This window comes from Methanobrevibacter sp. (genome assembly GCF_015062935.1).
Classification (GTDB): Archaea; Methanobacteriota; Methanobacteria; order Methanobacteriales; family Methanobacteriaceae; genus Methanocatella.
In genome coordinates, this window is the sequence record NZ_SUTM01000005.1 from 1 (window position 1) to 105,641 (window position 105,641).

The 105,641-nt window shown below is 35.0% G+C and carries 72 protein-coding genes, 6 tRNA genes and 1 pseudogene; 44 read left to right on the forward strand and 35 right to left on the reverse strand.

Annotation, left to right across the window (positions count from 1 at the left end; translation table 11 throughout):
* Window positions 1-155 precede the first annotated feature (155 nt).
* From E7Z81_RS02985 to E7Z81_RS03000, 4 genes are read left to right on the forward strand one after another with little or no spacing between them, the layout of a single operon-like run.
* Entirely contained in the window at window positions 156-1,025 is an 870-nt protein-coding gene (locus tag E7Z81_RS02985; RefSeq protein ID WP_292744053.1) for a hypothetical protein, read from the forward strand.
* Between the two features lies 1 nt (window position 1,026).
* Window positions 1,027-1,905: a site-specific DNA-methyltransferase gene (locus tag E7Z81_RS02990; protein ID WP_292744056.1), complete on the forward strand. Its 879-nt coding sequence runs from the start codon at window positions 1,027-1,029 to the stop codon at window positions 1,903-1,905.
* 45 nt (window positions 1,906-1,950) lie between these two features.
* Complete coding sequence (tpiA, locus tag E7Z81_RS02995) at window positions 1,951-2,619, forward strand: triose-phosphate isomerase (RefSeq protein ID WP_292744059.1); 669 nt, start codon at window positions 1,951-1,953, stop codon at window positions 2,617-2,619.
* Window positions 2,620-2,637: 18 nt separating this feature from the next.
* A complete protein-coding gene (locus E7Z81_RS03000; protein WP_292744062.1) occupies window positions 2,638-3,852 on the forward strand; it encodes a phosphoglycerate kinase in 1,215 nt (404 codons plus the stop codon).
* A 38-nt stretch (window positions 3,853-3,890) separates the two neighbouring features.
* Here the strand turns inward: E7Z81_RS03000 and thiE are convergent, their stop codons facing one another.
* Both thiE and thiM read right to left on the reverse strand, forming a co-directional pair.
* On the reverse strand, window positions 3,891-4,511 hold the full coding sequence (gene thiE, locus E7Z81_RS03005; RefSeq protein WP_292744065.1) for a thiamine phosphate synthase: 621 nt from the start codon (window positions 4,509-4,511) through the stop codon (window positions 3,891-3,893).
* A complete protein-coding gene (gene thiM / locus E7Z81_RS03010; RefSeq protein WP_292744068.1) occupies window positions 4,508-5,374 on the reverse strand; it encodes a hydroxyethylthiazole kinase in 867 nt (288 codons plus the stop codon). Before thiM ends, thiE begins: the two co-directional genes overlap by 4 nt.
* 116 nt (window positions 5,375-5,490) lie before the next feature.
* On the opposite strand from thiM, the gene E7Z81_RS03015 reads away from it, so the two are divergent.
* The 18 genes from E7Z81_RS03015 to E7Z81_RS03100 all read left to right on the forward strand — a co-directional run bounded on the left by E7Z81_RS03015 (window position 5,491) and on the right by E7Z81_RS03100 (window position 20,703).
* Window positions 5,491-5,564: transfer RNA gene (locus tag E7Z81_RS03015), tRNA-Thr, on the forward strand.
* A gap of 116 nt (window positions 5,565-5,680) precedes the next feature.
* Window positions 5,681-5,755: transfer RNA gene (locus tag E7Z81_RS03020), tRNA-Pro, on the forward strand.
* Window positions 5,756-5,759: 4 nt separating this feature from the next.
* A tRNA-Tyr gene (locus E7Z81_RS03025) sits at window positions 5,760-5,833 on the forward strand.
* Window positions 5,834-5,947: 114 nt separating this feature from the next.
* A tRNA-Asp gene (locus E7Z81_RS03030) sits at window positions 5,948-6,019 on the forward strand.
* Between the two features lie 20 nt (window positions 6,020-6,039).
* Window positions 6,040-6,113: transfer RNA gene (locus tag E7Z81_RS03035), tRNA-Lys, on the forward strand.
* A 42-nt stretch (window positions 6,114-6,155) separates the two neighbouring features.
* Window positions 6,156-6,389: a DNA-directed RNA polymerase subunit H gene (locus E7Z81_RS03040; RefSeq protein WP_292744072.1), complete on the forward strand. Its 234-nt coding sequence runs from the start codon at window positions 6,156-6,158 to the stop codon at window positions 6,387-6,389.
* A 239-nt stretch (window positions 6,390-6,628) separates the two neighbouring features.
* Complete coding sequence (locus E7Z81_RS03045; protein WP_292744075.1) at window positions 6,629-8,173, forward strand: DNA-directed RNA polymerase subunit B''; 1,545 nt, start codon at window positions 6,629-6,631, stop codon at window positions 8,171-8,173.
* A 9-nt stretch (window positions 8,174-8,182) separates the two neighbouring features.
* Window positions 8,183-10,525, forward strand: a complete 2,343-nt coding sequence (gene rpoB, locus E7Z81_RS03050; RefSeq protein ID WP_367263002.1) for a DNA-directed RNA polymerase subunit B — start codon at window positions 8,183-8,185, stop codon at window positions 10,523-10,525.
* Window positions 10,526-10,550: 25 nt separating this feature from the next.
* Entirely contained in the window at window positions 10,551-13,304 is a 2,754-nt protein-coding gene (locus tag E7Z81_RS03055) for a DNA-directed RNA polymerase subunit A' (protein ID WP_292744077.1), read from the forward strand.
* A gap of 8 nt (window positions 13,305-13,312) precedes the next feature.
* Window positions 13,313-14,500, forward strand: a complete 1,188-nt coding sequence (gene rpoA2 / locus E7Z81_RS03060; RefSeq protein ID WP_292744079.1) for a DNA-directed RNA polymerase subunit A'' — start codon at window positions 13,313-13,315, stop codon at window positions 14,498-14,500.
* An 8-nt stretch (window positions 14,501-14,508) separates the two neighbouring features.
* A complete protein-coding gene (locus tag E7Z81_RS03065) occupies window positions 14,509-14,808 on the forward strand; it encodes a 50S ribosomal protein L30e (RefSeq protein ID WP_292744081.1) in 300 nt (99 codons plus the stop codon).
* Window positions 14,809-14,814: 6 nt separating this feature from the next.
* On the forward strand, window positions 14,815-15,246 hold the full coding sequence (locus E7Z81_RS03070) for a NusA-like transcription termination signal-binding factor (protein ID WP_292744083.1): 432 nt from the start codon (window positions 14,815-14,817) through the stop codon (window positions 15,244-15,246).
* A 326-nt stretch (window positions 15,247-15,572) separates the two neighbouring features.
* A complete protein-coding gene (locus tag E7Z81_RS03075; RefSeq protein WP_067044341.1) occupies window positions 15,573-15,998 on the forward strand; it encodes a 30S ribosomal protein S12 in 426 nt (141 codons plus the stop codon).
* Window positions 15,999-16,011: 13 nt separating this feature from the next.
* Complete coding sequence (locus E7Z81_RS03080) at window positions 16,012-16,572, forward strand: 30S ribosomal protein S7 (RefSeq protein WP_292744085.1); 561 nt, start codon at window positions 16,012-16,014, stop codon at window positions 16,570-16,572.
* Between the two features lie 31 nt (window positions 16,573-16,603).
* Window positions 16,604-18,802, forward strand: coding sequence for an elongation factor EF-2 (locus tag E7Z81_RS03085; RefSeq protein ID WP_292744087.1), 2,199 nt, complete (start codon window positions 16,604-16,606; stop codon window positions 18,800-18,802).
* 156 nt (window positions 18,803-18,958) lie between these two features.
* Window positions 18,959-20,209: a translation elongation factor EF-1 subunit alpha gene (gene tuf, locus E7Z81_RS03090; RefSeq protein WP_292744089.1), complete on the forward strand. Its 1,251-nt coding sequence runs from the start codon at window positions 18,959-18,961 to the stop codon at window positions 20,207-20,209.
* A 66-nt stretch (window positions 20,210-20,275) separates the two neighbouring features.
* The gene (rpsJ, locus tag E7Z81_RS03095) at window positions 20,276-20,584 is read left to right on the forward strand and encodes a 30S ribosomal protein S10 (RefSeq protein ID WP_042691424.1); all 309 of its coding nucleotides are present in this window, start codon (window positions 20,276-20,278) and stop codon (window positions 20,582-20,584) included.
* Between the two features lie 35 nt (window positions 20,585-20,619).
* Window positions 20,620-20,703, forward strand: a tRNA-Ser gene (locus tag E7Z81_RS03100).
* A 23-nt stretch (window positions 20,704-20,726) separates the two neighbouring features.
* On the opposite strand, the gene cobK is transcribed toward E7Z81_RS03100, so the two are convergent.
* Genes cobK through E7Z81_RS03115 form a run of 3 tightly spaced genes read right to left on the reverse strand, consistent with a single transcriptional unit; the run spans window position 20,727 to window position 24,308 of the window.
* Window positions 20,727-21,509, reverse strand: a complete 783-nt coding sequence (gene cobK, locus E7Z81_RS03105; RefSeq protein WP_292744091.1) for a precorrin-6A reductase — start codon at window positions 21,507-21,509, stop codon at window positions 20,727-20,729.
* A complete protein-coding gene (locus E7Z81_RS03110; protein ID WP_292744094.1) occupies window positions 21,506-23,914 on the reverse strand; it encodes a calcium-translocating P-type ATPase, PMCA-type in 2,409 nt (802 codons plus the stop codon). Before E7Z81_RS03110 ends, cobK begins: the two co-directional genes overlap by 4 nt.
* Before the next feature lie 4 nt (window positions 23,915-23,918).
* The gene (locus E7Z81_RS03115) at window positions 23,919-24,308 is read right to left on the reverse strand and encodes a UPF0146 family protein (RefSeq protein ID WP_292744096.1); all 390 of its coding nucleotides are present in this window, start codon (window positions 24,306-24,308) and stop codon (window positions 23,919-23,921) included.
* A 71-nt stretch (window positions 24,309-24,379) separates the two neighbouring features.
* Here E7Z81_RS03115 and rimI point away from each other — a divergent pair, with 71 nt between their 5' ends.
* Entirely contained in the window at window positions 24,380-24,835 is a 456-nt protein-coding gene (gene rimI / locus E7Z81_RS03120; RefSeq protein WP_292744098.1) for a ribosomal protein S18-alanine N-acetyltransferase, read from the forward strand.
* Here rimI and E7Z81_RS03125 read toward each other — a convergent pair.
* Window positions 24,806-25,351, reverse strand: a complete 546-nt coding sequence (locus E7Z81_RS03125) for a zinc ribbon domain-containing protein (protein ID WP_292744101.1) — start codon at window positions 25,349-25,351, stop codon at window positions 24,806-24,808. The genes rimI and E7Z81_RS03125 overlap by 30 nt on opposite strands.
* Before the next feature lie 85 nt (window positions 25,352-25,436).
* Between E7Z81_RS03125 and E7Z81_RS03130 the strand changes: the two genes are divergently transcribed.
* Together E7Z81_RS03130 and prf1 are read left to right on the forward strand one after the other, a co-directional pair.
* On the forward strand, window positions 25,437-26,408 hold the full coding sequence (locus E7Z81_RS03130) for a hypothetical protein (RefSeq protein ID WP_292744103.1): 972 nt from the start codon (window positions 25,437-25,439) through the stop codon (window positions 26,406-26,408).
* Between the two features lie 78 nt (window positions 26,409-26,486).
* The gene (gene prf1, locus E7Z81_RS03135; protein WP_292744105.1) at window positions 26,487-27,731 is read left to right on the forward strand and encodes a peptide chain release factor aRF-1; all 1,245 of its coding nucleotides are present in this window, start codon (window positions 26,487-26,489) and stop codon (window positions 27,729-27,731) included.
* 35 nt (window positions 27,732-27,766) lie between these two features.
* Here the strand turns inward: prf1 and E7Z81_RS03140 are convergent, their stop codons facing one another.
* Window positions 27,767-27,952: a hypothetical protein gene (locus E7Z81_RS03140; protein WP_292744107.1), complete on the reverse strand. Its 186-nt coding sequence runs from the start codon at window positions 27,950-27,952 to the stop codon at window positions 27,767-27,769.
* A 478-nt stretch (window positions 27,953-28,430) separates the two neighbouring features.
* On the opposite strand from E7Z81_RS03140, the gene gdhA reads away from it, so the two are divergent.
* The 13 genes and pseudogenes from gdhA (at window position 28,431) to E7Z81_RS03205 (ending at window position 44,709) form a co-directional block, all read left to right on the forward strand.
* Entirely contained in the window at window positions 28,431-29,765 is a 1,335-nt protein-coding gene (gdhA, locus tag E7Z81_RS03145; RefSeq protein WP_292744110.1) for an NADP-specific glutamate dehydrogenase, read from the forward strand.
* A gap of 350 nt (window positions 29,766-30,115) precedes the next feature.
* Window positions 30,116-31,300, forward strand: coding sequence for an ATP-binding protein (locus E7Z81_RS03150; protein ID WP_292739385.1), 1,185 nt, complete (start codon window positions 30,116-30,118; stop codon window positions 31,298-31,300).
* 181 nt (window positions 31,301-31,481) lie between these two features.
* Window positions 31,482-31,649, forward strand: a pseudogene (locus E7Z81_RS03155) (4Fe-4S binding protein).
* 4 nt (window positions 31,650-31,653) lie between these two features.
* On the forward strand, window positions 31,654-32,832 hold the full coding sequence (locus E7Z81_RS03160) for an NAD(P)/FAD-dependent oxidoreductase (protein ID WP_292744113.1): 1,179 nt from the start codon (window positions 31,654-31,656) through the stop codon (window positions 32,830-32,832).
* 70 nt (window positions 32,833-32,902) lie between these two features.
* The gene (locus E7Z81_RS03165) at window positions 32,903-33,067 is read left to right on the forward strand and encodes a hypothetical protein (protein WP_292744116.1); all 165 of its coding nucleotides are present in this window, start codon (window positions 32,903-32,905) and stop codon (window positions 33,065-33,067) included.
* A gap of 389 nt (window positions 33,068-33,456) precedes the next feature.
* Entirely contained in the window at window positions 33,457-34,677 is a 1,221-nt protein-coding gene (locus E7Z81_RS03170; protein ID WP_292739394.1) for an ATP-binding protein, read from the forward strand.
* A 207-nt stretch (window positions 34,678-34,884) separates the two neighbouring features.
* Window positions 34,885-35,928: a hypothetical protein gene (locus E7Z81_RS03175; RefSeq protein WP_292744118.1), complete on the forward strand. Its 1,044-nt coding sequence runs from the start codon at window positions 34,885-34,887 to the stop codon at window positions 35,926-35,928.
* A 345-nt stretch (window positions 35,929-36,273) separates the two neighbouring features.
* Window positions 36,274-37,611, forward strand: a complete 1,338-nt coding sequence (glnA, locus tag E7Z81_RS03180) for a type I glutamate--ammonia ligase (protein ID WP_292744121.1) — start codon at window positions 36,274-36,276, stop codon at window positions 37,609-37,611.
* A gap of 264 nt (window positions 37,612-37,875) precedes the next feature.
* Complete coding sequence (locus tag E7Z81_RS03185; protein WP_292744123.1) at window positions 37,876-38,793, forward strand: glutamine amidotransferase; 918 nt, start codon at window positions 37,876-37,878, stop codon at window positions 38,791-38,793.
* Window positions 38,794-38,807: 14 nt separating this feature from the next.
* Window positions 38,808-39,461 carry a tributyrin esterase gene (locus E7Z81_RS03190; protein WP_292744126.1) on the forward strand — a complete coding sequence of 218 codons (654 nt, stop codon included), beginning with the start codon at window positions 38,808-38,810 and terminating at the stop codon, window positions 39,459-39,461.
* Window positions 39,462-39,472: 11 nt separating this feature from the next.
* Window positions 39,473-40,546 carry a Coenzyme F420 hydrogenase/dehydrogenase, beta subunit C-terminal domain gene (locus tag E7Z81_RS03195; protein WP_292744129.1) on the forward strand — a complete coding sequence of 358 codons (1,074 nt, stop codon included), beginning with the start codon at window positions 39,473-39,475 and terminating at the stop codon, window positions 40,544-40,546.
* Window positions 40,547-42,028, forward strand: a complete 1,482-nt coding sequence (locus tag E7Z81_RS03200; protein WP_292744132.1) for a glutamate synthase-related protein — start codon at window positions 40,547-40,549, stop codon at window positions 42,026-42,028.
* 35 nt (window positions 42,029-42,063) lie between these two features.
* Window positions 42,064-44,709, forward strand: a complete 2,646-nt coding sequence (locus tag E7Z81_RS03205) for a PEP/pyruvate-binding domain-containing protein (protein WP_292744135.1) — start codon at window positions 42,064-42,066, stop codon at window positions 44,707-44,709.
* A gap of 265 nt (window positions 44,710-44,974) precedes the next feature.
* Here E7Z81_RS03205 and E7Z81_RS03210 read toward each other — a convergent pair whose 3' ends face one another.
* Window positions 44,975-45,616, reverse strand: a complete 642-nt coding sequence (locus E7Z81_RS03210) for an Ig-like domain-containing protein (protein WP_292744139.1) — start codon at window positions 45,614-45,616, stop codon at window positions 44,975-44,977.
* Window positions 45,617-45,723: 107 nt separating this feature from the next.
* A complete protein-coding gene (locus tag E7Z81_RS03215) occupies window positions 45,724-46,200 on the reverse strand; it encodes a GNAT family N-acetyltransferase (protein ID WP_292744142.1) in 477 nt (158 codons plus the stop codon).
* A 79-nt stretch (window positions 46,201-46,279) separates the two neighbouring features.
* On the opposite strand from E7Z81_RS03215, the gene E7Z81_RS03220 reads away from it, so the two are divergent.
* The 4 genes from E7Z81_RS03220 to E7Z81_RS03235 all read left to right on the forward strand — a co-directional run bounded on the left by E7Z81_RS03220 (window position 46,280) and on the right by E7Z81_RS03235 (window position 48,424).
* The gene (locus tag E7Z81_RS03220) at window positions 46,280-46,705 is read left to right on the forward strand and encodes a thioredoxin fold domain-containing protein (RefSeq protein WP_292744145.1); all 426 of its coding nucleotides are present in this window, start codon (window positions 46,280-46,282) and stop codon (window positions 46,703-46,705) included.
* Window positions 46,706-47,323 carry a cytochrome c biogenesis CcdA family protein gene (locus E7Z81_RS03225; protein ID WP_292744148.1) on the forward strand — a complete coding sequence of 206 codons (618 nt, stop codon included), beginning with the start codon at window positions 46,706-46,708 and terminating at the stop codon, window positions 47,321-47,323.
* A gap of 103 nt (window positions 47,324-47,426) precedes the next feature.
* Window positions 47,427-47,825, forward strand: coding sequence for a PaaI family thioesterase (locus E7Z81_RS03230; protein WP_292744152.1), 399 nt, complete (start codon window positions 47,427-47,429; stop codon window positions 47,823-47,825).
* A gap of 179 nt (window positions 47,826-48,004) precedes the next feature.
* On the forward strand, window positions 48,005-48,424 hold the full coding sequence (locus E7Z81_RS03235; protein WP_292744155.1) for a cupin domain-containing protein: 420 nt from the start codon (window positions 48,005-48,007) through the stop codon (window positions 48,422-48,424).
* 175 nt (window positions 48,425-48,599) lie between these two features.
* Here the strand turns inward: E7Z81_RS03235 and E7Z81_RS03240 are convergent, their stop codons facing one another.
* On the reverse strand, window positions 48,600-49,820 hold the full coding sequence (locus E7Z81_RS03240) for an aspartate kinase (protein ID WP_292744158.1): 1,221 nt from the start codon (window positions 49,818-49,820) through the stop codon (window positions 48,600-48,602).
* Window positions 49,821-50,064: 244 nt separating this feature from the next.
* Here E7Z81_RS03240 and E7Z81_RS03245 point away from each other — a divergent pair, with 244 nt between their 5' ends.
* The gene (locus E7Z81_RS03245) at window positions 50,065-51,207 is read left to right on the forward strand and encodes an RNA-guided endonuclease TnpB family protein (RefSeq protein WP_292744161.1); all 1,143 of its coding nucleotides are present in this window, start codon (window positions 50,065-50,067) and stop codon (window positions 51,205-51,207) included.
* 344 nt (window positions 51,208-51,551) lie between these two features.
* Entirely contained in the window at window positions 51,552-51,869 is a 318-nt protein-coding gene (locus tag E7Z81_RS03250) for a hypothetical protein (RefSeq protein ID WP_292744164.1), read from the forward strand.
* A gap of 14 nt (window positions 51,870-51,883) precedes the next feature.
* Here the strand turns inward: E7Z81_RS03250 and E7Z81_RS03255 are convergent, their stop codons facing one another.
* The 25 genes from E7Z81_RS03255 to E7Z81_RS03375 all read right to left on the reverse strand — a co-directional run.
* Window positions 51,884-56,185 carry an Ig-like domain repeat protein gene (locus tag E7Z81_RS03255; RefSeq protein WP_292744167.1) on the reverse strand — a complete coding sequence of 1,434 codons (4,302 nt, stop codon included), beginning with the start codon at window positions 56,183-56,185 and terminating at the stop codon, window positions 51,884-51,886.
* Between the two features lie 174 nt (window positions 56,186-56,359).
* A complete protein-coding gene (locus E7Z81_RS03260; protein ID WP_292744169.1) occupies window positions 56,360-57,730 on the reverse strand; it encodes a hypothetical protein in 1,371 nt (456 codons plus the stop codon).
* A 57-nt stretch (window positions 57,731-57,787) separates the two neighbouring features.
* Entirely contained in the window at window positions 57,788-59,278 is a 1,491-nt protein-coding gene (locus E7Z81_RS03265) for a hypothetical protein (protein WP_292744172.1), read from the reverse strand.
* Between the two features lie 73 nt (window positions 59,279-59,351).
* Window positions 59,352-63,518 carry a hypothetical protein gene (locus E7Z81_RS03270; protein ID WP_292744174.1) on the reverse strand — a complete coding sequence of 1,389 codons (4,167 nt, stop codon included), beginning with the start codon at window positions 63,516-63,518 and terminating at the stop codon, window positions 59,352-59,354.
* Window positions 63,519-63,949: 431 nt separating this feature from the next.
* Window positions 63,950-66,034, reverse strand: a complete 2,085-nt coding sequence (locus E7Z81_RS03275; protein ID WP_292744177.1) for an Ig-like domain-containing protein — start codon at window positions 66,032-66,034, stop codon at window positions 63,950-63,952.
* Window positions 66,035-66,355: 321 nt separating this feature from the next.
* Complete coding sequence (locus tag E7Z81_RS03280; protein WP_292744179.1) at window positions 66,356-68,410, reverse strand: hypothetical protein; 2,055 nt, start codon at window positions 68,408-68,410, stop codon at window positions 66,356-66,358.
* Window positions 68,411-68,518: 108 nt separating this feature from the next.
* Window positions 68,519-70,594 carry a hypothetical protein gene (locus E7Z81_RS03285; RefSeq protein ID WP_292744182.1) on the reverse strand — a complete coding sequence of 692 codons (2,076 nt, stop codon included), beginning with the start codon at window positions 70,592-70,594 and terminating at the stop codon, window positions 68,519-68,521.
* Window positions 70,595-70,697: 103 nt separating this feature from the next.
* Window positions 70,698-72,809 (reverse strand): hypothetical protein, encoded by a 2,112-nt coding sequence (locus E7Z81_RS03290; protein WP_292744185.1) that lies wholly within the window; start codon window positions 72,807-72,809, stop codon window positions 70,698-70,700.
* Window positions 72,810-72,888: 79 nt separating this feature from the next.
* Window positions 72,889-74,733, reverse strand: a complete 1,845-nt coding sequence (locus E7Z81_RS03295; protein ID WP_292744188.1) for a hypothetical protein — start codon at window positions 74,731-74,733, stop codon at window positions 72,889-72,891.
* Between the two features lie 96 nt (window positions 74,734-74,829).
* Complete coding sequence (locus E7Z81_RS03300; protein WP_292744191.1) at window positions 74,830-78,078, reverse strand: hypothetical protein; 3,249 nt, start codon at window positions 78,076-78,078, stop codon at window positions 74,830-74,832.
* A gap of 103 nt (window positions 78,079-78,181) precedes the next feature.
* A complete protein-coding gene (locus tag E7Z81_RS03305; protein ID WP_292744194.1) occupies window positions 78,182-81,187 on the reverse strand; it encodes an Ig-like domain-containing protein in 3,006 nt (1,001 codons plus the stop codon).
* Between the two features lie 257 nt (window positions 81,188-81,444).
* Window positions 81,445-84,102: a right-handed parallel beta-helix repeat-containing protein gene (locus tag E7Z81_RS03310; RefSeq protein ID WP_292744198.1), complete on the reverse strand. Its 2,658-nt coding sequence runs from the start codon at window positions 84,100-84,102 to the stop codon at window positions 81,445-81,447.
* Between the two features lie 185 nt (window positions 84,103-84,287).
* A complete protein-coding gene (locus tag E7Z81_RS03315) occupies window positions 84,288-86,294 on the reverse strand; it encodes a right-handed parallel beta-helix repeat-containing protein (protein ID WP_292744201.1) in 2,007 nt (668 codons plus the stop codon).
* A 129-nt stretch (window positions 86,295-86,423) separates the two neighbouring features.
* Entirely contained in the window at window positions 86,424-87,023 is a 600-nt protein-coding gene (locus tag E7Z81_RS03320; protein WP_292744203.1) for a class I SAM-dependent methyltransferase, read from the reverse strand.
* A gap of 49 nt (window positions 87,024-87,072) precedes the next feature.
* Complete coding sequence (locus E7Z81_RS03325) at window positions 87,073-88,038, reverse strand: glycosyltransferase (protein ID WP_292744206.1); 966 nt, start codon at window positions 88,036-88,038, stop codon at window positions 87,073-87,075.
* A gap of 8 nt (window positions 88,039-88,046) precedes the next feature.
* The gene (locus E7Z81_RS03330) at window positions 88,047-90,983 is read right to left on the reverse strand and encodes a CDP-glycerol glycerophosphotransferase family protein (RefSeq protein WP_292744208.1); all 2,937 of its coding nucleotides are present in this window, start codon (window positions 90,981-90,983) and stop codon (window positions 88,047-88,049) included.
* A 9-nt stretch (window positions 90,984-90,992) separates the two neighbouring features.
* Window positions 90,993-92,063, reverse strand: a complete 1,071-nt coding sequence (locus tag E7Z81_RS03335; protein ID WP_292744211.1) for an FkbM family methyltransferase — start codon at window positions 92,061-92,063, stop codon at window positions 90,993-90,995.
* A gap of 3 nt (window positions 92,064-92,066) precedes the next feature.
* Window positions 92,067-93,056 (reverse strand): hypothetical protein, encoded by a 990-nt coding sequence (locus tag E7Z81_RS03340; RefSeq protein WP_292744214.1) that lies wholly within the window; start codon window positions 93,054-93,056, stop codon window positions 92,067-92,069.
* A 13-nt stretch (window positions 93,057-93,069) separates the two neighbouring features.
* Window positions 93,070-96,726, reverse strand: a complete 3,657-nt coding sequence (locus tag E7Z81_RS03345) for a glycosyltransferase (RefSeq protein ID WP_292744217.1) — start codon at window positions 96,724-96,726, stop codon at window positions 93,070-93,072.
* A gap of 76 nt (window positions 96,727-96,802) precedes the next feature.
* Window positions 96,803-97,900, reverse strand: a complete 1,098-nt coding sequence (gene glf, locus E7Z81_RS03350; protein ID WP_292744220.1) for a UDP-galactopyranose mutase — start codon at window positions 97,898-97,900, stop codon at window positions 96,803-96,805.
* Window positions 97,901-97,918: 18 nt separating this feature from the next.
* Entirely contained in the window at window positions 97,919-98,734 is an 816-nt protein-coding gene (locus E7Z81_RS03355; protein WP_292744223.1) for an acetyltransferase, read from the reverse strand.
* Between the two features lie 334 nt (window positions 98,735-99,068).
* Window positions 99,069-100,220, reverse strand: a complete 1,152-nt coding sequence (locus E7Z81_RS03360) for a glycosyltransferase family 2 protein (RefSeq protein WP_292744226.1) — start codon at window positions 100,218-100,220, stop codon at window positions 99,069-99,071.
* A 10-nt stretch (window positions 100,221-100,230) separates the two neighbouring features.
* A complete protein-coding gene (locus E7Z81_RS03365) occupies window positions 100,231-103,353 on the reverse strand; it encodes a glycosyltransferase (protein WP_292744228.1) in 3,123 nt (1,040 codons plus the stop codon).
* A 19-nt stretch (window positions 103,354-103,372) separates the two neighbouring features.
* Window positions 103,373-104,980 carry a hypothetical protein gene (locus E7Z81_RS03370; protein ID WP_292744231.1) on the reverse strand — a complete coding sequence of 536 codons (1,608 nt, stop codon included), beginning with the start codon at window positions 104,978-104,980 and terminating at the stop codon, window positions 103,373-103,375.
* A gap of 2 nt (window positions 104,981-104,982) precedes the next feature.
* The coding region (locus E7Z81_RS03375; protein WP_292744234.1) for a hypothetical protein at window positions 104,983-105,641 on the reverse strand (659 nt) is incomplete at its 5' end.

A 105,641-nucleotide genomic window follows, 5' to 3' on the forward strand; every position in this document is an offset into this window, starting at 1 on the left:
AAAAATTAGAAAAGAAAAAAATCTTGCTCCTCAAAAATTTTTTAATCCGAATCACTTAAGTTTTTGAAAGAGCCAATCTAAAATTACATTTATTGAACAATATTATAATTTATTCGTAAAAACTATTTATATGTTTAAAAATAATAATGAATATTATGATATTATGGAATAAACATCAAGAAAAACTATTTTTTTTAAACTCAAAAAATTTCGCATCGCCAAGACAACTTTTCTATAAAACCGAAGACGGGAGATATCTTGCATACTGGCCTAAAAAATATAGGGGCAGAAAATCAACTCTTCAGGCCAGAAATTCTCTGATAGGCAACTATACTGAAAAATGGGTTGCAGACCTGTTTGAAGAGATAATTGATGATGAAAATCTCCACATTGTCCAGCAGGCAAGAATCCCTTCAGTAGGAATCACCTCAAAATCCCCTGCAGATATTGCCGTTGCAACATCAGATAACAAAATTTTAAAAGCGTCACAGGTAAAACTTATATGTGAGGTAAAAATGTCATTGGTGTGGAACTGGGAATATGACCCTCGCCAGGATAATATTTGTGAGGTCGGGGATTTCAGAACCCATCAGGGAAAGCCAAGTTTCACACGTTCGGATTCTGTCTTAAAAGCTATAGGCAAATGCATTGACATTAGGGTTTCAAATCTGGAATCAAGTAAAATACCAATAATTGTTGTGGGAAATGCACCGCTGTCAAACGGATTTTCAAAAAAAGCGGATTACTTGAAACATGCCGGGCTGATTCAGGGATTCTGGTCACTAAATCCGTTCCCGCTAAATCATGGAAATACCCGAAAATCCACACCTAAAAAAGGATTTTACAGATTTGACAACACCTCCGAGTTAAAAAGGCATCTGAATCAATTGTTCGACCAGGACTTGAATTTCTTTTCAGGCATGCAAAGTCCTGAAAGTCTTGGGAAAATGATTGAAATAGCTGATAGACAGGACAGTTATGAAAATAAGGGATTAAAATTTTTAAATCTCCTAAAGAGGTCTTAATGTGGTAAGAAAAACGGAAAGTTCATCATTCGGTTCTGTGTTGAGGGAATCTCACAATTCCAAAAAATTTTACAGTGCAAAACTATTCGATCAATTCAAAATCCCGAAAAACATAGAGTTCAAGGAAAATAAAATAGAAAATAGTGACTTAAATAAAATTTACTGCAAATCCAGTGAGGACATGAGTGAAATACCTGATGACAGTGTTCATCTCATGGTTACCTCACCTCCGTATAATGTCGGAAAGGAATATGATGAGGACTTGTCACTGGACGAGTATCTCAGACTTCTGAGTTCTGTTTTTGGCCAGTGCTATAAGAAACTGGTCACAGGAGGGCGTGCCTGCATTAACATTGCAAACATCGGCAGAAAGCCATACATTCCTCTTCATGCAATGCTTATTGAAATAATGCTTGATTTGGGATTTTTGATGAGAGGTGAAATAATCTGGGACAAGTCAGCAAGTGCAGGAGGATCATGCGCATGGGGAAGCTGGATGTCAGCATCCAATCCTGTATTAAGGGATTACCATGAATATATTCTGGTTTTTTCCAAGGGTTCATATTCAAAAAACAAGGCTCAGGAAAAGCGCGATACAATTGCCAAGGATGATTTTATTCAGTGGACAAAAAGCATATGGACATTTCCTGCAGTCAATGCCAAAAAAATAGGCCATCCTGCACCATTTCCAATCGAATTGCCGCACCGTTTAATAAATCTTTACAGCTATGAGGGAGATGTTGTTTTAGACCCATTTTGCGGAAGCGGAACAACATGCATTGCAGCTTTACAGAATAACAGAAATTATGTCGCTTATGAAATTAATCAGGACTATGTGGATTTGGCTCAAAAAAGAATTGATAATCATAAATTTATTTAATAATGTTTTCCAAATATAATATTATAAAATAATTGTGGGATTATTATGGATACACCAATAGTGATATTGAATTATAAAACATATTTGGAATCAAGTGGTATAAAAGCTTTGGAACTTGCGCATGCTCTGGAAAGTGCTGCAAACGAATCAGGAATTACTATGGTTGCAGCTCCTCAGGCAGCAGACATATACAGAATCAGTCAAGAAGCTTCACTCCCTGTTTTTGCTCAACATATTGACCCTATTTCACCAGGGGGACATACCGGTTCTAACTTAATCGATACTTTAATAGAAGCAGGTGTAAGCGGTTCATTAATCAATCATTCAGAACAAAGAATGAAATTGGCAGACATTGATGAAGTCATTAAATTATGTAAGGCTAATGAAATAGAATCCTGTGTCTGTACCAACAATATTGAAACTTCAAAAGCTGTAGCAGCACTCAATCCTGTTGCAGTAGCTGTTGAACCTCCTGAATTGATAGGTACTGGAATTCCTGTATCTCAGGCACAGCCTGAAGTTGTTGAAGATACAGTCAATGAGGTCAAAGCTATCAACAAAGACATTAAGGTATTGTGCGGTGCTGGAATCACTACTGGTGATGATATGAAAGCCGCAATGGATTTGGGTGCTGATGGAGTATTGCTCGCATCAGGAATTATTAAGGCAGAAAGTCCAAAAGATGCTTTACTTGATTTGGTAAGTAAATTATAATGATTATGAGTGAGAGAAATGGCTGAATTTAATACAATTGATGACTTTGATGTAGAAAATAAAACCGTACTTGTAAGAATCGATGTTAACTCTCCTGTTGACCCTGGTTCTGGAATCATCCTGGATGATACAAGATTGAAATTGCATGCAAAAACAATTAAGGAATTGTCCAATAAAGGAGCTAAAGTTGTTATTCTTGCTCATCAAAGCCGTCCTGGTAAAAAGGACTTTACAACTTTATTTCAACATGCAGAAGCTTTATCAGACATTTTAAATTTAAGAGTAAAATATGTAGATTCTCTTTTCTCATCCTTGGCTAAGGATGCTATCCGTAATTTAAAACCACATGAAATATTACTTCTTGAAAATGTACGTTTCTTCTCTGAAGAATCCCTTTCAAGAACCCCTGAAGAGCAATCTAAAACCTTACTTGTAAGGCATTTATCTCCTTTAATTGATTATTTTGTCAATGATGCATTTGCTGCGGCACATCGTTCACAGGCATCCCTTATAGGTTTTACAGTCAACACTCCATCTGCCGCAGGACGTGTCATGGAAGAGGAACTCACTGTAATTCAATCCGCTTTGGATAATGTTGAACATCCTTGCGTATTTTTACTTGGTGGAATGAAACCTGATGACTCAATTGACGTTATGGAAAATGTATTGAGCAACGGAACTGCAGATTCCATTTTAACAACAGGTATTGTTGGAAACATTGTATTATGGGCTGCAGGTGTAGATATTGGTCAAGTCAACAGGGATTTCATAGCAAGCAGAGGATATGAAGACATGGTTGAAAAATCCAAGGAATTAATCGAAAGGTTTGGTGACAAGGTTAAATATCCTATCGATGTTGCATGTGAAATTGACGGTAAAAGAGTGGACATTGATTTTGAAGAAATTCCAAACGAAGCGATTTTCGACATTGGTGTTAAAACCATCAATTATTATGCAAAAGAGATACGTGATGCAAAATATATATTTGCCAACGGTCCGGCAGGTGTGTTTGAAGATCCTAAATTTGCAATGGGAACTGAAGACTTAATCAATGCAATGGCTAAATCAAATGGATTTTCACTTATTGGTGGAGGTCATATTGCAGCTGCAACTGCAGGTCTTGGTTTAGAAGACCAGATGAGCCATTTAAGTAGTGGTGGTGGAGCATGTATCAGCATGCTTGCAGGTAAAGACCTTGCTGCTGTAGAAGCTCTTAAAAATAGTAAAAAATAATATTTTTTTACTTTAACTTTTTTTTTAAAAAATAAAATTTAGCTATTGAAAATTTCCAATAGCTCTTCGGATGATTTTTTCGGATTATCGGAGCTCATTATTGCACTTACAACAGATAATCCTGCAATTCCGGTGTTTTTTAGTTCGTGTGCATTTTCCAGTGAAATTCCACCTATTGCAACAACGGGAATGTCAATTGACTCGACAATTTCTTTCAGGTCATCTTTTGTTATTTTTGGAGCGTCATCCTTGGTTTGTGTAGGAAATACCGCACCGGTTCCAATGTAGTCTGCTCCGTCTTTTTGGGCTTTTTGAGCTTCATCGATTGTGGCTGCAGAAACTCCCAGTATTTTATCTTCTCCGATAAGTCTTCTGGTGACATCACACGGCATGTCTGACTGGCCCACATGAACTCCGTCAGCATCAATGGCCAGTGCAACATCCACTCTATCATTAATTATTAACGGAACATTGTATTTTGTTGTAATGTCCTTTACTTTTAATGCCAGATTATAGAAATCTAAAGTTTCAGCAGTTTTTTCTCTAATTTGAACTACTGTTGTTCCGCCTTTAATTGCTTCTTCAATAGTGTTCAGGAATTTTTCTACATCGTCGCTTTTATCGGTGACGAGGTATAATGATAAGTCTAGGTTTTTCATAGTATCTTGATATTTGATTCGTTGATTAAGCTTTCTGCGGTTGTTTTGTAAAGATAATCAATTAGGTATGCTCTAAATGAGCCTGTTCCTTCATCCTTTTCTTCAACTTTTGCTCTTGCTTTTTCACCTGCAAGGTTCATTGCCAATATTGCAACAAGGCTTCCTTCAAGAGGACTTGATCCGCCCACGCAGCTTCCGACAATGGAGGATAGCATGCATCCGCTTCCTGTAATCAAAGGCATCATGTCGTCTCCGTTGTCAATTGCTATTGTGGTTTCCCCGTCACTTAAAATGTCTATAGGTCCGCTGGCCAATATTGTTGTATTAAGTTTTTTTGCAAGTTCCTTGATGATATTTCCGTTATCCTGCAGGTTTTCTTCAGTGATGATGTCATTGATGTTTACGTCAACGCCTTTTGCGGCATTGTTTTCGTCAATGACTCCTGTTAATTTTGCAATTGCTTTTATTTCACTTATGTTTCCTCGAATTGCCGCCATTTGGTATTTGTTGATTAAATCCAATGTGGTTCTGTTTCTAAGTTCTGTTACTCCGACTCCAACAGGGTCCAGTGTTATTGGTGTATTTGTTTTGTTTGCTGTTTTTGCGCTTATGTGCATTGATTTCACTTGGTCTTTGCTTAATTTTCCTATGTTTATGACTAATGCATCTGCTATGGTTACTACTTCCTCCAGTTCTTCTGCATCTTCTGCCATAAATGGGGATCCTCCGATTGCAAGGACTGCATTTGCACAATCGTTTATTGTCACTGAATTTGTTATGCAGTGTGTCAATGGGTTTTTTTCTCGGATTTGCGCTAATGTTTCATCAATTTTTTCAAGGATTTCAGATTCATTATTTATCATGATTATTAATTATAAATTTTTTATTATTTATATTTTAATGAAATTTTCATGATTTATAGTAAAGTATTTAAATAACTTTTAATATAGAATATATTGTTATATGATATTAACATCATGCCTCGGTGGCTCAGTCTGGTAGAGCGCGAGACTTGTAATCTCGTGGTCGCGGGTTCAATTCCCGTCCGGGGCTTTAATTTATATTCCACATTTCAATTTTTTTATACAATATTGAAAATTATAGTAACATTTATATACTATGGAATATAGATTATCATTAGTATGTTATCTGCATACTCTTTTGTATGTGGGTCCGTAGGGTAGCTTGGTCGATCCTTTGGGCTTTGGGAGCCTGAGACTCCGGTTCAAATCCGGGCGGACCCATTTTCCCGCCTTAGCTCAATTTGGCAGAGCGTTGGACTGTAGATCCAAATGTTGCTGGTTCAAGTCCGGCAGGCGGGATTTAGTATTTATTTATTTGAGTCATATATATTTTTCATGAAAAAATATCTTTTTTTCGTAACCTTTATATATGATGAAAATTATACTAATTAATAGTGTATTTGTAAGTTGTGTGCCTTGGTGGTGTAGGGGCTATCATGTGGGCCTGTCGAGCCCGCGACTCGGGTTCAAATCCCGGCCAAGGCGTTCAGATTTATGAGTCATGTAGGCCTGTAGCTCAGTCTGGCAGAGCGCTTGGCTTTTAACCAAGCGGCCGCGGGTTCAATTCCCGTCAGGCCTGTTTCTAATTTTATATTTTAACTTTTCTATCGGAGGAAAAAATTTGAAAATTGATATTCAAGACCATAAACTCGTACCTAAACATGAAATTATGAGCGAAGAAGAAATTTCTGAAGAATTTAGTGACGTAGATTATGATTTTAGAGACCTTCCTAAAATAAGAGCTAATGATCCTGTTGTAGAAGCTATCGGAGCTCAACCAGGTAATGTTTTAAGGATTACTCGTGATAGTCCTACTGCTGGTGAATATATTACTTATAGGATTGTAGAAGGTTAATTTAGTTTTTAATATAATTTTAGAGAGAATGGATATATTTTGATTTCTGTATTTTTTGTTTTTTTAGAAATTCATTATATTTGAACTTAGTTTGAGAGGAATTATCTTAAATAGGAGATAGTTATGAGTAAATTAAGAATAATGATTAAATGAATTAGTTGTTAGGTTATATCCTAACGTATCTGTTATTTTTATTTATTTATTATTTTTATTGCGTTACGTAATGCTGGAGGATGTCCATGACAGAGAATAACTGGAAATTAGTTGATGCATTTTTTGACAAGTATGACTTGGTTGATCACCATATCAAATCATACAACGATTTTGTAAACCATAGGATTCAAAATATTATTGATATTACTGAACCTATCACTTTGGACGACGGTAAATACACTTTAAAAACTGGTAAAGTACGTATTGAAAAACCATCCAACAAAGAAGCAGACGGGTCCAGTAGTGAAATTGATCCTACTGAAGCAAGACTTAGGAATTTGAATTATTCAGCGGACATGTATCTTGAAATGGCATTGAATGAAGAAGGAGAAGACAATCCTTTGGAAGAAGTATATATTGGTGAATTGCCAGTAATGCTTAAATCCGATATCTGCCATCTCAATGGACTCAGTGCTGAAGAATTAATTGAAAAACATGAAGACCCTCAAGATTTAGGTGGTTACTTTATTGTAAACGGTTCTGAAAGAGCTGTTGTAACAATGGAAGAGATTGCACCGAACAAAATTATTCTTGAACGTTTAGGGGAAGTTGAAGAAAGACATGCTAAGGCTGTTGTTACTTCCATCAAAAGTGGTTTCAGAGCAAGAATTACTTTAGAATACAAAAAACCACGTAAAAATGGTGTATTTTTAAGAATTTCCTTCCCGTACCTTCCTGGTGAAATTCCACTCGTAATCTTATTAAGGGCACTTGGTTTATCCACAGATGAAGAAATCATTACAAAAATATCTGATGACAACAACTTCCAGATGATGATTGCGGATGATATCCAAGTATCTCTTGAAGCTTTGAAATTGGATCAAAATGAAATGGACGGCATGACTTTAGACGAAAGAAAACAATACCTGCAAGATGCTGCTATCAAATACATAGGAAATAGGGTAGCTAAAAACATGCCTAAAGATTATCGTATCAAACGTGCAAAAGATGTCGTAAATCGTTATCTGTTACCTCACATGGGTACTGAAGAAGACAAATGTTACGATAAAGCTATTTACTTAGCTGAAATGACTGAAATGTTACTTGAAGTTATTGAACAAAAAAGAGAACCACACGACAAGGACCACTATACCAACAAAAGACTCAGAGTATCTGGAGATTTAATGGAAGATTTATTCAGAGTTGCTTTCACTAACTTAACCAGAGATATGAGCTATCAGCTTGAAAGAAGTCTTTCACGTGGTAAAGAACTCTCAATTAAACAGGCAGTTCGTAGTGATGTTTTAACCGAAAACATTAAGCACGCTATCGCTACCGGTAATTGGGTAGGTGGAAGAGCTGGTGTAAGTCAGCTGTTGGACAGAACCAGTTACATGGGTACTCTTTCCCACTTAAGACGTGTTGTATCTCCTTTAACAAGAAGTCAACCTCACTTCGAAGCAAGAGATTTGCACCCAACACAATTCGGTAAAATATGTCCTAACGAAACTCCGGAAGGACCTAATTGTGGTTTGGTTAAAAATTTAGCATTGTTATGTAATATTTCTGAAGGTTCAGATGAACAAGCTATTATTGATGTTATTGAACAAATGGATGTTGATTTAATTTAAGGAGGTGGAATGTTGTCTAAAAAAATTAATGCTAAGTTAAAAAGAGCTTTTTATTATTTTGGTTGTGACAAAGTAGCTCCATACTATGAAGTTATAGGAAGAATTGAAAAGTTACAGGAACTTTCTAAAGATGATGAAGATTTAGCTCAAAAAGTAAATGAACATGCTGATGCTATTGAAAGTTATTATGATACTCCTGAAAGTAAAGAAGATGAATCTTTAGTTGCTGATTTTACTAAAGATGAACCTAGAAAAAGCTGGGAATCTTATAAAGATGATTTCGGTGAAGTAGATTTCACTGATGATGGTGAAATTGAACCTGTTGAAGCTGTTGAAGATGAAACTGGTATTGAACTTGCCGAAGATGAAGGTGATATTGAGCCTGTTGATGCTGAAGATGATGGCGATATTGAGCCTGTTGATGCTGAAGATGGTGAAGGTGATATTGAACCTGCTGAAGAGGATGACGTTGAGGAAATCGAACCTGTCGAACCGGTCATTGCCGAACCTGAACCAGTTGCACCGGTTGAAGATTATAAGGCTCCAACCAAAATTTACATTAACGGTGAACTTTTAGGATACTGTAAAAATCCAAAAGAATTCACCCAGGAAATGAGAGAAAAAAGAAGAAACGGTGAAGTCTCTCATGAAATGAACATTACTTATTATGAAGATAATAATGAGATATACATATTCAATGATCCTGGTAGGGCAAGAAGACCATTAATCATTGTTAAAGATGGTGTCCCACTCCTGAAAGAAGAACATTTAAACAAAGTTGCAAACGGAAAGTTAAAATGGGATGACCTGATTAACAACGGTCTTATTGAATACTTGGACGCTGAAGAAGAGGAAAACTCATACATTGCTATGACTTTAGCAGATTTAGAACCTGAAAACGATGAACACACTCACTTAGAAATCGACCCTGCAACAATGCTTGGTATTTGTGCAGGAATTATTCCATTCTCTGACCACAATTCCTCTCCAAGGAACACCATGGAAGCGGGTATGACAAAACAGGCTTTAGGTTTATATGTTTCAAACTATGCATTACGTACTGATACAAGGGCTCACCTGTTACACCACCCTCAAACTCCAATCGTTAAAACACGTATTATTGACTCAACTAATTATGACTTAAGACCTTCCGGTCAGAACTTTGTTGTAGCTTTAATGTCCTATGAAGGATATAACATGGAAGACGCAATGGTTATCAACAAAGGTGCACTCGAAAGAGGTTTAGCAAGATCTTCTTTCTTCAGAGCATATGACACTTCAGAAAAAAGATACGCTGGAGGTCAAGTGGACAAATTTGAAGTTCCAGACAAAAACATTAAAGGATACAGGTCAGAGGAAGCTTACAGAAACTTGGATGAAGACGGTGTAGTAAACCCTGAATCATATGTTGAATCCGGTGATGTATTAATTGGAAAAACATCCCCTCCAAGATTCTTAGAAGAAGACTTCGGTACTGTTGCTGACAGAAGAAGGGAAACTTCCGTAACTGTAAGACACGGTGAAAAAGGTATTGTCGATGCAGTTCTTTTATCCGAAACAGTTGAAGGTTCAAGATTAGCTAAAATCAGAGTAAGAGATACCAGGCAACCTGAATTTGGTGATAAATTCGCATCAAGACACGGTCAGAAAGGGGTTGTCGGTTTAATATTATCTCCTGAAGACATTCCATTTACAGAATTTGGTGTTGTTCCTGATTTAATCGTAAACCCTCACGCTATCCCATCCAGGATGTCCATCGGACAGGTATTGGAAATGGTAGCTGGTAAAGCAGGCTGTCTTGAAGGTGAAAGAGTTGACGCAACTCCATTCAACCAGGCACTTGAAGGTGAAATCAAACAGCAACTTATCAATCACGGATTTGAATCTGCAGGATGTGAATCATTATACAGCGGTGTAACCGGTGAAAGAATTGATGCCGAAATATTTGTAGGAGTGGCATATTACCAGAAATTACACCACATGACTACCGATAAAGTTTACGCTCGTTCCAGAGGTCCAGTACAAGTACTTACACGTCAACCTACTGAAGGTAGAGCACGTGAAGGTGGTTTAAGATTTGGAGAAATGGAAAGAGATTGTCTTATCGCACACGGTGCAGCTTTAACATTGAAAGAAAGACTCCTTGATGAGTCTGACAAATACGAAGCTATAGTATGTGAAAACTGTGGAATGTTAGCTGTATATGACAGGAACAAAAACAAGAAATACTGTCCTATCTGCGGAGATGTAGAAACTTATCCTGTTGAAATTTCATACGCATTTAAATTATTATTAGACGAACTTAAGAGTTTATGTATTTTCCCTAAATTAGTTTTAGGAGACAAAGCATAATTGAATTTATAAAAGGAGCCAATACATGACAGATTATTATATTAAAAAAATTGAGCAAATTAACTTTGGTTTAATGTCTCCTGAGGATATTCGTAAAATGTCTGTAGTAACTGTAGAATATCCTGATACTTATGGGGATGATGGTTTTCCTATTGAAAAAGGTTTAATGGACCCTCGTTTAGGTATTATTGACCCTAGTTTAGTATGTAGAACTTGCGGTTTTAAAGGTGGGGATTGTCAAGGTCACTTCGGTAGTATTGAACTTGCAAGACCTGTTATTCATGTTGGTTTTGGTGACGTTATCCACAAAATCTTACGTTCCACCTGTAATGAGTGTGGCCGTGTTCTTCTAAACGATGAACAAATTGAATACTACTCTGAAAAAATCCATGAAGCAATGGACAACAAGGAAAGCATCAACAACATCCTGAAAGAGGTATACAAAGATGCTAAAAGGGAATTAAAAAATATGCCTGAAGACGAAGATGAGGAAATTGACCTCAAATACTGCTGCCCTCACTGTGGCGCACCTCAGGAAGCTATCATTTTAGATAAACCTGTTACAATTCGTCAAGGTGATTATAAATTAACTCCTTCCGAAGTAAGGGAAAGACTTGAAAGAATTACTGATGATGATGCATACATCTTAGGAGTAAATGCAGAAGTTGCAAGACCTGAATGGTTAGTACTTACAGTATTGCCTGTTCCTCCTGTAACAGTAAGACCTTCCATTACTTTGGATACCGGTGAAAGATCAGAAGACGACTTGACTCACAAGCTCGTGGATATCCTAAGAATCAATCAGCGTTTACTTGAAAACATGGAAGCAGGAGCTCCACAACTGATTGTTGAAGACTTATGGGAGTTATTACAATATCACGTTACAACTTACTTTGATAATGAAGCATCAGGTGTTCCTCCTGCAAGACACAGGTCAGGAAGACCACTCAAAACCTTAACCCAAAGGTTAAAAGGAAAAGAAGGAAGGTTCAGATCCAACCTTTCCGGTAAACGTGTAAACTTCTCTGCACGTACAGTTATTTCACCAGATCCTAACATCAGTATCAACGAGGTCGGTGTACCTGAAATGATTGCAAAAGAAGTTACCGTACCTGTTCACGTAAACGAATGGAACATTGATGAAATCAGAGGATACATTGAAAACGGTCCTGATATTCACCCTGGTGCAAACTATGTAATCAACGGCAATAAGAAAAGAAGGGTTACTGAAGATACCAAAGAGTTCATTTTAGAACAGTTAGAACCTGGTTTCATTGTCGAAAGACACTTGAAAGACGGGGACATGGTTCTCTTCAACAGACAACCTTCCCTTCACAGAATGAGTATGATGGCTCACGAAGTAAGGGTATTGCCTTACAAAACTTTCAGATTAAACCTATGTGTATGTCCTCCATACAATGCTGACTTTGACGGGGACGAAATGAACATGCACGTTTTCCAGACTGACGAATCACGTGCTGAAGCTAAATCATTAATGCGTGTTCAAGAACACATATTATCTCCTAGGTTCGGTGGACCGATTATCGGTGCTATTCACGACCACATTTCAGGAGCTTACCTTTTAACCCGTGACGGTGTGGAATTCACTGAAGAAGAAGCTTTACAAATCATCCGTAAATCTCACTTGGCTATTCCACCACTCAAATCAGGTCAATGGGTTTTAAAATACGACCCTGAAGCTAGTGAAGAATCATTCATATTCAAGGACAAAGGAGATAAATGGACTGGAAAAGAATTATTCTCACTATTATTACCTAATGACTTAAACTTATCATACAGTGCTGAGATTTCAAAATGTCCTGTAGTATATCCTCCTGAAGACGCTACTGTTGTAATCAAAAACGGTATCCTGACTCAAGGGGTTATCGACGAATCCGCTTACGGTTCATTTTCAGGTAAAATCTTAGATAAAATCGTTAAGGAATACGGTCCTGGAAGAGCAAAAGAATTCTTAGACAGATCAACTGACCTTGCAATCTGCGGAATCATGAAAACAGGAATCACCACTTCATTAAACGATGAGGAAATTCCTGAAGAAGCTCAAGACCGTATTAACGAGCACTTGAATAAGAAGATGGAAGAAGTAGATATGCTTGTTCAATCTTATGAAGAAGGCTATCTCCAAGCTTTACCTGGTAGAAGTTTAGAAGAAACCTTAGAGATGAAAATCATGCAGGTTCTCGGGGAAGCTAGGGATATGTCTGGTAGTATTGCAGAAAATTACCTTACCATGGGTAAACAGTCTCCGGATGATTCATACGAACATGTGATGGCTGTTGAAAACCACTCTGTAGTAATGGCACGTACTGGTGCTAGGGCATCCATGTTGAACCTTACTCAGATTACTGCTTGTGTAGGACAACAGGCAGTTAGGGGTGGACGTATCGAAAGGGGTTACCTTAACAGAACCTTACCTCACTTCAAGAAAGGTGAGTTAGGGGCTAAAGCGAAAGGATTTGTTCACTCAAGTTACAAATCCGGTCTTGACCCAATTGAGTTCTTCTTCCACGCAATGGGTGGAAGAGAAGGTCTTGTAGATACAGCTATTCGTACAGCGCAATCCGGTTACATGCAGAGAAGACTTGTTAACGCACTTCAGGACTTGCAAGTTAAACCATCCGGACTTGTTACCGATAACCAGGGTAATGTTATCCAAACCATGTTTGGAGAAGATGGGGTAGACCCTGCAAAATCTGACTTTGGTAAACCAGCTGACTTAAACAAGCTTATTGACGAAATAAGAATGGAAGGTAAGTAGGTGTAACTATGGAAGATGTTATAAACAAAGTAATAGAAACTATTGCTAAATTAAATGAAGAAGAAAATCTTGATATAGCTTTTCCAGATAGTTATATCGAAGAATTAGCTGAAAAAACTGTCCAAAAAGAGTTAACTGATGATGAGTTAGCTGAACTCATCCGTAAACTCAAGGCTGCCTATGACCGAGCTCACGTTGAAGCTGGAGAGGCTGTTGGAACAGTAGCTGCACAATCTGTTGGTGAACCTGGTACTCAGATGACTATGCGTACTTTTCACTATGCAGGGGTAACTGAGTTAAACGTAACATTAGGTCTTCCAAGGCTTATTGAAATCGTTGACGCAAGAAAAGATATTGCTACTCCAACAATGGATATTTATTTTGATGAAGAAAGACGTAATGATGAAGAATTTGTAAGGACTTTAGCTAACCAGATTGGTAAAAGTACTATAAATGATATTCTTTCTGATTTCAATTTAAATTATGCTACTATGGAAGTAGAAGCAGTTTTAGATGATAAAAAAATTAGAGAAAAAAGACTTGATAAAGAAGAGATTAATGCCATTATTGAAAAGACTTTCAAAAAGGCTACAATTAACAATAATCATATCATTATACCTTCTTCAAAGAATGACAAATCCGATTCCAAATTTGAAATTCGTGAACTTCGTCTCTTGGCGGACAAGGTTCGTGACTTGCAGATCAGTGGAATTAAAGGTATAGGTAAAGTTATTATCCGTCGTGATGATGAATGGATTATTCACACAGAAGGATCCAACCTTAAGGAAATTCTTGATATGGAAGGTATAGATCATGTGAGAACAACCACCAACAACATTCATGAAATCGGTGAGGTTTTAGGTATTGAAGCGGCTCGTCAGTCAATCATTGATGAAGCTCAAAAAACACTTTCCGAACAGGGTCTTAGTGTAGATGTAAGACATATCATGTTGGTTGCTGATATCATGACTGCAGAAGGTGTTGTAAAATCCATCGGAAGACATGGTATTAGTGGTGAAAAATCAAGTGTATTAGCTCGTGCAGCTTTTGAAGAAACTGGTAAACATTTACTTAACGCAAGTATTCGTGGTGAAGTAGATGATTTAACAGGTATCATCGAAAATATTATTATTGGACAACCAATACCTCTTGGTACCGGTTCTGTCGGTGTCAAAATGGATTATAAAAATGAATAGGAGGCTAGATGATGGACGTAGATAGAGGAATCAGAGTAGCTGTCGATACTGGTGATGTAGTATTAGGCTCTGAAAAATCAATTCAATCTTTAAAATTAGGAAAAGGCCAACTCGTTGTTGTTGCTGCTAACGCTCCTAAAGAAATTCTTGAAGATGTTGAATACTATGCAAATCTTTCCGAAATTCCATCCTTAGTATATGATGGAACTAGTGTAGATTTGGGTTCTGTTTGTGGTAAACCTTTTACTGTTGCTACATTAATCGTAAACGATCCAGGAGATTCTACAATATTAGACGATTTGAGGTAGATTTAAGTGTCTATTAAATTTAGTGCAAATGAAATTAGATACATAGCTCTTTTCGAAAATATGACTGGAGCAATGGTTAAAGATTGCATTATCGATGATGAACATGGAAAAGTTACTTTTGTTGTAAAAAATGGTGACATGGGACTTGCTATTGGTAAAAAAGGAAGTTCAGTTTCTAAAGTTCAAAGAGCAGTAGATAAAGGCGTTGAGATTATTGAATTAGACGATGATCCAATACAATTTATTAAGAATGTTTTATCACCTGCAAAATTGCAAACTGTTAAGATTAGTCAAAAACAGTCAGGCGAAAAAATAGCTACTGTCACAGCGGATAATACTAATAAACGTATTGCTATCGGTAAGAATGGAATCAATATTGAAAGGGCTAAATTATTAGCAAATAGACAGCATAATATTGATAATATTATTTTAAAATAGCCTTTGCGCTATTTTATTTTAATTTATTTTTTTTAAAAAAACTACTTTTTTTATTTTTATTATATAAGAAATACATACCTTTATAAAGGTTGAAATATATATTTTATCTTAAGATATCTGTACTTTTTTAATAACATGACTATGTGTGCTTTTTGTCATTGTTTTGAATTTTATTTCAAGATATCTTCTTTTAGATAAGTTAATTATCTAAATTAATTATTATTACTGATTGTATCTTAGAATTTAGATTGTACTATTAGTCTATAGTATAAATCGCAGCGGTGGATTCTCAGATACGCTTAACAAAAAGATTTAGAGGAAAAAATATGCCAGGACTTTTTGCTGCAAAAAAACTTAAAAAAAATAGACAAAATTTTAAGTGGAAAGATGTAGATTACAAAAGAAGAGCTTTAAGATTAGACGTTAAAGCAGATCCTCTCGAAGGAGCTCCTCAAGCTAGAGGTATTGTAATCGAAAAAGTAGGGATAGAAGCAAAACAACCAAACTCTGCTATCCGTAAATGTGTACGTGTTCAATTAATTAAAAACGGTAAACAATTAACTGCTTTCGCACCAGGTGACGGAGCTATCGGATTTATCGATGAACACGATGAAGTTATGATTGAAGGAATCGGTGGACCATCCGGAAGATCCATGGGTGATATTCCTGGAGTCCGTTGGAAAGTTTCCAAAGTTAACAACGTAGCTTTATCAGAAATGGTAAGTGGAAAAATAGAAAAACCTGTAAGATAAGGTGGTTATATTTATGAGTAAATTATTCGGAAAATGGGATCTCGATGAAGTAAAAGTTGAGGACTTGGGTTTAGTCAAATATATCTGCTTAGATGAAACTTTAGTTCCACATACTTCTGGTAGACACGTAAAAAGACAATTCGCAAAATCTAAAGTATCAATCATTGAAAGATTAATGAACAAAATCATGAGAACTCATCTCAACTCAGGTAAGAAAAACATGGCTTACAACATTGTAAAAGATGCTTTAGAAATCATTAATAAAAGGACTAAAAAGAATCCTGTTCAAGTTTTAGTTACTGCAGTTGAAAACACTGCACCTCGTGAAGAAACAACTCGTATCAAATACGGTGGTATCGGATACCAAGTAGCAGTTGACATTTCTCCACAAAGAAGAGTTGACCTTTCATTAGGTTTCTTGACTAGAGGTACTTTACAATCTTCATTCAAAAACAGAAAATCTGTTGCTGAATGTTTAGCTGATGAATTAATTCTTGCTTCTGAAGAAGATTCAAGAAGTTTCGCTTTACAAAAAGCTGAAGAGAAAGAAAGAGTTGCTAAAGCAGCACACTAATCATATTATGTTTATATCTTAGGTGGTTATTTTGAGTAGAAGAGACAAAATGATTGCAAAAATCAAAGAGTTAATGTACGAACCTGAACAAATCAGAAACATTGGTATCTGTGCTCACATCGATCACGGTAAAACCACTTTATCTGATAACCTCCTCGCAGGTGCAGGAATGATTTCCGAAGAACTTGCTGGAGACCAAAGATTCTTGGATTTCGACGAACAAGAACAAGCACGTGGTATTACCATTGATGCAGCTAACGTATCTATGGTACACGACTACAAAGACAGTGAGTATTTAATCAACTTAATCGATACTCCTGGTCACGTTGACTTTGGTGGGGACGTAACTCGTGCAATGAGAGCTGTAGACGGTGCAGTAGTTGTTGTTTGTGCTGTAGAAGGTATCATGCCTCAAACCGAAACCGTATTCAGACAAGCTTTAAAAGAAAACGTAAAACCAGTTTTATTCATTAACAAAGTTGACAGATTAATCAACGAGTTAAAATTAGAACCTGAAGAGTTACAAAACAGATTCTTAAAAATCTTCATGGAAGCTAACAAATTAATCAAAAACATGGCTCCTGAAGAGAAAAAAGAAGAATGGAAATTAGACTTTACTGATGGTAGTGTAGCTTTCGGTTCAGCATACCACAACTGGGCTATCAACGTTCCAACTATGCAAGAAACTGGAATCAACTTTAAAGACATCATTGATTATTGTAATGCTGATAATGAAAAAGAATTAGCTCAAAAAGTACCTTTATCTGATGTATTATTAGGTATGGTAGTAGAACACTTACCTTCACCTAAAGAAGCTCAAGTATACAGAGTACCTAACATATGGGACGGAGACATCGAATCTCCTGCTGGCCAATGTATGGTCACCACCGCTCCTGACGGACCTTTAGCTGTAATGGTTACCAACGTATCCGTAGACAAACACGCTGGTGAAATCGCAACAGGTAGGGTTTACGGAGGATCCATTGAAAAAGGTACAGAAGTATACCTCGTAGGTTCTCACGGTAAATCCAGAGTACAGCAAGTAGGTGTATACTTCGGTCCTGAAAGAGTTAACACTGACAAAGTTCCTGCTGGTAACATTGTATATGTTGCAGGTGCAAAAGGAGCTATTGCTGGTGAAACCTTATGTTCACCTGAAGACAAAATCAAAGAGTTCGAAGGTTTAGAACACATTTCAGAACCTGTAGTTACCGTAGCTGTAGAAGCTAAAAATACCAAAGACTTACCAAAATTGATTGAAGTATTAAGACAAACTGGTAAAGAAGACCCTACCGTTAAAATCGATATTAACGAAGAAACCGGTGAACACTTAGTTTCCGGTATGGGTGAGCTTCACTTAGAAGTTATCGGTTACAGAATTAAAGATAAAGGTGTAGACATTACCACATCCGAACCTATTGTTGTATACAGAGAAACCGTAAGAAAACTCTCTCCACAAGTTGAAGGTAAATCTCCTAACAAACACAACAGATTCTACATTACTGTTGAACCTATTGAACCAGAACTCTACGCTGCAATTCAAGAAGGAGACATTAAAGAAGGAAGAGTTAAAGGTAAAGAATCTGCAAACGACTTCATGGAACATGGTTTAGATAAAGAAGAAGCTAGAAGAGTATGGTCTGTACACAACAGAAGCATATTCCTCAACATGACTCGTGGTATCCAATACTTGGATGAAGTAAAAGAACTTTTACTTGAAGGATTTGAATCCGCATTAGAAAACGGTCCTTTAGGAAACGAAATTTCCATGGGATTAAAATTCAAACTCCACGATGCAAAACTTCACGAAGACGCAGTTCACAGAGGTCCAGCACAAGTATTACCTGCTATCAGAAATGCAATCTTAGGTTCCATGATGCTTGCTGAACCTTCATTACTTGAACCAATGCAAAAAGTAGTTATTGACACTCCTAATGATTACATGGGTGCATGTACTCGTGAAATCCAAAACAGAAGAGGTCAAATCGTAAACATGGGTCAAGAAGGAGACATGGCAAGAATCGAATCCAAAGTTCCTGTAGCTGAAATGTTTGGTTTCGCTGGTGACATCAGATCCGCAGCAGAAGGTAGATGTTTATGGTCTACTGAAATCGCAGGATTTGAACCACTTCCACGTGAAATGCAAAACCAAATCGTAAGAGAAATCAGACAAAGGAAAGGCTTATCCGCAGAACCATTCCCTGCAAGCCACTACTTAGGTGATTTATAAAATTAAAATTTTTTAATTTTTATATTTTTTTATATTTTTATTAAAAATTCACTAAAAAAACATATCTTTTTATATGTTGAAAAATATAATACTTTATTAAGCTAACATTTAGGCTTATAGATATGTTTGTTAATAATTACAAAAGAGGTTATTATAATGGCAAAAGAAAAAGAACATCTTAACTTAGCATTTATCGGACACGTTGACCACGGAAAATCCACTTTAGTTGGAAACTTATTAGTTAAAGCTGGTACTATCAACGAACAACAATTAGCTTCCGGAGAAGACAAATTCAGATTCATTATGGATACTACCAAAGAAGAACAAGAAAGAGGAGTAACCATTGACTTAGCTCACCAAAAATTCTCCACTAAAAAATACGACTACACTGTAGTAGACTGCCCAGGACACAGAGACTTCGTTAAAAACATGATCACTGGTGCATCCCAAGCAGACGCAGCTGTATTAGTAGTAGCAGCTAACGACGGTGTAATGCCTCAAACCAAAGAACACATGTTCTTATCCATGACTTTAGGTATTAAACAAATTATTATCGGTATTAACAAAATGGATATGGAAGACTACAGCGAAGACAGATTCAACGAAGTAAAAGAAGACGTTTCTGTATTACTCAAATCCATCGGAAGAGACCCTTCCACTGTAACTTTCATCCCATTATCTGCATTTGAAGGAGACAACATTGTAGAAGCTTCATCCAACACTCCTTGGTACAAAGGACCTACATTAATCGAAGCTTTAGACGCTTTAACCGCTCCTGAAAAACCAACCGACTTACCTTTAAGAATTCCTATTCAAGACGTTTACTCCATTACCGGTGTAGGTACCGTACCTGTAGGAAGAGTTGAAACTGGTATATTGAAAAAAGGAGACAACGTTATCTTCTTACCATCCACAACTGTTAACGGAGCTTCCGGTGAAGTTAAATCCATCGAAATGCACCACGAACAATTTGAAGTTGCTGAACCTGGTGACAACATCGGATTCAACGTAAGAGGTGTAGGTAAAAACGATATCAGAAGAGGAGACGTAGCAGGACACACTTCCGATGCTCCTACTGTAGCTAAACAATTCTCCGCACAAGTTGTTGTATTACAACACCCTGGTGTTATTACCGTTGGATACACTCCTGTATTCCACTGCCACACTTCACAAACTGCATGTACTTTCATTGAATTAACCGCAAAACTTGACCCAGCTACTGGTCAACCTGAAGCTAAAAACCCTGATTTCATCAAAACTGGTGATGCAGCTATCGTAGAAATCAGACCTACCAAACCTATGGTATTAGAAGAAGCTAAAAACATTCCACCTATGGGTAGATTCGCTATTAGGGATATGGGTCAAACTGTTGCTGCAGGTTTATGTCTTAAAATCACCGAGCAATAGGTTTGTAAACAATAATTAGAAAGTAATTTTTACTTTCTTTATTTTTTGTTTTTTGGAGGCTAATAAATGAATCAAGCAAGAATTAAACTTACTGGAACAGACCCAGAAAAATTAGCATACGTTTGTGATCAACTTAAAAAAATTGCTGAAAGAACTGGTGTCGACTTATCTGGTCCTATTCCATTACCTACTAAAAAATTAGTAGTACCTACAAGAAAATCTCCGGATGGAGAAGGTAAAGCTTCTTGGGAAAAATGGGAACTCAGAATTCATAAACGTTTAATCGGTATTGGAGCTGATGAACGTGCTATGAGACAAGTTATGAAAGTCAACGTTCCTGATAATGTAAGTATCGAAATTGAACTTAAAGGATAAATATTTAGAATCCTTCTAAATATTCCTTTTCATATGCCGAGATAGTCTAGTCTGGTAAGGCGCAGGACTTGAAATCCTGTGAGGTCATCCTCGCCTGGGTTCAAATCCCAGTCTCGGCGTTTTACTTTTATATCTACTTTTTTTAAAAACTTTTTATTTTTTTGTCCATTTCTGTTAAATCATTGACGATGTCATCTTTTTCTAACAATTCTATTTCCGGACGCTGTATCATGATGATGGCAATATCCTTTTGATTGGCGGCTTCTATTTTTTCAACGACTCCTCCGATTTCTCCGCTTTCCTTTGTTATCATTACACTTGCATCATACTTTTCGATTAAATCAATGTTTTCTTCAAGTGTTGCGGCACCTGTCATCGGGATGATGTGGCTTGAATCTATTCCAAGCTCGTCGCATTTTCTGATTGAGTTTTCGACTTTCAGGATGCGCGGATAGAACCTTTCAACCGGAACATATTTCACGATGTCCGCCATGGTGTTGGCTCCTGCAAAATGCAGCACATTTCCTTGACTGAATTTGCCGGCTATAAGTTTTCCTGCATCGTCAAATGAATTTACGTAATGGATATGTGATGTGTCAATGTTTTCAAGGTTGGTGATAGGTCTTTCAAAGCGTATATACGGTATTTTAAGTTCCCTTGCTATGCCGGCACTTGTCTGTGTGATGTGGGCTGCAAATGGATGGGTTGCATCAATGAGAATGTCAAAGCCCTCATCGGTCAGAATCTTTATAATCTCATCTTTCGGAAGTGGTCGTGCTATGGTATCGTCGCTTCCCCCTTCCATTGCAAGTCTTGCACCGTATTCTGTGGTGGTTGTAGTCATAATATAGGCATCATAGTTTTCCTTGATGTGCTGTATGATGTTTATGGAATCCTTGGTTCCGCCCAGTAGAAATATCTTCATTTTATCACCCTGTTCATTACTTTTTCAGATATGATAATGGTGAAAGCCACTATTACAATGACTGCCCAGTCAATCAGGCCTATTGATGTTGTTCTGAATATCACCTGAAGTTGCGGGATGTATATGATCAGCAGCTGCAGAGCGAATGAAATCAGTATTGCAATGTAGAGAAACTTGCTTGACTGTTCGGAATTTGCCTTTCTGTTATATGCATTGAAAAGCTGGTACATCACAAATAGGGTGAATGCAACTGTCATCGCCTTCTGTTCGGTGGCGACACTCATTTGCCAGAAGAACACTATTATTGTACCGACGGCCATCACAAGACCTGTAAGAAGTATTTCAAGAAGTGTTTTTCTTGTAAGGATGTCTCCTGTTTCAGGAGGTCTGTTCATGACGTCTCTTTCAGCTCCTTCAATACCCAATGTCTGTGCAGGAGGTCCATCCATAACTATATTGAGCCACAGTAACTGTACAGGATTGAACGGTAATGGTAGTGTCAGCAGTGATGTTCCAACAATTGTAAGTATCGCTCCGACGTTTGTGGATACCTGAAACTTGACGAACCTTTTTATGTTGTCGTAAATCTTACGTCCTTCCCTTACCGCCTTCACGATTGTTGAAAAGTCATTGTTTTGAAGAATCATGTCTGCGGATTCCTTGGCAACGTCTGTTCCGTCACCCATTGCAACTCCTATTGATGCCTTTTTAAGTGCAGGCGCATCGTTTACTCCGTCCCCGGTCATTGCAACTACATTTCCTTTGTCTTTAAGGGCTTCAACAATCTTCATTTTTTGTGTAGGCTTAACTCTTGCATAGACCTGAATTTCATCGGCTATTTTGTGGTATTCTTCAAGGCTCATCCTTTCAAGCTCTTCGCCTGTTATGGCTCTTCCTGTTGTAAGTATTCCCAGATCCCTTGCGATTGCACATGCAGTCTTTAAATAGTCTCCGGTTATCATCTTAACCTGTATTCCTGCATTTATACAGTCGCTTACTGCCTGTCTGGCATCTTTTTTAGGAGGATCTATCAGTCCGAGAAGTCCTGTAAAGGTCAGATTCTCTTCAGGGTCATCTTCATCATTGAGCTTGTATGCAAATCCGATTACTCTCAGTGCATTGTCACTCATTTCATCAATTTTTTTAAGTATGATTTCCTTGCTTTTATCATCAATTATTTTGACATTTCCATCATAATCTATATATTTGCATTTGCCTAGAATTATTTCCGGAGCACCTTTTGTCAAGACCAATGTTTTTTCACCGTCCAGTCTATGTATAGTGCTCATCATTTTACGATTGCTGTCAAGGGGGATTTCATCAACCCTTTCAAGTGAGATTTCAGAATCTTTGCAGTGCTTTAAAATCGCCCCGTCGGTCTGGTCACCTATTACTTCTCCATTGTGAAGTGTTGCATTGTTGCACAGCTTTCCTATTTCCAGTGTTGTCTTTTTGTTGGTATAAAAGCTGTCAACAACAGTCATTCTGTTTTCTGTAAGTGTTCCGGTCTTATCACTGCAGATGATTGTACATGATCCAAGTGTTTCAACTGATAGGAGTTTTCTTACAAGTGCATCTGATTTTGCCATCTGTGACATTCCAAGTGCAAGTGTCAGTGTAAGGACTGCAGGAAGACCTTCAGGGATTGCTGCAACAGCCAGTGAAACTGCAGTCATGAAAGTTTCAACAAGAGGAATTCCCTTTAGAAGTTCCATAAAAAATATTATTATACAAACCGCAATTGCAATAAGTGACAGGGTCTTTCCGAGATTTCCCACCTTTTCCTTTAAAGGAGTGTCCTCGTCTTCCTCCTGAACGATTTCTGCGATTTTACCGATTTCAGTTTTCATCCCTATGCTTTCGACAACGGCAACTCCGTTACCTGCAAGGATATTTGAATCCATATAAACCTTATCGTCAATGTCTTTTCTTATTGCTTCGGACTCTCCGGTAAGTGAAGACTCATCACAGCTCAAATCATTGCATTCAATCAGCCTTAAATCTGCAGGTGACTTTACACCTTCCTCTAAAATCACAATGTCGCCAATGGTCAAATCTTCGGAGTTGATTTCCTGGATTGTCCCGTCTCTTTTCACCACTGCAGTGTTTACCATAAGGTTTTTAAGGCTTTCCATAGCTTTTCTTGAACGGTATTCCTGAATGAATCCCATTATGACATTCAAAAGCACAGCCAGGACAATAACTCCTGCATCGATAACGTCTCCAATGGCATATGCCGCAACTGCAGCTATCAAAAGAAGGCCAATCAGAATGTCTGCAAACTGGCTTAAGAATAATATCGCCAAGGGAGTAGGTTTCTTTTCGTCAAGCTTGTTTAAACCATATTTTTTCTGCCTTTCAATGACTTCATTTGCTGTTAATCCGGTTTCTAGTGAGTAATCCATATAATCACTTTAAAATGTAAAAACTTGCTTTTTTGTAATTTTTTAATTTCATTTTAACTCTGGGAGTATTTAAATCTTCGTTTGTAAGCGGCTTGATGATAAGCTGTGAGCCGATTTTTCGGGCAAGACTTACGATGTATGGCTGAAGTTCGCTTGGAGGCCTGATTGAATATATGATGTCAGTGCCTTCGTAGAGCTCCATATCTGGATCTGTGATGTCGTCCCTGATGACGGATGCATCTGCAGGATTAATATCCGTTTTTATAAGGGTGATGTTTTCCTTTTTTTCCAGTTCATCTGCAATCATGGAAAACTTGCCCACTCCGATTTCAGCTATTTTCGTTGGCTTTTCACCGATTTCATCTAAAATGTAATCCTTAAAATCTTGCCACATTTTTTTTACCTCGTTTCTATATTACTCCATACAAACTATTAAATAATTTGTTTTTAATATTTTATGTTAGTATGATAATTCGAAAGTTTGTTCCCACAGATTTAAAGAGGGTTTTTGAAATAGAAAACATGTCTTTCAACCAGTCCTATGGTATAGACATGTTTCAGCAGCTCTACGATATGGGTGTAGGTTTTCTGGTGGCTGAAGATGAAGGATATGTCATAGGATACGTCATATTCTGGATTAAATATGAATATCAGGGCCATATCATTTCCATAGCTGTTGATAAAAACTACCGCCGCAAGGGTGCTGGAACAAAGCTTTTGGTCAAGGCCATCGCCATCCTGTCACTTCTTAACCTGAACACCATATACCTTGAAGTGAATGAAAACAATGTAGGTGCCGTGGAATTTTATAAAAGCTTCAATTTCAAAATAGACAGGACAGTTCCGGGATATTACGAAAACGGTGATGGTGCCATATTGATGTATATAAAATTAAATTCCGGTAAAATTACCGCCGATTAGCTGGGTGTAGTTTGTAAATGCCTCTGTAGGTATGTTTCCTGTTAAAAAGAGTATTGCAATAATAACCACATAGAATCCGAATATTGCAAGCTGGATGTGGCCGTGTCTTTTAAGGCTCGGATTTTTCCTGGTTGAAAGATAGATTCCAATGATTACTCCCAGGATTCCCCCTAAAATTGAGAAGAGATATCCGAAAAATACCAGAATCTTTTGAAATGTGGTTATCGGTTCATTTCCATCAGTTTCGATTCTGTTTTGTACAGGGGGCATTACCTGTTCATCTGGACGGTTGATGACGATAGGCTGAACTACATTACCGTTTTCCACATTATTTTTGAAAACCAGTGGTGTTCCGCATTTTACACAGAAATCCGCTTCGTTAGGATTTTGAAAACCGCATAAAGGACATGAATTTTTTGAAACTTCAATTTTTGGAAATTCACGACCGCACTTGATACAGAATCCGTATGCATCGTCACTTGTTGAACCGCACTGAGGGCATCTTCTTAAAACCATACTATCACTACTAATTAATTAATAGTAATATGTTTATAAACTTTTTTAATTAATTTTATTTATATTGTAAATTATATAATATGTAATGATTGAAAAAATAGAAATCACTCAAAGGTTCAATTTCAAGCGCCTAAACAGACATTATGAATGTTTCACCATTGATTTTCTAAACGGCAACGCCTACTATAAGATTTCCGAACGTGGAAGCGGCGACAAATTTTTAAGCGAAAATCCGCTATGCGATGATACATGGACACACATTCTGGCTGATCTTCGACGCAAAATGACCAGCAGGATTTACAGGCCGGGCCCTGAAAAGATGGGCAGGCTTATGCATGAATATGAAAGCCTGGGGCTTTTTGATGATTTTGAAAGCGAGAAGTTCAAATATTTCGAAAAGATTGAACTTGTCTATTCCTGCAATGTGATTGTCTATTCAACAGACGGCTACGGGGAGTACAGCTTTAAAAACAACTTTCCCGAAAAATGGGAAGCTTTCGGCGATATTTTAATGGAATGCTTCGGCTTTGACGTGCTCCACCTCAATTACCAGGCACAGCTTGCAACACCTCTTTTTCATGAAATCCTTCCCGATGGGGTGTATATAAACGGCGAAAGGCTTTTACTTAAATCAATTGAGTTCGGCCACTACAGAACATATCCCTATGACATTCCCCATCCTAGACTGATTGTAAATATGGAAAAAGGTGCTGTCGAGGGATACATTGAAAAGAATCTTACTTTAAATGATGAGAAACTTATTTTGGACCTTTTACATGATTATCATGTCTACATGTGGATTTTTGATGACTATCACAGAAAGTCACATGAAAGGGACCCGGATGATCTTGAAGGCTATGACTGGTACCTTGAAATGGTTTTTGAAGGCGATGTCATATGGCACATCTTCGGATACAATGACTATCCCGATACCTACGTCCATCTTGCCCGCAGGATTTTGGAAATAACCGGCATGGATTTGTGTGAGGTGGCAACAATATCTGATGGGGATTTGATTTTATTTGAAAAATTCGGTGACGAAATCCTGTCAAAATAGCTATTTTTTCATTAGTTATTTATAGTATTAAAAAGATAATTATTACTATTATATTAACTTAATTTTTATAGGGGTAACATGGCTGAAGTATCATCAAAAGAATTATACGAATTCAAAAAAGTATTAAAAGAATTGGCACAGAAAAAAGGCAGAGGTACAGAGCTTGTTTCCGTTTATATTCCACCTGACAAACAGTTAAGTGATGTTGGTAAGCACATGAGAGATGAGCTTGGTCAGAGTGCGAACATCAAGAGTAAACAAACAAAGAAAAATGTACAGTCTGCTATCGAAGTTATACTGCAACGTATACGCTTATACAAACAGCCTCCTGAACATGGACTTGTGCTGTTTGTCGGAATGATTCCTAAAGGCGGTCCGGGTACAGAAAAGATGGAAACCTACGTTTTGGAACCGCCTGAACCAATTACAACATACTGGTACAAATGTAACAACGAGTTCTTCCTGGAACCTCTCGAATACATGATCGAGGAAAGGGATACCTACGGTGTGGCTGTAATCGACAGAAGGGAAGCTACCATCGCATCAATGAAAGGTAAAAAAATCAATATCCTTACCCACATTACCAGTGGGGTTCCTGGAAAGCACAAGGCGGGAGGGCAATCCCAGAGAAGGTTTGACCGTGTTATCGAACAGGCTGCTCACGAGTTTTTAAAACGTATCGGAGATCACATGAACGATGACTTCTTGCCTCTCAAGGATGATTTGAAAGGAATCATCATTGGAGGGCCTGGTTTTACCAAAAGCGATTTTGCAGAAGGAGATTACCTCAACTACGAGCTCAAGCAGAAAATCCTGACCATCGAGGACATATCTTATACCGGAGATTTCGGTATCCGTGAAGTGATTGAAAAGTCAGCTCCTGTACTGAGCGACCTTGACGTTATCCATGAAAAGGAAATAGTTCAGAAATTTTTAGGTGAGCTCACCAAAGATAAAGGGCTTGCTTCCTACGGTGAGGATGAGGTCAGAACAAATCTTACAATCGGTGCGGTTGACACACTTCTTTTGTCTGAAGACTTAACTGCAATGCGCAAGAAATTCGTATGTCCTAACTGCGGAACCTCCAAGGAGTTCACAGTCAAGACACAGTCTGAAGCTGACAAAATCGAAGAAAGATGTCCTAACTGTAATGAGCTTTTAAAAGAAGAAGAATCTGCTGATTTGGCGGATTACTTTGTTGAAAAGGCTGAAGAAATGAGTACCAATGTTGAGTTCATTTCCACTGAAACTGATGAAGGTATGCAACTGTTCAGGGCTTTCGGTGGAATAGCTGCAATATTAAGGTATCATGTTGAATACTAGTTTGGAAAAGATTTTTCCAAATTCTCTCTTTTTTTTTAAATGTAATAGGGTGTTAAGCCCTCTTCGTGGCGTATTTTGTTTATTAGCTGGAAAAACAGATGTTTTGTAATTTCCACTTCATTGTTAAGCTCCATATAGAGTGAGTACATTGTCCTGTTTTTTGCCATATAGTTGCTTTTCAATGTTTCGTACTGGCTTCGTGTAATCCTTTCGCATGCCATAATATCACCATTTTTATTATTTTGTATACCTAATTTTAAATTTCACTATACGTTATAGGTTACTTTGTCAATTATTGCATATAAATGAATATGCTTTTTGAAAATCTATATTATTTTGTTTAATTATTATATTGTTATACGGCCTTTTGTTCGGGTTTTCGGTGTTTAAGTCGGTGTATGTTGTACACTTGATTTTTCTGGACCTTCGGAAATTTTTGGTTGGAAGGTGTTTTCCGACTTTGTATAAAATTTTCAATTTTAATTAGACATTTTAAATCAATATATGAAAAGAAATATTTAAATAAACAATAATTTTGTAATTTTGTATAATTTGTTTAAGATAATCATTAATTTTAATGAATAATATTACTAATATTTAATTAAAAATTGAAAAATATTTAAATACTAGAAAGTTCAAATAATAAATTATATTGTTAAAACTTTAATGATATATCCAAATAAAATTGGAGGAATATTTTTGTCATACGTAGATGAAGTAATAGAAACCATAATTGAACAAAACCCTTCAGAACCTGAATTCCACCAAGCAGTACGCGAAGTATTGGAATCCTTAAGGGTAGTAATTGAAGAAAACGAAGAAGAATACAGAAAAAATGCACTTCTTGAAAGATTAACCAATCCGGAAAGACAACTCAAATTCCGTGTCCCATGGATTGACGACAACGGACAAGTACAAGTAAACACCGGATACAGAGTACAGTTCAACAGTGCAATCGGACCTTACAAAGGCGGATTACGTTTCCACCCATCTGTAAATGTCGGTATTATCAAATTCTTAGGTTTCGAACAAATTTTCAAAAACTCCTTGACCGGACTTCCAATCGGCGGAGGTAAAGGTGGATCCGACTTTGATCCTAAAGGAAAATCAGACAGAGAAATCATGGCATTCTGTCAATCTTTCATGACCGAGTTATGCAAATACATTGGTGCTGATACCGATGTTCCTGCTGGAGATATTGGAGTAGGCGGTCGCGAAATTGGTTTCTTATTCGGTCAATACAAAAGAATCAGAGGATTATACGAAGGAGTATTAACTGGTAAAGGATTATCATTCGGTGGATCTTTAGCAAGAACTGAAGCTACCGGATACGGATTATTATACTTCACAAACGCTATGTTAAAAGCAAACGACATCGATATCGCAGGAAAAACCATCCTCGTATCCGGTGCAGGTAACGTAGCTATTTACGCAATCGAAAAAGCTCAACAATTAGGCGGTAAACCTGTAACCTGTTCCGATTCAACCGGTTGGATTTACGACCCTGAAGGAATCGACGTTGAATTATTAAAAGAAGTCAAAGAAGTAAGAAGAGAAAGATTAACTGCATACGCAGAAGCAAGACCATCTGCTGAATACCACGAAGGTAAAGGTGTATGGACCGTTAAAGCTGACATCGCTCTTCCATGTGCTACCCAAAACGAATTGCAATTAGAAGATGCTAAAGCATTAGTTGAAAACGGTATTGTTGCAGTTGCTGAAGGAGCAAACATGCCAACCACAATCGAAGCAACCGAATACTTACAGGAAAATGGCGTATTATTCGCACCTGGTAAAGCTTCCAACGCTGGTGGAGTAGCTACTTCCGCTCTTGAAATGTCACAAAACTCCGAAAGATTATCCTGGTCTTTCGAAGAAGTTGACGGCAAACTTCAAAACATTATGGAAACTATCTTTGCAAATGTTGCAGAAGCTGCTGCTGAATACGACATGGACAAAAACTATGTTGCAGGAGCAAACATTGCAGGATTCAAGAAAGTTGTTGACGCTATGAACGCACAAGGAATCGTATAGATTTCTTTGTTTATTTTTTCTTTTTTTTAAATTTTTTGATCTTTATTTAATTTATAACTTATTTTTTAGCATATTTATTTAAAATTAACATTGGTTTAGTAGATTAATTTATTTTAGAGTGTTTTTCTAGGGTTATTATTTAGTGTGTTTTTGTGCAAAATCACACTTCCAAAAATTTCATTATTTTTCAATATATATTCTTTATTAGAATAACTTCAAGTTTTATTCTAATATTAAATACTTATTCTCTTAGTGAATAATTTTTATAATTATTTCACTAGTGAATACTTATTCTCTTAATAAATAACTTTATATGTTATTTAATGATACATAATAAGTAAGGTGTAAATATGATACCGTGGGGAACTAGAGAAAATCTTCGTGAAGATGAATTTTACAATAGGGTTGCAGAAATAGACAATCTTAAAAGCCTTTTAAATACAACATCTAATGGGAATGCACCGCAAATTTTGTTAACTGGTCTTAGAGGTGTTGGAAAAACAGTATTTCTTAAAAAAATTAAAAAAGAATTGGATGACGATTATTTGGTGGCGTATATCAATTTCTCTAAGGCGGAATGTTATCAAAAAAGAAACATGTCTGTAGTGGGACTACTAGAATTTTTCTTTAAAGAATTTCTAATTGAAGCAAAAAATAAGAATTTAAACACTTTGGATAAGAAAATAGAGAAATACTTTAAAGTTAATGATTTTAAAATCAAAGATTTCATTCAACTTGATAAGTTTCCAATGCCTATTTTTGACAGTGAAACCAATGTTGAAAAACTAATGGATTTTGTTTTAACATTGCCTGAAAAGGTTCATGAAAAAAATTCCAATAAAATAAAAGGAGTGTTAATTTTCATAGATGAATTCCAAATTATTAAGGAATTAGATGATTACAAGGAATCATTTTTATGGAAATTAAGAAGTTATATACAAAATCAAAATTATATTTCATATGTTTTTTCCGGATCAATGAGTATGCAAGATGAATTGATTTCTGAAATCGCAAGTCAAAGAGGTGCTTTTGGAGGCAGAATGCTTACAATTAATATTTCTCCATTTAGTAAGGAAACAGTAAAATCCTATTTAACACAAGAAGCTCCAAATCTAAAATTCAGTGATGATGGATTTGACAGGTTCTATAAATGCACTTCGGGAATTCCTGCATATGTGAATATTTTTGCAACATTGCTTCCAAAGGATATGGAACTGGATGAAAATTTGGTAAAATCTGAATTTGAAGATAAGATTAAGGTTATTAACACTCACCTAATTGTAATGTGGGATAAATTAACACTGCGTGAGCAATACATTATAATTTCTTTAATTGATGGACCTTTAAAAAGAAATGAAATTGCAAAGACACTAAATGTTACTACTGGTTCTATTAGTAAACCTTTAGTTAATCTCCAACACCAAGAATTAGTGATTTTGGAAAATAATTCGTACCATCTATCTGAACCAATACTTAAAAGATGGTTAGAATTGGAATTTGAGAAAACTGGAACCTATCCATTTAGATTGGATTAATTTTGTTTTAAAGTAGGGCGGTATCACCAAATTCCCGCACAAGGAATCGTATAGATTTCCTTGTTTATTTTTTCTTTTTTTACTGACTCTTCTTTTATAATATTTTTAGCTATTTTTAACAAACTTTTAAATATTACAAAATACTGATTTTTAACTATTATTTGGTACTAAGGAGATTTTTATGATAGTTAAGGATTGGTGCTCATTCTGCGGAGAATGTGCAGGAGTATGTCCTAGAAATTTGATTCAAGTTAGAGAATAGTCATTAGTCTTTAACGATGACGACTGTAAGGATTGTGATACATGCATTAAAGCATGCCCTATTGACGCTTTAGAAAAAGAGGAATGATTATATGATTGAAACTGATGTAATAGTTGTTGGTTCCGGACCTGCAGGTTCCAGCGCAGCAAAACACGCTGCATTAGGTGGAGCAAAAGTTATTTTAATGGATAAAAAATCTGAAATAGGTTCACCGAAAAGATGTGCTGAAGATGTGCCTGTTAAAGGTCTGGAAAAATTAGGAATCGAACTTTCCCCTCTTTGGATTGCCAAAATAATTTGGGGTATAAGAATTCAAACACCGGATGGAACAGACCTCTGGTTACCAAAAGATCAAACAAATCCTTCCGAAGCAGATTGTGTCCTTGAAAGAAAAGTATTCGATAAACACATGGCTATGGATGCCGCAAGAGCAGGTGCCGAAATCAGAATTAAAACTTTAGTAACCTGTATTGAAAAAATTGAAAACGGTTTTATTGTTGAAACAGAATCCATGGGTAAAAAACAGGATTTCAAATGTAAAATATTGGTTGCAGCTGACGGTGTTGAAGGGCATGTCGCAAGATGGGCAGGTCTTAGACCTGCTGCAAAAGCAAAAGAAATGGGGTCCTGTGTACAATACGAAATGTGCAATGTTGAATTTGAAAAACAGGGTTTCATTGAATTTTATTTTGGGTCATGTGCTCCTGGAGGATACGCATGGATTTTCCCTAAAGGGGATGACATCGCAAATGTCGGTTTAGGGCTTTTTTCACACAAAGCAGAAAAAACAGCTAAAGAATACCTTGATGATTTTGTCGCCAAGTCTCCATACTTAAAAAATGCTCAGGCTGTTGAATTAAATGTCGGAGGAGATCCCGCCGGGGGAATGATCGAAAAAATTTATGACGACAATATTATGGTTGTCGGGGATGCAGCAGGTCAGGTAAACCCATTAACAGGTGAAGGAATTGTTCCGGGCATGATTGGTGGAAAGTGTGCCGGTCAGGTAGCCGCTCAGGCTATTAAAGAGGATTGCTCTAAAAAATTCTTAAAATTTTATGATAAAATGGTTCGTGAAGAACTTAGCTATGATAATGAAGCATATAAAAAAGTGCAGGAATATGTATATTCCCTGTCTGATGGAGAATTGGATGAGATTGGTCATGCACTTGAAGGAGAAAGCTTTGATGAGGCTTCATCTGCTGAAGTAGTTAAAAAATTAATTGAAATATCTCCGAAAGCTTCACGCTATTTGGGAAAATTAGTATAGAGTTTTTGAAAACAATACGTGTAGTGAAGAAATTCACATAAAGCTATTTCATTTAGGTTTAAAATCTGAAATGTATAATGACATTATAGCTAGATTAATCGAGGCGTATGAAAAAATGTATTTTGAAGAATTAAGTGATGAAGAAGCAGATTACTATAATGAAAGAATCAGACTTTTTGAAAATGGGGATTATACTGGCACCAGAAAAGTTGATTTAAATGCCATCAGAAAATAATCCTGAAGTGCAATATGAACTTTTTGAGGATAAAAATAGATTTCCCGGTTTATTTTTTCTTTTTTTAATTTATTCAGGTTTTATTTAGTATTATAAAATTTTTAGATATTTCTATTTATAAATTATTAATTCTTCTTTATTTTAAGCTATTTTTGATTATTGGGTGTGTTTTTGTGCATTGTTGCACTTCAAAAAATTTTATAATATTTTTAGATAATAAATAAATTTTATAGTATAGTTTTATTTATGCTTCTTTTGGAAATCAATAATATTAAAATTTTATAATAATGATTTGTATATAAAGCAGTATATATTAAAAAATTTAATAATGCTCTATATAGAAAGCATTAAATATTGTATTTGATATAATGTTATATGGGTGTGTTTAAATGATTAAACGGGAGTTGTATTTAAATCAAATTCGAAATCTTTTTGGAACGGATTTCATTAAGGTTATTGTAGGGCTTCGAAGATGCGGCAAAACTTCTTTACTTAAAAGCATAATTGAAGAGCTTCAAAATCAAGGTATAAAAAAAGAGAATATTATTTATATCTCATTTGAATTGGTTGAATATAAAAATATTTTCACATCCGAACAGTTAGATGAAACTGTATTAAATCTAACAAGCAACATTGAAGGCAAAATATATCTTCTTTTTGATGAAATTCAACAGGTTGAATCCTGGGAAAAATCCATCAATTCTTATAGGGCTTCATTTGATTGTGATATTTACATTACCGGATCCAATTCAAAACTATTGTCAAATGAATTGGCTACCCTTCTTGCTGGAAGATATATTAAAATCAGTTTGTATCCATTTTCATTTAAAGAGGTATTGCAATACCGCAGGGAAATTGATAAAATAAAATTAGATGGGGAATTCATTAAAAAACAATTTAATGAATATCTGTTATTTGGGGGTATGCCTGGTTTGCTTGCAATAAGAGATGATGATACAAAAATCAATGCTCTTCAAGACATTTATGATTCAATAATTGTTCATGATATTCTCTCAAGATATACTATAAATGAAATTGATTTATTTAAACGTTTTTCACATTATCTAATGAATTCTACTGGACAAACTTTCTCTAAAACCAGTATTACAAATTATCTAAAAAGTGAAAATAAAAGAACAACACGTAATACTATCTCAAATTTCACGGATTATCTTAAAGACTCATTATTCTGCAAAATGGTAAGACGTCAGGATATTTTGGGTAAAAAAATACTAAAAACTGAAGAAAAATATTATTTGACAGATCAAGGTTTCCACCATGCATTGGTTGACAATAACAATAACTGGTTAGGCAGGATTTTGGAAAATGTTGTTTTCAACGAATTAGTTAGAAGGGGTTATTCTGTAAAAATTGGAAAGATTCGTAATAAGGAAATAGATTTTGTTTGTGAAAAACATGACAATAAGATATATGTTCAAGTAGCATATATTTTATCTTCTTCCGAAACAATTGAAAGAGAATTTTCACCGTTAATGGATGTTCCGGATAAGTATGATGCTTATGTTTTAAGCATGGATGAATTTGACATGTCTCGGGATGGAATTAAACATAAAAACATCATTGATTTCTTATTGGATGATGAAATTTAGAAAAGTAGGGAGGTTCCACTTAATTCTTGCATAATGTATAGGTCATTGTTTATTTTTTAATCTTATTGTGCAAGAATTCTCAGTCTCCTACAATCCGGAAAAGTTCAATAAATTCTTAAAATACCCTCAACTCATCAAATCATCATATGATAATAAATAATATGGGATGGTACATAAATTTTATATGTCTCAATGAGTAAAATATATATGATATTTATGAATGGTAAATTGATTAAGGTAATTTTTTTATTTTCTGTACTTTTGATTTTAAGCACATCTGCTGTTTTTGCAGAGGATAATTCAACAGATTTGACTTATTCTTCTGAGAATCATTCCATTTCAGAGGCGGAAAATATCTCAGACGATTTTAATTTTGATATTGGTGAATGGGCATTGGATGAAAACGGAAATGTGGTTCATATCCCCTCAAATAAAAGTCATGGTGATAATGATTTCAGCGTTGAATTTCATGTAGGTAATGGTACTGACTTGAGAAATAATGCTTCAGGCGCAAATCCGGCTCAGGATACTTACCCGATTTTAAAGCCTTCAGGATTTGATTCTTGGTGGGAGGAATTTTCTAAAGACCCTAAGGCTTTTATGGATAAATACAATCCGCAGCCAAAGGCCCCTCCAGCAACATTTGGCGATGATGTTCAAAACGGCACATGTGATGGAAAGAATTCCAAGGAATTCATAGATTTCATCAATTTTGTTAAAAAGACCAGAGTAACACCAGATTCAATTATAGGCAAGGATGTTAATGTTTTCTATTCCACCAAAAATGTATATTGGGTTAGGGTTCTCAATCCTGTCGGTGATTCAGTCGGCAAGGGCATAAAAGTCACATTTATTTTCAACGGCAAGAAAATCATGACTCAAACCAATGAAAACGGTTATGCAAGCTTCAAATTTAAAGCTCAGTCTGGAAAATATGTCGTAAAGGCGTATGCTGGCAACGTTACCTCCAAGCATAAGGTAACTGTCAAGCCGCTCTTCAAGACAAAGGATGTCTCAAAGAAATATAAGAAATCCTCAAAATTCACTGTAAGGCTGGTCAAGCTTAACGGCAAGTCACTTCAAAAGAAAAATATCAAGATAACACTCAAGGGCAAGACCTACACTGTAAAGACAAATTCAAAAGGAATTGCAACTTTCAATATTCCGAAAAATCTTAAAGTAGGCAAATATACAATCAAAACCCGCTATAATGGTTGTGTTGTTAAGAACTGCTTAACAGTCAAAAGATGATTTTATATATTTTTAGTTTTTTCATTAGGCGCTTCACCTCTTTGGTGAAGTGATTTTATTTTTTATTACTTGTTTTTAATTAATTCGGCGTTAGTCATCGCTAATTTATGTAACATTTTTTTACTTTCTTTAATGTAAAAAATACCTGCCGTTAGTCTCTGATGCATGCTTTAGTTTACATTTTTCGATTATTTTCAAAACATTTATATATTCTTAATGATATATTATTAGTCGGAAGGAAGTTTCCTTCCGACTGTGTATTTAATTAAATTCATTTAGTCAAAATGGTTTGCCACTTTCCATATTATTCAACAAGTGGGCAATGCAGTGAAATGATGTGAAAAAATGTCAGCAAAAGATAAAAAATTAGACCAGATTATAAAGACAATCGATGCAAACGATATAAAATTTTTGAAATTGCAGTTTTCAGATATTCATGGATTGCCAAAAAGCATGGCAGTACCTCTTAAAAAGGCGGATGATGTTGAAGACATAGTAAATGACGGATTATTGTTTGACGGATCCTCAGTAGCAGGTCTGGCTTCAATCAATGACAGTGACCTTCTTGCAAAACCTGATATCAACACATTCTCAACAATTCCATGGAGACCTGAATCAAAAGGTACCAGTCGATTCATATGTGATATTTTCACAACCGAAGGAAAACCATATGACGGAGACCCAAGGGGAGTTCTCAAAAAATCCCTGCAATTGGCAGAAAAAAGAGGATACCAATTCAATATGGGTCCCGAACCGGAATTCTTTATCATAACCGAAGATGAAAACGGAAATTACATACCTGCCGATGAGGCGGAGTACTTTGACGTGGAACCATTGGACCAGGGTACAGATATCAGAAGGGAAATCGTACTGGGTCTTGAAAAACTTGACTTTGATGTTGAAGTAAGCCACCACGAAGTTGCAGCAGGCCAGCATGAAGTTGACTTCAAATATGCAGACGCTTTAAAAACAGCAGATGCAGTAATAACATTCAAGGAAGCTGTCAAAGCACTGGTAAATAATTTGGGCTTCAAGGCAACATTCATGCCAAAACCGTTTTTAGGAATCAACGGTAGCGGAATGCACTGTAACCAAAGTCTTTTCAAGGACGGGGAAAACATTTTCTATGACCCTGACACCGAAACCCAGATTTCTCAAGAGGCACTGTACTTCATAGGAGGACTGCTGAAACATGCTCCTGCATTATCATCAATACTCTCTCCAACAGTAAACTCATACAAACGTCTCGTACCGGGCTATGAAGCACCATGCTACATCGCTTACGGTTTCAAAAACAGATCAACTCTGTTAAGGATTCCTGCATCCCGTGGATTAGGTACAAGAATCGAATGCAGGTCCGCTGACCCTTCATGTAATCCATATCTTGCATTTGCAGTACTGCTTGAAGCAGGTCTGGACGGTATGGACAACAAGATTGATCCTGGTGAACCTACCGAAGAAAACCTCTTTGCATTTTCAGAAGATGAAATTGCTGAGAAAGGAATTTCCAGTTTGCCTACAAGCTTATGGGAAGCATACCATGCACTTGAGGAAAATGACGTTATCAAAAACGCTCTTGGTGAAAAAGTATTCAATCAGTTCTACAACATCAAAAGGGCTGAGTGGGACGCTTACAGAATACAGGTATTCGACTATGAACGTGATGAATACCTGAATGTCTAACCATTTAACTTGAATTGGTTGCCTGCCCCCTGAATGTTTTTAGGGGGCGGCCAATCAATAAATTTTGGGAGGTTTAATATTACGGGTAACATTTTGGAATTTTGTTGTTTTGGGGCATATAAGTTTAAGAGTAGTTATTTAAGGCATATGTAAAATTCGGAGTTCATGATTATTATTTTAAGGCATATTGTAAATTAAAACTTATTTATCGGAATTTTAAATTTGCTATTGTATTCGCCGATTATTTTAAATGGAGGTTTAAAAATGTGCGGAATAGCAGGTGTAATATACAAGGACAAAAAAACTCACCCTGTAGGAAGCGCTTTGACATCCATGCTGGAATCTCTGCAGCATAGGGGTCCAGATTCAGCAGGATATGCAATCTATGGGGGTTTGAATTTTTCTGAAAATTATTATCAGTTAAACATTCAAGTAAACAGAAGAAAAGGAACATTGGACAATTTAAAATCATTACTGACCCAGTTCAGTCAGATATACGAAGAACAGCTAATCGAATCAGTAGGCGATTCAGACGTATACAAATGTAAAATAGCACTGGAGGAATATTCTCTTTTAAAACCGTGCATACGTGAAATAGACGAACTGGAAAACGTAAGGGTAATCAACGGATCACATTCATTTGAAATGATAAAGGACATCGGAAAGGTAAAAGACATAGCAGAGCGGTTTGACGTTCCAAGCAGGATGGGAACCCATGGGATCGGACATACCCGATTTGCAACCGAAAGCGGAGTGGACAGGTATCATGCACACCCATATCAAAGCTACATCATACCTGACATTACTGTGGTGCATAACGGACAGATTACCAACTACTGGAAAATCAGGGACCCTCTGGAGAGGAAAGGACACACTTTCGAATCATTCAACGATACTGAATGCATAGTTCACTACATGGCAGATAAGCTCAATCAGGGCTACAAACTGGAAGAGGCTTTGGAGGAAGCAGTCACTGATTTGGACGGTCCGTTTTCAATACTTGTGGGAACACCTAACGGTATTGGAATTGCAAAGGACAAGCTTGGACTGAGGCCGGGAGTCATGGCTGAAACAGATGAGATATTCGCCATAGCATCAGAGGAAATGGCATTGCATGACGTCATTGATTCAGACCAGATAGAACAGATCGCTCCCGGTGAAACAAGGGCTTACACAATTTAGCGGGAGTGTTTTCAATGAAAGAATATGTTATTGACGCAAAGGATATGGATACAAAGGAACTGAACCGTACCATAAAGGAACGCGCTCCTCTTTATGATAAGCTCGTTATTGAAAACCCGGAATCCAAACACAACATCTGCGCAGGTCTGAGCGAAGACATTGACATTCAGATAAACGGCTCTGCAGGTTATTTTGTCGGAACAATGGTCAACGGGGCAAAAATACACATCACAGGAAATGCCGGATGGTTTGCCGGAGACAACATGACAAAAGGTGAGCTGATTATCGAAGGAACTGCAGGTGACGGTGCAGGACAGGGAATATACGGCGGAACCGTAATTGTCAAAGGAAGCACAGGTTCAAGAACCGGAGAAATCATGAAAGGCGGAACAGTAATAATCGGCGGAAACAGCGGATATATGACCGGACTTCTTATGATGGGAGGAAAACTCATAATTCTTGGTGACGTGACCGATGATGTGGGCGAATCAATCATGAGAGGAACCATATATGTTCTCGGCAATGTCAAAAGCCTGGGAAAGAATGCCTTAATGGAAAAAACCAGTCTCAAAGATCAAAATGAGCTTAAAGAAATCCTGACCAGATACGGTTTCGATTTGACAGACATTGAATATACAAACTTTAAAAAAATTGTTAATATACAATAGGAGCTAAGAAAATGAGCAAACATAAAATAGCAATGGTTGGAACACCATGTGAAATTATGGCAGCGTCCAAACTGCAATATTACACTGACAGCCCTATTGATGTTAAACTGGGCTTGCTCTGTATGGAGAACTTTTCATACAAATACTTCGTAAATCTCCTTAAGGAATATGACTTGAAAATGGATGACATTGAAAAATTTCAGATAGAAAAAGGATTCGTATTCCTGTATTTGAAAACCAGGGAAACTGTAAAGATACCGATATCAGTTGCCAAACGTATAATCCGAAAAAACTGCAGCATATGTGTTGAGCTGACCTCTGAAACATCAGACATTTCAATAGGTTCCATAGGTTCCGAGGACGGCTGGTCAACAGTGATAATCAGAACCAGAAAAGGTGAGGAAATAATCAACGGGGCAATTGAGAGAGAATTCATCAAAGCCAAGGACATAACAGAACCGCAATTCAATCTTCTCATGAAACTTGCAGGAAATAAAATTTCCAAAAATCTTGAAAACATCGAGAGAAGGGAATTTCTGGCCCGCCCCGTATTGTATCAGAGGGAAAAGTCAGACGATTCAATAAACAGGGACATCCTGGAGTCCAGCTTCTTAGATTTGAAATCCAATGTCATTGACGTTGGGGCCTGTGTGCTTTGCGGAGCATGCGAATACGCATGTCCTGATGATTTGATAACAATTGACGACACAAAACCGATAATGAAAGGAAAATGTCCTGAAAATTGCCATTTATGCTTCAGGGTCTGTCCAAGAACATTCATTCATCATGATTTGCGCAATGACAATTCAAAGCCAATCGGCGAGTTCATAAATGTGCTGTCAGTCAAATCCCTTAAACATACTCAGGGTCAGGACGGATCTATTGTCACCACACTGATTGATTATCTCCTGTCAAACAAGATTGTAACCGAAGCGCTCATTGTCGACAAGAAGGACCATCTTGCATGGAAACCATATGCGAAGATAACAAGCGCCATAGATGAGGTTGTTAAAGCGGGCGGAACAAAATATTCAGTCTGTCCAGTATTCAAGCCATTGAAAAATATTGAAGAGGAGGTAAATTAAATGTCATTTACTGTTGAGCGTAAAATTGAAATTTGCAAACAGAATAACAATAGGCCCGGCTGCTGCTGGTATTTATGTGACAATCCCAATCAGTCCGCATGTAAAAACTGTTATAGCTGTTATTCAAACTGTCCTCATGACGTTTATGAAGTAATCAATGACGAACCTCTTCCGATACGTCAGGAAAATTGTGTGGGATGCAAAATATGTGAAGAGATGTGTCCGACACATGCGATATATGTAAGACCTCTTGCAGATGAAGGAAGAGGTGTGTGGTCAAATTCAACAATGGTTGAAATCAAACGTAAAAGCCAGACCGGTTCATATAAGGTGAGAGGTTGCGGTCTGACCCGTAAAATCCCGACATTCGATGACTTAAGCATATTGCCGGCTCAGGTGTCAAGACCTCCAATCGATTCATACAGGGAACCCTGCAAGACTTCAGTTGTTCTCGGTGACAGGTTTGCCGAAAATCCGATTGAAATCGACACTCCAATAATGATTGGTGCAATGTCATTCGGTGCACTGAGCAAGGAGGCAAAGATGGCACTTGCTATCGGAAGCAGTAAAGTGGGATCAATTGCCAACACCGGTGAAGGAGGAATGCTTCCGGAAGAAAGACATTTCGCCGATAAGCTGATAGCCCAGTATGCATCAGGCCGATTCGGAGTATCTGCAAGCTATCTAAACAATGCTGAAGCTGTTGAAATCAAAATAGGTCAGGGTGCAAAATCAGGTATGGGAGGACATTTGCTAGCCCATAAGGTAACAGCAGAAGTGGCAAGGGTTAGAAACATTCCGGAAGGAACCTCTGCGTTAAGTCCTGCAAGGCACATGGACATAGTCGGGCCTGAAGATTTGGGAATGAAAATCGACCAGTTGAGGGAAATTACAGACTGGAAAGTGCCTATTATCGTTAAATTTGCAGCGGGAAGAGTCGAGCAGGATGTTAAAATCGCAGCAAAAGCCGGTGCGGACATTATTGTAGTTGACGGTATGCAGGGAGGAACCGGTGCAGGACCTGAAGTGGTTACCGAGCACGCAGGTATTCCGACAATCGAAGCTATCGTAAAGGCCGATGACGCTTTAAAGGACATTAACTTAAGAAGTGAAGTCAGTCTTGTGGCCGCCGGAGGTATAAGGTCAGGTGCTGATGTTGCAAAGGCAATCGCACTGGGCGCAGATGCAGTATATATTGCAACTTCTGCGTTGATTTCCATAGGATGCAAGGTCTGTCAAAGCTGTTCTGAGGGAATATGTCCGAAAGGAATTGCAACACAGGACAGGATGCTTAGAAGAAGACTTGACCCTATAAGAAAAGGCCAGCAGGTTGCAAATTACATTGAAGCAATGACTCAGGAAGTAACTTCCCTGACTCAGCAGGCAGGAAACACTGACATTGAAAACCTTGAACGTCAGGACCTTGTGGCATTGACTGTAGAGGCTTCACAGTTAACAGGCGTGCCTATGGTGAGAGGTTAATATTTGAAATTAATTAATTATTAGGAGATATTGTTATGGCAGCATTCGACAGAATCAAATCAGGAATTCCGGGACTTGACAAGGCTCTGGACAACATTCGTTTAGGTGACAACGTAGTATGGAATGTCACCAATCTCAATGAATTTTCCTACTTTGCCGATCCTTACATAAGACAGGCAAAAGAAGACAAGAGAAACTTGATATATATGCGCTTTGCTAATCACCCTCCATTGATAGAGATGAGCGATGAAGACTTTGATTTGCTTGCAGCAGAACAGGAAAATCCTGAAAGCGAATTTTGTATGATTGAACGTGACGGAATCAAGATATATCAGGTCAATCCATATAATCAGTTTGAAACCTTTACTCTGGAGGTTCACAGGATTATAGAAAAGGAAGGCTATGATGCGTTTTATGTATTTGACTGTTTAAGCGACCTTCAGGCGGTATGGTCAACCGATTTGATGATGGGCAATTTCTTCAAGGTGACATGCCCATTTCTCTTCCAGCTTGATACCGTTGCATTTTTCCCAATAATCAGGGGAAGACATTCCTATGATGCCATAGCAAAAATCCGTGAAACCACACAGCTGTTTTTGAATGTATATTCAAATTCCGCTGATGAAGTCTATGTTTCCCCGCTGAAGGTCTGGAACAGATACTCCCAGACAATGTTTCTGGGCCATAAGTTCAACCCTCAGACAGGTTCCGTCAAGGTTCTCCAGGACGGACATGAGGTAAGCAGATATTACAAGACTGTTAATGACACGGATAAATATCAGAACGGACAGATTTTGGACAGCTGGGAGCGATACATGCTCCAGGTCAGAATGAAACATGATGAAGGGGAAAACGTAGATGAAGAGTGTGACAAGATATGCGAGCTCATGATGACCAAGGATGAGAAGATGCTTTCCAAAATCAAGGAATATTTCGCCTTTGAGGATTACACCACAATTTACGACCGCCGTGTAGGAAGCGGACTGGTCGGGGGTAAATCCTGCGGAATGCTGCTTGCAAGAAAAATTATTGAAAAAAACTGCCCTGAACTGTACAATAACGTTTTCGAACCTGACGATTCATTCTACATTGGTTCGGATCTGTTTTATACATATATTGTTTCAAATGACCTTTGGGATTTAAGGGTAAAGCAGAGAACCGAAGAGGGATATTATGAATACGGCAAAAAGCTGGAGGAAGGCCTTAAAAACGGTGTATTTTCAGAGGAAATCAAAAAAGAATTCATACATATTCTGGATTATTTTGGACAAAACCCTATCATTGTCCGTTCAAGCAGTTTTCTTGAGGACGGATACGGTAATGCGTTTGCAGGCAAATACGAATCAGTGTTCTGTGTAAACAGGGGTTCTCTGGAAGAGCGTTTAGCCGCCTTTGAGGATGCTGTAAAGGTGGTCTATGCAAGTACAATGAACATTTCCGCATTGGAATACAGGAAACTGAATGGCCTGGATGATGCAGATGAGCAGATGGCACTTCTGGTTCAGAGGGTTTCAGGTTCATATTGCGGCAATTACCTGTTCCCAACCGCTGCAGGTGTCGGATTTTCATACAGTCCATATTCTCCTCTTCCGGATATGGACAACAGCAAGGGAATGCTGAGACTTGTGATGGGTCTTGGAACAAAGGCTGTGGACAGAACCAAAAAGGATTATCCGAGAATTGTCAATCTTGACAAGCCTGAACTGACAATGATGAAGGACATGAAGGAAAAGCACAGGTATTCCCAGCATTATCTTGATGTCATCGATTTGGAAAACAGGAGTCTGCATGACATCCGCATTGATGACGGGCTGGACGTCCTTCCGAGATATGCAAAAAAGGTTCTCATAGAACATGACCGTGAAGCCGAAAGCATGTTTCGTGAACGTGGACAGCGCCGTGAAATAGTCTTTGTCAACTGTGAAGGACTTGTTAAAAATCAGCAGTTCATTGAAGTGATGAAGGAAATATTGAATACTCTGCAAACAGCTTATGACTATCCTGTTGACATAGAATACACAATTAATGTCGGCGAGGACAATTCATTCAACATAAACCTGCTTCAGTGCCGCCCTCTTCAGGTTTCAACAAACAATGAAGCTATTGAAATGCCTGAAGATAAGAATGTATTCTTCCACATCAGGGATTCCTCCATGGGAATGTCTAGAAAGAATACCGTTGATGTAATATGCTATGTTGACCCTCACAGGTATTACGAATATCCTTACGCTCAAAAAAGTTCAATATCACGTGTAATAAATAATGTGAATGCTTATTGTAGGGATAATGACAAGACTGCCGTTCTGATAGTTCCCGGAAGGATAGGTACGTCCTCTCCTGAATTGGGAATTCCTGTTGTATTTGCAGATATCAGTCATTTTTCCGCAATTCTGGAAGAATCATACAGTGAAGTCGGCTATATGCCTGAGTTGTCTTTCGGAAGCCATATGTTCCAGGATCTGGTTGAAGCGGAAATATACTACGGAGCATTATTTGAAAACGAGAAAAAAATAGAATTCAACAGGCAGATGGTACATGATTATCCTAATATATTAAACAAAATCAATCCAGAGTTGGATGATGAAGTGTATGATATGGTTCAGGTGATAGATTTCAACGGAGGCTGTGCCGAATTCTATCATGACATGAACAGGGACGAAACAATGTGTATTTTCAAGTGATTGGAAATATTTAGGATGGGTTGGGTGGGATATATGCCCTTTTATTTGTAATATTTCTTTTTAAAAAAAGATTTTTCAAATAAAAGCTAGTATGACAAAATTCCGATGTGACTGATGGCCCTATTGTGTTTTTGAGTTTATTTTCGCGATAGGGTTGTTATTCACATTTTTATAAAATATTTACAGTGAGGTTTTTAACAAGTTTTATGAATGTGCTATTTTTAAAAAAAACAAGTAATATTCCCCGTAAAGGGAATATTTTATATTATATCTGATTTCCGTCTTCATCGAATTCAGGCAGTGTCTCTCTACCGTTTTCATCATAAGCCGGCAGGTCACCACTACTACTTGAACTGCTTTGACTGCTTGAAGATTGTGAAGATGAGGACGGGGTATATGACGGAGTATAGGAATATGAGGACTGTGAATAACTTGAAGTATCTGCACTGTCCTGTGTATTCTGAGCGTCATCAAGGGTTTGCTGGATGATTGTACTGTTTTCCAGCTGCTCGTCAACAATGTCTCCTTCACCAACTGTCAGTTTCTGTGAAATGCTGCTTTCGGTATAGTTCGCATCTCCGTCAAATGTAACGTTGATGTTGTAATCTCCAGAGCTTACGTTAGTCAGTTTCACGATGGCCACTCCTGTGGAATGTGTTTCAACATCCTTGGAGTAGACTACGTTTTTATTCTTTGTAATCTTGACATGTACTGTTTTTCCGCTGACTGCACCATTTGCATCGTCTTTCAATTTAATATAAACAGTACCGTTTTCACCAACAGCCTTCTTGTTCAATATTTCCAAACTTGTTGTTTTGGTGTCGCTGTGTGGCATAAACATAATGGCGGCTACAATAATTGCAATAACGACAATTATTCCCACAATTACTAATTCTTTTTTATCCATGCTATCCCTCATAATATGTTCTTTTGTTAATGCTATTTAATGTTTTGTCTTGAATTGTATGGATATTCGGTCTTTTTCAAGTTGTTTTTAGTTTGAAAAAAGCATGTTTAATCTTTGATGAATTTCTCTATTGCATTTTTGGAAAAATGGAAAACAAGCCAGTCCTTCTGCTCGGCTCCTATGGACTTGTAAAATTCGATGCTTGGTTTGTTCCAGTCAAGGCATGTCCATTCCAGTCGTCCGTAGCCTTCTTCAATCATAATTCTTCCAAGTTCCTTTAAGAATGCCTTGCCGTATCCTCTGCCTCTGTATTCAGGTTCTATGAGGAGGTCTTCAAGGTGCATGTTCGCATTTCCCATATATGTTGAAAAGCCCAGATAATAAAGGGCAAAGCCTATGGTTTTTCCGTCAAGCTCTCCGAATATTACATGTGAGAGTTTTTCATCAAAAACCCACTTTTCAATGTCTGATTCTGTTGCAACAACTTCATCCAGTCTTTTTTCATAGTCTGCGAGCTTTCTGATATATTCCAAAATCAGCCTGCAGTCTTTCCTTTCGGCTTTTCTAAAAGTTATTTCGGCCATACATTACCTTTTGGATGTATGGATTAATAAATTTTTCATGCATAAAAGTTTATAAGTCTTGATTTTGATAATTTTTAACATGAAAAAATATATTTTGGTCGGACTTTGTGTAGCTATCCTTTTAACACTGACACTTTCCGTCAGTGCGGTGGACTTTGACGATTCCGTCATCAAGGGCCTGAATGTAACTGAGGACATTGACGGTGCTTTAAGTGAGGCCCAGTCCCAGAACAAGACTGTTGCTCTGATTTTTGATCAGGACAGCTGTGTTTACTGTGACATGCTTAAAAAGGATGTTTTAAGCAATCAGGAAATTCAAAAGATTTTCAATGAGAACTACGTCGTCGTTCTTGTAGACATCAATAAACATCCTGATGTTGCAGCCAAATACGAGGTTTTCGGAACACCTATGGTCCAGTTCCTAAGTCCTGACGGCAAATCCCTTGACAAAATTGAAGGGTATGTCTCAAGCGATGAATTTTTAACAACTTTAAAGGGGATTTAAATGGAAATCCTTCCTTTAATTTCTTTTTTTACCGGTGTCATTTCCATTCTCTCGCCGTGCATTCTGCCGATCATTCCGATTTTTGTGGCCTTCAGTTTAAACACAAAGACAAAAACCGAAATACTCTCATTTACCGTTGGTCTTTTAAGCATTTTTGTTGCAATTATATTTCTTACAGGGTTTTTCACATCCCTTGTCTATTCATACATGTTCTATGTCCGGATAATATCTGCGGCTGTTCTTCTGGTTATGGGGATTTTGATGTTTTTAGGCCGTTCTGTAAGCTTCAAATCCGTTTCTGCCAGAGGCGGTGAGGGCATTGTGGGTTCATTTGTTTTAGGTTTTTTCACATCACTCTCATGGGCTCCATGCTACAGCGGATATCTGATTTCCCTGATTGCAATGCTTGTAAGGTCAACCGGTTGGTATGCGGCATTCAACATATTCCTTTATGCTTTAGGATTTGCACTGACACTTTTTGTTTTAAGTCTTGTTATTTCAAAAATAAACATTGAAAGGCTGGTTTCGAAAACCCGTCACATTCCTAAAATCTTCGGGGCTTTGATAATCATCGGAGCGAGTTATCTGTTGTTCGAATCGATTAAGGTTCTAATTTAGGCCATTATTTTTTGAATCCCTGCATTTTGTGCAGGGTAAAAAGTTGAATTTTTTTCAGAAATGTTAATTAGTAAGTATGCATATATCTATTATTGGTGTTTAGATGAGTAATTTTGATTCACTGGAAAGTGCAAGAGAATTTTTTTACAAGGACAAGTTTGCGGTAAATACAGGAATAATTCTGGATGAGATTACAGAAGATGAAGCAATCTGTTCCCTTGAGTTGACAGATGAGCACAGAAACGCTTATGGCGGCGTAATGGGTGGAGTAATATTTACTTTGGGCGATTTTGCTTTTGCGGTATTGTCCAACCAGATTCATCAGCTGACTGTTGCCCAACAGGTTGATATTCATTATCTTTCAGCTCCAAAAGGTGACAAGTTAACTGCGAAAGCAACATGTAGAAAAAGCGGAAGAACTTCATCAATCATTAATGTTGATATTTCAGATGATACTGGCCGTGACGTTGCTCAATTTATAGGAACTGGATTTAAATTATGATTGAATTTTTGCGATGTTAATTTCATTGCAACAATTTAATTTATATGTCATGAACTAGTTATATTATAATGACTGATTAACAAGTCGTGAAAAATCTTGTTCGGAGTTGCACTGCCGCAGCTTCGAATTTTTTTATACGCAATTGATTGTTGCAAATCGCAACATTTGGAGGAATTTACATGTCTGACTTTGACAGCGAAAATATATTTGGAAAAGGCGAATTCAATGAAATGTTCGACGAATACTTCTCAGGCAAATCCTACCTGAATCCTCTTGTGGATCCCCAAGACAACCTCATGTTTATCGCAAATGTGACATTCGAACCTGGATGTCGAAACAACTGGCACATCCATCACGCAGAATCCGGCGGAGGACAGGTTCTTGTATGTGTTGCAGGTGAAGGATGGTATCAGGAAGAGGGATGTGAAGCTGTAAGCCTAAAACCTGGAAGCGTCATTGAAATAAAACCTGGTGTTAAACACTGGCACGGCGCAAAAGCAGATTCCTGGTTCAGCCACATTGCACTTGAAATTCCTGGTGAAAACCCGTCAAGCGAATGGCTCGAACCTGTCAGTGACGAACACTACAGCAAATTATAACTTCTTTTTTTCTTATTTTATTTTACATTAACGATTGATAATTTTATAATTGTATCTGATATTGTATTATTTAATCAAATGAAAATGTTGAAATATTAATTCTCATTTTAAGTCTTAATGTTTTCTTCAGGCATATCTACATATCAGTACATTTTTTTTAAAAAAGTGTGAAAAATTATTCGAGAATTTCATCAATAAGCTTTTTGGCCCTTTCACCGTCGCTCCAGTCAACAATCACAACAATGGCGGTCTGTGATGAATTGATTTCAATAATTGGAATATTATTTTTCCTGAGCTGTTCGGTTATTGAAGCTATGATTCCAGGCTTTTCAATAACGTCAAGACTGACGATTGTAATCATGGCGGTGTCTTTTCCCAGTGAAAGGGAATCGAAAACATCACTTTCAAGAACAAAATCGTGCAGTGCCTTATAAGCCTTTTGAGCTTCCTCTTTTTCAATAAATATTGTGATTGAATTGTCACCTACTGAAACCTTGTAGATGTTCAGGTCATTTTCTGCCATATAATTTGTCAGATCGGATAGGATTCCTGTTTTGGAAAGCAGTGAATCTCCCACAATGGCAATAATTGAAAGGGGATCCTTGTACATTGAAACTGTCTTCAATGTTGAATCGTCAAAAGGGCCTATGATTTCTGTTCCGCTTGCGGTCAAATCAACATGTGAACAGTTGATGATTTTAGCCTTCATATCCTTGGTTTTGAATTTCAGAGCATGAGGGTGAATCAGCCTGACTCCCTGTGTAGAAAGGTTTCTCAGCTCCTCAACGGAAATCTCCTCAACGAGCTTTGCCTTTTCAATCTGGTTAGGGTCACTTGACATGACTCCGTCAACGTCACTTACAATAATGGTTTCATCAACATTCAGGGTGTTAGCAATGAGAAATGCGGTAATGTCACTTCCTCCACGTCCGATGGTTGTAACCTCTCCGTGAGGTCCCTTTCCTAAAAATCCGCAGACAACAGGTATTATTCCCTGATTAAGCAATATTTTAAGTGTGTTGATTTTTGCCTGGCTTTGAACAAGGTCAATTTTAGCCTCTAAAAAATTAGTGTTGGTGATCACCGGCCACAGGTCATTGTATGGGTCGATGACTTCGGCTTTAACGCCGTAAACTTCAATGGCTGCTTTCAGTAGTCTTGCACTGGTCCTCTCACCCATGGCCATAATCTCCGCCTTCTGGGCATCTGTCAGAAAGTGTCCGACAGCTTCATTTGAAAGGTTAATTAACTCATCTGTGGTATTGCTTGTAGCTGAAGCAATAACAACTATCTGATTTCCTTTCTCATGTTCTTTTATAACAGATTGGGCTGCCATTTTTATTTTGGCCCCATCTGCCAGTGCATTTCCGTCAAACTTCGCTACTAATAAAACCATTAAATTCACCTATTACAGTACTATTTGTAATTGGATTTTAATAAAAGTTTTTATCTTAATTGTGCAAGAATACCACGACCTCCTTTTAGGTCGTGGATGAATTGCACAAAAACAGGGTATGGATATTATTAGTTTTCAAATGCTCTCTCACTATTTGTTTATATTATGGTTATTTAATATTATTATTGTGTGTTTTTATAATTTGTAAAAAATTTTAAAAAACCCGTTTTTGGATGTGATTCATGTGTTTTCTGAATATAATACTGTTAATAAAGGTATTGTGGTTAAATTGTATCCTGATGAAAGTATGAGGGATAAAATTAATCAGAATATTGGTAATGCCAGGTTTACTTGGAATAAATTATTACAGGAATATCAGGAAACATTTGAATTGTTTAAAAAACAAGGATACACAAAGTTACAATGCAACATAAAAACATTCAATACAATGTTGAATATGCTGAAAACACAATATTCATTCTTGTATGAAAGTGAGTCAAGCAGTTTGCAGCAGGTTTTCCGTGACCTATTACAGGCATTTAAAAGATTCTTCAACAATACATCCAGTTATCCTAGATTCAAATCCAAAAAGAATCCAAAACATAGCTTCAGAATACAAAACAACAATAATATCAAAATACAGGACAATATAATTGTTTTACCAAAATTGGGACAAGTACATTACAGAACCAGCAACCATTATAAAAAACTACTAAAAGAATCTAAAATCAACAATGTAACAATTAAAAAGGAGCACGGTCACTTTTATGCAGTTTTCAACATCGAAACAAATGTAGAGACAATGGATTATACTTATAATATTGTGGGAATTGATCTTGGTATGAGAACATTAGCAACCCTCAGCAACGGACTAAAGATAGCCAATTTAGACACACGCCATGAGGAGAAAATGATTAAAAAATACCAAAAAATCCTATCACGAAAAAAATACAACAGCAACCGCTACAACAAAACACTAAAAACACTAGGAAAATGGATAAAAAGAAAAAACAACCGCATAAAAGACGCATACCACAAATTAAGCCACTACCTAGTCAAAAAATACGACCTAATCTGTATGGAAACACTAGACATACGCGAAATGTTCGAACAAACCGATTATAGCAAAAAACTACAAAATATCAGCTGGTACAAACTATTGGAAATGATCAAATACAAATGCCAATGGTACAATAAAATATTCATCCAAATAAGCCAATGGCACCCATCCAGCAAAAACTGTAACGTATGCGGATACTACAACAAAGATCTAGGCGACGAAAAAAAATGGACATGCCCACACTGCAAAACACAACACGACAGAGACATAAACGCAGCAAAAAACATCAAACAAGAAGGATTCAGACTTCTTAAAGAAAAAAAATAAAATGAACCTCAGGGACTGGGGGGATAGCACGGTAATACTACTTTCGTGGGAAAGTACCAGCCCGTGAAGTAAGAATCCTCGACCTCTTCCAAGGTCGAGGTAGTTCAAAATGAAAATTATAAAATTCAAATCAACAAGAATATCTGATGTATGCGATTTGATATGGATGTCTAAATTCAGAACTGGCAGCTCAATTGAGGATATCATTGTGGAATTGGTTGGTATTTTCAATAATATTAATGTTGGGAGAAATTGCCGGGAATTCTTCGCAAATGCATTACGATGTGGGCTGGAAAATTCATAGAAGACGAAAATAAAATTAAATAGTAATAAGGGGTTTAAACATGTCTGCAATGGAAACAGATGAATTAGTAAGTCAAGTAATGAAAACCGTACGTATTGAAGGAGAATTATACAGAGCTTATGAAAAAGGTTTTGATCAGGGCCTAAAAAAAGGTAGGAAGATTAGTCGTGAATTGGGTAAGGAAATAGGTTTTGAGGAAGGTAAAGTAATGGGTCTCGAAGAAGGTTCCAGAGATACCGAGTTCAAGTTCATTTCCAAACTTCTTGAAAAATTCACTCCTGAGGAAATCGCTGCTGACTATGACGTTTCCATTCAGAGAGTATATGAAATTCAGGAAAAAATAAAAAAAGAAAAATAAGTGAATTCAATCACTTATTTTTTTACTTTAACTGTTTTTTTGACAGTGTCTTTAAGGTATGTTGCCTGGTAGGTAACTTTTTTACCTACTTTGAGCTTTTTAAGGACACTTGATTTTATTGTAACCTTTGCAACACCTTTTTTGCTGGTTTTTGCAGTATATTTCTTGCCGTTGAACTTGAAAGTTATCTTTTTGGATTTAAGATATTTTCCGTTGACTTTGGCAAGTGTTGCAGTTAAAACCAGTTTTTTGCCTGATTTTTTAACGGTTGCACTTTTAAGTGTTACCACGTGTTTTACGGTGAGCTTTTTGGTTGCTGAAACTCCAAGGGCGGTTGCCATGACATTGTATGTTTTTGGAATTTGTGTTACCTTAAAACTGGCAATACCTTTTTCATTGGTTGTTGTTGTTTTTACTGTTTTTCCGTTTACCTTAAATACAACTGCAACTCCGTTTGCAAGTTTGCCGTCGGTTCCGTATACTGTCACTGAATAGTATTTTCCTGCGGAATACTGAACTGTTGAGGCTTTGGCAATTATTTTGGCATCAACAATAACTGTTGTGTTTGTTGTTTTAACCATTGGGGAGTATTTGTCATCTCCTGAATATGAAATGGTAACGTCATAGTTTCCTGCAGGCAGATTATCTGCAGTAACTGATGCTTTTCCGTTAATGACTTCTGCAGTGTATGTATTGTTTGCGATTGTCACTGTCAGTGTACCTGTTGCATCTTCAGGCAGGTTGATTGAGTAAGTCGGTGTTTTGGAACTTGTAGCATTCTTTACAGGAATGATGTCTTCACTTACGTCCTTTTCGGCTTCCCTCACTTTGAACGCCACACTCTGTGTGCCTGCTGAAACCTTGTCGTTTCCTTCATATTTTGCAGTTATTGTGTGCTCACCTGCTTTCAGGTTATGAACAGTTACGCTTGCGGCACCGTCCCTGATTTCAGCAGTGTAGTTGGCATTTCCTATTTCAACGGCAATGTTTCCGGTGGCATCCTTGTTTATTGTGAATGTTACTGTTGCGGTTTCTCCTTCATTGATGTCTCTGGCATTGACAGTAAGGTTTGCTGCGACTTTTTGTACGGTCTTTTCACCGAGTTTAACAGATCTTTTGCTGATTGATGTGTATTTGTCGTTTCCTGTGTATGAAAATGTCACGTTGTCATCTGAGTTCAAATCAGCTCCTGTGATTGTTGCTTTTCCGTTTTTCAGTGTTGCCTGATAGAATTTATCGTTAGCTTTTACGATAACATCTCCTGTTGCATCTTCATTCAGCTCCACAATCATGTTGTCATCGGATTTGGAAATTAGAATGTCGCTTTCAGGTTTTGTAACGGTTATTATGTATATTTCATCATATGATGCTGCGGAGTATGATCCGTAGAGTTCATCGCCTGTGTATTCTGCAGCGCAATAGTAATTTCCGATAGGAAGGCCGGATAGGGATATTTTACCCACTCCATTTTTAACGCTTGTATTCATGTTAAATACATTTAAATTACCGTTGGCATCACTTGGAAGGGTTATGGTGAAGTATTCATCACTTCCAACAGTCATTGTTTGTGGAAATGTGAATATCGGACTTGCATATAAACTTAATGCATTCAATTTCACATTGTATTTGCCGTCATCATATTTGATGTAATAGAATGTGTGGGCTAATTGGAATTTTTCCAGTGTGACTGTTGCTTTTCCGTTGCTCAGCTGATATTCTCCGTCAGTGATTTCATAGTCTTCATCGCTTGTTTCGTTATATATTGTGTGGTAAATGTATAGTTTGCCCTTTGCATCGTCCGGAAGTTCAACTGTAAATGATACTGAATTTCCAATGTTTACAAATTCGTATAGCATTTTAAGTGTTCCGTTGAGCAAAGGCATTATTTCGACCCGTTCATAAATTCCATTGAAATAGTCGTATTCCTCATTTTCGATATCGCTGATTTCGGCATTTATGCTGTGCTCTCCAAATCCGAGGTTATTAATTACGGCTGAAGCCTTTCCGTTGATGATGTTCACTGTTTTAAGTTCAACTCTCTCATTGCCGTTTTCATCATAAATGTAGAGTTTTGCGTTGAGGTCCTGAGGAGCGTTCACGGTGAATGTGATTTCCTCGCCATATGCCATATATTCCCTAATGTTGGTTGAAATGACCTCTCTGTTATTTTCGTCAGGATTTACAAAAAAGGTTCCCATATTCTCGCTCAGTTCAGGATATTTGTCGCCGTCATATTTTACCTGAACTTCATATTCTCCGAGACTTAAGTTGGAAACTGTCAATTCGGCTTTTCCGTTGGTGAGCGGAACTTTGTAGTCCTTATCGACAGTAACAATCAGGTTTCCGGTTACTTCAAGAGGCACTTCAAATGTAAATGTTATGCTGTCGCTGGCATACATGTAGTTCGCTTCCTGATAATAGTAATGGCCATATTGTGCTTTGACAGGGGATTTTTCGGACTTTTCAACATTTGAATTCTTATATATTATTTCCACTTCATGAGGTCCGTAAGTCATATTTTCTGCAAATATGTTGATGTTTTCATCTACAATGCCCATGTCAACAATTTCGCCATCAACGATTAAAGTATAATATCCGTTTTCATAGATTGTCTCTATTCGTCCAAATTCATTGGAACTGGTGTAATTTTCATAAGTTCCAATATCTGTTATTTCATCTATGTGGATAATTACATCAACAACGTCGAATGTGGTGGTTGCAGATGTTGGCTTGAAATAGTCATTACCAGTATAATCTATTTTAAGTGTGTGCTGGCCGAAATCAAGTGAAGATCCGTTCAATGATTCATGCATATCTGCGAGTTGGGTTTCGAAAAGTTTTCCGTCAATGAATATTTTTAAATTGCCTGAAATTTCATCCGGAAGGCCATATATTTCATAATAGAAATATTCCTCTCCTTTAAGGATGTCTGATACTGTTACGTTCATTTTGAGTTCCGGTCTGATGTCTGAAACTTTTGTAGTAATCCAGTCATAATAGGTGTAGTCATCGCTTTCAAAGCTTAAGTCAATGCCCAGATTTTTAAAGACTCCCCAATCTGATTCTGCACTTTCAAGATTGAAAATTTCAATGCTTCCTTTTCCGTTTTTTACACTTACGCTTTTCTCTTCTCCGCCAATGTTTAATGTCAATGTTCCTTCATATGCGCTTGGCAGTGTGATTGTAAGGTAGTTTTTGTCCTTTGAATATATGTAGGATGCAAGGTCTACATTTGGATGTACATTAATGTATGGGCTGTAGTTATATTCATCCTCAAATTCTCCCATGGTGACTGTGTAGTCGCTTCCGGTGTAGTTTGCATAAATTGCATGGTTTCCCAAATCCAGACCGGAAATATCAACGCTTGCAAAGCCGTCCTTTACAGGAGAGCTTCCAATCAGTTCATATGATTCGATTGTGTTGTCCTCGTTATTTATAGTTACTTCATAAACGTTGAGGCTGCCTTTGGCATCACTTGGCAGAGTCAGATATGCGTTGGTTTTTCCATCGAAATCAATTGATGTGCCATTGAGCATTATCTTAGGGTACATGTCAATGTCAATTTCTTTTGAATCGGTGGGATAGTCGCTTCCTGTGTAGGTGAATATCAATTCGTTTTCACCTATTTTCAATGCGGTGTATGGTATTAGGAGGGAATAGCCTAACTCATCATTGTTTTTTTCTATTTCATCTTTGGTTATTGTGTATTTTTTTCCGTTGATTGTGTAGGAAACGTCTCCTTCAGCCGCATGTAATCTTATGTAAATTGGCAGATTCTCTCCGTATGTTAGTGATTCTTCAATTTCATCAGCGGGTAATGCTTTAAAGCCCCAGTTCACAACAACGTCGTAAGTTTCATTAAATCCTTCGAATTTATCGTCGTCATGGTATGAAACTTTAACTGTGTATGTTTTGTAGGTCAAATCAAGTCCCAGGTCATCTGCAGTCAGGCTGGCATACGGTTTTTTGTCTATATTGGCGGAATATGCTTTTTCACTGTCCACGTAAACATCAAGAATTCCGCCGTTTCCATGTTCCCAGAAGTCCCAGGATATGAATTCGTCATATTTATGTTCCTTGATGTTGTATTCCTCCGGAACCTGGATGCTATAGTCCAGATAGCTGTCGTCTTCATAGTTATCGTCATCTTCGCCGTCTGATATGATATCGTCTGCAAAGATATTGTCATCTTCGAGAGGTAGTGCAATGGAGTCCTGTGTTTCATTAAAGTTCAGGTCATCCGCCGCACTAACTGCACTTATTGTCAGTATTGCAAGCAACATCAGCGTTGCCGCCAGTATTTTTCTATACTTCATAATATCACATATATTAATCGAAATAATATTCAAATTGAATACAAGTTGAATATAATTAATATTTATTTTAAATGAAGTATATATAGATTTGTAAAATTTCTGAACTTTAATTAGCCTTTTAAAAAAAATTAGAATATTAATTAAAAAAATAATAAAAAAGTGAAAGTTATTCACTTATTTTAAAACTTTTGCAGTTTTTTTGACAGTATCTTTAAGATATGTTGCCTTGTATGTTATCTTATTTCCTGCTTTCAGCTTTTTGAGCACTGACTTTTTAACAGTAACCTTTGCAATTCCCTTGGAGTTGGTTTTTGCCTTGTAGGTCTTGCCGCTGAACTTGAAAGTTATAGTCTTTCCTTTAATGGCCTTTGCGTTTTTAAGTGTTGCAGTCAAAACCAGTTTTTTGGCGGACTTTTTGACTTTAATGGTCTTTAAAGTTACGAGATGTTTGACTGTCAGCGCTGTTTTTGCCCAGCATAGATTTCCATCCCAAAGGTTGATTGTGTATTTTCCGGGAGTCAATGTCGGGATCTTGTATTTTACAGCACCGTTAACGCTTTTCACTGTTTTTGAAGAGGACTTTAATGTGATTTTAAGCTGACTGACTGCAATAACCTTGAATGTTGCAGTCTTTGAGTCCTTGTAATACATTGAAATTGATTTTGGAGCAATAATGCTTGGAACTTCCGGAATATCTGCGGTAATGTTAACAGTTTTTTCAGGATGTTTGGAATCTCCCGGATATCTTGCTGTAATGTTGTGGCTGCCCGGTTGGAGGATGATTCCGTCAGGGGTGTATGTGTATCTGGTTCCGTCAACATACACTTCAAGAGCCTTTGTTGTATCTGATGGAATTGTAGCTATCAAGACATTGTCATAAATCTCCAAATCAAGGATATATGTAACCTCAACGGTCTTTTTTACTGCAATGCCGTTGTATTCGACTTCAATACTGTGGTGTCCGTATGATAAATCATCAATAGGATAGAGGAACCTGCTTTGGCCTGTAATTGTCTGTGAATGGTATTCCTTGCCGTCAGCGTAAATTGTGAATTTTCCCTGGCGGTTGTCCGGTGCAAAAAATGCCTCCACGTTCCTTTCTGAATATATTGCCTTTGTAACCACGTCCGGAATGTTTATGATTGCAGGAGTTGCCTCAAATTCAACGGTTTTTGTATATGGACTGTAATGGCTGTTTCCTGTAAATTCCAAAGCCAAAGTGTAGTTTTTGGGTGTGAAACTGTAGGTGTAATATCCTTCAAAATGCCTGAATTCGGTATTTCTCTCAACATCCTTTCCGTGGTAGTCAACGGACTGGTTGTCAATGTATAATCTGAACTCGTCAATTTCACATTCCTCCGGAACATTGTATATGTAAACGTCATATCGCTCCTCATTTGTCAGTACCTTTCCGTAGGTATCCCCATATGAAATGTCAATATCTTCAATGGGATTTGTCATATTTTCATCAGCATTTTCAGCATTGACAGCTGAAATTGAGATGAAAGCTATTAAAATAAGTGAAAATAATATTATTTTTTTCATTTTATGCCTCTATAATATATTTTGAGGTTGAATTTTAAAAAAGTAAAGATAAGGAATTTAATCCTTATTCTGTTTTTCCATTTCGATTTCTTTTAGAATTTCATCAATCAAATCTGAATCATATTCCTCTTCACTGTGAGTTTCTGTCTGCGGGATGCTTTGAGAGGAATCCTGCGGTGTTTCATCCAGAAGTGATTCGATTTCATCATAGGAAATGCTGTCCGCCTGCGGTGCAACTCTTTCAAAGTGATCTTCGCTTACATCATATGTATGTTCATATGCAGGCTGGCTTTGATATGTCCTGTTTGAAGGCTCTTTTGCCTTATCCGCATTCATTGTAATCGGCAGGGATTTAAGACTGCCCCTGAAGTATATGCTTATGAATATTATAACAAGCAGATAGAATACCAGCAGATTCGGATAAAGGAACCTGTTTTCATTTTGAGAGCATGTTAAAAAGACACCTATGATGTTTATCAGGTTCGGCACATAGACAAGATACATGTCCTTTGATTTTGTAATCAGCTGGAATGCTACTAGAAGTATAATTGCAAGATACATGTACAGTGCCGGACTGTAGAATAAAGTGTCAGTAAGCGTATGGTCCTTGAAATACACTGCAAATGAATTTACGAGGTTGTAGTTTGCCTCTCCCAGATTTGCTGAGGTGAGCTTTTCATATCCTGCAGTCGGAGTAATGTTGTTTTTTGTGTAGAATAAATTCTGAGCCTCCTTAAGCTGAGCTCCGTCTTTGGTTATGTAGTAAGCCTGTCCGTTCCAGTCATCGCCTCTAAGAACGCTCCATACCATTGGCGCTCCACCCTGATTATTTATGTGAGCATCCTCAACGTTATATGCCATGCTCAATGATCCGATAATCAGTATTAAAACGATTGTAATAGCTGGAAGCATGAGAAATGTCCTGTCGGTATTTCCGTTTTTCATGTAAATGTAGACCAGAACCGCAACAAGGGTAATTATTGCGATAGGCAATCCGATAAGACTTAACTGGGATGTTACGGCAATTGTAATGGCCATTATTATTGCCAGTTTCATGCTTATCTGCCCGTTTCTGTCAATAAGCACCTTGATTAAAAAGCTTAGGAAAAGCAGGCCGTAGCTGAAAAGGATTTCCTTCCACAATGTGATTGAGTAAACTGCATTAATTGGAATCAAACAAATGATTAATGTAACTATAAACTGAGCAACGAACTTATTGCTGCTTTTGCTTGCATCATCACGATGATACTTACAGATTACTGTCCAGATTGTTGAAAATACCAGAATCTGTAAGGCTGCAACGCTCAATGGTGTGCCGAAAATGTTCAGCAGTATCATTTCAATGAATGAATGGAAAAATGGGAATCTGTTTGTAAACTCTCCCCCTGCAATCTGATGCAGCTGATTGAATGATTCTGTAGTCAGGATTCCCGGATTGTAAATGAAAAGATACAGTCCGAATATAAGGATAGGGACTATAAAAATCATCAAATCCCGATAGTTAATCCTTTTCTCGTTTGATTTAATCTCCAAATTTTGCAAGTTCATGAGTAATACTTTGTTACTTGCGAATATATATAAATTATTATATTAAAAAAAGAAGAAAATAAGGATAAAATCCTTATTTTTTAACTTTAACTGTTTTTTTAACGGTATCCTTAATGTAGGTTGCCTGGTAGGTTATTTTTTTGCCTACTTTGAGCTTTTTGAGGATATTTGATTTTATTGTTACTTTTGCAACACCTTTGCTGTTGGTTTTAGCGGTGTATTTCTTACCATTGAACTTAAAAGTAATTTTTTTGTTTTTAAGGTATTTTTTGTTGACTTTGCTCAATGTTGCAGTCAATATCAACTTTTTAGCTGATTTTTTAACAGCAGCTGATTTTAAAGTCACAATATGTTTTACTGTCATGGTTTTTGTAACGGATTTGCCTAAAGCTGTTGCTTGAACTTTATATTTACCAGGAACCTGTGTTACCTTAAATTTAACAGCACCATTAACTGTTTTTATTCTTTTGAATAATTTTCCGTTGACTTTGATTATCACTTCAACATCTGTAGCCGGTTCTCCGTCAGTTCCATAGACTTTAATTGTGTAATATGAACCTGCTGAATAAATCACATTAACATTGGATGCAACGACTTTAGGGTCAACTGCAGGAGTAACATTGCCGGATTCATTTCCAGGACCCCCATCGGACGGAGTAACATTACCTGATTCATTACCAGATGGAGTTTTTACCTCATTTACCTTAAATGAAACTGATTTTTGAGATTCAGTGAAATACTCGCTTCCAGCATAATAAACCACAGCATCATATGATCCTGCAGCCAGACCTGAAACAGACTGACTACCAGCACCATTCTGGATTGAAACAGTATAATTGGAACTGCCAACTCTCAACAAAACATTTCCATTTATTGTATTATTCAATGCGATTTTAACAACTGCAGCCTCACCCACGTCAATATCATCCACACTAACAGCGAGTCCGGGATCAATCGCAACAACATTCACCTTAAATGAAGCAGACTTTTGAGATTCAGTGAAATACTCGCTTCCAGCATAATAAACCACAGCATCATAAGTTCCAGCACCTAAACCTGAAACAGTCTGGCTTCCAACACCATTCTGGATTGAAACAGTATAATTGGAACTGCCAACTCTCAACAAAACATTTCCATTTATTGTATTATTCAATGTGATTTTAACAACAGCGGCCTCACCCACGTCAATATCATCCACACTAACAGTAAGTCCTGGATCAACTGGAATTATTTTTGAACCGACAATTTCAAAGTAGTCATAAAATCCAGCAGCTATCCACCAGCTTGTTGAATAGAAATAGAACTGCCCATATTTATCGCTTGAAACTTCAAAATGGTCTAACGCCCAATATCCTACAGGAATATCTGAAGCTTTAAAAACAGCAGTACCTGTATAAGGAACAGTCATATTCCTGACATCATCACCATAAACATCATAAAATGTTATTGAAACATTTCCGGATGTATCTTCAGGCATTACAACAGTGAATACAGCTTCATCGCCGCCTGCAATACTTGCCAAAGTCACATTTTCAGGCCATACTACAAATGTCTCATAGTCCTCGATTTCATAGTCATCGCCGACATATAGGATTTTAATATCATGTCTTCCAAGCACATCATATTTGAGAGGCATTGTTGCCACTCCATTTTGAATAGCTACACGTTCCAAAATCACTTCTTCTTCGTCTTCATTAGCAGTATAAACCTGAATATGTCCTTTGGCATCTTTTGGAACTCTAATCTGATATGTAAAGTCTTCTCCTATAATAATATGTTCATTGTTTTCCGGTCCGATTATTTCATGGTTTTGTAAAGATAAACTGAAATCATAATCCTCGATATTATAGTCTTCACCTTCATATCTGGCAACGAAACTGCCGTCAGATGTTATTTCATCTGAAAATTCCCCAAGAGCAATTTGAGCTTTTCCACCGATAAAACCGGAAGTTGCAACCTGTTTATAGATATAATCATCGATATCACTATCCCAATCCTCCAGATAAACGGTCAAATTACCTTCAGCATCTTCAGGAAGATATAATGTAAGATATAAATCATCCACATCACCGATGAAAACATTACGATACTCATCGAAGTTATGAATTATCGCATAATATACTGTTGTATTGAATTCGACTGTTTCTCCAGGGTATTTCTCATCACCGCTGTATATTACAGTTGCTGTGTAATTGCCGACAGGAATTCCGGTAATATTAAATACTGCTTCGCCGTCTTGAACAGTTTCTGTGAATTCTTTTCCATTGATTATTACTTTTACCTCACCTGCAGCATCATCCGGTAAAGATACGGATGCTTCACCGTCACCGTAAACGAGATCATTAAACTCAAGATAATACCAGTATTTTGCTGTGACATTGACTGTTTTAGCTGACGGGTCATAATTTCCATTCTCATAGACAATAGTCACTGTGTGATTTCCATAGCTTAATGTAGCTAAATTGAAATAAGCCCTGCCATCTTCAATTTTTTTGCTTTCGATTTCGTCACCGTCAACAATGAGTTTTGCCGCACCTGTTGCATCACTAGGGAGAATGACTAAAGCAGTTTTTGAACTCATTCCGAAGTTGGTGTTTAAAGGAACTTCAACAGGAATGCTAATATCAATATATGTGACATTGAAGGAATCATAAGCGGTTGAAGGGGCAAAATAACCGTCACCGGAGTATTCAAATCTCACATCATGTTTTCCCAATGTTAAATTGTCTGTTTCAATATATGCATGATCATCATTGAATACGCCATAAAAAACATCATCAACATATGCAGTTATGTTTCCTCCGGCATCAAACATAACATCAATGTTGAAACATGCATAATATTCCTGACTGCCTTTTACAAGTACCTGATAATCATATTCATCAATTTCCAATTTGGTTTCAGGAGACATGTCAGTTATTTTAACATCAAAATAATTAGAATAATAATAACCGTCTTCACCTTCAAATTCAAGATAAAACTCACTATCACTGATTTTTGAAGCGTTTATGGTAAATGTGGCTTTTCCGTTAACGACACTGTATGATTTTTCACCGTCGCCTGCTTCAACATACAATGTACCATTGTATGAATCAGGCATGATTAACTCACAGTCGTATACTTCCTTATTCCACATTTTGTCCGGTAAAACCACTTTCGGACCGACACGTACAGTAATATATTGATCATATTCATCATCAATGATTATTTCATAATCATCGCCGGTGTAGTTTGCATAAATATAGTTATTGCCAAAACTCAAATCATCCAGAGACGCATTGACAAGACCGTTTTCAACTTTAACTGTTTTAATCAATGTAAATACTGAACTATAATCAGAGATATCATCATCCCATTCAAAATCAATTTTATATATGTTTAAATCACCTTTTGCATCACTTGGCAATTTCAATGTAAGATATGTAACTTCACCATATGCTATTTCATATTTGGAAAGCTTAACCAGTCCTTTAACAGTTATAGGGTAGTTTATTGTTTTAACAGGATAGTTATCAGAGACATAGGTGAAAGTGATGTCATTTTTGCCCATTTTTAAATCATCACTGCTGAGAACAATTGAATAGGAATCTTCAGCATCAACTGTGTATTTTTTGCCGTTAACCACATATTCAACAGTGCCGGTTGATGTAGGGACAGTTACATAAAATTCAGTATCACTTCCGTATTCAAAAGTATCCTCCCTCGCATAGACATTAAAGTTATATGTAAAATCAACATAAGCGGATTTTATAAATCCTTCATAATTTTCATCACCGGAATAAATAAAGTCCACCTTATAAGTACCGTAATCGAATTTATCAACGTTTAAATCATACAAATAGATATCATTAGAGCCGGGAATGGCATTATATACTTCACTTCCATTGATAGTGACTGAAACAGACCCTTCCACATCATCATAAAACTCATAGCTGATAAGCCTGCTTTCATCATCATGGACATCAATACTATCAGAAAATATTACTTCATAGTCATCTTCATAGAATTCAGTTTCACCAACAGCTGCAGATTTAACATCGCTTTGCAATACCGCTTCGCTGCCGGCATCATCTTCGTACAATTCATCTATTGCACTAACATCACTTAAAAGGGAAAGTTCCTCCCCTAAATCGGATGAAACAACTGTTTCGTTGTTGTCATTCAAATCTGCAGCGCTAACAGCAGACATTGATATTAATGCAATGAGAAAAAAAAGTAAAATAAATATATTTTTATTCATTTTTTCACCTTAATATCAATTTTTTTAAAAAATTAATACATAAAACTAGTTTATTCAAAATTATATATATAATATTACCTAAAATGCACTAAATAATTTACATTTTACATATGACTATAGCTCATTATGATGCCCTCGCATGACGTCATATATTTCTTCACGTAATCTTTTACAAGTGGGATGTCATCAAAAATCCTGGAAATAATTTAATCAAAGTATTTATAATTTTATAAAAAACTGAATTTTAATTAGTGTTTTTTTTTTTAAAAATAGGATATTTTAAATAATTCATATAAAAAACTGAATATTTTTTATAAATGTAACATTATTTTTATGTTTTTTGATGATCTGTCCATGAAAAACAGATTATGTAATCTTTTTTTGTCTGGTTTTTGGTTTAAAAAAATAAGTGGGATAAGGATTTTTACTCCTTATCTTTGAACTTTTACTGTTTTTTGGACAGTGTCTTTGAGATATGTTGCCTGATAGGTTATTTTTTTGCCGACTTTGAGCTTTTTCAAGACGCTTGATTTTATGGTTACCTTAGCTATTCCCTTCTTGTCTGTTTTGGCTTTATATGTTTTGCCATTGAACTTGAAGGTGATTTTTTTGTTTTTGATTGCTTTTTTACCGTATTTAAGAGTTGCCTGCAGAGTAAGCTTTTTGGCTGATTTTTTAACGGCAACTGTTTTCAGGCTTAAAGGCTGCTTGACGATGAGTTTTTTTGTAACCACTGCGTATTTGTAAAAATTTTCATAGTCATACAGGTCTTTTCTTGAGTAAGTGATTTTTAAAGTGTATTTTCCAGGGGTTTCCTTAAATGTAACTTTAGCCACTCCCTTTTCATCGGTTTTTGCCCAATAGAAATTGTAACCTATCTCAAAATACACGCTTTTTTTCGCAGCAATTTTCCCGTCATAGTCATATACCTTCACGGAATATACCTTGGATTCGCCATAATACATTGTAATGTCTTTTGCATTGACAATCTTTGCAGGAATCGGTTCGGCTACTACCAGAAATGTGGTTGTATAGTTATACTCTTCGCTGGAATAGGTTAGGGTTACGCGATTATTCTCGTAGAATTCAGTATTTTTAATAGGAACTGGAAGCTGCAGGTCGCTTATGGTTGCATTCGCTTTTCCGTTGACAAGCGGCAGGGTGTATGTTTCATTGTCTTTTTTGTATCTCTCGATTTTAACTGTAATGAAACCGTCACGGTCGGGATTCATTTCAAATGAAAATTTCGCATCGCTTCCGTATCTTACGCACTCGTCGTAGATAAGTTTAGGGATAATGCTTTGGGTTGTGCTGTATGCAGATACATTGTAATCATTGCCGGTATATATGATATCGATTTTATAGGTATTTCCGTCTTTTAAATCTTCAAAGGTAATGTTTGCAAAGCCATCAGCCATGCTCTGGCTTTTATATAATGAATCATTAACATAAACGCTCAGATTTCCCTCTGCATTTTTCGGCAGTTTCAGATATGCATATGTGCTGTTGTAGACTCCAATATTGGTGAAGATGTGTCCTTTAACTTCAATGGTATAGCTGACTGTTTTTGGAAGGTATTTGTCATCTCCAGGATAGGTGATTTCAAATATGTTGCTTCCAATCATCAAATCGGATATGTCTGTTGTGTAGTGCTGTCCATAATCATTGACTAATGAGTATGTCTTTGCGCCGGATTTGACAATCGGCCTGTTTGTACTGTCATCGGAGAGGCTTATTTCAAGAATCTTTTCATTTCCATATGCAATCCTCATTTGCTGATTTTCGTAGAAATCCACCCTGTAATTATGATTGATTCTGATTTCTTTCATTATCTTTTTGATTGTGACTGTTTCCTTTTTGGTCATCTTATTGTTTTTGGCATCTCCTGTATATGTTGCCTCAACAGTATGGGTTCCGATTGCAAGGCCTTTCAGATTGACTCTTGCATAGGCGTTGTCATCGGTGGTGATTTCAACTCTTTTAAATTCCTTGCCGTCAACCTTGACAATAAGATATCCTGATGCATATCTCTGCAGTTCACAGTAAACATATCCTTCATCAGGATTTGCTTCTTTGGTAATCCTGATGTACTGTGAAGCCACTTCAAAGTCATGGGTCAGGTTTAAAGGGTTGTACTTGTCAGTTTCAGGGAAATATGCTTTGATGCTGTGTTTTCCGTTGGAAAATTCAATTTTGGTAAAATCCACATCATTGTGGGGGTCATGACTCATAAGATAGTTTTCATCATCGATTTTCACGTTTACTTTGCCGTCATAGTCTTCCGGCACGTTTGAAAATGTGGCGATATTCATTCTTTCGCTGTAATCCGGATTCAGTACATAGTCCCTAAATTCTATGCTTACGTTCAGGTCCTCTTTTGAAGGACTGCTTTCGGTTATGATGTCTTGAGCATCATCGCTGATCTGTGCGGTTTCGGTTATATTTTCATTAGCCGAAACGGCACTTATAGATAGAACTGCAATGATAAAAAGACAAATGACAATAATTTTATTCATTTTTATATCCTCAATATGTTCAATATAATCTATTTTGTACACGAAATATTTATAAATTTGGTTTTGTGGAAATTCTCATTTTTATGAGTCTTTAAAATTTGAAAAAAGCCTATAAAATATTTCAGATTCAAAAATGGAATATCGATTAAAAAATAATTTTGTCATTGAATATAATTCAATTGTTTTATGGACTGTGTGGTTTTTCAAACAGTATGTTTAATTTTACATGACTGCAAACTCCAAGGAGTTATCGCTATATTGATGATGCAGTTTGGCGTGATTGGTTATTAAAAAAATAAGATAAAATAAGGATTTTACTCCTTATTTTTGAACTTTAACTGTTTTTTTGATGGTGTCTTTGAGATATGTGGCCTGGTAGGTTACTTTTTTACCTGCTTTTAGTTTTTTCAAGATGCTGGATTTTATGGTTACCTTAGCTATTCCCTTCTTGTCTGTTTTGGCCTTGTAGGTTTTGCCGTTGAACTTGAATGTAACTGTTTTTCCTTTAATTACCTTTTTGTTTTTAAGGGTTGCACTTAAAACAAGCTTTTTGGCAGACCTTTTGACCTTGACGCTTTTAAGGGTCAGCACCTGCTTTACGACAATTTTACTTGTAACTTTCGCATTTCTGTAGGTTGCGGTAACCTTGTATGTTCCAGGAACTTGGTCTATTTTAATTTTAATTTTTCCGTTACTGTCTGTTGTCGGATACTTGTATACGTTGCCAATTCTGACGGTGACACGTTCTCCCGCTCCGACAATTTCACCATGGATTCCCCATACGGTAAGGCTGTAGGTATTTGAATCACCATAATACATTGTAATGTCTTTTGAACCGACAAGCCTTGATGGAATCGGGTCAACACCAACGGAATATGATTTGGTTGCGTTATAGTCTCCCTTATAGGTTATGAGGATTTCATTGTAGCCAAATGCATTTTCCTCATATTCGAACAGGTTCAGTTCGGATAGGGAGAAGTTTGCCTTGCCGTCAGTCAATTGCAGCTCAAATGTTTCACCGTCCATTTTAACGGTAATGTTTAACTTCGCATCGGGATTTGTCTCAATGTAGAATGTTTCATCGCTTCCGTAAATCATATGTTTAGGATAGGTTGCCTTAGGAATCACTTCAATTTCTCTTGTGATGTTTTTGATGTCATAGTCATTGTCTGTGTATTCCGCCATGATGACATGCTTTCCAAGTTTCACGTTGCTTAAGCGGATTGCCGCATTAGTGTCTTTAATAGGGGTTGTCTTGTATAATTGCCCGTCAACATATACGTTCAAGTTACCTTTGGCATCTTCAGGGAGGTTGAGGAAAATCTCTGTGTTGTTGTAGGCATAATCATATCCTTCATCGATTTTAACTCCAATACCAGCCACTGTTTCAAAGTTTTTAAGAACTGATTTTTGAGCGTATTTACTGTCTCCTGGATATGTTATGTTGGCTGTGTGCATTCCAGGTTTGAGACGACTTGTATCAACACTGAATCTGCCTGAGGACTGTGAAGTCACACTGAATTTCTCTCCATCGATTGTTACTTGAGGTATGGATGTGGCATCATTTGAAATGAGTATTCCCATGATGTTATGTTCGCTTCCATATGCATTTGCATTAATGCCGTTAATGGTATATTTTGGAGGGGTTTCCACTTCTATTGCGATATCGTAGATAACATTAACGTTTTGCTTTTTGGTAATCTTTTTGTTGTTGGCATCTCCGCTGTATATTGCCTCAACAAGATGTGTTTTCTTGGAAAGTGTTCCCAAACTGACAAATCCACGGCTTATGTCCCCTTCTTGAGCGTCGATTTTAATCTTTTTAAATTCTTTTCCGTCAACATTCACTGTCAGGTATCCTGTTGCACCTTCCTTTAGACCAACGGTGACTCCTTCATTTGCTCTGATTTCGCTGTCGATTTTAATGTAGCCTTCCACAACCTCGAATTCACGGGTCAAATTCAGGGAATTGTATTTTGCGGTTTGGTTGATTGTAACCAAAAGGATATGATGGCCATAATCGAAGGCCCTTAAATTCACTGAATCCTCAAAATCAGCATCTCTTCCGGTTGCAATAATGCTGTCATCCACATAAACTGATATTGCTCCATGATAATCGTCCGGAAGGTTTTTCACTTTAACAGTCGGATGCCCGTCATTAGGATCAGGCTTAACGATATAGTCCGCACATTCCACTTCAACATTCAATTCCTGCTTTTGTGTGGCATTGTCCGTTAAAATGTCTGATGCAGATTCTGTTAGAACTGCTTGTGAATCGCCAATATCTGCTGTTGCGTTTTCAGATGCACTGACTGCACTCAGTGAGAAAATGGCGATAAGCACAAGAACCATTAAAAAAATCTTATTTATCTTCATTTTATTTTCTCCATAATACAAAATTGATATATTATGGTCATATTTTTTTTACTAATGGATATATATAAATGTCTATGGTTTTAATAGGGGGATAAGGATTTTTAATCCTTATCTTAGAACTTTAACTGTTTTTTTGACAGTGTCTTTCAGATATGTAGCCTGGTATGTTATTTTCTTGCCTACTTTGAGCTTTTTGAGTATATTTGATTTTATGGTTACCTTAGCTATTCCCTTGGAGTTGGTTTTGGCTTTATATGTTTTGCCGTTGAACTTGAAAGTCACCTGCTTGTTTTTAATGACTTTTTTGTTTTTGAGAGTTGCAGTCAGGACAAGTTTTTTGGCTGATTTTTTGACTTTAACTGCTTTAAGTGTTAATACCTGTTTTACTGTCAGCTTTTTTGAAACCTTGATGTCCTTGTATGAGATGGCGAAAGCGTCATTATATCCGTCATTCACGGTTTCAATTTTTTGGTAGTTCTTGTAGATTGCGGTTATTGTATATTTTCCGGGGGTTTCCTTTATGATGTGTGTGGCTATTCCTTTTGAATCGGTTTTCTCCTTATATGTTTTGGATCCTATTTTAAAGTAAATGTATTTTCCGGCTTTAACGAGTTTTCCGTCTTCTCCGTAAACCTTTACGCTGAATTTGCTTCCGTCATTATAAAACATTGTAATGTCTTTTGCAGAAGTCAATTTAGGCTCCACGCCTTTTACATGAATCATAGGTCCATTATCATTGTCGTATTCTCCGTAGTGTGTATGTATTTGCATAAGTTTGATTGGCAGGTTCTTGAGTGTATGGTTTGCGGTACCGTTCACCGGAGTGATTTCAATTTTTGCCATCAGGCTTTCACTTTCAGCCTCTACAAAAAAGATTATGATTTTTTCGTTAAAATCAGGGTTGGTGAATACCTGCAGGTACTCGTCGTCACCATAGTTCATCTGTCTAGGCAGGACAACTCTTGGGGCAATGCTGATGGAACCCTGAGCCATCGCTTCTGATAGCTGATAGTCCTCACCGCTATACTCTGCCATATAGTAATAGTCTCCAACTTTCAGATGTGAAACGTCAATTTCACCGTATCCGTCAACCAGTTTTACATTTCCATACAGGAGGCTTTCATTTGCCTGCCTAATCCAGCCGTCTGTGGAGATGTATATTGTCAGATTTCCGTTTGCATCTTTTGGAAGTTTAAGTGAAATCTTTCCTCCGTCTCCATATGATACGTCTAGCGGAATGTCAATTAAGGCCCTGACATTCAATGTTTGCTTAACTGTATTTTTAGGGTATTTGCTGTCTCCGTTGTAGGTGATGCTAACCTCATGGGCTCCCAAACCCACGCCGGTAATATTTACGTAAAATATCTCTTGTCTGGCGTTATATGTTGTGGAATGATTTTCACCGTCGATTTCCACAATCAGGTTTTTGGTAATGCCGCTTGGAACCTGAATTCCAATCATTTCGTCACGGCCGTAGGTGACATATTCGTTTTCAAGCCACATGTCATAGAATATATTGAATTCTGATTTTTTTGAGACTTTTGAATATTTCTTGTCTCCTGAATAGGTCACTTCCACCACATGTTTTCCTAGAGCAGTATCCAGGCTCTGGCTAATGTATCTGAGGGAACCTTCATGGTCACATTTTGTAACATCAATCTTTTTAATCTGCTTTCCGTCAAGCTTGATGGTTACATAACCTGTTGCATCAATCGGGACTTCTGCAAGGGCATATGCCGAATCGGTGCTCACATCTCCTTTCGGAACGGTGATTCCTACATCAACTACGCTGAAGTATTTGGTAACATTTGTAGGATTGTAAAATTCATCGCCCATGAATGCGAATGTAACGTTGTGTTTTCCAAGTGAAAAGCTTGAGGCTCCCACTTCGAAGTAGTTATATCCGTAAAAGTCATATTTAGGATTGTGGATGCCGTCAAAATAAACATGATATTCTCCATCGTCTGTTGCATTTATAATCTCCGCATATGGTCCGTCTCCGTCATAATGCTTGTTGAGCTCTTCCGGAAAGTCCACATCAAATTTTAAGTCTGGCTTTTTGATTTCAACCATCTCTGTGTCATTTATTTCAGTAGGGGTTGTGTCAGTGGAGTTTTCAGCGCTGACAGCACCAACCGATAAAATGAGCAGGATGATGAAAGCTGTAAAAATAATCTTTTTCAATTTTAACTCTCCTTAAGTATATGTTAATTAATTTTTATATGATGAATATATATAATTAATGCATTTTTGGTTTAAAAAAAGATAAAATAAGGATTTTTAATCCTTATCTTTGAACTTTAACTGTTTTTTTGACTGTGTCTTTCAGGTATGTTGCCTGATAGGTTACTTTTTTGCCGACTTTGAGCTTTTTGAGTATGCTTGATTTTATGGTTACCTTAGCTATTCCTTTCTTGTCTGTTTTGGCCTTGTAGGTTTTGCTGTTGAACTTGAAGGTAACCTGCTTGTTTTTAATGGCTTTTTTGTTTTTAAGTGTTGCAGTTAAAACAAGTTTTTTGGCTGACTTTTTGACTTTAACGGCTTTAAGAGTTAAAACAGGCTTAACTGTCAGCTTTTTGGATGTGGAAAAACCGTTGTATATCACTTTAACAGTGTATTTTCCTGGAGTAACGGTATTTGGAACTTTTAGTTTTGCAATTCCTTTGGAGTTGGTTTTAACCTTAACGGAGGTTTTGCCTATTTTGAAAGTTACGTATTTTTCTTTAAGGATTTTACCGTTCAATCCGAATACTTTAACGCTGTATGTTTCGCTGTCTGCATAATACATGCTTGCAGGTCCTGTCAATGTGAATTTAGGTTTAACGACTAACCAGTATTCCCAAGGCTCATATTCATATTCGCTGTTGTTGTATGTTAGTGAGGTGTAGCCTTCATAATATGTCATACTCGCAAGGTCTGCCAGTGAAATCTTTGCGTTTCCGTTTACAACATCAACCTGCCTGTAGGGTTTCCACATCCTGTAGAAGTATAATGTTCCGTTCACTTCCTTGTCTGTTTTTATGGTGATATATTTGTCATCACCCCAGATCATGGATTCAGGGATTGTTATTATAGGATGGATTTCAATTGAATAGTCGGTAACGTTTTCGATTTGGTAGTTGCCGTCATATTCTGCTTTGATATAATATTTTCCGATATGATCTCCTTTAATGTTAACTTTAGCATATCCGTTGCTTAATTCCTGTGAGTCGTAAATTTCATAAATTTTATCAGTTTTGGCAATATAAACTGTCAGGTTTCCTTCTGCATTTTCACTAAGGGTCAGTTCGACATCTATTGATGAGTTGTAAGGTATTTCATAGTCGGATATTATGATGTCTGCAAAAATCTCAAATGTGGAGTTTACTGATTTTGAGGGATATTTCCCGTCACCAGTGTAGTTTACCTCAATTGCGTATTTTCCCGGCCTAAAATCGGTGGTGTTTACGTAATATGTCCAGTAGTCAAAATCTTCCATTTTGTAAACGGGAACTTTCTCACCGTTAATAAATACGTTCAGATTATTTTTTATTATGTCCTTTGGTGTTGAAATTTCAAAGATGTTTTCTGAATCGTGTCCGTAATAATAATCGTATACGTTGATTTCAAGAGGATATGTGACTGATGTGATTGTTCCGGTTTTGCTTTCCTTCAATGTTTTTCCATCGACTTTGCCGCTGAATGTTACTGTAACATTGTAAGTCTTGCCGAATGTAATGAATTTATCCAGTTCTATAGGGATATTATTTGAAAAGCCCACATCTGCAGCCTCACTGTCCAATGGAGTCACTTTAATAGTTTTCTTTTTTACACCGTTAATGTATAATGTTATTGTTCCGGCAGCATCCGGAACAAGCTTTACTCCGATATCATCGCTTCCAAGCACATATTCACCGTTTATCATGTTTATGATGATTTTCTTCACGCTGAATATGTGGGTTTTTGTAAGTGGCTTGTATGTGTCATCTCCTGAATACTGGACTTTGATTGTATGGTCTCCCAGTTTGTAAAACGGGGCAGGAATTTCTGCAGAAGGGTCTTTAAAGTCATCGACTTCTCCAAAATTTATTTTTTTGTTGTCTAGATAAACTGTAAAGTTTCCGGTCATGTTTTCATAAGTCGGGTATATGAAAAGAAATGGGCCTTCAGACCGCTCCCAGCAGTTTTCAACAAATTCTTCCTCAAAGCTGATTGTAAAATCGCAATCCTTTTTCTCATCAGCTACTGCAGATGATTCATTCGAATCTTTGAGAAGTTCATTTGTGTTTTCAATTTTTATATCTTCAGTCTCTTCAAGTTCTATGCTTTGTGTGGAGTTTTCTTCGGCTGAAACTCCTCCGATGCAGACTAATAAAAGAAGTAAAATAAGTGAAGATGTGATTATTTTTTTTCGGGTCATGGGTAAATATATGTTATTTTGTACATATAACTGTTGTAAGTGCTTTTAAAAATAAGATAAAATAAGGATTTTTCAATCCTTATCTTTGAACTTTTACTGTTTTTTTGACCGTGTCTTTCAGATATGTGACCTGATAGGTTATTTTCTTGCCGACTTTGAGTTTGGTTAAAACTGATTTTGGAATTGTTACCTTAGCTATTCCCTTGGAGTTGGTTTTTGTCTTGTATGTTTTGCCGTTGAACTTGAAGGTAACTTTTTTGTTTTTAATAGGAGTATAACCATTTTTCTTAATACTTGCCTGAATGGTCAGTTTTTTGGCAGATTTTTTAACTTTAACGGTTTTAAGTGTTGCGAAATGAGGTATAGTTATTGTTCTTGTTTTTTTCTGTCCTGTTCCGTAATTTGTTTTCCAAACTGCTTTGATGACATATTTCCCGGCTTTTTCGAAAATATATGGAACGGTTATTCTGGTTGTTTTTTTAGTTATCTTGACGCTTTTATATAGTTTTTTGTTAACATATATTGAAAATGTTCCTTTTACCTTGTCACCACTTTTCAAAGTAAATGTTTCTTTCTCATAGGGGTCCAAACCTATCCATTCGTAGCATTCTACTTTTGCAGGCACGACTTTAAATGAGGTAGTTGCTTTTCCATTTCCATTGTTTGTATTGTAGACTACTTTAACATATGTTTTTCCCGCTTCTGTGCATGGAATATTGATTTTTGCATTGTTGTTGGTAATTTTTTTGCAATCAAAGAATGTATATTTCTTCCCGTCATGACTGGTGTATGCAGTAATCTTTCCGGTTGTGTTTTCGGGGAATATGAAATCAATTGGGTATTTTGAGTTGACAAGCGGTTCTTCGCATTTTGCAAGTTGGTCTTTTTCTAAATAGAAAACTTCTTTTATGGTTTTTGGAGGGAGACCGTCATTACCTGCATATTTCACTTCCAATGTATGGTAGCCTTTGGATAAGGATAACTTGTTAATCCATATTGGAGCGCAATCAAATAACATTCCGTCATACTCGTTCAATCCTCTGTTGTAGTTTCCCGGGTCATAATAGTCTTTAGGGTTGTAATTGATATTTTTCCCATCAATAAATACGCTAACACGGTTTGAAACTCCCATAAAAAAGACAAAACCATGGTAGTTAATGTATTCGGTTAAATTTTCATAAACAAATCCGATGTATAATCCAAAGTAATAGTCTTTGGTTATATTTATCCTTTTGGTAATGTTTCCATAATTTCCAGTATAATTTATTTCAAAGGTATAGGTACCCAATTCTAAATATTCCTCGTCTTCCGCTAACTCGTTTAAACGATAAGTGACAGTTTTAGCCCCGCCATATGCTGAGTCAATATCATCAACATTGTACCGTTTGCTTGAGCCGTTGTAGGTTATGGTTATTGTCCCTGTTGCATCGTAAGGGGTTTTCACTTCGAAATCTTCAAAGTCATAATATATTATTTCATTATAGACTATGGACATATTGACAATTTCAAAATTGAATGTTTTATTAATAGGTTTATAGTAGTCAATTTCGTGATAATTCAACTTACAGGTATGGTTTCCCTCTGTATAGTTTTTCAAATCCAGATAAAAATATTCATGGCTGTTAGTCTGGATGACGCTTTCATATTCCCCGTCAATGTAGCAGGATAGATTTTCATAAGCAATTGGATAATAGTAGCTATAAGAAATTTTTAAAAATTCATCTTTTACAATTTCATTTTCGATATCAAATTCGATGTTGAGGTCTGCTTTTTCAGGGGTGTCTTCTGAAGTTACAATATCTGTGTTGGGTGTGTCATTCATTGAATTTATGTCAACAGAATCATCAGTTGCATTTTCACCTGCACTAACGGCTCCTATTGTTATAATAATCAAAAATAGCGATATTAAAATCTTTATTTTCATAATTAAAACTCCAAAAAATTATATAGTTATATGTATTTTGTATGTATGTTATATATCTTTTTTAAAAAAGAAAAATTAAATAAGGATTTTAAATCCTTATTTTTGAACTTTAACTGTTTTTTTAACAGTGTCTTTCAGATATGTTGCCTGATAGGTTACTTTTTTGCCTACTTTTAGTTTTTTCAAGACACTTGATTTTATGGTTACTTTAGCTATTCCCTTGGAGTTGGTTTTTGTCTTGTAGGTTTTGCCGTTGAACTTGAATGTAACCTGCTTGTTTTTGATTGCTTTTTTGTCTTTAAGGGTAGCACTTAAAACAAGTTTTTTGGCAGACTTTTTAACTTTAACGGCTTTAAGGGTTAAAACCTGTTTTACGGTTAATTTTTTGCTGATTTTACATGATTTGTAGGTTGCTGTTAAAGTGTATGTTCCAGGTTTTACTGTGTTAGGTATCTTTAGTTTTGCAACCCCATTTTTATCAGTTTTCACCTTAATGGTTTGGCTTCCTATTTTGAAGGTAACGGTCTGGCCTTTTTTAACATCTTTTCCATATATTTTAGCGACTTTCAGGCTGTATGAGGTTCCGTCATTGTAGTACATGTTGATTTTTTCGAAGCTATCCTTAATATTCAGCTTAAGGTCGTATTCCTCTAATTTTGAGCTGTAATAGCCTATATCTTCGTCATGTTCCGTTGAGGCATATATGAATGTGACCGGAACGCCGTTTCTTATTGGAAGAGTTGCGAGTGAGAATTTCGCAGTTCCGTTGACGATTTTTGAATACATTGGCTTGAAATTTCCGAACATTCCGATGGTTCTGTTTTCCTGACCCGGAACATATATTGTCAGGGTCTGTTTTTCACCATAGGTCATTTTTGCCGGATGCACAACTTTCGGATACCAATGGGTCATAAAACTTCTGTTAATCACATTTCCGTCATTGAGTTTTATTTCAAGTTTCAGGCTGTATGTGTTGTTGAAAATTTTTGTAGGAATGCTTATTCTGGCTTTGCCTTTGTTTATACTGAAGCTTTTATATGTTCCGATTACAGTATCGGCAATGTCATCTATATTGAAATGATATGCAATGGTTTTATAAACTGTAACTTTCCCGTTAATGTTTCCATTCAAATTCACATCCATGATTAATGTTGTATAGTTGCTTAGTGCAATGTCAGTTATGAGATAGCTGTTCAGTTCCTGTGAATATGTATCTTTCAATTCGATTTTCGGGTAGGAGTAGCTGAGAATTGTGAATTTTTTCTTTATTGATTCAGTGTACTCGCCGTTTTTGTAATCAACGCGTATGGTGTGTGCGCCTGCGGATAATTTATTCAGGCTGATTTCACCGTATGCGATGGATCCTGTGTATTTCTTGTTGTCTATGTATACGGTCACATGCTTTAGGACTGTAGATTCATCATAGTCTATATAAGCTGTTTTTGGTATATTCTTAAAGTAGTACTCTTCACAGGTCAAATCAATGGATGGTCTTTTATCTATTGTTTTTTCCAGTGATTTGGTCATGTTATTTCCGTTGTATGTTACATTGACGTTCCATAATCCTTTTTTTAAGTTCAAAGAATATGAGTAATATGTTTTATTTTTAAGAGTAATCTTTTTGACATTGTCATTGACGGCAATAATCAGGGTTCCGTTTTCGCCTTCAGGCAGTTCAACAATGACTTTATCTCCAATTTCAATCAAAGGACCTGTGCATATTTCACAGTCAATAGGTTTTGTAAATGTTACGGTTTTGCTCTTTGCAATGTATGTGTTGTCACCGGAATATCTGACGGTAAAAGTATGTGTTCCATTGCTCAGTTGTGAGTAATATTTTTCCAGATTTTCGCATTTTTCCAACAGAACATACTTTTCATCGTAGTAGTACTCATCATAAAGGCTGTATTCTCCGCATTTTACATCGTCAAAATATAATGTCTGTGTTCCCCCAAGGTCTTCAGGTTTGGTAAATTTTAATGATATGTGGGGATTTCCAGTTTCATCAGATTTTATTGAAAAGAAAAATTCCATGTCCCAGTCCCTTGTGACTTCGTATATATCTATGTCTTCAAAAGTTTTGTTATTGAAATACTCACTGTAGTCTCCGGTATAGGTTATCTCGAAGTTATGAGTTCCTGCAGTTACCATGTCTAACGGAATAAAAGCAGTACCGTTAATCAAATCAGAAGTAAAGTATTCTCCGTCAATTTTGATTTTTAAAGTTCCGTTGGCATCCTCAGGCATTACCAATGTAACATTTGCATCCTTATCATATCTGCAATACAAATGGTAATATGGAAACTGCAATCCTGTTGCGGTTATATTCTTGACGACGGTCATTTCAGAATATTTTTCATCCTCATATGTGATGTAGACGATATTTTCACCCAGTTTAAGGTTGGTAAGTGCAATTTCTGCCTGGCCATTACTGACAGTAGCAGAATATGTTTTGTTATTTACAGCAACTGTTACGTTGGATTTGGCATCCTCCGGCAAATTGATTTTCAAAAAAGCACCGTTTATGAAGACTTCTCCCCTATATTCATCAGAGAAATGTGCATTTATTTCATAGTTAAGTTTAAATGTGCCCTGCCTGTGGATTGATTTGAAAGGCCTGGCTCCTGTAAAGTAGATATCATATGTGTGCATTCCATAGGTTAAATCTTCCAGAGTGATGTATTCATAACCTGTGAATTCCTCATCATGTATTGTTCTGTTGTCAAGCACGATTTTCAGATTTCCGGTTGCCACATTTGATTGAACACAAAAATTGCATTGGCTTTCATATTCAGTCTCAGTTTCAGGCACTGAAAATCGGATGTATGTGTAATTGAAATATCTAACTTCATCAAAATCATTGAATAAAGTGTCTCCACTATATTTGAACTCTGCCTTATGAGGCCCGTATGTTAGACCCAGTCTGTCCAGGAAATTGGTATCTACTATGGAGTAACTGTTCATGTACTCATCACTTTCCCAAGAGTCCTGATATCTACTGTCATAATCTATTGCAGGTTTGCAGCTGTATTTCAGTTCATCATCGATGTATATTTCCAGCTTTCCATTAAGATACGCTCTTTCAAACATTTCTATTTCAAATTCGCTCTCAAATCCGTTATTTTCTACATATTCTTCATCGACTGTGATTTGATAGCTGGCATTAAGTTTTTCAGCTGTATTGACAGGATTTTGATTACTGTCAGAGCTCACAGTCACGTTATCAGTTGTCTGGGGAACAGCATCATCGGCAGGTACATCTGAGGTGATGTTGTCTGCTGCACTCACTGCCCCTATTGTTAGGAAAACTAATAATAATGCTATCAATATTTTATTAAGTTTCATAAAAACACCTGTTAAATATGTTAATGTTTATATTGTGTATAATTAATATAATTTCGGTAATGATTTTTTAAAAAAAGAAGTTAAAATAAGGATTTTCGGATCCTTATTTTTGAACTTTAACTGTTTTTTTGACTGTGTCTTTCAGGTATGTTGCCTGATAGGTTATTTTTTTGCCGACTTTTAGCTTTTTAAGCACACTTGATTTTATGGTTACTTTGGCTATTCCCTTGGAGTTGGTTTTTGCCTTGTAGGTTTTGCCGTTGAATTTGAAAGTTACCTGTTTGTTTTTAAGGTATTTTCCATTCACTTTTGCAAGATTTGCCTGTAATGTCAGTTTTTTAGCGGATTTTTTAACTTTAACCGTTTTCAGTGTTACCAAATGTTTAACGGTCAGTGTTTTGGTCACTGTATTTTTAAGTGCAGTTATTGTTAGTTTGTATGTTCCGGGAGTTTGTGTTACTTTAAATTTAACAATTCCATTGGTGGTTTTTATTGTTTTAAATGTTTTACCATTTATTTTAATCATTACTTTAACTCCCCTCACTAATTTCCCGTCATTGCCGTATATTTTAATTGAGTAATATGGGTTTGCAGTATAAGTTGTTTTTAAGTTAAGGGATGTAATTTCGGTAATGACTGTGTTTTTGGAATACCAGTTAGGATACTTTGAAGCAGTATTTTCGTTAAACTTACAGTTCAATATTTTATTGCCTGTGCCTTCAAAATAAATTGCACCGCCTTGTTTTGCACTGCATTGTGTGAATGTGGAGTTTATCACTGTCCAGTCAAAATCTTCAGACCAGATAGCTCCTCCCTGTTTAGCGCTGCATTGTGTGAATGTGGAGTTTAAGATATTGCAGCATCCCCATCCGTAGAGGGCTCCTCCTTCATCTGCACTGCATTGTAAAAATGTACAGTTAATCACTTTCCAATAAAGGTTTTCAATGAGATAGTCTTCACATTCAGCATTGATTGCACCTCCTTTTTTAGCATTTCCATTTTTAAAAACAATGTTTTTCAGAATAATTGTTGGGGTAATGTAATCTGAATAATATGATATGAATTTAAATATACGTGATGTGCTGTTTGCGTCCAGTATATGTCCTTTGCCGTCAATGGTTATTGATTTGGAAATAGTTATTTCGTTTTCAAGTCCTGTGTTAACATAGTTTCTATTCAGTTCTAATGTGCTGTCACCTTTTGTGCTTTTGATTAATTTTTCCAATTCACCAAATGTTCCGTTAACTGGAATTACATTAAATGTTTTATTGAATGTGTAGAAAGTATTGTTTTCAGTGTAGCTTACAGTAACAGTGTATTCTCCTATTTCTAAATTATTTAGTGAAATGTTCATTTCAGATGAATCTAAGGAATAAGTATGGTTCAGTATTCTTATTGATACATTTTTAGCATTTTCATTTGATTTAATGTTGATTAGTGCACTATTTCCAAAAATCACCTCATTAGTTATCATTATGCTGATTGGTCCTCCGTAGAATATTTCCTGTGTGAATTCGTAATCTCTATAATTGTTTTCATATGTAGGCTGGTAATAATAAGGATAGCCGAATTCCGGATGATCAACATAATACCTTATGTAAATTTCTAAATCCTGAATATCAGTTCCGTTGAATGTCAATGTTAAATTATGATTTCCGTATGTTAATCCTTCTATTTTCACATTTGCTTTTCCGTTTGTGACTTGTTCTGTTGCATATAATGTATCATCAATATAAATGTTTAATGTTCCTTCGGCTTTGTATAGCTCAAAGTTAATATCTCCGTCATTATAAATCACTGTTGGAATTGAAATTCTAGGGGTAATATGGGTGTATATGAAAGTGGACAGATCTCCGTATAATTCATCATGAAATGTTACATAAAATGTGTAATATCCTCCGCTTAATTCCGGAAGGTTAATTTTTCCTTGTCCGTTTGTGTATTCGGTTTCTTCTATGAGAACTTTGTTGTTCCAGGGATCATAGCCACTTCCGGTCACACTTTCATAAAGCTCTACCTTAACGTTTCCGCTTGTGTTTTTTGGCATATTGAATTTGATGTGGCTTCCTGGGCCGATATAATAGTGTTCTGTGAATTCTGGCTCCCATGAATAACTGTGGTATGGATTTGTATAGTTGTAATCCGCGCTGTTGTAAATAATAATGAAATTATTCTCGAATTTGACATTTTCAAGTTTTATATCTGCTTTGCCGTTTTTAAGGGGCATTTCTATTATTGTCTGATTTGTGTCTTTATTTTTAATGGTAATGTTTGCGACACAGGACTCATGACAAGTTATGCTGATATTTATTGAATCTGGTGTGCCATTTATTTTTATTTCGGGTTTAATATCAAATACATATGTTCTGTCAGGTACGGGATAATCATCACCCGTATATTTTAGTGTTGCTTTATAAATTCCCGGTTTATTGTAAAATTGGATTTCTCCATAACCATTTTTTATTTTTGTTTGGTTAAAGACTTTGTTATCAAGATATAATGCTAAATCTCCTTTTGCATCTTCCGGCAAGTTCAAATAACATAAGTCATTGAGATTTATCGATACACATCCTTCTTTTTTTATTGTTTTGGTTTTAGTAAGTGGCAAATAATTTTTATCTCCTTTAAATACGACTTTAAGGGTGTGTGTACCGATTGTTATATTTTCAGGATTAATGAAAAAGTCCATTGGGTCATTTGGATATTTCTCTCGTTCTATATTAAGTTTTTCATTGTCCAAATAAATCTCAATGTTTTTAGTATTGGTTTGTGGAGTTGTAATCCTTATGGGATAATCGTCGGCTCCGTATGTTAATGTATTGCTGGAAATATATATGTCAAATGCTTTTTTACTTTCTAATATGTTATTATCTTCAAGCTGTAATTTTTCTTCATTTGCAGATTGCAATTGTGGTTCATTTTCATAATTTATTGAATCTGAATCATTTGTTTCTATATCTAAAATGGCATTTTCTATTGTTTGATAATTATCTGTTTCAATGTCATTGATGATTGTTTCATCACCATCAGTAATATTCTGTGCTGCTGAAACTGCGCCCATTGAAATAACTGCTATTATTAAAATAGAAAAAATTAAATGTTTTTTCAATTTCAAATCTCCTTTTTTTAACTTAATATGTATATATTTTAAACATTATTATATACATTTATCTTTTATAGATTTAAAAAAAGAATTTTTGAATTATATTGGTTTAGGATTCATTAATGTAGTATTTAACAATGAATATGAAAAATATCGATTTTTATTTTCTTATAAATTGTTTTACTCATTATGTGGTGTTATTAAAGTTCTAATATTATTGACAAACCTTTAAATAAAAAATAAAAAATTTGGAATAATCCAAATTATTTGATTGTAATTTTTGCGGTTTTCTTAACTGCATTATATTTTTTGTCTCCTGCAAATTTGGCAGTGTATTTGTAAGTTCCTTTTTTGGTTAATTTTACATTTATGCTAACCTGGCCCTTTGAATTGGTGGTTGCCTTATATGTTTTTTTATTAATAGTCAAAGTAACTTTTTTCTTAGAAACTGCCTTGCCTTCAGGTATTTTAAGAGTTACAACAACTTTTTTAGTTTTTGCAGATTTTTTAAATGATTTATTTGGTGCAGTCAGTACAGTTTTTTGTTTAGTTACTTTTACAGTAATTTTTTTGGATGAAGCAGTGTTATACTTATCTTTAGCAAATTTAACTGTGCATGAGTAACTTTTAATTGCTGATAATTTTAATTTAACTGTGGCTTGACCTTTTGAATTGGTTGTTGCTTTATAAGTTTTACCATTAACTGTAAATGTGATGCTTTTTCCTGAAATCACGTTTCCTTTTGAGTTTTTAAGAGTGGCAGTTAATGATTTTGTACTTGCAAATCCGTAACTTTTGGATGAAACTGCTAATGTGGTTTTCTCCACAATTCCTTTATTGTCCTGAACACTGATTGCATTTCCGTATGTTACAACAGACATGTCTGAGTATTTTGTAAATGAATTGTCTGCGATTCTGGAATTGTCTCCTTCCCAAATAAAAACATCTGTTCCTTTAGTTGCAGTATTGCCTTTAAATGAATTGAGGGATATTGTTGCAGTGTCGCCGTCAACTCTTAAAGCACCGGCATTTGATTTTGCTCGGTTTGATGTAAAATCGTTATTGGTGATTGTTGCATCTGATCCGATAACATACACAGAACCGCTATGGGTTGCGGCAACATTTTTAGTAAATTGGTTATTTGAGATAACTGCTTTGTTTCCGCTGAGTTGTATAGCTCCTGCAAATGTGCCTGATGTGAGATTTTTAAATCCGTTGTTGTCGATTATTGCTGAATTTCCGCTTAAATAAATAGCTCCGGCCCCATTTCCGGCATATGCATTGGAAATACCATTGGATAATATGTTTACATTATTTCCTTCGCTGTAAATCACTCCGCCTTTGCCTTTGGCATGGGTATTGCTAATTTCATTGTCAGAAATGGTATTTTCATCTCCTTTAATGTAAATTGCTCCTCCGGATGAACCTGTAGCTTTATTGTTGTTGAACAAATTGTTGGAGACGGAAATTTCAGATCCCACTAGGTATAATGCCCCTCCGGTATTTTGACATGTTGTATTTATGAAGCTATTTCCATCAATATTTGTTTTTTCTCCATTGATTTGAACTGCACCGCTGTGGCCTTTTGCTGAGGTATTTGTGAAATTATTGTCTTTGACGATAGTGGAGTTACCATTTATATAAATTGCACCCCCACCTGCTCCTGAAGTGGTGTTTGCAAAGTTGTTTCTTATTATTTCATTATCATTACCGTCTATTGCAATTGCGCCACCGTGACGACCGGCATCGGAGTTTATGATATTATTATTGATGATGTATGTTTTGTTTCCAACAATGTTGATTGTTCCTCCAACATTGTCTCCTGCACTGCTTTTATCGAAAATATTATTGGAAATTTCTAATTCATATCCAAACACGTATAATGCTGCTCCGTAGTGAAGTGCAGTACTGTTGTAGAAGTAGTTTTCAGTGATGTAACTTTTACCTGTTGTATCTTTAAGATAAACTCTTATTGCGCCTCCAAGACCTTTAATAGAATTTTCAAAGGTCGCATGATTGTCAATGAAGATGTTGTCTGTAACCTTGAAGTAGCTGGTATTGTAAATGCTTAAAGCACCGCCATAATCTCCATAGTTATTAATGAATGTGTTGTTTATGATTAAATCGTCTTCACTGTGTTGAAGCTCAACAGCTCCGCCACCCATTTCGGCATAGTTGTCTATGAATGTGTTGCCTTTGATTGTAATTCTGTATCCTGTTCCTACCAGAATTCCACCGCCGTTCATTCCTCCAAGTGCCCTGTTTCCAATAAATGTATTATTTATTATTGTATGGTACTGTCCATCTAAAGCAATACCAGCTCCGCTTCCACGGATGGAATTGTTGATGAATTTATTGTTTACAATGGTTGCATTGTCAGCATATACATAAACTGCTCCACCTACGACTTTTCTTGCGTCAGGATTGGATGTTCCGTTAGCATAGTTCTCTATAAATGTGCAGCCTTTAATGATTAAATTATTTCCTCTGCATCCGATTGCACCTTCACTTTCATTACTATAACAATTTTTGAAAGTTATATTTTTTAATATGACATTATCTCCATGGATATATAATACTCTTCCTGAATTTTTTCCGTCTATACTGTGACCATTTCCGTCAAGGGTTATGGTTTTATTAAAATTAATTCCATAATGGCTAAATCCTTCATTATATTCATAATCACAATCTAAACTGATTGTATCTCCTGATTTTGAAGACTTGATTAATTGTTCTAAATCCGTAAATGTTTTAATATTGTCTGATAAAATCTCATTTGAAGAATCTGTAATCTGCAGGGCATTATCGTTGATTTCTAAATTATCATCAGTTATATTATTATCCTCTATAGCGGATACTGATGAAATTGAAAATATGCATAAAATCAACAATAATGCTATAATCTTTAAATTTAATTTCATATTTTCCACCTATTACTTTAATATTATATTATTATTCTATAAAAAGATTTTTTAAGTATGTAATATTGTTTAAAAGGCGGCAATGTTTTTATAATATTTTTAAAAATAAAGGATTTGCAAAAATCAAATTGGATTTCTACAAAGCAAAAAAAAAAAGAAAAAAAACTGTCCAAAGGACAGTTAATTTATTTCACAATAATTTTTCCGGTTTTACTGGATTTGATATATGCACTATCTCCTTTAAATTTAGCAGTGTATTTGAAAGTTCCTTTTTTAGTCAATTTGGTAATTTTAATTGTAGCTTGACCTTTGGAATTAGTTACTGCTTTGAAAGTCTTTTTGTTAACTGTTAAATAAATCCATTTTTTCGCAACAGCTTTTTTAGCTGAAGTTTTAAGGGTAATGACTATTTTTTTAGTTTTAACAGATTTTTTAAAGGTTTTAGTTGGAGTAGTTAACACGGTTTTTTTAGGAATTGCTTTCCATGTTACCTGTTTTGCTTGGGTACTTGATACAAAAGTGTTTTGAGTTAACTTTTGTGAATCTCCAGTTCCAAAAATACTTGGACCGTATTTTGCAGTATTTTTATCAAATGTGTTGGTTTTTATGTTTGCACCTGTACTGAATATTCTGACTGCACCACCCGCACCGGAAGCTGCATTAGCTTGGTTGGAAGTAAAGTTGTTGTTTTCGATGGTTGCTGTATTTCCATCAAGATAAACTGCTCCACCATTTGCTTTAGCAATGTTTTCAACAAATGAATTATCTTTTAAAGTTGCTTTAGTACCGCTGATTTGTACTGCTCCACCAACGGAATCTGCATCATTGTTTTTAAACTCATTGCCGATAATTGTTGCACTTGCACCGGAAGTATAAACTGCTCCACCTCCGTTTCCTGCATGGGAGTTGGAAATGTTGTTGTAATTAATTTTATTTGAACTTCCTTCAATGTATACTGCTCCACCTTTGAATTTAGCGGAACTTGTATCAATTACATTGTAAGAAATGGTATTGCTGCTTCCATCAACATTAAGTGTTCCACCGCTATTTGCAGTGATTTTATTGTTTTTAAATATGTTATTGGAGATTTGGGCACTGGAACCTGCAAGGTATATTGCTCCACCGCCGTTAGCAGCGTTATTGCTGGTAAATTGGTTATTGTTAAATTTGCTTGCAGTGGATGTTGAAGTAATAAAGACTCTCATTGCTCCACCAAGTTCTTTAGCGGTGTTTCCGGTAAATGTGTTGCCTATAACAGTGAATGCTCCTCCTTTGTAAAGGTTAATAGCTCCACCCCAGTATCCGGTATTCTTACTGAATGTGTTGTTTTCAATCAGTTGATTAGAACCTGTTTGAAGTGCTATTGCTCCGCCGTCTTTGGTAGCAACATTGTTTGTGAAGGCATTTCCAATAATCTTATTGTTACTGTTTTCAATAAATATTGCTCCACCAAGTAATTTCTGAGCTTTGTTTCCATCAAAAGTGCTGTCTTGAATTACATTTGCTTTACTTAAACTGTAAATCGCTCCACCACCATTTCCGGCAGTGTTGCCTATGAATTTTGAGTTAATAATTTTAGTGCCGCTGGTTGTTTTTTTGGCATCACTTTTGTAAACGCTGTTGATGTATAGTGCTCCTCCGTAACCGGTATCTTTATTGTCTTTAAAGGTACAGTTGTCAATGACCAAATTAGAAGCTCTTACAAGGATTGCTCCACCACCGTTTGATGATTGCCCATTGGTGAATACGATATTTTTCAAAACAACATTGTCAGCATCTATGAAAAACATTCTTCCTGATTTTTTACCATCTAAACTGTGTCCCATACCATTGATGGTCAATTGCTTGTTGATTTGAATTCCATCGTAACTAAATCCGCTGTTGTACACACAATCGTTTAATAAAATAAGTTCTTGGCCTTCTTCAGCTAAAATAATTTCAGATTTTAAATCAGCAAATGTTTCGGGACTTATTCTTACTTTATTTTCATCAGTTCCATTTTCTCCATTATTGTCAGTCGCTAGATTATTATTTCCATTATCCTCGCCAGATAGTGTTACTGTGTTGCTGTTGTCGATATTTGTCACATTTCCATCTGTTAATATTTCCCCGCTATCGCTTGCAGATACGAATGCAAGAGATATGAAAAATAATACAAGTAATAATGAAATAAACTTAAAATTTAATTTCATTTTTATTTCACCAAAATATTTTTTTTACAGTTAATAAAAATGTGTTTTGTAACTGTTATACATATTTTTTATTTTGATTATATTTAAATTGTATATGGAAATAGTGGTGTTTAAATAAAATAAAAAAAGTTAAAGATTTAATTTTTTCATAATCAAATCTAATTTTGCTTCAAGATTGTCCATCTTGTTTTCTAAATCTTCTACGCTTCCACCCTCAGGTTTTCTTGAAACTAAAAAAGTATCATACCATGGGTCTGAAACCTCATCGAAGTTTGTTCCGCATTCTATTACATTGAAATTAATGTATTTTGCCATTGCTTTCATTGCATCTTCATTAAAGCGGTAACAGTCATAAGGATTTTTATGAACGGGACCTGTACTTGGTACAATCAGGAAGAATAATCCTCCAGGTTTTAATATTCTTTTAACCTCTTCCAGTGTGAGCCAGAAAAATTCAATGTGTTCAAAAGCCTGGCCGGATACAACCAGGTCATATGTTTCATCTTCAATTTCATCCCAATGATAAGGATTTTCAACAACAATGTCAATATTGTTTCCTGCTCTTAAATCAAGACCGTGATATGTCCATTTTTTCTCATTTAAGATTAATCCATAATTATAATCTCCGGTCTTATCAAATGATCCGATATCCAGAATTTTCAAATCCTGTGAAGGATTTAAGTAAGTATCTTTAAAATATTGCATTTTCATAAAAGAACTTCTATGCACTTTATCAATTCCTTAATAATATGTTATTTAATAATTTGATTTATTTACATTAAATAGATTTAGTCAAATAGTCAAATTCCTCAAATGTATTTGAATTCATTATTTTTTCATAAAACAATAAATTTTCATCATTAATTTCATTGCCAACATCAATACTTTCATATATTTCTTTAATTTTTGAAAAATATTCTGCCGTGTATTTTTTATCAATATGATATAATTTAATCTTAAATTCCATTAACGAATAATTCAGAAAGTGACTTTTCATTTCATTTATCAGATTTTCCGATTTGAGGAACTCTTCAATGTCCAGGATTACATCACAGAAAATTAAACTGTGCTTGCTTCCGACATGTTCCTTTTGAAGTGAAAAGTGTTGGGTATTGTTGTAATGATAGAATATATTGTCAGTATATGTTATTTTTTGTGCCAGTGTCATGGTTTTTATGTGAAATTCCACATCATTAAAAATCTTGTATGATGGGAATTTAATGTTATTTTCTCTTAAAAATGAAGATTTATAAAATTTATTCCAGATAACTCCTAAATAACTGTCGAATACCTTTTCTTTAATTTCGCTGTGGTCAAATATTTCGTTTTTAAAGTTTTCATCTAAAAAATTCAATTCTTTGATATTTTCATCGTTATGTATCAATGAGTCAAATAGGACCAGCTCCGCATCACTTCTTTTTGCAAGGCTGTACAGTAATTCACAGGTATTTTCTTCAATCCAGTCATCAGAATCTAGAAACAGGATATATTCTCCTTTTGCTGTTTCAAGACCTTTGTTTCTTGCCTCTCCCGCACCTGAATTTTTTTGTGTGATGAGTTTTAACCTTGAATCCCGTTTACTATATTCATCTATTATATCCTGTGAGTTGTCAGTTGATCCGTCATTGATGCAGATAATTTCCATTTCTTTTAAATTTTGAGTAATTGCGGAATTTAGGGAGTTTATTATTGCATCTCCTGAATTATATACTGGAATTATTACAGAAACTTTAACGTCACTCATTCAAACACCTACTTTTTCATATCAATGATAAAATCATAAACTCTCTTGCAGTTGTTTTTATCATGGAATTCATAGAAATTATCAACTCTTTTTTGATATTTATCTTTCATTTTACAATCATTTAATACATATTCTTTAATAAGTTGAACTAACGAATTTTCATTGTCAATGCTTTCACCAAAACCCATTTTGTCATATTTAAAATAACTTTCAGATAAATCAAAATGGAAATCATCATTTTCCCATTGGTAGTAAACAAGTGGTTTTTTTAAATATGCAAAATCAAAAGTCACTGATGAATAATCTGTAATTAACAATTTTGAATCATTAAATAAGTCTTTATAGGATAATTCTTTATCAAATGTCACATTGCTCAGGTCAAATAAATGAATGCAGTCATAGACATTCGGGTGAGGTTTGAATATGATTTCATAATTATGTTTCTTTAAAAATTCAATCAGTTCTCTGTTGTTTAAAAGGCTATTCCATCTTTTGAAATATTCTGATTCAAGAATTTCTTCATCAGACATAACTCTAATGCTTCTTCTCCATGTTGGAGTCACAACAATCTGGTTAACTTCACGGCCTTTTTCCAATTTGTCATATCTTGGAAGGCCAAGTAGTTTTACAACACTTTCATCGTAATTGTATGGATTTTCAAAAATAGAATTATATTCATCTTTTACTGATGTTACAAATAAATACAGGAATTTATCATACTTATGCAGCCAGGATGAAATGTTATTTAGGATTATTCCATGCTGCAGGAAACAGGTTTTTGCAGAAATCAATCCGTTATAGTACTTTTCAAACCTGCCTGAGAACGGATTCAGCAAATCGTCATCGGGGTGTGATGAAATGATTTTTTCAGCAAAACATACAAGCATCTTATGGGATTGTGAGTGATATTCAATAACATTTCCCAATTCCTTTAATCTGTTGTAATCCTTGGAGTCTTTTTTTATTATGAAATATTTATCAATTCCATCGTTTTGCTTTAAAGCATATCTGTATAGTTCTTCTGCATTATCTCCGGCCGTTTCTGGTCTGTCCATAAATAACCAAATTCGTTTATGTCCGTATTTCGGATAATTTTCAAGATATTTTTTTCTAAATTCAATAATTTCATCAAGACTTGAATCATTTTTAGAAATCAGATAATTGATATTTTCTTCTTCCAAACTTAATAGGTCTCTATAAGTATATGGGATAACTTCAAAGAGATTATCTCTAAATTTAACTAAATAATTTTCCTTTTTAGAATAATAACTTTCCTTTGTAAGTTTTGAGTAATAATTAAATCCGATATCTAAATAAAAGTCAAGCTCTTCGTAAGACACTCTGATTTTTATCAGGGATTCTTCATTAACTTTTAACGGAATTTTGCACTCAAAATTGAATGACGGATTATAAGTGAGGTTTAGATATTTTCTTTCTCTGAAAGGATAATTGTTATATTCTCCTTCATAAACTTCCGCTTTGCTTTCAATGAATGTGTTAACTATTTTTCCGTATAGTTTATTGTAATTATTCACATCGATCAAATCATTTTTAATGAGGTTTTCAATTTCATTAAAATCATAATATTTATCCAAATCAAAATCCGGTTCTTTGATTAAATATTGATTGATTTTTAATCTGTAGTAATCATTTCCGGAATTTATAAGATAACGCTGGATGTTTTTTCCGTCAGTATTCAAATATTCTTTTTTAATGAAAGCTAGCTTGTTGGTGTTAAAATACATTGTCCAGTAATCTAAAAATTCTGTTTTATTGATTTTAATTGCTTGAATTTTCAGCTCTTCAACTTCAAAAAATGATTTTAAAAAGCCTAAGATGTGTAATGTATCATTTTTAACCTCTACGCCATCAATATAAAAAACATGGTAATATAATTGATCGATGTTGTAATTGCTGACTTTTTTTACCACATTGTGTGTGTGGATATTCTTTATAGTTTCCATATCCTGATGTTTGAACAGCAAAATGGATTTTATCAAACTTCTGTCCCTGTGCTTTTGATTTAAAATGATATAATCGTCAATTTCTGATAAAAGTTCCCGTAAAATGGAATATAACTGATTTAATTCATCTTCACTTAACACATCAGAAACGTCACTTATATCAAACATCCATTGGATGTCATACATCACGGTAAACTTGATGAAATCAGGAATGTGTCCGTATTTCTGTTTTGCATAGTCAAACAGTGCCTTAAAGAATAATTTTGATCTGTCAAGATAATATTCTTTCTTTTTAATCGATGAATCTATTGTTGATGTTTTAACATTTCTTTTACGATATAAATATGCCGTATTTGAAACTACTCCGTGCATGCATTTTTCGAGCAGTATCTTATTTACAAAAATTGCATCTTCGGAAACAATAAGTTCTGTGTCAAATTTATGGTTTTTTATTGCTTTTCGCTTAAAAAATGCTGCAGAAGCGGAAAGCTGAATATAACTTGGGTTTTGAGTTAAATCTATTAATTTTGTAGATTCGTATTTGTAATTCAGTATGTGCTCTCCAGTCTGTCGGTCAAAGAATTTCATTGGTATTGACACAACATCCACTGCATTATCATGTTTTTCAAAAAAATCATAAACCAGTTCCAGGGCATTTAATTCCAGTTTGTCATCACTATCCAGAAAATTCAGGTATTTCCCTTTAGCTATCTTCATTCCATTGTTTCTGGCGGTTGCCTGGCCCTGATTTTCCTGACGGATATATTTCACATTTTTCGGATATTTTTCTTTATATTCCAGGCAGATTTCTTTAGAATTGTCAGTACTTCCGTCATCAACTAAAATAAGCTCAATGTTTTCAAAACCAATGCTCTGATTAACAATGCTTTCAATCGCCTCTTTTAAAAACTCATCAGTGTTGTAAACTGCAATGATGATTGAAAATTTAAACGAATCAAAATCAAAAATATTGTTTAACATTAATATCACTTATTTTGCCCTGCATTGAACAACTGTATCTGCTAAAAACGGCCAAGGCTGCTCCTTAACAACTTCAAACTCATATCCTAAATCAAGATTTGCAATCCATGGGATAATTCCAACAAAATCAGAAGCTTTATGGTAAATACTTACTTGAAGTATTGGCTTTTGAGTTTTGATTGTATTTATTGCTCCATTCAGCAGATCCATTTCGGCTCCTTCAACATCAATTGTAATAAGTCCCACATTAAGATCATTTTCATCCACAAATGTGTCTAATGTAATTTCCTCAACGGTTAGGACATTATCATAGTCTCTTATGTTCGGATCGCTTGTAATTCCCTGAACATTGCTTCCGGATAAGAATAATTTTCTGTCTCCGTCATGGTTTCCCAGGGATTTTTTAACCGGAACAATGTTTTCGATATTGTTGTCTTCAATATTTTTAACCAATAAATTATATGATTCGTCAAATGGTTCAAAAGCGTAAACCTTTTTATTAGTCACTTCCGATAATGGTATTGATGTATCTCCAGTAAAAGCACCTGCATCGATAATGTCTTTGTTTTTTAGAAATGTTCTGTCTGCATCACTTAAGCCTAAATCTATAAATGCATGCAGATTATAATCTCCGGTAAATTTGTATCCTGCAATTTCATTTTTTCTTGCGTTATTGATTCGAAAATCAGTAAATCGTTTTTGGTTTTCCAGCTCATGGGTGGAATAAATTGTATCTTTTGTAACCAGATTTACAAATAATGTTCTTAAAAAAATCCATTTATATAGTTTTTTAGATTTGGAATCTAACTTTTCAGTAATTTTGTTAAAGTTATCTTCAAAATCATCATCCATATAAAAATCAACATAGTCCCAGTTGGAAAATGCACCGGAGAGACCATATTTTCTGAAATATTCGTTTTTAAGGGATATGTTTTTTTCAGTTCTTAAATTTTCTATTTCATTTTTCAAATTCTCATTTTCATTTTTCAGTGAATTAATTTCTCTGGTTAATGATTCATTTTTACTTTTGTAATATGCATAAGAATTACTTTTAGATAACATTTTATCTTTAAAACTCATAATTCACCTTCTAAAAATTGACATGATTTTTCTAAGCGGTTTTGTGATTTTCCAGGACTTAGAATTAAAAAGGGTATTAATTTCGGCTTGCAATCTCTGATTTTCCAGTTTCAAATAATTATTTTCTCGAAACATTTCAGAATCGTTTATTTCATCGTAATATGCAAGTAAATTTTTTGATGTAACTCCATTGGCAAGGCGGATACTTTCTGCATTTCCCAACGGAGCATGTGAATCAATATAGTTAAACACGATTTTTATATGGTTCTCTTTATTTTCTATTTTTGGAAACTCGTTGATTTTTTTAATAAAATCAATATACTGGGTGTTGATGTCTCTGTCACTGCAGTTGAATACTATTATCGCTTTGGGGATGTAGTTTTCTTTTTTCATCATTTCAACTACATCAAACCTGTGTTTAAATCTATTCCAAATTTCCTCATCGCTTAAACCTGGAAAACAATATGGTTTCACCCGATTATAACTTACATGATTTTGAAATTCAAGTTGGGGGATATCTGCAAGTGCAGTAGATCCTTTAACCATTGTAGCTAATTGAAGTGAAGTAAAACCTCCCATTGAGCTTCCATAAAAAACCAAATTTTCACGCTTTAAATTTAAGCGGGAGATTAATTTAACAACAATGTCTCCAATATTTCTGAGGATATAATCATCGGTTGTCCCGACTCCCCATGATCCTTTGGATTCAAGGTTCAGGTATCTTGTTGGGTCATTATACCATATTGTTGATGCATCAAAAGTCCAGCTGTGCCTGTGGAAAAACGGTCTTGTGGTGTCATGTGTTGAATCATCAGCCATTGCTCCGGCCCCCAAACATAAAATTTTATCAGTATTTGTTTTAAAATGGACTAAAAATTCATATTTGGTATTTTTAAAGTTAACGCATAATCCGAAACGATAATCTACTGGAGGTTCAAATGTGGATAATTCGTCATAATTGATTTCAATAATATGATTAACTAATTGATACATATTTTAATCTCTGCTATAATTTATTTAAGATATACTCATAAATTCGCTTACAGTTATTTTTGTCATTATATTTATAAAAAGTATCTACTCTATTTTTATAAAGCTCCTTCATCTCGCAGTTGTTTTTAAGGTAGTTCTCGATTAGTTCTATTAATTCCTCTTCTTTTTCAATAACTTCTCCAAAGCCCATTGATTTGTATTTGAAATAACCTTCCTCAAAGTTGTAGTCCTTCGCATACTGGTAGTAAATCATCGGTTTTTTCATATATGAAAAATCAAAAGCTACTGAGGAATAATCTGTGATTAGAAGGTCTGAATTTTTAAATAACTCCTGATAAGTACTGGTGTTGTCTATTGTGACATAATCATTGGTGTCAAACAAATCAATAAATTCATAAACCAGCGGATGAGGTTTAAAAATTATTTTAAAATCATAATTTTTACATATTTCAATTAAATTTTCATTGTTGATTAGGGAATTGATATGCTTGAAGTATTTGGACTCTTTAATGTAGTTTGGAGTCATGTCATGAAGGTCTTCTCTCCATGACGGCATGATAACTATTTGTTTGTGAAGTTCACCTTTCATTTCTAAATTGTCAAATCTTGCAAATCCTAATGTTTGAATGGTTTCAGGCGAGTAATTGTAGCCTTCATCCAAAAAGGAATCTCGCTCAGCATCGGAAACTGTTGTAATCAAACTTAAATTCTTGTCATATTTGTGAAGCCATGATGAAATATTATCTTTCGTAACACCGTGTTGTAAGAAAATTTTGTCAGAATTTATTAAACCGGCATAAGATGTTTCGTTTTTGTTGAAAAATGGATTTAGGATGTTTTCATCAGGATGTGATGAGATAATTTTTTCTGCAAACAGATATAAAATTCTTTGTTTAAATGAATAGAATGGAATAATATTTTTTAAGTTTTTTAATCTTTTAAAATCAGAGGAATCTTCTTGGACTGTAAAATATTTTTCGATATTGTCATTTTGAGCTATTGCATACTTGTATAAATGTTCTGCATTGTCATCCGCATTTTCTTGTCTGTCCATAAACATCCAGATTCTTCTTTTTTTATAAAATGGGTATAACAGTAAATAAATCAATCTAAATGCAATAACTGATGTGTAAAATGATTCCTTTCTTTTAAAAACTCTAAGTAAAATCGGAATTTCAGATTTAATCATTTTTAAATAGTTATATTTCGAAATATAAAATTTATTATCATTAAAGTAAAGAAAATGATTTTTGTTTATGCTGTAATTGCTTAATTGGGATAATCTCGCATGATTTGAAAAATCAACAGGTAATTGTTTAAATGATCTTTCTTTTGAATTTACACCGATAAATCTTGCAGAAATTTCAATAATTGAATTTTCATTGTCTTCAAGAGGAATTTCAAAATCAAAATTATACTGGGATTCCAATGAACAACCTAAGAAACATTTTGATGTATGTTTATAGTGCACTCTTTTTGCAATGTACGAGTCTGTTTTTCTTGTTTTTTTGTTTGTTTTTATTATTTCGATTTTAATATCATTATCTGCGAAAAATGACATTAAAAATCCTGAAATAAATAACTTGTTCTCTTTTATCTCAATAATATCTAACCAGAGTTTATGGTTGTCGAGTTTGTCTATTAATGTGTTTCCGGAATATACTCCTGCAAATTCACCATTGAATTTTGAATGGATATTCTTATAAGTTACAAGTCCGCTTAAATCAACATTAACGACTGCGTATTTTGTAGCTAACATATGGTATCTTATATTTAATTTGTCGTTTCTTAAAGATGTGATGACATCATCATCAAGATAGGATAAAACATCTTGGATATGTAGATATAATTCCTTGATTTCTTTATTTGTTAAAATTTCTGAGATGTTCTCTACGCTGAACATCCACTGGATATCGTATGTGATTAAATATTGGATGAATTTGACAACTTTCCCATATTTTTCAATGGATGCATAAATCAGTGCTTTAAAATAGTTATTTAAACGATTGGTATAAAATCCCTTTTTGGTGGATGATGAATCGATTGTTGATGACTCATCACTTCTTCTGCGGTACCAGTAAATAGCTTCTGTTACTGCACCGTATTTCGGATTTTCCAAAAGCATTTTATTTAACATTAATGTGTCCTCTGAGTTTACAAGGCTTTCAGGGAATCTGTATTTTTCAAACAGTTCCCTTTTAAAAAATGCCGAGGATGCAGAAAGCTGAGGATAATCCCACATTTCGGTTAAATCAATAATTCTGTCCTCTTCAAATTTGTAATTCAGCGGGTGCTGGCCTTCATACTTGTCAAAGAAAAACATTCTTGTTGAAACAAAGTCAATTTCATCGTAGTGTTCTTCAAAAAACTCGTAAACTTTATAAAATGTATTTCCGCTGAATTTATCATCACTGTCAAGGAAATTGATGTATTTTCCATTCGCATATTTCAAACCAAGGTTACGTGCCGCTCCCTGCCCCTGATTTTCCTGGTAGAGGTATATGATATTGTCCGGATACAACTGTTCGTATTTTTTACAGATTTCCTCTGTATTGTCACTGCTTCCGTCATTGACTAAAATAAGCTGAATATTGCTTCCAAATGAAAAGCTCTGCCCAATCACTGATTTAATACATTCATCCAAATATTTTCCAGTGTTGTAGCATGCAATAACAACTGAAAATATTTTATGTTCATCCAATTTTTTAAATTCATCATAATTTTTTGCTTTAAGAATCTTTGAAACCCTAAATTCCACGTCAGATTCCAGATTATCAGCTATCTCTTTGTCTTTTAAAACTTCATTCAAATCCTCTTTAACTAAATTGAAGTAGTTTTTCCTGTATTTAGGTGAGGTTTCACTGAACCTCGCAAGCTGCAGGTGAATAAACCTGTTGGCAAGCAATATTTTGTAATCTTCATAGTTGTTGGTTTTTCTGAAAGTTTCACGAATCTGTTTTGAAATTGGGATGAGGTCCGCATAATCATTTTCTTTTGAAATATCCACAGTAGAGCCTTTTCTGTTGACTCTGTAATAATATAAAAATTCATCAACTATTGAAACCTTTTTTGCTCTTAGATACACATCAAAAAAGAACTTTTCATCTTCAAAAATAAGTCCTTCCGGAAATAATATGTCATTGTCTTTCAGCAGCCTTGTCTTATATAGTTTATTGTATGGAGTAACGGCAATGTTGCAGGTAAACTCTTTAGTGTCCCTGTGTGTAAAAAATTCCTTTTCAAAGTCTCTGAAAACACCGAGCATATAATACCAGACATTGTCCTTAATTTCTCCTGTCTGATTGTCATAGGTGGCAATCTTGCACATTGCAAGGTCCAAATTATTGTCATTTGCTTTTGTGTAGAGTTTTTCAAGCATGTCCGGTTCGATAAAATCATCTGAATCAACAAAGGCAATATATTCTCCTTGAGCTTCTTTTATACCTAAATTTCGGGCTGTGGCCTGACCGCCATTTTCTTTTGTGATGATTTTAACTCTTGAATCATTTTTAGAGTATTCTTCAAGAATCTTTAAGGAACTGTCGGTTGATCCGTCATTAATGCATAAAATTTCAATATCAGTCAATGTTTGCCCACATACACTATCCAAGCACTCTTTAAGATAGTCTTCAACATTGTAAACCGGAATAATAACTGATATTTTATACATTTAAAAAACCTGAATTGATTAAAAGCTAATATAAAATATAAAAAAGATAATATAAAAAATTATTGAAAAAAAAGAATTATTTTAGGGATTGCACTACTTTCAATGCTTCATCAATAACTTGCCACATGTCAAAGTATTTATACATTCCCAAACGTCCGCCGAAGATGACTTTATCCTCTTTTTTGGAAAGTTCAACATATTTGTTGAATAATTCGGAGTTTTTATCATCATTCATAGGATAATATGCTTCCTCACCTTTCACCCAGTTTTTAGGATATTCTCGGGTGATTATTGTTTTCGGAGATTCTGAGCCTTCAAAATGCTTGTGTTCGATTATTCTGGTGTATGGAGTTTCAGCATCAGTGTAGTTGATTACGGCATTTCCCTGATAGTTTTCCAAATCTAAAGTTTCAAACTCAAAGTTAAGGCCTCTGTATTCAAGCTCTCCATAGCAGTAATCATAATATTCATCAATCATTCCGGTAAATATCACTTTATCTGCAATATCGAGCCATTTATCTTTGTCATCAAAGAAATCTGTATTGAGTTTAACTTCAATGCCGTCAAGCATCTTTTCAACGATTTTGGTGTATCCTCCGATAGGGATTCCCTGATACAAATCATTGAAATAATTGTTGTCGTATGTAAATCTCACTGGAAGCCTTTTTATAATGAATGCAGGAAGCTCTGAGCATTTTCTTCCCCACTGCTTTTCAGTATAACCTTTTACGAGCTTTTCGTAAATGTCTTTTCCGATGAGTGATATTGCCTGCTCTTCAAGGTTTTGAGGATTTTCAACTTTTGCTTCTGCTTTTTGCTCTTCAATTTTGGCTTTTGCTTCCTCCGGAGTCTTGACGCCCCACATCTGATAAAATGTGTTCATGTTAAAAGGCAAATTGTATAGTTCGCCTTTATAGTTGGCAACAGGGGAGTTGGTAAACCTGTTGAAGTCTGCAAACTGGTTGATATATTCCCAAACTTCCTTGTTGTTTGTATGGAAGATATGTGCACCATATTTGTGGACATTAATGTTTTCTTTTAATTCAGTATATGCATTTCCAGCAATGTGGTCTCTTTTTTCTATAACTAAACACTTTTTACCAGCTTTGGTCATTTCATGAGCAAATACTGCACCGAAAAGACCTGCACCAACTATCAAATAATCATATTTCATTAAAAACACTCGCTATTTTTACTTTGTTATTGTAAAACGATTTTTACGTTTATTTCTTACAAATAACTTCTGAATAAATTCAAGTCTGTCAGTTGTATTCAAATCTTTCAAGATCTTATCAATCTGGTTCAGATTCAATGTTTCCTGATTAACGAACTCATATATGAATACGTCACTTTTGTAATCTTGAGTATTAAGTGAATCTTCGGAGTTGTGATATCCTAAAAATTCCCTTGTGAAAAAAACGTTGTCTCTTTCAATTCTTGCTGGGTTTCCGACAACTAATGTATTTGAAGGAATTTTGGCATTGTGTGGTAAAAAGGAGTCATTTTCTATTATTGCACCTGAACCAATTTTAACTCCTCTGGAAATATATGCCAGATGGCCAATCCAAACATGGTCTCCTATAAATACACTATTGGCATAATTTATTCTTTGTTTTGTTCGGTTATCATAAATAGGGTGGATATCTGCAGTTCTTATGTTAACTCCACTTGAAAGACTGCATTCTGCTCCGATAATCACATTCTGGCTTTCCTGTATGTTAATGTTGATTGGTGAAGACAGATTTCCTTCCCTGCCAATGAAAAATGTGGAATCGTTGTAAATTACTAATGTGAAAGAATATTGTGTATTTTGAGAGGATGATAAGTATATAATGGAGTTGCTTCCCTCAAATAAAAATTTAGCTCCGTTAAGTTTCACATTGCCTTCACAGTATAGGATATTGTTTTCTCCCTTAAATGTAATTTGAGATTTATGAATTTCCGGATTTCCGGTAACTTTATTTTTTTCCAGTTTTCCAATGTCTTGTGTTGATTTTACTGTTTCCATAATATCATCTAAAAATTATTCATTTAAATCTGCGGATTATTATTTTAAAATTAATTTATTTCTAAGATAATTTTATTTTATTGTAAATTGCTAATAAAAGAATTTTACAGCACATATTTTCTGAGGATGTAATTTCGGAGTATTCACCATGTGGTGGTGGAATTATACTATTTTATATTTAAACTATAATTTTATATTATGTGCTTGTTTTATATTTAAAATTTTACATTATTCCATAAAAAGGTTTTTTTGATGGTATTTGGATTAATTATTTAGAAATTTGATATTGTTAAAGATATATAACTCTAAAAATAATGAGGATATATAGAGATAGTTATTTTTTGGAATCTTCAATAAGATTATATAATTGCGCATTTTTCTTGATAAAATAATATAATTCCTTTTCAATTTCTTCTATTGGGCTTTGATATTTAATTTTATTTTTAGCAGGCACATATTCAATTTCATTAATGTTTGTTGTAGTTGAAAGATATTCACTTTTTGTTTTTCTGCATATTTCTTGAAGGGTTTTACCTTTAACATTTTGAGGATTATCAATTAATTTAATAAAAAATAAATCTAATTTTTCATCATCTTTAATAAATTTTTGGTTTCTAAATTTTAAAAAAAGTTTAGAATGGAATAACTCTTCAAGGTCTTTTTCATTAAGTTTAGCATTTTTTAGTTGAACTCTGAAAAAGTTAAAATGGTTTTTTGTAAAATAAATTTTTCTTAAGGTATCATTAACATTAAATTTTTCAAATAACTCAAAAACTAAATTATATGCAGTTAAAAGTTCATATAAATATTTTTTTGAAGTTTTCTGTGTAACTGATTGATTTTCACTGTCAGTTCTAACACAATACTCAAAAATAATTATTTCATTTAATGATAATACTGATTTAGAATTTAAATAAGTTTCAGTTAAAAATACTAAATCTTGTGCGGGAAGTTTCTCAGGAAATCTTATATTATTATCCAGTAATAGTTCTTTTTTAAATAATTTTGAAGCTAACCCTGGTGGATTAAAATAAATTGAAAGATTATTTTTCGGATTTTCAATCAATGTTTCCTTTGCATCTATCAGTGAATGCCAAATTGCTGTCCAGTCTTCTTTTTTATATCCTCCAACAACAATATCTGCATCTGATTCAATAATTTTACGATATAATATGTCACATGCATTGTCCAGTAAATAGTCATCAGGATCTAAAAATAATAAATAATCTGCAAAAGCAAATTTCATGCCTTCATTGCGAGGTTTTCCAGCAAATCCTGAATTTTTTGATAAATGAAGGGAAATAACATTTTCATAAGTTTCACTGTATCTGTCAATAATTTCACGACTATTATCTGTAGAGCTGTCATCTACAAATATAACTTGTAAATTTGAAAATCCAATAGTTTGTGATAATAAACTATCAAAACATCTTTTCAAATAATTTTCAACATTATAAACAGGTAATATAATTGAAATTTTATACATACAAATCTAATCATGCATTTTTAATAAGTTTTTCAAACTCTTTGTAATCTTCAGAATTTAATGCCGCATTGAATATGGTCAATGATTTTTTATCTAAAATATCAAAGATACCATCTTTTTCATATTCTTCTTTTTTATTTAAACAATCTTCTTTAATCTTTTCAAAGAATTTCTTTTTATAATATTCTGCCGTTTGCAGGAATAAAAGTTTAATAAACATATATTTTCTGGAATAAATTGTAAATTTATAATCATCATAGAAATCATATTTTTTAGCTAAATCTACAATTTGGTTTCTAATCTCCAGAATATCTGGAAATTGGTCGCCTGTTGATTGAGTAATTGAATCAGCTCTTTCCCTTTTGCTTGATAGGAATTTATTATAATAATAAACTCTTTTAGAATTAAATAAAGCTTCAATTAAATAAATATTGTCTTCAAAGATAAGTTTTTCCGGAAATCTGATATCTTTAACAGCATCTCTTCTAAAAAAGCTTGATTGCATATTTGGAGATAATGTATATACATCAGATCCAATTGTTTTATAATCAAAAATTTTATCGCCCAATTCCTGTAGGAATGCTGGTTTGACCCTTTGATATAAGGCTTTTTCTTTTCCGGTTTCATCTTCAAATGTCATCAAATTAAATTTCAACATATCCAAATCCTTGAACTCTGCTTGTTGGTACATTTCTTTAAGGCCGTTAATTTCAATAATATCATCAGAATCGATGAAATAGATGTATTTTCCTTGTGCAATGTCTAAACCTGTGTTTCTTGCACCACCAGGGCCCTTGTTGTATTGGGTTATAATTTTTATTCTTGAATCTTTTTTGGAATATTCTTTAAGTATGTCCAGTGATGAGTCATAAGATCCGTCATTTATGCAAATAATCTCTATATCTTTTAGAGTTTGATTAATAACACTATCCAAACATTCTTCAAGATATTTTTCAACATTATAAATTGGTATAATTACGGAAACTTTCAACTGATAGTTATTGAAACAATAAATTGTATATTCGTTTTCATCCTCTGAAATCACACGTTTATATTGTGATCCATTAAATATTATGTTAGTTTTATCGTTGGTTTCATTGAATGCAAATTTATTCACAATATCCTCTTTAATGCCTACATTTTTTTCAAGGTAGCTTGAATGCAGTAATGCATCGCATATGAAATCGGAATCTAAATTATAATCTGCAAAAACAAAGTATTCATTTTCATTAAACTCCAAATCGTTCAGGTGTGATTTTAGGATTGTGTTTGGTAAATATAACTTGTCTTCGCTTGTAATAATCATCATTTCTTTATAGGGATATTTAATTGAATGAAAATGGTTATAGATAACATCTAATTCAGTTAATTCATTTAATTCATAAAACAAAAAGACATGTTTTAGATGTGGGATGTATTTAAAGTTAACTGTGTCAAGAATTTGCCGGAATCTATTTTCATAAGTGTGATTTTTCAAAACATTGTGCATATTTTGATTTTTAATTTTGTTGAAATCTTTTTCGGTAAAATCGATGTTGTCTCTGTTAAAGTAGTAAATGTTGTTATTAAACAAATCAAATAATGTCTTGGAATATTCTGTAAATATTAATCTATTTGAAGACATCAATTCAAAAATTTCATGGATGCACAATTCATTATTTTCTAAACTTGGGCATTCTACCAGTTCTTCAGTGATGGTCTGCATATTTTTTAAATTGTCCTCTCGGTTATAAGTTATATACCTCGGAGAAGCTTTTAAGTTAGGAAATCTATATAAATCAAATTTATTTTGAATTTTAGTCATTGCGTTGGATACCAATTCATGATTTTTAGAATTATCTGTAATTAAGTTTTTATGGCTTGTTAAAGGATTAAACGTCCTTGGTTGAGTTGCAAACATTAAATAATTAACATTTTCATGCCCTTTGCTTTCATAAAATGGAATATTCTTTTTATAAGATGAAAAAATATAATCAAAATTTAATGTATTTTCATCAAATTCTTTTTGTTTATTCTCCCAGATAACTGTTGGAACATTATTTTTTTTAAAACAGTTTAAAATTTCGTTTATATCTATTTCTTCATTATTTGCAGTGGTGTATAAAAATAAATCAGGTTTATTGTTTTTAATTTGATCTAACCAGTTATTTGAATTTAATCTTATTAAGTTGCATTCAAATTTATAGGATTCATAAGTATAATCGTCACAAAATGCTGCAATTTTGATGTCCTTTTGTTTTGGGATGTTTTCACCATAGATATATGAAATTGCATTCTCATATTTTTCTTGAAAAATATATTCGAATAATGGTGATTTTTCAACGTATTTCAAATCATTATTTTGGTAGTATAACTTGAATAACGGTTTTGAATATTCAAACAATTCCAGAAGGTCGTTTATGGGTAAATTACTTGTAGAAATGATATCTATAAAATAGTTCAAGTTATCAAAAATCAGATATCTGTTAAAGACATCTGTTTTTTCATGTTTTTGTGAACTGTAATACATTTCATAAAAATTGTTCAATATTCCTTTAATCTGTTCTTTAGAAAACTTCTGGTTTGATTTTTCGGGTTTTATTAATTTTTTATTTATTATTTTAATTTTTGATGTTTTAAAAATTGCATTGGTTAAAAAAGCTAAATAAGAATCATATGCATCTTCTGGAAATCTAATCTGATTTTCTGTGATAAATGATTTTTTAAAAAGTTTATCGCTAATATTTAGATTGCTGAATAATTGCCCATAATCATTTTTTAAATATTTCCTATCTGTTAAAACATTTAAAACTCCACTAATGATGTCATCATTGTCTTTTAATGTTTCTTTATATAATGTCTCACATAAATTATCCATAATGGCATCATAGGGATTTAAAAACATCAGATAATCACTTGAGGCATGTTTTATTCCTATGTTGTATAATTGGCCATTAAATGTATCTTTGTTATTCACATTAATATTTATAATATTTTCATATTTTGATAAGTTGCTCACATATTTTGAATTGGGAGTAATAAATATGATTTGCAGGTTTTCAAAGCCTATAGTCTGATTTAACAATGATTTAAATGTAGCATTGTTCAAATCTTTTTGATTAACAAGAGGTATGATAATTGAAATTTTAAACATGAAAACACCTTTGAAAACATTATTCCTTGTCGCATGTTAAAAGATACTCTAAAAGGTCATCTTTGGATTTTCTATTGTAATATCTTTTATTAAATTTTCGTCTTTCACCAAAACCATTGCAAACATAGTGCAGTTCCGGTGAAAAATATTTAAGCCAAGTACTTTCTTGAATGTCAGGGTTATTGTTGAGATAATATCCAATATTGAAACATTTGCTATTTTTTAAAGCTTTATACAGTTTAAAATTAATTGATAATTCTCTAGGATGAGATTTTAAAATTAGGTATAAATATGATAAAGGAGATAGCAATTTTTTAACCAATGACTGATTTTTAAAATATGATATTTCTAATTTGTTGTTCGATATCTCTTCTTTATAACAGTGTATGCAGTATTCCTTTGAATTTATCTGTTTAATTTGATGAGTATTGTTATTTTTAATATCATTTAATACATTTTGAGTATTTTTTATTTCTGACTCTAAATTGTTATATTTTGTAATTTCTTCATTTGCAATTTTAAGCCGATTATTGACTTGTAAAATATCTGATTTCATATTAGTTATTTCGTTTTTCAAAGAACCGATTTGTTCGTTAGCAGTATTAATCTTAAATTTATAATCTGCTTCTTTGTTCTTTGCCATTGATTTATTTTCTTCCAATTCATTTTTCAAAAAGTTGATTTCATTGTTTGCAGATTTAAGTTGATTTTCTAAGCTATTTATTTCAGTTTCTTTATTAACTAACTTTGACTCAATATTTTTTATCTGTAAATCCTTAACGTTTAATTCACTATTCACACCCATGATTTGGCTGTTTTTGAATTTGATTTGGTTATCTTGGATATGAATTTTATTTTTATATTCTTCCAATATTTTTTTATTAATTGTTTCTCCAGAATTGGATTCCGTAATATCGTAATTGTCTAGATAAGATAAAAGAAGTTGATTTTCAATTAATTTATCTGATAAACCAATATCATTAATTTTTTCATTTTCGCTGTCTCGAAGAGTATTATCTATTCTGATTTTAGAAATTGTATTTTTAGGACATAAAATAGTAATATCTTCAAGGAACTTTAAATCTAGAGTTTGAATATTGGAATTTTCATTTAAAAAATCTTCAATTGCTGTCAAAACTCCATTTTTTGCAGTATTTTCATAACGTGCATGATAATATTCGTCTTCAATAAGGATTTCGTTATTATCATAAGTTATAGGTAATTCTTTTATATATTCCTGCCTGAATTCTTGTGGAATACTTTCAGGATTTACATAAGAGTCTCTTCTTTTGTGAGGGAATGTATTATTACATATGAAAACAATTGGAAATTCATCATTTGCTTTCTTAATAAGATTTAACTCGTTGTAAACTGTAAACCAATTAGGATCATCATCTATGAAAATTGCTTCGTAGTCAACTTGAAATTTGAGAACATCAAGGGGATTTCCATTAATTATTTTAAATTTAGGATGGGTTCTATTCGTATTTATTGCAATAAATTCTGCATCAAATTTTATAATTTCATTTACTAAATTTTCATCTATTTGTCCTGCGAGTATTATTTTTTTAACTTTGAAATTCTTTAGTAAATTAGGAATCATGCTTAATTTATAAAAATTTAACATGTTTATTCCCTCCTCTTAAATGAATTAATGGTTTTATCTTTCTCAGTTATAATTTCTTTGAGAAGTTCAATTTCTTTTTGCATTGATTCGAAATTGGTGTCATTATTTTCAATAGTTGATTTTAAAATGTTTATTTCTTGTTTTAGTTGGTTGTTCTTGTCTTCTTTTTTGTTTATTTCTTGTTTTAGTTGGTTGTTCTTGTCTTCTTTTTTGTTTATTTCTTGTTTTAGTTGGTTGTTTTGTTCTGTTAGTGTTTGGTTTATTTTTGTTTTTTCAACTATTTCATGTTGCAGGTTTGTTTTTTCTTCTAATAAACTATTTAAATTAATTTCTTTTGAATTGAATTCAGATTTTATTTTTTTAATATTTGATTCATAATTAATTGTTTTAGTATTAAAGTCAGCAATTAATGTTTGAATTTTAGAGTCTTTATCTGTAATTAATTGGGTCAAGTCATTATTTTTAGTTGTTAACATGTTGTTTTTTGTTGTTAGTTCGTTGAGTTTTTGGTTTAGTGTTTCTGTTTCTGTTTTTTTGTTGGTTAGTTCGGTGTTTAGGTTGTTGTTTTTTGTTGTTAGTTCGTTGAGTTTTTGGTTTAGTGTTTCTGTTTCTGTTTTTTTGTTGGTTAGTTCGGTGTTTAGGTTGTTGTTTTTTGTTGTTA

Bases quoted from the DNA above. Each gene is read 5' to 3' on its own strand.
- E7Z81_RS03210 (WP_292744139.1), bottom strand. From the start codon at position 45,616: ATGGATAAAAAAGAATTAGTAATTGTGGGAATAATTGTCGTTATTGCA.
- tpiA (WP_292744059.1), top strand. From the start codon at position 1,951: ATGGATACACCAATAGTGATATTGAATTATAAAACATATTTGGAATCA.
- thiE (WP_292744065.1), bottom strand. From the start codon at position 4,511: ATGAAAAACCTAGACTTATCATTATACCTCGTCACCGATAAAAGCGAC.
- E7Z81_RS03150 (WP_292739385.1), top strand. From the start codon at position 30,116: ATGATACCGTGGGGAACTAGAGAAAATCTTCGTGAAGATGAATTTTAC.
- E7Z81_RS03230 (WP_292744152.1), top strand. From the start codon at position 47,427: ATGAGTAATTTTGATTCACTGGAAAGTGCAAGAGAATTTTTTTACAAG.
- E7Z81_RS03370 (WP_292744231.1), bottom strand. From the start codon at position 104,980: ATGTTAAATTTTTATAAATTAAGCATGATTCCTAATTTACTAAAGAAT.
- E7Z81_RS03175 (WP_292744118.1), top strand. From the start codon at position 34,885: ATGATATTTATGAATGGTAAATTGATTAAGGTAATTTTTTTATTTTCT.
- E7Z81_RS03140 (WP_292744107.1), bottom strand. From the start codon at position 27,952: ATGGCATGCGAAAGGATTACACGAAGCCAGTACGAAACATTGAAAAGC.
- E7Z81_RS03340 (WP_292744214.1), bottom strand. From the start codon at position 93,056: ATGTATCAATTAGTTAATCATATTATTGAAATCAATTATGACGAATTA.
- E7Z81_RS03275 (WP_292744177.1), bottom strand. From the start codon at position 66,034: ATGAATAAAATTATTGTCATTTGTCTTTTTATCATTGCAGTTCTATCT.
- E7Z81_RS03360 (WP_292744226.1), bottom strand. From the start codon at position 100,220: ATGTATAAAATTTCAATTATATTACCTGTTTATAATGTTGAAAATTAT.
- E7Z81_RS03315 (WP_292744201.1), bottom strand. From the start codon at position 86,294: ATGAAATTAAATTTTAAGTTTATTTCATTATTACTTGTATTATTTTTC.
- E7Z81_RS03075 (WP_067044341.1), top strand. From the start codon at position 15,573: ATGCCAGGACTTTTTGCTGCAAAAAAACTTAAAAAAAATAGACAAAAT.
- glf (WP_292744220.1), bottom strand. From the start codon at position 97,900: ATGAAATATGATTATTTGATAGTTGGTGCAGGTCTTTTCGGTGCAGTA.
- E7Z81_RS03165 (WP_292744116.1), top strand. From the start codon at position 32,903: ATGTATAATGACATTATAGCTAGATTAATCGAGGCGTATGAAAAAATG.
- glnA (WP_292744121.1), top strand. From the start codon at position 36,274: ATGTCAGCAAAAGATAAAAAATTAGACCAGATTATAAAGACAATCGAT.
- E7Z81_RS03200 (WP_292744132.1), top strand. From the start codon at position 40,547: ATGTCATTTACTGTTGAGCGTAAAATTGAAATTTGCAAACAGAATAAC.
- E7Z81_RS03290 (WP_292744185.1), bottom strand. From the start codon at position 72,809: ATGACCCGAAAAAAAATAATCACATCTTCACTTATTTTACTTCTTTTA.
- E7Z81_RS03310 (WP_292744198.1), bottom strand. From the start codon at position 84,102: ATGAAATTAAATTTAAAGATTATAGCATTATTGTTGATTTTATGCATA.
- E7Z81_RS03295 (WP_292744188.1), bottom strand. From the start codon at position 74,733: ATGAAAATAAAGATTTTAATATCGCTATTTTTGATTATTATAACAATA.
- E7Z81_RS03280 (WP_292744179.1), bottom strand. From the start codon at position 68,410: ATGAAGATAAATAAGATTTTTTTAATGGTTCTTGTGCTTATCGCCATT.
- rimI (WP_292744098.1), top strand. From the start codon at position 24,380: ATGATAATTCGAAAGTTTGTTCCCACAGATTTAAAGAGGGTTTTTGAA.
- E7Z81_RS03065 (WP_292744081.1), top strand. From the start codon at position 14,509: ATGATGGACGTAGATAGAGGAATCAGAGTAGCTGTCGATACTGGTGAT.
- E7Z81_RS03235 (WP_292744155.1), top strand. From the start codon at position 48,005: ATGTCTGACTTTGACAGCGAAAATATATTTGGAAAAGGCGAATTCAAT.
- E7Z81_RS03225 (WP_292744148.1), top strand. From the start codon at position 46,706: ATGGAAATCCTTCCTTTAATTTCTTTTTTTACCGGTGTCATTTCCATT.
- cobK (WP_292744091.1), bottom strand. From the start codon at position 21,509: ATGAAGATATTTCTACTGGGCGGAACCAAGGATTCCATAAACATCATA.
- E7Z81_RS03345 (WP_292744217.1), bottom strand. From the start codon at position 96,726: ATGTATAAAATATCAGTTATTATTCCGGTTTACAATGTTGAAGACTAT.
- E7Z81_RS03080 (WP_292744085.1), top strand. From the start codon at position 16,012: ATGAGTAAATTATTCGGAAAATGGGATCTCGATGAAGTAAAAGTTGAG.
- E7Z81_RS03365 (WP_292744228.1), bottom strand. From the start codon at position 103,353: ATGTTTAAAATTTCAATTATCATACCTCTTGTTAATCAAAAAGATTTG.
- E7Z81_RS03330 (WP_292744208.1), bottom strand. From the start codon at position 90,983: ATGTTAAACAATATTTTTGATTTTGATTCGTTTAAATTTTCAATCATC.
- E7Z81_RS03185 (WP_292744123.1), top strand. From the start codon at position 37,876: ATGTGCGGAATAGCAGGTGTAATATACAAGGACAAAAAAACTCACCCT.
- tuf (WP_292744089.1), top strand. From the start codon at position 18,959: ATGGCAAAAGAAAAAGAACATCTTAACTTAGCATTTATCGGACACGTT.
- thiM (WP_292744068.1), bottom strand. From the start codon at position 5,374: ATGATAAATAATGAATCTGAAATCCTTGAAAAAATTGATGAAACATTA.
- E7Z81_RS03220 (WP_292744145.1), top strand. From the start codon at position 46,280: ATGAAAAAATATATTTTGGTCGGACTTTGTGTAGCTATCCTTTTAACA.
- prf1 (WP_292744105.1), top strand. From the start codon at position 26,487: ATGGCTGAAGTATCATCAAAAGAATTATACGAATTCAAAAAAGTATTA.
- E7Z81_RS03255 (WP_292744167.1), bottom strand. From the start codon at position 56,185: ATGAAGTATAGAAAAATACTGGCGGCAACGCTGATGTTGCTTGCAATA.
- E7Z81_RS03240 (WP_292744158.1), bottom strand. From the start codon at position 49,820: ATGGTTTTATTAGTAGCGAAGTTTGACGGAAATGCACTGGCAGATGGG.
- E7Z81_RS03055 (WP_292744077.1), top strand. From the start codon at position 10,551: ATGACAGATTATTATATTAAAAAAATTGAGCAAATTAACTTTGGTTTA.
- E7Z81_RS03260 (WP_292744169.1), bottom strand. From the start codon at position 57,730: ATGAAAAAAATAATATTATTTTCACTTATTTTAATAGCTTTCATCTCA.
- E7Z81_RS03265 (WP_292744172.1), bottom strand. From the start codon at position 59,278: ATGAACTTGCAAAATTTGGAGATTAAATCAAACGAGAAAAGGATTAAC.
- E7Z81_RS03115 (WP_292744096.1), bottom strand. From the start codon at position 24,308: ATGTGGCAAGATTTTAAGGATTACATTTTAGATGAAATCGGTGAAAAG.
- E7Z81_RS03190 (WP_292744126.1), top strand. From the start codon at position 38,808: ATGAAAGAATATGTTATTGACGCAAAGGATATGGATACAAAGGAACTG.
- rpsJ (WP_042691424.1), top strand. From the start codon at position 20,276: ATGAATCAAGCAAGAATTAAACTTACTGGAACAGACCCAGAAAAATTA.
- E7Z81_RS03300 (WP_292744191.1), bottom strand. From the start codon at position 78,078: ATGAAACTTAATAAAATATTGATAGCATTATTATTAGTTTTCCTAACA.
- E7Z81_RS03205 (WP_292744135.1), top strand. From the start codon at position 42,064: ATGGCAGCATTCGACAGAATCAAATCAGGAATTCCGGGACTTGACAAG.
- E7Z81_RS03000 (WP_292744062.1), top strand. From the start codon at position 2,638: ATGGCTGAATTTAATACAATTGATGACTTTGATGTAGAAAATAAAACC.
- E7Z81_RS03195 (WP_292744129.1), top strand. From the start codon at position 39,473: ATGAGCAAACATAAAATAGCAATGGTTGGAACACCATGTGAAATTATG.
- E7Z81_RS03325 (WP_292744206.1), bottom strand. From the start codon at position 88,038: ATGAGTGACGTTAAAGTTTCTGTAATAATTCCAGTATATAATTCAGGA.
- E7Z81_RS03355 (WP_292744223.1), bottom strand. From the start codon at position 98,734: ATGGAAACAGTAAAATCAACACAAGACATTGGAAAACTGGAAAAAAAT.
- rpoB (WP_367263002.1), top strand. From the start codon at position 8,183: ATGTTGTCTAAAAAAATTAATGCTAAGTTAAAAAGAGCTTTTTATTAT.
- E7Z81_RS03270 (WP_292744174.1), bottom strand. From the start codon at position 63,518: ATGAATAAAAATATATTTATTTTACTTTTTTTTCTCATTGCATTAATA.
- rpoA2 (WP_292744079.1), top strand. From the start codon at position 13,313: ATGGAAGATGTTATAAACAAAGTAATAGAAACTATTGCTAAATTAAAT.
- E7Z81_RS03170 (WP_292739394.1), top strand. From the start codon at position 33,457: ATGATTAAACGGGAGTTGTATTTAAATCAAATTCGAAATCTTTTTGGA.
- E7Z81_RS03125 (WP_292744101.1), bottom strand. From the start codon at position 25,351: ATGGTTTTAAGAAGATGCCCTCAGTGCGGTTCAACAAGTGACGATGCA.
- E7Z81_RS03250 (WP_292744164.1), top strand. From the start codon at position 51,552: ATGTCTGCAATGGAAACAGATGAATTAGTAAGTCAAGTAATGAAAACC.
- E7Z81_RS03335 (WP_292744211.1), bottom strand. From the start codon at position 92,063: ATGAGTTTTAAAGATAAAATGTTATCTAAAAGTAATTCTTATGCATAT.
- E7Z81_RS03045 (WP_292744075.1), top strand. From the start codon at position 6,629: ATGACAGAGAATAACTGGAAATTAGTTGATGCATTTTTTGACAAGTAT.
- E7Z81_RS03215 (WP_292744142.1), bottom strand. From the start codon at position 46,200: ATGGCCGAAATAACTTTTAGAAAAGCCGAAAGGAAAGACTGCAGGCTG.
- E7Z81_RS03110 (WP_292744094.1), bottom strand. From the start codon at position 23,914: ATGGATTACTCACTAGAAACCGGATTAACAGCAAATGAAGTCATTGAA.
- E7Z81_RS02985 (WP_292744053.1), top strand. From the start codon at position 156: ATGATATTATGGAATAAACATCAAGAAAAACTATTTTTTTTAAACTCA.
- E7Z81_RS03160 (WP_292744113.1), top strand. From the start codon at position 31,654: ATGATTGAAACTGATGTAATAGTTGTTGGTTCCGGACCTGCAGGTTCC.
- E7Z81_RS03130 (WP_292744103.1), top strand. From the start codon at position 25,437: ATGATTGAAAAAATAGAAATCACTCAAAGGTTCAATTTCAAGCGCCTA.